The following is a 104,460-nucleotide window of genomic DNA, read 5'->3' on the forward strand; positions in this document are numbered from 1 at the left end:
CTTGACGCCGGAAGAGGCGGCCAAGGAAGCCTTGGCCTGACCTTCTCAACACGACTCACAGCGGGCGGTGCCTGCCGGGCACAGCCCGGTAGCGCCGCCCGTTTTGCTTTTCTGAAAAGATTTCCATTGGGCAATTAATTCTCTATTTACTTCCAGGCATCCATGACACTCCGTTCGCGCATTCTCCTCTTGTGTTTCAGCACCTTGCTGGGCATCGTTCTCATCGCTTCATTTTCCCTGTATTCCCTGCGCCAGACCATGATGGCGGAAAGGGTCGAGCAATTGACGGTGCTGGTCGAGCTGGCCAACGCGTCCGTGGAAAAGGCGTATGCGCTGGAACAGTCGGGCAAGCTCACGCGTGAGCAGGCCCAGCAGCAGGCCAAGCTGGCCATCGGCAGCTTCGTCAAGGACGAGATGTATTATTTCGTGCGCGATTTCAGCACGGACCTGCTGTACGTGCATCCAAACGCGTCGCGCATCGGCGTGCCGCAAAAGAATATGAAGCAGTCGGGCGACCGCTACCGCGCGGCCCTGGCCAACAGCCGCATCGGCCTCGTGCAGGCGGACGGCACGCGCCCCGGCGTGCCCGACCCGGTGGCGAAAATGTATGCGGTGGTGAAATTTGCGCCGTGGGACTGGCTGATCGGCACGGGCACGTATATCGATGACATCAACCACAAATTCTGGGCCCAGGCAGGCGTGCTGCTGGTCATCGGCGGCGCGCTGATGCTGGTCGTGGGCGCGCTGGCGGCCTTGATGCTGCGCCGCATCCTGGGCCAGCTCGGTGGCGAACCCGACTATGCAGCGGCCATCGTGGCGCAAATCGCCCAGGGCGACCTGACCACGCAGATCGATACGCGCCCCGGCGATACGTCCAGTTTGCTGATGGCGATCAAGGCCATGCGCGACAACCTGGCCCATCTGGTGAGCCAGGTGCGCACTGATGCGGAATCGATTTCCACGGCGTCGGGCGAGATCGCCTCGGGCAACCACGACCTGTCGGCACGCACGGAGCAGCAGGCGGGATCGCTGGAAGAAACGGCGTCGACGATGGAAGAAATGACCTCGACCGTGCGCCAGAATGCGGACAATGCGCGCCAGGCCAACCAGCTGGCCATTTCCGCCTCGCAAGTGGCGACGCAGGCGGGCGGCGTGGTGAGCCAGGTGGTCGAGACCATGGGCGCCATCAACGACTCGTCGAAAAAGATCGGCGACATTATCGCCGTCATCGACGGCATCGCTTTCCAGACGAATATCCTGGCCTTGAACGCGGCCGTGGAAGCGGCGCGCGCGGGCGAGCAGGGCAGGGGCTTTGCCGTGGTAGCGTCCGAAGTGCGCAACCTGGCGCAGCGTTCGGCCGCGGCCGCCAAGGAGATCAAACAATTGATAGATAGTTCCGCCGAGCAAGTGGGCGCCGGTGAAAAACTGGTGGCGCTGGCGGGCGAGACGATGGAAAAAGTCGTCTCCAGCGTGCGGCACGTGACCGATATCGTGGCCGAGATTTCCTCGGCCAGCGCCGAGCAAAGCGCAGGCATCGAGCAGATCAACCAGGCCATCGTCGAGATGGACAACATGACGCAGCAAAACTCGGCCCTGGTCGAGCAGGCGTCGGCGGCGGCACAGGCCATGAACGAGCAGGCGGCCGGGCTGGCGCAGATCGTCAGCGTGTTCAAGGTCGGCGCAGTGGCGGCAGCACCGCGCCCGGCGCCAGCGGCCCAGCGCCGGCTGGCGCGCTAAGTTTTCGTCATAGCGGGAACTTATCGCCTGGCCATCTGTCAAACTCTTCTTGGTCCTCACCGGACGTACAGTAGAGGTAAGCATGACAGATGGTTTTTCCTATCACGCGGCATTTGCCCGCAACCTGGGCTGGGTCACGCAAGCGGAGCAAAACAGCTTGCGCGGCAAGCGCGTGGCCATTGCCGGCATGGGCGGCGTTGGCGGTGTGCACTTGCTGACCCTGGCGCGGCTGGGTATCGGCGCTTTCCACATCGCCGATTTCGACACCTTCGACATTGCCAACTTCAACCGCCAGGCCGGTGCCATGGTCTCCACCCTGGGCCAGCCCAAGGTGGCCGTGCTGGCGCAGATGGCGCGCGACATCAATCCCGAACTGGACATCAAGCAGTTTCCCGACGGCATACACGACAGCAACCTGGCCGAGTTCTTTGCCGGTGTCGACCTGTACGTGGACGGCCTGGATTTCTTCGCCTTTCCCGCCCGTCAGGCCACCTTCGCCGCTTGCGCACGTCTGGGCATTCCCGCCATCACGGCCGCGCCGTTGGGCATGGGCACGGCCGTGCTCAGCTTCATGCCGGGCGGGATGACGTTCGAAGAGTATTTTGGCTGGGGCGACTTGCCTGAAGAAGAGAAGGCCTTGCGCTTTCTCGTCGGCCTGGCGCCGGCGGGCTTGCACGGCCCCTACCTGGTCGACCCGTCCGCCATCAACCTGAAGGAGCGGCGCGGGCCGTCGACCATCATGGGCTGCCAGCTGTGCGCGGGCGCGGCCGCCACGGAAGCCTTGAAAATTTTGTTGAAACGCGGCAAGGTGATGGCGGCGCCGCACGGCGTGCATTTCGACGCCTACCGCAACAAGCTCGTGCATACATGGCGTCCCGGCGGCAACCGTCATCCGCTGCAGCGCCTGACGATGGCCATCATCAAGCGGCGCCGCGCCGCGCAGGGGGCATAAATGGCGCAAGCACTGTTGAACGATCCCGTGCTGGAAAACATCCTCGAGCAGGCGCGCTGGGCGCCCAGCGGCGACAATACGCAGCCGTGGCGCTTTGAAGTCGTGGACCCGCGGCACGTCGTCGTACATGGTTTCGATACGCGCAGCCACTGCGTGTACGACCTCGACGGCCATCCCAGCCAGCTGTCGCTGGGCGCCTTGCTTGAAAGCATGGCACTGGCGGCCAGCTGTCACGGCTTGCGCATGGAAGCGCGCCGGCGCCTGTCCATGCCCGACACCCTGCCCACCTTCGATGTGCACCTGATCGACAACCCCGGCATGCAGCCCGATCCGCTGGCGGCCTTCTTGCCGCAGCGCAGCGTGCAGCGGCGGCGGCTCAGCACGCGCAGCCTGCGCGCCAGCGAAAAGGCGGCGCTGGCGGCCAGCTTGCCGCCCGGCTACGGCGTGCAGTGGTTCGAAGGCGCGCGCGCGCGCCTGGCCTGCGCGCGCCTGATGTTCGACAATGCGAAGCTGCGCCTGACCATGCCCGAAGCGCACAAGGTGCACCGCGACGTGATCGAATGGGGCGCGCGCTTCAGCAGCGACCGCATCCCGGAGAAGGCGCTCGGCGTCGATGCGATGACAGCGCGGCTGATGCGCTGGGTCATGCACAGCTGGCGCCGCGTGGATTTTTTCAATACCTGGCTGGGCGGCACCATCGCCCCGCGGCTGCAGATGGACTTGCTGCCGGGCCTGTATTGCGCCGCGCATTTCGCGCTGCTGGCCGATGCGCCGCCGCGCCATATCGACGATTACGTGGCGGCCGGCCGCGCCATGCAGCGCTTCTGGTTGACGGCCACGCAGCTGGGCTTGCAATTGCAGCCGGAACTGACGCCGCTGATCTTTGCCCGCTATGTGCGCGAACGGCGCACCTTTTCGCGCACCGATGGCATGCAGGAAATGGCGCAGGAGCTGGCCGTGCAATGCCAGGCCGTGCTGGGCGTCACGGCGGTCGAGCGGGCCGTGTTCCTCGGGCGCATCGGTGCGGGGCCGGCGGCCAGTGCGCGCTCGCTGCGCCGTCCGCTGCAAGATTTGCTGGTGGCGCCCGCGGCTGGGCCGTAAGGCAGGCCCGGCTTCAGCGGCGCCGCCTTGGCGCCATGCAAGCCAGCGCTGCCAGGCCCGCCGCCAGCAGCGGCAAGGTGCCCGGCAGCGACACGGGCGTAACGCCAGGCACGTAGGCCAGTTCGGAACTGTTCAGCATGTTCAACACGAGGGTGTAGTTGCCCGCCACCAGATTGTCCGTGACGGCGCCATATTGCCCGCCGCATGTCTTTCCGGTGCCGGTGCCCGTGGGCGCGCCGCAGCCGCTGGGGTCGTAGGTGAATACGCTGCCGCTGGTGAGCGGCGTTTGCGCATAGCCCGCATTGAGGTTGGCGGCATCGGCCAGTTCGGTGCCGCCCAGGATGCCGGAGCCCAGGCTGCCGTCGGGCGCCCAGTTGAAGACGATCTGGCCATTGTCATCGATGATGCTGAACGTCATCGCCATATTTGTCGTGGCCGCCGAGCCCGTGCCGGCCAGGGCGTCCAGGTACAGCTGCATGAAGGGCAGGGCCTGGAAATCGAAGGCCAGGGTCGCGCCCGGCTGGCCGACGACGAAATTGATGGCCAGGGCCGTGCTGGAACCGTTGCGTCCCGAGGCGTCCGCGCTGCCGCCGCCCGTCAGGAAGGTTTCCGCCGCATTCACCGTGTGTGTACTGGTCGAGCCCGGCGGAAACGGGGGGATTTGCGAGCTGATGATTTGCGCTTCGCCGCGCGCATACGCGGCGTTGCCCATGCCTTGCTGGGTAAAATCATTTTGTCCCTTGGTGACGGCGCCGCGTGTCGCTTGCGGCGCGTCGATCTGATTGCTGCCGCCGTTGATGACGCTGCTGCCGTTGAGCGTGGCGGTGGTGCGCGACAGGTCGATGTTGCTGATCAAGGTGGTGGAACCGGTGGGATTGCTGATGACCAGGCCAAAGACGCTGGTGTAGGAATAACCGTAGGCGGCGGCGCCTGCAGTGCCGCTGCCGGCCAGCAACAGCAAGGCCAGCAGGGTCATGGGTAGTCGGGTACAAAAAAATGTAGTCATGAAAATCCTCATCTCCTGGTCGGCCGCGTTGTAAGGAAAACCGACAGGTTTGCCACATAAAAAAGGCGAGGAGACTCCCTCGCCTGTGAATCCCCCCTGTTGCCTGGTTCAGGCGGCAACTTTGCGGCGGCGGGCATAGCCCAGGCCAGCCAGCCCCAGGCCTAGCAAGGCCAAGGTGCCTGGTTCTGGTGTTGCCGCTTGTTTCACCAAGTCCACGCTTTCCACTGCATTCAAGGTCAAGGTGTAGTTGCCGGCCGTTAAAGCATTGCTGACGGAGCTGAAGTTGCTGCCGCAGGCCGTCCCCACGCCGGTGCCCGTGGGCGTGCCGCAGCCGGAAGGGTCGTAGGTGAACAGGTTGCCGCGCGTCAGGAAGTTGGTCGCCAGACTGGTGTTCAGGTTGGCGCCGTCGGCGTTTTCCGTGCCGCCGAAGATGCCCGAGCCGATCACGCCGTCTGGCGTCCAGTTGAACACCGTCAGGCCGGCTGCGTCCGTGATGGTGAAGGTGACGACCAGGTTGGCCGTGGCGGTGGACAGCTGCCCGACCGTGCTTTGCAGGAAGACCTGCATGAAGGGCGACGCCAGGAAATCAAAGCTCAAGGTTGCCGTGGGCGAGCCGACGACGAAATCGACCGAGAAGCCCGTGGTCGAACCGTTGCGCCCGGACGCATCGGCCGTGCCGGCAGGTCCGTCAAGGTGGGCCTCGGCCACGTTTACTGCCTGGGTGGAGGTGGAGCCCGGCGGGAACGAAGGGAACTGCGTGCTGACGATTTGCGCATCGCCGCGTGAATAGTTGCCTGCTGGGCCTTGTTGCGTGAAGTCGTTTTCCCCCTTGGTGACGGGGCCGACGTTGGAGCGTGGGGCATCGAGCGAGCCGGCGCCGCCATTGATGACGCTCACGCCATTCAGGGTGGCCGTGCTGCGCGAGATGGTGGTGCTGTTGGCTACCGTGATCTGGCCCGTCGGCACGGCGATCACCAGGCCGAAGATGTTGTTGTACGAATAGCCGTAGGCGCCCGCCTGTGCGCTACCGGCGGCGCACAGCAGGGCCAGTGCCGCTGCGGCCGGGAGCAGTTTCAGTTTCGAGAGTTTCATTGTATTCACCTCGTGGTTGAGTGAGTCTGGAAGTCTTGCCTGAGACCTGTCGGCAGGTGCTCATGGCCAGTACCTAGCGACTTCCATGCCAACGCATGAGGTTCTTTTGAAATCAATGACTTGGCGTGCTTTTGTTGACGCTGTGCAGGCTTTGCCGGACACGCTGTAAGAAAAACCGACGCCGCCCTTCAAGGCTGGCCGCCTTGTGGCAACGAGCCCAGCAGGGCGTGTATATGGGGCAGCAAGCGTTGCCCTGGAACATAGTCGCGCATGGCCGTGGCCAGCTGACGCGCCGCCAGTTTGGCCCGGCCATCGTCGAGCATGCGCGTGGCGGCATGGCGCAGAGTGGTTTCCTGGAAGCGGTCGGCGCGCAGCAGCAGGCCGGCGCCGGCACCCACGATGCCGTGCATGTTGAGGAATTGGTCGAGGTTGCTGGCGATGCCGATGACGGGCACGCCTGCCGCCAGCGCCTGCTGGCTGGTGGGGCTGCCGCCGTTGCAGATCACCAGGCTGGCGCGCCTGGCAGCTGCGTCGCCCGGCAGAAAGGGCGCGACATAGGCATTCGGCGGCACGGCGTCGACGCGGATGGTACCGGCCGTGGCCGCCAATACGGTGACGGGCAGGGGCGCCAGCGCGCGCAGCACGCGCGGCAGCAATTGTCCCTGGCCGGAACTGCCCAGGGTGACATAGATGATGGGCCGTCCGCTGCTCAGTTCCGGTCGCTGCCACCAGTCCGGCAAGTCGAGCGGCGGCGCCCAGATGATGGGACCCAGGTAGTCGTGCGTGGACGGCATGCCGTGCGGCGGGAACAGTTGCGGAATATCCGCGTACAAGGTGCGGTCGGCATCGGTATAGATGCGCCGCAGGTCGCTGCCCAGGGATGGCAGGCCATGGCGGCGGCGCACGCGGTTCAGGGGCACGGCGTGCGAGGCGAAGGCCAGCGGGCGGATCAGGCGGAACAGGGGATCGGCCAGCCAGACGGGCAGCACGCCCGTCAGGGGCAGGCTGGGCACCGTATAGTGCTGGCGCACCCAGGGGCTCCAGTAGGCATTGCTGACGGTAATGTAGGGAATGCGCTGCAGGCGCGCGCTGACCGATAGCGACAAACGGAAGTCGCCGATCACGAGATCGGGCTGGACGGCATTGAGCAGGCGCAAGTCGTCTTCCACATAGGCGTGCAGGGTGCTTTCCGTATACACGGGTTTGCCGTGCGCCAGCGCCTGCAGGAATTGCAGCGATGAAATACTGTCGATGCGCCAGCGGCGAAAGGGGGCTTGCTTGAAACAAAAGTCATACCCATCGGCGCAGGCAAAATGCACCTCGTATTCTTCCTCGTCCAGGCCCTGGGCCAGACTCAGGGGACGGCCAACATGGGCCAGAGTCACTGCCTCGGCCATAAAGAGGATTTTCTTGCGCGCCATGGAGATCGCTTGCACTCGTGCTGGAGGGATGCCTGCGAAGTTGGAGTGGCGCCACGCCATTTAGTTCCCCGCAGCGTGCCAGTGGCGGGCGCCAGGATTTGGCCGTATCGGCTACAGTGGGGCAAAGGAGGCCACCATGCAGCCACAATTCCATTTTGTCCCGTTGCGTGCGCACAGCACGCCCGAACCCGATATGCCGCCACCGCCGGAAGGCGATCCCCTCACGCCGCCGCCGGAACAGCCGCCGCACATCGACCCCGTACCCGTCGAGGAGCCAACGCCGCCGCCACCGCCCGTGAAAATGCATTGAGCGGTCTTCGGACCCTGGCGCCGCGCCATGGCCTGCGGTGGGCGGGCGGATGCCATGTTTATTTCCAATCGGAAATGGGAGGCGCGAGCCTCGCCAGGAGCACGCCATTTAAACAACAAAAATGCGCATAAATGTTGCCGAGTGGATACAAATTAAGCGCCAACTGTCGAGTGTCATGCGGCCGTCACGATTCTGTTCTTATAATGAGACATCATAAAAATTCTTGTACAGGAGACCATCGTGGGCAATTCCTTGCATAACAAAATCTACCTGGGCCGGCGGCCTGTGATCACCAGCAAACACCTCGTGGCGCTGGCCCTGGCGGGCGCCGTGGCTGGTTGCGGCCTGGCATGGCTGCTGCTGCGTAGCTACAAATAACGCTCATCACGCCCGTGTTTCCGCCGCCTGGCCGCATGGCTGGCGGCGGTAGATTCACGTTGCCTGTTGCCGATGCGCAGCGGGGCGCGTACCATGGGGGCCGAACACCTGGCCTTTTATGGAAAAGTAATGAAGAACGAGAAATTAACAACCGATGAATATGACGCGCTGGAGCAAGTTGCACGCGGCATCAAGACCGAGCGCCCCAGTGCTTGCGTTGCCCGCAATGCCAAGCGCCTGTCCGGCCTGAAGCTGCTCAGCTATGCACGCGACGGCCGTCTGTCCATCACCGAGAAAGCACAACAACTGCTGTTCTTGCGCCGCTGTATCATGGGTTTGCGCGCCGTCGCCACCGATCCGCTGACCAAGCTCGATACGGACGTGGCGTATTTCCTGGGCAAGAAAGCCCACATCGTGGCGCGTGCCGAAGGCGAAGGCCACGACATTTCCGACAAGGGCCGCGAGTCGCTGGCCGATATCGACACCCTGGGCCTGTAAGGCTCACCAACCGGCCCCTGGGGCCGGTTTTCATATCCCCCTCACTTTTATTCCCCCTTGGAGAACACTTTGGACAGCGCGATGAACTGGTCGGCCCACGAACTGACGATGACGGTCTTGATGACGCCCGATATGGCCAACTTTTCCGGCAACGTGCACGGCGGCACCATCCTGAAATACCTCGACAGCGTGGCCTACGCCTGCGCCAGCCGCTATTCGGGCAGCTACGTGGTGACCTTGTCCGTGGACCAGGTGATGTTCCTGCAGCCTATCCACGTGGGCGAGCTGGTGACGTTCCTCGCCTCGATCAATTACACGGGCACGACGTCGATGGAAGTGGGCATCCGCGTGGTGACGGAAAACATCCAGCAGCGCCTGGTGCGCCACGCTAACAGCTGCTATTTCACGATGGTGGCCGTGGATGCCAACCGCAAGCCGGTGGCCGTGCCGCCGCTGGTGCTCGAGACGCCGGAGCAGCACGCGCGCTTCGAGCAAGCCAAGCTGCGCAAGCTGTCGCGCCAGAAGGTGTCGAAGAAGTAAATGTGGCGGACATGAAAAAACGGCCACCAGAGCGATCTGGTGGCCGTTTTTTATTGCTTGCCGCCGGTTGGCGGCATGGCGCCGTGATTAACGGTCGCCGTAGCTGCGGCGTGCGCCGTCGGCGCTGCGCGGGTTGGAACCCTTGTAGCCGCCGCCGGTGCTCGGTGCGCCGTCTTTGCGTGGCGCGCCCGGCTTGCTGAACGTGCGTTGGCCTGGCTTCGCGCCGCCACGGTTGTCGCCTGGTTTCCAGCCGCCTGGACGGGCGCTCGAACGTGGTGCCGATGCCGTTTTCTTCGGCTCGAAACCTTCGATGACATTGACCGGGATCAATTGCTTGGTGAAGCGTTCGATGCGCTTGACGTTCATGCCTTCAGCGTGGTTCACCAGCGAGATGGCCAGGCCATTGCGGCCAGCGCGGCCGGTACGGCCGATGCGGTGGACGTAGTCTTCCGGGAACTTCGGCAGATCGTAGTTGAACACGTGGGTGATCGTTGGCACGTCGATACCGCGGGCGGCAACGTCGGTGGCAACCAGCACTTTGACCTGGCCGCGGCGCATGCCGTCCAGGGTGCGGTTACGCGCGCCCTGATGCATGTCGCCGTGCAAGGCGGCAGCCGAGAAACCGGCGATGTTCAGACGGTCGGCGATGGTGTCGGCGTCACGCTTGGTGGCCGTGAACACAACAGCCTGGTCCAGCGATTCGTCGCGCAGCAGGTGGTCCAGCAGGCGATTCTTGTGCGACAGGTCGTCGACGAAGTGGACGCGCTGGGTGATGTTTTCATGCTTGTTGCTCGAGCTTGCCACTTGGATGACCAGCGGGTTCTTCGTGATGCGGCGCGCCATGTTGCCAACGACGCCGTCCAGGGTTGCCGAGAACAGCATGGTTTGACGGCCTTCCGGCGTCGCTTCCACGATTTTTTCGATGTCGTCGATGAAACCCATGTCCAGCATGCGGTCGGCTTCGTCCAGCACCAGGATTTCCAGTTGCGAGAAGTCGATCTTGCCCGAGTCCATGTGGTCGATCAGACGGCCAGGGGTAGCGACCAGAATCTCGGGATTCTTGGCCAGCAATTGCATCTGTTTAGGGTAAGGCATGCCGCCCAGGATCGACACAGCCTTGATGCGGCGGATGCCGGTGCTGTACTTGTCGGTATTGGTGGTTACTTGCAGGGCCAGTTCGCGCGTTGGCGTCAGCACCAGCATTTTTGGCTGGGCAGCCTTGAAACGTGGACGCTCGCCGCGGGCGCGCGATGCTTGCATTTCCTGGTTTGGCGTCTTGCCGGCGGCGCTTTGTTCGGCGCTGGCCAGTTTGTGCAGCGACGGCAGCATGAAAGCTGCGGTCTTGCCCGAACCGGTCTGCGACGAGACCAGCAGGTCACGGCCTTCGATCGCGGCTGGAATCGCTTGCGACTGTACCGCGGTTGGCGCGGTGTAGCCCGATTCGGTCAGAGCGGCGATGATGGACGGATGCAGGCCTAAGGATTCAAATGTCATTCTTTTCTTTCGTAAAAATCAGCGTTCTTGCAAAAAGCAGAACGCAAAATAGCAACGCCAACCAAAACGAAATGACTCAACTAGAAAGAAATTTCGGCACAAAAGCTTTGCGCCGGGACGGTGTCAGGTGCGACACACAAGGCGGGAGGGCTTTATAAGCGGCATCCTGTGGATGCGCTAAGGCTTGCGAAGCTGCTAAGTTTGTAGTGCATGACTGCGGTGTTGCCATCGCTTCAAGGGAACATATTGCAGCGCACAACGACACTATACCGTATTTGACGCCGTTTTGCACGGGCTAAATGGGAAGAAACGAAAGTCCTACCACGTTTTGAACATGTTTCCTATGTGAAATCAGTAGGAGTACGTAGTTTTATCTCGTTTGTGAGCATGGCCATGATGTCGGCGGGCAGCGGCGGCGCCTGTCGCGTTTCCCTGGCCAGATTGATTTGCCGGGTGACCTGCGCCAGTTCGACCAGGCTGTGCTTGAGCTGATACGTTCCCTTTGCGTGCAGCCATGCCAGTACGTCGGCCAGGTGCCAAATGGTGGCGCTGCCTTCATGCACGGGCAGGGGGAAGCTGTGGCGGTATTTGCTCATCAGCTTATGCAGGTTTTGCCGCGAGAGGCCCAGCACCTGCGCCACATCGGTCAGGCCCACGAAGTCGGGCGAAGCCTCGACCAGCACGGCATCGGGCACGATGGCCTTGACGTCGGCCATGGCGCTGAGCAGCGCTGCGTTGGCATTGCTGGCCTCGCGCGTGAATTCCAGCGCCAGGCGTCCCGCTTGCCCGATGCCGACCAGGGCGTCGTCGCAACCGCCGCTGCCCAGGCGCTCGGCCAGCGCGTCGAGGTCGTGTTCGTGGTCGGGCAGGCGATACTTGAGAGTAAAGATGTAATCCATGATGGTTATTCCCTGGATTTGCGTTGCATGCAGTCGTGCATCAGTTTGTTGAAAGTGCAATTGTCGACCACCCGGCGGATCGCCCGCGCGTGGTTGCCCGGGTTTTTCGGCGTGCTCCAGATGCAGGCGATGCAAAATTCTCCACAGCGACAGCCGTCGTCATTGTAGGGGCGACATCTTGCCCCAGGCATGGCTGCCGCCCACTTCCACTCGCCAGCCCTGGCTTTCCGCGTGGCGCGGCGCCGCTTCGATTTCTTTCTTGGGGTGTGAGGAGCGCGCCATGCGATACCTCCAATGTAGGTCGATATATTTAGGTTGTCAAGTGACAACCTAAATATATCGACCATCACCGCATCACTCTACTTCGGGATTGACGGCCATCACCTGCGAAAAGCCGCCATCGACGTAGGTAATCTCGCCCGTGATGCCGGAGGCCAGGTCGGACAGCAGAAAGGCGGCCGTGTTGCCGACTTCTTCGATGGTGACATTGCGCCGCAGCGGGGCGTGCTCGGCCACAAAGCCCAGCAGTTTACTGAAATCCTTGATGCCGGAAGCGGCCAGGGTCTTGATGGGGCCGGCGGAAATGCCGTTGGCGCGGATGCCGCGCGGACCCAGCGATTCGGCCAGGTAGCGTACGGATGCTTCCAGCGACGCCTTGGCAAGGCCCATGGTGTTGTAGTAGGGCACGGCGCGCACGGCGCCCAGGTAGGTCAGAGTCAGGACTGACGCGCCCGGATGCAGCAGGGGCAGGGCGGCCTTGGCCATGGCGGGGAAACTGTAGGCGGAAATGTCGTGCGCGATGCGGAAACTGTCGCGCGACAGGCCATCGAGGAAATCGCCGGCGATCGCTTCGCGCGGCGCAAAGCCGATGGCGTGCACCAGGCCGTCCAATTGATCCCAATGGTGCGCCAGGTCGCTGAAGACGGCGCTGATCTGTTCATCGCTGGAAACGTCGCAGTCAAATATTAGTTCGCTGCCGAATTCGGCCGCAAATTCCGTGATGCGCTCCTTGAAGCGTACACCCACATACGTGAAGGCGAGGGCGGCGCCCTCGCGGTGGCAAGCCTTGGCGATGCCATAGGCGATGGAGCGGTTCGACAGCAAGCCCGTGATGAGGATTTTTTTGCCTTGCAAGAAAGCCATGACGACTCCTGTCTGGGTAGGTGGGCGGGTAAGGCGGATGTGCAACCGGCCGCGACAGCAAAGCTGTGGCGGCCGGTGAGGTCACTCTATACAGATCAGGCGATCAGTGACGGGCCTTGGCTCGGCTGTTACCGCCGCCGCGCTGGATGCGTGGTTTCACCAGGGAAATTGGCGCGGCTTGCACCTTGCCGCCCTTGGTGACGCGGCGCACGGCCTTGGCGACCCGTTCAGGACGGTCCGCTTCCAGCAGCATGGTGGCGCTGTCGGCGATTTCCTGGGTGATGTCGTTGTTCATCGTGGCCGAGGTTTTCGGCACGAGGATGGTGGAGCCGGCGCGCAAACGCGTGCGCTGGGGAATGTTATTGGCCTGGCGCAGCACGTCGGCCGTGGTGCCGAATTTCGATGCCAAGGTTTCGATGCGTTCGCGCGCATTGGTGATCTTGTGCGTGGTCCAGCTCGACAAGGCATGGCCCCATTGCGCCAGGTTGGTGGTGAACTTGGCGGCGTTTTCCTGCGGCAGCAGAATCTTGGTCTTTTCGCCGCCGATGATGACGGGGCGGTTAAATTGCGGATTCAAAGCCTTGAATTCATCCATTGACAGTTCGGCCAGCTGGGCGGCAACAGTGATGTCGATGTCGCTGGTCTTGTCGATGGCCGTGAAGTAGGGCTGGTTGTCGACCACGGGCAGGGTCAGGCCGAACTGGGCCGGATTGGCGATGATGTTTTTCACCGCTTGCAGTTTCGGCACGTAGTTGCGCGTTTCGGCCGGCATCAGGTCGGCCAGGCTTTCGAAATCGGTGGGCTTGCCCAGCGCCTGGTTTTTCTTGATGGCGCGCTGCACCGAGCCTTCGCCCCAGTTGTAGGCGGCCAGGGCCAGTTGCCAGTCGCCAAACATGTCATACAGGCGCTGCAGATACGTCAGGGCCGCATCGGTCGAGGCCAGCACGCCGCGGCGCTCGTCCTTGAACATGTTTTGCTTGAGGTTGAAATCGCGTCCCGTGGCGGGCACGAATTGCCACATGCCGGCCGCATTGGCGCTCGAGAACGCTTGCGGGTTGAAGGCGGACTCAATGAACGGCAGCAAGGCCAGTTCCGTCGGCATGCCGCGCTTTTCCAGTTCCTGCACCACGTGGAAGATGTAGCGCGAGGCGCGCGCCGTGGTGCGGGCGATGTAGTCGGGGCGGGTGGCGTACCAGTTGACGTGATTTGCTACCAGCTGGTTGTTGATGTCGGGAATCGCATAGCCGCTGCGGATGCGGCCCCAGACGTCCGCTTCGCGCAGCGGATCGGAATTGTCGCTGAGGTTTTTCAGCAGACGATCGGTCTTTTGCAGGCGGTTGTCGAGGGTGGGGAGTTTCGCCGTGACCTGGGCGGTCATCGGGATCAGGGCGGGCGTGGTGGTGGCGACTGGCGCGTTATCGCTCTCAACACCGGCTTCGTACGCCTGGCTGAGGGCGGGCGCAAGCGCCAGGGCCAACGCCGCCAGGACGGTAGATTTAAAGGAGTTTTCGTGCATAGTGTTCCATTGTTGTCGTCGGAGAAACATCGGACAGACCCATGATTAAGCTGCGAGTGTACGTATATCCACATGCCGGAGTCAAGAATTATGTCAGCATGATGACAGCACATAGGCGTCAATAGCGATGTTTCCAGTCGCTAATAATGTAATTATGACAAATTTAATTTGCCAGATGTGCGATTCGGCCGCTGTTATAGCATACATGGGCAGAGGCATGGCGCAAGCCTGGATGGCGTCCGTTATGAGGCTGCGCAAAAGTGCGTACAATTTGGCTTTGGCCGGCCATTCAGCCGCCGGCCGCTTTATTGATAGAGAGTCAAGTATATGAACACCCCGCCGCGCCACGACGACGACAACGCCGTCATCATCGCCAATACCGTTGCCTGGCTGGAAAAGGCCGTGATCGGCCTGAATCTGTGCCCGTTCGCCAAGGCCGTGCACGTCAAGAAGCAGATCCGCTATGTGGTATGCGAATCGAGCAATCCCGAAGATTTGCTGGCGATGCTGATGGACGAGCTGCAAACCCTGGCCGACGCGGATCCCGAGCAGATCGACACAACCTTGCTGATCCACCCGTACACCCTGAACGATTTCCTCGACTACAACGAGTTCCTCGACGTGGCCGACGCGGCAGTGGAAGACATGCACCTGGCCGGCGAACTGCAAGTGGCCAGTTTCCACCCGAACTACCAGTTTGCCGAGACGTTCGAAGACGACATCAGCAACTACACCAACCGCTCGCCGTACCCGACCCTGCACCTGCTGCGCGAAGACAGCATCGAGCGCGCCGTCGAGGCCTTCCCGGAAGCGTCGGAAATCTTCGACAAGAATATCGCTACCCTGGAAGCGTTGGGCGCCGAAGGCTGGGAAAAGCTTGGCTTGCCGAAGGTATCCTGATGGCAGACAAGGAATTGCCGCCGCGTCCCGATACGCCTTGCGTGGCCGTGTGCTCGACGACGTTCGATGAAATCTGCCGCGGCTGCGGCCGCACCGTGGTGGAAGTGGCCCACTGGGTGTCGATGACGGATGAAGAGAAGGAAGTGGTGTGGGTGAGGATATTGGCGCAGGGGTATCCGCGCCGGAATACGTAAATAGCGATGCACTAGAGCAATATCAGGCGATATCACTCCAGTGTGTCGACGCTTAAGCAAATCGTAGCGAGCGGCGATGATTTGTGGCTAAGAAGCGCAGCCGTACTCAAGTACGGCGAGCATCGCAGGCCGCAAAGCGCGCCGCGCAGTAGATTTGCTTATGCGTCTCAGAAACTGCCGATAAAGTCTTTTTTACCGACTTCAATGCCGTTATGGCGCAGGATGTCGTACGCCGTCGTCGCGTGGAAGAAGAAGTGCGGCAGTGCGTAGTGGAACAGATAGGTCTGGCCCGTGAAGTGCTTGGTCTTTTCGCCGCTGCCGGTGGTGATGGCGCGCGTTTCGCTGCCGTCGATGTCCGCTTGCGGCAGGCTGTCCAGGAAAGCGATGGTTTTCACGATGCGCGCTTTCAGTTCAGCAAAGCTCTGTTCGCTGTCTTCGTACGGTGGCACGGCCACGCCGGCCAGGCGCGCGCCGCAGCCCTTGGCGAAGTCGGTGGCGATCTGGATCTGGCGCACGAACGGCAGCATGTCCGGGAACAAGCGGAATTGCAGCAGGGCGTTTGGGTCGATTTTCTTGTCTTGCGCGTGCGTTTCCGCCTTGTCCAGGATGGCGGCCAGGCTGCCCAGGATCTGTTTGAAGACGGGGATCGAAGCGGAGTAGATGGAGAAGGTCATGGTGGTTCCTCTAGGTAAAGTGGCGCGATGATAGCAAGCTGCGCGTTTTTCTGCTGGCGCCGGCCGGGCGCGCCGGCCAGCGTGTGGTTTTTCAACCCTGTTTATATGACATGAGGACACCGCTGGCGCGTGTTTATTGGTGACTTACCTCGCTTTTTCCATGCATAATTGCTCCTCATAAAGTTTCTTCCCGCCTGACCACCCGACTTCCCCTGTAGAGTTCAATGATCGCCCGCCTGATCCCTGTCGCCCTGTTGCCGCATGTTTAATTCACCTTACCAGCGCCTGCGCGCCAGCCTGCGCGTGCTGTATGGCTCATCGATCTATGGCGCCTTGCTGCTGGTGGTATTTGGCGGCCTCGTCGTTCCCGCCATCTTCGGCAGCTACGTGCTCGTCGGCGTGCATGAGCGCCAGTCGGCGCGCACCAGCCTGAACGAGGCCTTGCAGCGCAATGTCGACATCCTGGCGCTGGGCATGCAGGAGTCGCTGTGGAACATGAATGCGGAATCGGCCCATTCGCTGGTCGAGTCGGTGATGCGCGACCGTTCCGTGCTGCTGGTGAAAGTGCTGGGGCAGGGCGACACGGAATTCATCAGCCTGCAGGCGCCGCAGCGGCCCGTGGGCAATCTGTACCGCGCCGGGCGCGACATTCTCGTGCGCGGCGAACGCATCGGCCACGTCGTCGTCGAGATGGACGATGCGCGCAGCCAGCAGGAACTGCGCGAAAAGCAGATGTCGTATATTTTCGTGCTGGGCGCGCAGCTGGCCGTGTCGATGGCGCTGATCGTGCTGTTCCTGAACCGCCGCCTGCTCAAGCCCCTGCGCCGCCTGACGCGCTTTTCCGACCGTCTGTCGCACGGCGATTTCGACACGCCCCTGGCCTCGCACGGCAATGATGAACTGGGTCGCCTGACGGCCCAGCTCGAGCAAATGCGCGCCGCCATCGGCCAGCTGTTCGAGGATGTGGGCCAGCGCGAAGAGCGTTTCCGCACCATCGTCACGCAAGTGCCGGGCGCCGTCTTCCGCTACCGGCCCGACGGCCCCATCGATTTCGTCAGCGACGCCATCGAAGATATCTCCGGCTATTCGGCGCGCCAGTTCATGCGCGGCACCACGCATGCCTGGGCCGACCTGATTTGCCCGGAAGACCGCCGCGAGCATCGCCGCGCCGTCCGTCAGGCCGTGCATGACGCGCGGCCGTATGCGCTCGAATACCGCATCATCGACGCCTTCGGCATCGAGCGCTGGGTGGCCGAGAATGGCCAGCCTCAGGCAGGCGAGCAAGGCGTCATCTGGATCGACGGCATCATCGCCGACATCAGCCAGCGCAAGCACCACGAGATGCGCATCGAAGCGCTGCTGACGGAGCAGAGCGCGATCCTCGACAACGTGATGTTCGGCGTGATGTTCGTGCGCCACCGCCGCATCATTTCCGTCAACCGCCGCTGCGAGGAACTCTTTGGTTACGGCCATGCCGAGATGACGGGCAGTTCCACCGCCATCGTGTTTACCAGTTCGTATGACTTCGAGGAGGCGGGCGAGCGCCAGTATCCGGCGCTGGCCGCGGGCGGCGATTTCAGCGAGGAGCGCCAGTACAAGCGCCGCGACGGCAGCCTGTTCTGGGCGCTGGTGAGCGGCTGCGCGCTCGATCCGCTGCGCCCCAACGAGGGCAGCATCTGGGTGTACGCCGATATCACGGCGCGCAAGGAAGCCGAAGAAAAACTGCGTTTGTCGGCCACGGTGCTCGAACACATCGCCGACGGCGTTATGGTGGTCGATGCGGATGGCATCATCGTTACCGTCAATCCCGCCTTCACGCAAATCACGGGCTACGCCGAAGCCGAAGCGCTCGGCCAGCACTCTTCTCTGACACGCTCGGCGCGCCACGATGCGGCGTTCTACCAGGCCATGTGGGACGAATTGAAGACCAGCGGCTTCTGGCGCGGCGAGATCTGGCACCAGCGCAAGAACGGCGAGCTGTATCTGGAGTGGCTGACCATCAGCGCCGTGCGCGATGCGCGCGCCGGCACCACGCATTATGTGGGCGTGTTCAGCGATATCACCCTGATCAAGGAGTCGCAGGAAAAGCTCGACCACATGGCCCACCACGACCCGTTGACGGCGCTGCCGAACCGGCTGCTGTTCCACGACCGTCTGCAGCACGCCTTGCTGCGCGCCGCGCGCGACCAGGAGCAGCTGGCCGTGCTGTTCATCGACCTGGACCGCTTCAAGAACGTCAACGACACCCTGGGCCACCATGTGGGCGATGAACTGCTGCAAAAGGTGGCCGGCCAGCTGGCGGCCCGCCTGCGCGAAGGCGATACCCTGGCGCGCCTGGGCGGCGATGAGTTCATCGTCCTGCTCGAACGCATCGACGGCGAATATGGCGCCACGCAGGTGGCGGAAAAGCTGATGACCATGTTCGACCAGCCGTTCACGGTGGCCGGGCACGAGCTGTTTGTCACTTGCAGCGTGGGTATCAGCCTGTACCCGGACGATGCGCTGGACTTGAATATGCTGATCCGAAACGCCGACGTGGCCATGTACCAGGCCAAGGCGCGCGGGCGCAATGGCTACCGCTTCTATGCGCCGTCGATGACGGGCGAGGGCGTCGAGCGGCTGCGCCTGGAAACCTTCTTGCGCCGCTCAATCGAGAAGAACGAGATGTTCCTCAATTATCAGCCGCAGGTGGAAATCGACACGGGCCGCCTGGTCGGTGTCGAAGCCCTGGTGCGCTGGAACCACCCGGAACTGGGTCTGGTGCCGCCGGCCCGCTTCATCCCGCTGGCCGAGGACAGCGGTTTCATCAACCAGCTGGGCAAATGGGTGCTCGATGAAGCGTGCCGCCAGATGATGCGCTGGCAGGCACAGGGCTTGCACGTGCCGAAGATGGCCGTGAATCTGTCGGTAAAACAGTTCGAGCGGGGCAGCATCGCCGGCATGGTGGCCGCCATATTGAAGGAAACGGGTCTGGAGCCGCAGCGCCTGCAGCTGGAAGTGACGGAGTCCGTCATCATGAACACGGGCGACGCCCTCGGTTTCATCAACGACTTGCACGCCATCGGCGTGGGCCTGGCCATCGACGATTTCGGCACCGGCTATTCCTCGCTCGCGTATTTGAAACAGCTGCCCGTGCAGACCCTGAAGATCGACCGTTCCTTCATCAAGGATATCTCGACGGACGTCAACGACGAAGCCATTGCGATTGCCATCATCCAGCTGGGCAAAAGCATGCAATTATCGGTGATCGCCGAAGGCGTGGAGACGGAAGAGCAGGCCGCCTTCCTGCTGCGTCATGGCTGCAAGCTGGCGCAAGGTTATTTTTATAGCCGTCCGGTGCTGGCTCAGGATATGCTGGAGCGCTGGATCGATCATTAACTAATAAAGGGTATTCCATGGCCGCAGAAAAAAACACGTCGCGCCGCCGTTTCCTGCTCGGTGGCCTTGGTCTCGGCGTGGCCGGCGTGGGTGCCCTGGTGCTGGGCTGGGGCGTGCTGCCGCCGCGCCAGCGCTTGCACGGCAGCGCGCCGCTGCCTTTGGTCGCCGGCGCCGTGGCCTTGAACGGCTGGCTGGCTATTCAAGCTGATGGCAGTGTCCTCCTGGCCATGCCGCGCAGCGAGATGGGGCAGGGCGTGCACACGGCCTTGCCGATGCTGGTGGCCGAGGAGCTCGACGTGCCGCTGGCCAGCGTCAAACTGATCCAGGCGCCGAACGATAAAATCTTCGGCAATGTCGCCATGCTCAAGGACAGCCTGCCTTTCCATCCGGACGACCAGGGACGCTTGAAGGCGCTGGCGCAGTGGACGGTGGCCAAGGCGGCGCGCGAACTGGGCGTGATCGTCACGGGCGGTTCGTCCAGCGTGAAGGATGGCTGGGGGCCCATGCGCGAGGCGGGCGCTTCCGCGCGTGCCATGCTGGTAGGCGCCGCCGCCGCGTTGTGGCAGGTGCCGGCCGCGCAGTGCCGCACGCAGGATGGCGCAGTGATCCACCCGGACGGCCGGCGCGCCAGCTACGCCAGCCTGGCGCAGCGCGCCGCCAGCATCGACCCCGGCACGCCCGTGCTGAAACTGCCCAGGGATTTCAAGCTGATCGGCCAGCCGGCGCCGCGCCGCGACACGCCGTCGAAAGTCAATGGCAGCGCGCGTTTCGGCATCGATGCGCGTCCGCCCGGCATGCTGTATGCAGCCCTGCATCTGCCGCCGCGCCTGGGCGACACCCTGTCCGCGTTCGACGCGGCGCCCATACTCGCCATGCCCGGCGTGAAAAAGGTGCTGGACCTGACGCCGCAGCTGGCGCAGCGCAGCGTCTCGTGCGCCGCCGTGGTGGCCGACACCTGGTGGCGCGCCAAGCAGGCGGCCGCCGCCTTGCCGACGCAGTGGAAGGCTGGCCCGCAGGCGAACCTGTCCAGCGCCGTTGTCTACGCGGAGTTTGCCCGCCTGTTAGACGCCGAAGCCGGTTATGCCTACCACGCCAGCGGCGAGGTGGAAAGCAAGGCCGTGCAGGGCATGCGACAGGTCAGCGCCGAGTACCGCGCGCCGTTTCTCGCGCACGCCGCCATGGAACCCGTCAACTGCACCGCGCAGGTGAAAAATGGCAAGGTGATGCTGTGGGCCTCGACGCAGGCGCCCGGTATCGCCGTCGACGTGGCGGCGAAAGTGGCCGGCGTCGATGCGAAGGACGTCAGCATCGAAGTGCTGCTGCTCGGTGGCGGTTTCGGCCGTCGCCTGGAAGTGGACATGATCGCGCAAGCCGTGGCCATCGCGCTGCAGTGCGATGGCGCGCCCGTGCAGCTGGTGTGGACGCGCGAGCAGGACACAAAGCACGATATGTACCGTCCCGCCGCGCTGGCCCGCTTTGCGGCCCGCCTCGACGAACATGGCCGCATCGCTTCCTGGGACAACAAATCCGTCAGCGGCTCCATCACGCACCAGTACCTGCAGCGCAATTTCGGCCTGCCCGGTGCGGGGCCGGACAAGACGACGGCCGAAGGCGAATTCGACATGCCGTATGAAATCGCCAATCAGCGCATCGCCCACGTGATCGCCGATAGCGCCGTTCCCATCGGCTACTGGCGCTCGGTCGGGCATTCGCACAACGCCTTTTTCAAGGAAAGCTTTATCGACGAACTGGCGCACGCGGCAGGGCAGGACGGCATCGCCTTCCGCCGTGCCATGCTGGTGCGGCATCCGCGCCACCTGGCCGTGCTCGATGCGGCAGTTGCCAAGGCAGGAACTCCTCCGCCCGGCCATGCGCATGGCGTGGCCTTGCACCAGTCGTTCGGCAGCATCGTCGCGCAAGTGGCGCAGGTGTCCGTGGAAAACGGCGAAATTCGCGTGCAGCGCGTCGTGTGCGCCATCGATTGCGGCATCGCCGTCAATCCGAACATCATCGCCCAGCAGATGGAGTCGGCCGTGCTGTTCGGCCTGTCGGCGGCGCTGGGCGGCGAGATCACCTTCAAGGAGGGACAAGTCGAGCAGGGCAACTTCCACGACTATCCCGTACTGCGCATGGGGCAGACGCCCGAGGTGGAAACCATCATCATCGCCAGCGCGGAACACCCCGAAGGCGTGGGCGAACCGGGCACGCCGCCGATTGCGCCGGCCGTGGCCAACGCCGTGTTCAGTCTGACGGGGAAAAGACTGCGCAGCCTGCCGCTGCGCCTGGCTTGATGTGAATCAGGCCAGGGTGGCGGCCAGCATGTGACGCAGATTGCAGTCGCGCTGCCAGTCGCGCCGCTCCTGCGTGCTGCTGGCCAGCGCCGCCAGTTCCTCGGCGCTGAGCGCCTGCTGCGCCTGCACCATGCGGTGCGCCAGGCCGCCGTCCGGCAGCACGGTGCCGAAGAAGGCCACGTTGTCTTCGCGCTGTATCAGCAGGGTGGGGAAGTTGTCGATGTCGAGGTCGCCCACCACGTCGGCCTGGTCCTCGATGTCGATCCAGACGAAGACGGTGTCCGGGTGGCGCGCTGCCAGTTCCTCGAACGTGGCGCGGTAGCTGCCGCAAGTGCCGCACCACAGCGCGCACAGGCAGGCCACCGTCCAGCGCGGGCCGGCCAGGGTTGCCGCGACGTCGGCGCGGTTATCGGTCGTGAGGGTCAGGCTGTGCATGGTCGTTTCTATTAGTAGGCGGATGGGCGCGGGCGCCCGATGCGCGTATTCTACCGCGCCCGGCGACGCCAGTCCCGGGAATGCATGGGCTTGTTTAGCCGTGTTTTTTGATGCAATCCGCCTTTCTGGTGGATAATGCTGGTAATTGCGCGCTGATTACGCTGGTCCATGCTGTTTCCTGGCCCCGCAGCCTGACCCCTCCAGTCTGTTTTCATGCCCTGCCCGGTGTCAGCGCTCCCGCCTTTATTTATTTTTATTATGGAATTAGCCAGCTTATGTTGAGTTACCGCCACGCCTTTCACGCGGGTAATCACGCCGATGTGTTGAAACATTATGTGCAGATTCAGTTGTTGCAATATCTGAATCAAAAAGATACCGCCTATAGTTATATCGATACCCACTCCGGCGCGGGCGTGTATGCGCTCGACGGCGGTTATGCCTCGAAAAATGCCGAGTACGAAACGGGCATTGCGCCCTTGTGGGACCGCACGGATCTGCCGGCCTCGCTGGCCGAGTACATGAAACTGATCAAGGAAATGAATCCGAGTGGCAAGATGCGCTACTACCCGGGTTCGCCGTACTGCGCCGACAAGGTCAGCCGCGAGCAAGACCGTCTGCGCCTGTTCGAGCTGCATCCCGCCGATGCCAAGATTCTGGCTGACAACTTCCGCAAGGTCGAGGCGCATGCGCTGGCCCAGGGCGAGCGTCCGACCGTGCGCGGCAAGCGCGTGCTCATCACCAAGGCCGACGGCTTCCAGAGCCTGAAAGCCCTGCTGCCGCCGCCATCGCGCCGCGCGCTGGTGCTGATCGACCCGCCGTACGAAGACAAGATGGATTACCGCAAGGTCAAGGACACCCTGGCCGACGCCCTCGTGCGTTTCCCGTCGGGCATGTATGCCGTCTGGTACCCGGTGCTGCAGCGCATGGAGTCGCGCCAGTTCGCCGACAAGCTCAAGCAGCTGCCCAGCTCGGACTGGCTGCACGTGACCCTGACGGTCAACACCCCGTCGCCGGACGGTTTCGGCTTGCACAGCAGCGGCATGTTCATCCTGAACCCGCCGTACACCCTGGAGCCGATGTTGCGCGAAGTCATGCCCTACCTGGTCAAGGTGCTGGGCCGCGACGATGGCGCGAAGTTTGTGCTGGAGACGGGCAAGGGCGGACAGAAAAATACGGGCACAAGAAGAGTGTAGTCATACTCGGCTTGGTAGCGCGGCAATAAAAAAACGCCACGATCATTTGATCGTGGCGTTTTTTTATGATGGGGAGATTACTGTCCCAGCAGCAAGAACACAGTCGGTTTCTTGTGGAAGTCGGGCGCCTTGCCGGCGGCCAATTGTTTCTTCCACTGTCCTCCATTCCACGTCTGCACGCTTTCCGTGTCCAGGCTCAGGTCGGTGGCGACGCAGATCAGCGTCGAAGGTGCGCATTGCGCCACGAGGGCTTCGAGCATGGCGGCGTTGCGGTACGGCGTTTCGATGAACAGCTGGGTCTGCTTTTCATTGCGCGAGCGGCTTTCCAGGTCCTTGATGCGCTTGGCGCGCAGGGCCGCGTCCGTGGGCAAGTAGCCGTTGAAGGCGAAACTCTGGCCGTTCAAGCCGCTGGCCATCACGGCCAGCAGGATCGAAGACGGGCCCACCAGCGGACGCACTTTGATGCCGTGCTGATGCGCCAGGCGCACGAGGTCGGCGCCCGGGTCGGCCACGGCGGGCACGCCCGCTTCCGACACGAGGCCCGCATCGCGTCCCGCCAGCAAGGGGGCCAGCAAGCCGGTCAGCGCTTGTGCCGGGGTATTCACGTTCAGTTCGGAAATCGTGATTTCCTGCAGGGGCTTGGTCAGCGGATGCTGGTTGCCGATCAATTTCAAAAAGGCGCGCGCCGTCTTGGCGTTTTCCGCGACGAAATAATCGAGCTGCGACGTGATTTGCCGTACTTGCTCTGGAATGATGTGGGCCAGCGGGTCGCTTGCGCCGTCGGACAGGCCGAGGTGGTTGGGAATCAGGTACAGGGTGCCAGTCATATTTTTCTTGTTGGTAATTAAATGGTGAAAAACGCCACGCCCGCCTTGCGCAGCATGCCCGTAAGGGCGATCAGCGGCAAGCCGGTCAGGGCGGTCGGATCGGTACTGTCGATGCGTTCGAGCAGGGCGATGCCCAGGCCCTCGTTCTTGGCGCTGCCGGCGCAATCGTACGGTTGCTCGATGCGCAGGTAGGCGTCCAGCTCGGCATCGGGCAAGTCGCGCACGGTGACGAGGGTTTGGATATCTTCCACTTGGGCTACGGCGGGCGACTGGCGGCCATCGAGCAAGCACAGTGCCGTATGGAACACGGTCTGGCGCCCGCGCATGGTTTGCAGTTGCAGCAAGGCGTTGGCATGGTTGCCGGGCTTGCCGATCTGTGCACCGTCGAGTGTGGCGACCTGGTCGGAGCCGATCACGAGGCTGCCGGGATAGCGGTCGAGCACGGCTTGCGCCTTGGCCTGGGCCAGGCGCAGGGCCGTGGCGCTGGGGCTTTCACCCGGCAGGGGGCTTTCGTCGAGATCGGGCACGGCCACCTCGAAAGGCAGGCGCAGGCGTTCCAGCAATTCCTTGCGGTAGGTCGAACTTGATGCAAGAATCAAGCGCGATGGGGCGGAAGTTGGTATCATTCGGTAGTGGATGGCGGCCGGCATGGCCGCGCTGGTCGATGTCAGTGGAATTTCACGCAAATTCCAAGGCGCAGAGCCCATAACTGAGGCTCCATGCGGCATGACGGTGTTGATGAAGTTGTCATGTTGATGGCAATGATTGCGTCAAAAAAGATGCTTAGCCTTTGACTCCGTGCTAAAAACCCTGTTATTATCGCAGGTTTTCCGGGGAAATTTTCTACCAATGAATGCTTTTGTGATCGACGCCTTTGATTTTTGTCGTATCAGCGGGAGCCGCGAGGGTGTAACTCCTGTCGCTGAAATGACCCGGTTGACCAAGGATTGTGCAGATAGTTCCGGCGAGATCGCCTGGAAAATCGTCGGCGGCACCAGCAAGCTGGGCTACCCACAACTGACCTTGTCGGTCAACGGCACCGTTCAGCTGGTTTGCCAGCGCTGCCTGACTCCGTATGCTTACGCAATTGATTCGACGACCACTCTGATGCTGGGCAAGGATGACGAGCACGCGGACGAGATCGAAGAAATCATCAACGATGAATCGATCGACGTGATCGTCGGCAGCCGCAACATGGATGCCGCGGCCCTGATCGAAGATGAAGCCTTGCTGGCCCTGCCGCAGGTACCCAAACACGACGTCTGCCCCGATACGGCGCAGCTCGATGCTCTCAAGACTGAAAAGAAGTCGCCGTTTGCGGCACTGAAAGACTTGAAGCCAGAATAAAGTAGTAAAGGGGTTTTCCCCATCAAAGAACGTGTCAAACGCGTGTTGTAATCGAGTATGGCAAGTGTAGTGAAATGTAATTGTAATAAACGATGTCGGTCCGGGCTATTTTCGGGTAGTCTTTGCCGCTGGGATACTCGATTCGCATGTATTTGCCAATCGATTGTGCTAAAATTTTAGAACTTATGTATTAGGAGTCATCATGGCAGTTCAACAGAACAAGAAAACCCCTTCCAAGCGCGGCATGCACCGTTCGCACGACTTCCTGGTCGCGCCGCAATTGAGCGTCGAGCCAGTTACCGGCGAAACACACATGCGTCACCATATCAGCCCTAACGGCTTCTATCGTGGCCGTAAAGTGTTGAAGACCAAAAACGACGAGTAATCGACGTTTTTGTTGGGTAAGATGAAAGCGGTGTTGCGTGGTTATTCGGCGTGGCGCCGCTTCTTCTTTTTTATCGGCTGCAATTCATCTTGCACACCCGTCATTTTGAATCACGCTGTCCAGGCCTGTGCATGACATGCTGCACCCTGCATATGCTCCAGTCCGATTCACATCTTGCCGCACGCCCGCAGCGGTATTGAATCAACACAAATGACAATCAAAATTTCTATCGACTGCATGGGCGGAGATCACGGTCCCTCAGTTACTATCCCCGCAGCAATTTCCTTCGTAAAACATGAGCCTGAAGCCGAACTGATCCTTGTTGGATTGGAAGACGTGATTCGTGCCGAACTGAAGAAACATAAAGCCGAGTCGCATCCGCGCCTGTCGGTATTGCATGCCTCCGAACAAGTTACCATGGACGACCCTCTGGAAGTGGCCCTGCGCCGCAAGAAGGATTCCTCCATGCGCGTGGCCATCGAACAGGTCAAGAACGGCGTGGCGCAAGCCTCCGTTTCCGCCGGTAATACGGCAGCCCTGATGGCCGTGTCGCGCTATGTATTGAAAACCATGTCCGGCGTCGACCGCCCGGCCATCTGCAGCATCTTGCCGAATCAAAAGAACGGCCCCACTTATATGCTGGACCTGGGCGCCAACGTCGATTGCGAACCGCATCACTTGCACCAGTTCGCCATCATGGGTTCCGTGCTCGTTTCCGCCATGGAAGGCATCGAACGCCCGACGATCGGCTTGTTGAACGTGGGCACGGAAGATATCAAGGGCAATGAAGTGGTGAAACTCACTTCGAAGCTGCTGCAGGCCGACCACGAGCGTGGCGCGCTGAACTTCTACGGCAACGTGGAAGGCAACGATATCTTCAAGGGCACGACCGACATCGTCGTCTGCGACGGTTTCGTCGGCAACGTCACCCTGAAAGCCATCGAAGGCCTGGCGCGCTTCATGAAAGACGTGCTCACTTCCGAATTCAAGCGTAATCCGATCACCATGCTGGGCGCGCTGATCGCCCGCGGTGCTCTGAAAGCCATCGGCAACCGCTTGAATCCTTCGCGTTACAACGGCGCCAGCCTGCTGGGCTTGCGTGGCCTCGTCTTCAAGAGCCACGGCAGCGCCGATGCCTATTCGTTCGAATGGGCCTTGCGCCGCGCTTTCGATGCGGCAAAAAATGACGTGCAAGCGCACTTGGCCAGCATGATCGCCGAGCTGATGCCGCGCACGCCAGTTCCGGATGAACCTACATCAACAAGCTCTACCATTTAGTGGACGGGTACTTGCATGACTGTTTTTAGCAAAACTTACAGCAAAATTATCGGTACCGGCAGCTACCTGCCGGAGAAGCGCGTCACCAACCAGGACTTGACCGAACAGCTCGCCGCCAAGGGCATCGAGACGTCGGATGAATGGATCGTCTCGCGCAGCGGCATTTCGGCGCGCCATTACGCGGCGCCAACGCAAAATTCCTCGGACCTGGGCGTGGAAGCGGCCAGGAAGGCCCTGGAAATGGCGGGCCTGAGCGGCAACGACCTGGATCTGATCATCGTCGCCAGTTCGACTCCCGATTTCTTCGGCAGCTTCCCCAGCACGGCCTGCATCGTGCAAAACAAACTGGGCATCACCAACAATTGCGCCGCCGTCGACGTGCAAGCCGTCTGCAGCGGTTTCGTGTATGCGGTGGCCACGGCCGACAGCTTCATCCAGTCGGGCATGCACAAAAATGTGCTGGTGATCGGCGCCGAAGTGTTTTCGCGCATCCTCAATTTCGACGACCGCGGCACCTGCGTGCTGTTCGGTGACGGCGCCGGCGCCATCGTCATGACGGCGTCAAAAGAGCCGGGCATCCTGGCCACCAAGCTGCACGCGGACGGCCGCCACTCGAACATCCTCAGCGTGCCGGGCAGCCTGGCTGGCGGCGCGCTGGACGGTAGCGCCTTCCTGTACATGGATGGCCCGGCCGTGTTCAAGCTGGCCGTGTCCGTGCTGGAAAAAGTCGCGCACGAAGCCCTGGAACACGCCAACATGACATCGGACCAGATCGACTGGCTGATCCCGCACCAGGCGAACATCCGCATCATGAACAGTACGGCCAAGAAACTCGGCTTGCCGCTGGAAAAGATGGTCGTCACCGTCGACCAGCATGGCAATACCTCGGCCGCCTCGATCCCGCTGGCGCTCGACATCGCCGTGCGCGATGGCCGTGTCAAGAAAGGCGACAATGTCATGATGGAAGGCGTGGGCGGCGGCTTTACCTGGGGCGCCGTGCTGGCGCGCATGTAATCCTGCAACAATATTAAAAAAAACGGAGTCGACATGACACAATTTGCATTTGTTTTCCCAGGCCAAGGCTCGCAAGCGATTGCGATGCTCGACGGTTTCGCCGGCAACCCCGTGGTTGCGCAGACCGTGGCCGAAGCGTCGGATGCCCTGCAATTCGACCTGGGCAAGCTGATCGCCGAAGGTCCTAAGGAAGAGCTGGATCTCACCACCAACACGCAACCGGTGATGCTGACGGCGGCCGTGGCCTTTTACCGCGCCTGGCTGGCGGCCGGTGGTCCCGTGCCGACGGTCGTGGCCGGTCACAGCCTTGGTGAATACTCGGCGCTGGTCGCCGCCGGCGTCATCTCGTTCAAGGATGCGGTGCCGCTCGTGCGTTTCCGCGCGCAAGCCATGCAGGAAGCCGTGCCCGTGGGGCAGGGCACGATGGCTGTCGTACTGGGCCTGTCGGATGACGACGTGCGCGCCGCCTGTGCGGAAGCGGCGGCGGAAAACCCGGCCCTCGTGGTCGAGCCCGTCAATTTCAATGCGCCAGCACAAGTCGTCATCGCCGGCCATACGGCTGCCGTCGAGCGCGCCTGCGAACTGGCCAAGGCCAAGGGCGCCAAGCGCGCCATGAAGCTGCCCGTTTCCGCGCCATTCCACTCGTCGCTGCTGAAACCGGCCTCGGACCGTTTGTGCGAATACATGGCCGGCTTGACGTTCTCGGCGCCTCAAATCGCGCTGATCAACAACGTCGACGTGGCCATCGTCAATGATGTGGCCGGCATCAAGGATGCGCTCGTGCGCCAGGCGGCCAGCCCCGTGCGCTGGGTGGAAACCATGCAAAAAGTGGCGGCCGACGGCATCACGCAAGTGATCGAATGCGGTCCGGGCAAGGTCCTGATGGGCCTGGCCAAGCGCATCGATCCCGTGCTGGTGGGCGACGCCATCGTCGACCAGGCATCGCTGGAACGCATTTTGACGCAGCTCAAATAAACATCAGATCGCGGCAGCTTGCCTGCCGCGCTTGCTCTTAAGGATACTCATGAATTTAGCAAATCAAGTCGTGCTGGTCACGGGCGCCTCGCGCGGCATCGGCCGCGCCATCGCCACCGAACTGGGCAAACAAGGCGCTACCGTCATTGGCACCGCCACCTCGGAAAGCGGCGCGCAAGCGATCACCGATTACCTGGCCGCCGAAGGCGTGACGGGCAAGGGCCTGGTCCTGAACGTCACCGATGCGGCGCGCTGCGCGGCCGTCGTCGATGAAGTGCAGAAAACCTACGGCAGCCTGTCGATCCTGGTCAACAATGCGGGCATCACGCAAGACCAGCTGGCCATGCGCATGAAGGATGAAGAGTGGGACAGCGTCATTTCCACCAACCTGTCGGCCGTCGGCCGTCTGTCGCGCGCCGTGTTGCGCGGCATGATGAAAGCCAAAACTGGGCGTATCATTAATATCACGTCGGTCGTGGCGTCGTCGGGCAATCCGGGGCAAATGAATTACGCGGCGGCCAAGGCCGGCGTGGAAGGCATGAGCCGCGCCCTGGCGCGCGAAATCGGCAGCCGCAACATTACCGTGAACTGCATCGCGCCGGGCTTCATCGATACCGACATGACCAAGGCGCTGAGCGAAGAGCAGCATGCGGCCCTGTTGACGCAAATTCCCCTGTCCCGTCTGGGCAAGCCGGAAGACGTGGCAGCGGCCGTGGCCTTTTTGGCCTCGCCGCAAGCGGCCTATATCACGGGCACGACCCTGCACGTGAACGGTGGAATGTACATGAATTGATGTGAAAGCTAGACGGGGCGGGCGTTTGTGGCATGATTCAACGGCCGTTTTTGTCTATAATCGCATCTTTTAGCAGCAGCTTCGGTCGAATTAGCAGCAGACACCGAAATTAGTATTCGGACGCGCAAACCTGATAAAATGCGCGCACTTTCCGTAACACACACTTTGGAGCCATAACATGTCGGATATCGAACAACGCGTTAAGAAAATCGTCGCTGAGCAACTGGGCGTTGCAGAAGCAGACATCAAAATCGAATCCTCCTTCGTCGACGATCTCGGCGCCGATTCCCTGGACACCGTGGAACTGGTCATGGCCCTGGAAGACGAATTCGAAATGGAAATCCCTGACGAACAAGCTGAAAAAATCACCACCGTGCAACAGGCGATCGACTACGCCACTGCACACGTCAAGGCCTAAGCCTGTCTGACCGACTTCAGGAGAATCGCTTGAGCCGTTCTAAAAACCGTCGTGTTGTTGTCACCGGCCTGGGCTGCGTTTCACCTGTCGGCAATACTATTGCCGAGGCGTGGGGCGCAATCATTGAAGGTAAATCCGGCATTGCCACGATTACCAAGTTTGATGCACAGCCATTCACCACGCATTTCGCTGGTGAAGTCAAAGGCTTCAATATCGAAGAGTACATCTCCGGTAAGGAAGCCCGCCACATGGATACCTTTATCCATTACGGCATGGCTGCGGGCATCCAGGCGATGCAGGACTCCGGCCTGGAAGTGACCGAAGAAAACGCCGAGCGTATCGGCGTGATCATCGGTTCCGGTATCGGCGGCTTGCCGCTGATCGAGGAAACCAAGTCCGAGTACGAAAAGCGCGGTCCGCGCCGTATCTCGCCATTTTTCGTGCCTGCCTCGATCATTAACATGATCTCTGGCAACCTTTCGATCAAATATGGTCTGAAGGGCCCGAACCTGGCGATCGTTACTGCGTGTACCACCGGTTTGCACAGCATCGGTGCCGCAGCGCGCATGATCGAGTACGGCGATGCCGACGTCATGATCGCCGGCGGTGCTGAATCGACCGTGTCGCCACTGGGCCTGGGCGGTTTCGCTTCGGCACGTGCCTTGTCGACCCGCAACGACGATCCGGCAACGGCATCGCGTCCGTGGGATACCGACCGCGACGGCTTCGTGCTGGGCGAGGGCGCTGGCGTCATGGTGCTGGAAGAGTACGAGCACGCGGTGGCCCGTGGTGCCAAGATCTATGCCGAAGTGCATGGTTTCGGGATGAGCGCAGATGCTTATCACATGACCTCGCCGCTGGAAGATGGTAGCGGCGGCAGCAAATCGGTGATCGCGGCCCTCAACAACGCTGGCTTGAACGCGGATCAGATTCAGTACCTGAACGCGCACGGCACGTCGACCCCGCAAGGCGACGTGGCGGAAGTGATGGGCATCAAACGCACCTTCGGCGAGCACGCCAAGAATCTGGTTGTCAACTCGACCAAGTCGATGACGGGCCATTTGCTGGGCGGCGCGGGCGGTCTGGAAGCGGTGTTTACGGTCCTGGCATTGCACCATCAGGTGTCGCCACCGACCATCAACATCTTTAACCAGGATCCGGCTTGCGATCTCGATTTCTGTGCCAACACGGCGCGGGATATGAAGATCGATTATGCAGTGAAGAATTCGTTCGGCTTCGGCGGAACGAATGGCACGCTGATTTTCGGTAAAGCGAAATAAGCAGGAACTTTCAAGCGCTCGCTACGGTCAAACTGTAGTGAGCGCTGATTCGGCGCCAACGTTCGTTGGCGCCTGAATTTGCCCGGCATGTTGCCGGCGCGCCTTTTTTTTCCCATGAAGTATGTCAATTGCAGTAGCGGCTGTCATCCGCACGCCTGTCTGTTTGCGCCTGTTGCAAGCGGTGCTGGGACTGTGCGCCTTGCTGGCCGCCTGGCCCTTGAGTAGCGCGTGGCGTGTTGCCGCCCTGTCCGGCCCCGGCCTTGGCCACGGCCAGATGGTGGGCGGGTATGCGCTGGGCTGGAGCGGTGCGCTGTTGAGTGCGGTTGGCGGCATGTTTTTGCTCGCTTTGCTGCGCAAGCGCAGAAAGCCGCAGACGCTTGATATTTCGCCGGTTGGCCAGTTGCGGCTGGCGGTATATCTGGAGCGTGGCGGGGCGCCGGGGATGGATGCCAACGCGGTGGCGGAGCCGGCTGGGCCGGCGCCGTTGGCGCCGCCGGGGCTGCGCCTGTTGCCGGGCTCGACCTTGTGGCCGGCGCTGCTGGTGCTGTGCCTGGCCGATGCCGCAGGGCGGCGCGCGGATGTGCTGGTGCAGCGTGGCAGCAGCTGCGCAGCCTTCCGCCCGTTGGCCGTGGCGTGCCGGGCCATCGCGGCGCGGGGCAGGGAAGAATAAATGTGGGGCGAACACTGAACTTCTTGCAGCGGGCCAACTCTATATCCATACAGGCGCCCACGCTGCATGACTACAGGGACATTGGGCGTGAGGACAGAGCGCGAGTATGATCAGTTACTGGTCGAGCGGGTGCAGGCTGGCGACAAACGGGCATTCGATGTGCTGGTATCGAAATACCAGCGCCGCTTGATGCGCCTTGTGTCGCGCCTTGTGCATGACCCGGCGGAGGCCGAAGATGTGGTGCAGGAAACCTTTATCAAGGCATACCGGGCGCTGCGCCATTTTCGCGGCGATGCCGCCTTTTATACCTGGCTGTACCGCATCGGCATCAATACGGCCAAGAATTATCTTGTCACGCAAGGGCGCCGCGCCTCTACGTCCAGCGATACCGACGCCGAGCAGGCGGAGTCCTTCGATGATGGCAATAAATTGCGCGACAACAATACGCCCGAATCGGTGCTGGCCAGCAAGCAGATCGCGGCCACCGTCAATGCGGCCATGGATGTGTTGCCCATCGAATTGCGCACGGCCATTGTGCTGCGCGAGATCGAGGGCCTGAGCTATGAAGAAATATCGGAAATCATGGCGTGCCCCATCGGCACCGTGCGCAGCCGGATTTTTCGCGCGCGCGAAGTGATTGCGGAGAAATTGAAACCGTTGTTGGACATGCCGATTGACAAGCGCTGGTAATCTGGGGAGTATGAGGCTGGCATGGCTGCGTCCGGTTTCCGCACCGATCCTTTTGAAATGGCAGGACCCATCATGGATACGCACACACGATTGCACGAGACTATTTCCGCCCTGGCCGATGGCGAGCTGGCGGCGAGCGAACTCGAACTGGCTTTTGCCGCCCTCGATACAGATGAGGGACGGCAGGCCTGGGATGCCTATCGCCATATCGGTGACGTGCTGCGCTCGGAGCAGTATGGTCATGCATTGAGCGCCCAGTTCGATGCGCGCCTGGCCAGTTGCCTGGCCGCCGAGGCGGCGCCTGAGGGGCCGGCTGCCGCTGCGGAGCCGTTGCTGCCCTTGTCCGCCGCCATCGTGCCGCCGAGCACAGCCGAGCCGCTGGAGGCGGGACCGCTGGCGCAGCGTTAGCGTTGCCGCTGCGCCATCTTATACCAGGCTTAACGTCCCCGTCGCCCCCTTGACACTGGCCTTCGGTACGATTGACACTGTGCGCAGGCAATATCTTGCTTTTGCGATATATTGTTGCATTGTTTGCCATGCACGCTGCCAAGTGGGGTTTGCCTCTGGGATGTCGTCGTGACGGCCAATCATGCAGCAGGAAATCGCCTGATCCCCGTTTTGATCCGTTTATATATTCGAGAAGATCCTTTCCATGAAAAAAAACATGTGTGCTGCCAGCAAGTCGTTTTCAGTGAAGACGCTTTCCGCCTTATTGTTCGGTACGGCTGGCGTCTTTTTTGCTCCCACCATGCTGGGCCTGGCGCCACAGGCGCAGGCCGCCGTGCCGGCAGTAAAATTGCCTGATTTTTCTGACCTGGTCGACGCCGTCGGCCCGGCCGTCGTGAATATCCGCACCACCGAGCGCCTGAAGATGAGCGGCCCCGGTGCCGGCAGCCAGGATGAGCAGGAAATGCAGGAGTTCCTGCGCCGCTTCTTTGGCGGCGCCATGCCGACACCGCGCCAGCAGGCACCACGCGGCGGCCGCCGCGCCGTGCCGCAGGAGCAGGAAGTACAGCGCGGCGTCGGTTCCGGCTTCATCATTTCTGCCGATGGCTATGTGTTGAGCAATGCCCACGTGGTCGATGGCGCCGATGAAGTCTACGTGACCCTGACGGACAAGCGCGAATTCAAGGCCAAGGTGATCGGCGCCGATGCGCGTACCGACGTGGCCCTGTTGAAAATCGAAGGCGGCAACCTGCCGCGCCTGACCATCGGCGACTCGGACAAGATACGCGTGGGCGAGTGGGTCATCGCCATCGGCTCGCCGTTCAACCTGGAAAACACGGTGACTGCCGGCATTATTTCCGCCAAGTCGCGCGACACGGGCGACTACCTGCCTCTGATCCAGAGCGACGTGGCCGTCAACCCCGGCAACTCGGGCGGTCCGCTGATCAATATGCGCGGCGAAGTGATCGGTATCAATTCGCAGATCGCTACCCTGTCCGGCGCGTATAACGGCATTTCGTTTGCCGTGCCCATCGATGAAGCCATGCGTGTGGGCGAGCAGCTGAAAAAGACGGGCAAGGTCGTGCGCGGACGCATCGGCGTGCAGATCGGCGAAGTGAGCAAGGATGTGGCGGAATCGCTGGGCTTGCCGAATGCCAAGGGCGCGCAAGTGTCGATGGTGGAGCCGGGCGGTCCGGCCGACAAGGCGGGCATCAAGCCGGGCGACATCATCCTGAAATTCAACGGCGCCCAGATCGAGCGCTCCTCCGACCTGCCGCGCCTGGTGGGTGGCGCCGCCGTCAACGGCAAGTCCACGCTGACCGTCTGGCGCAAGGGTGCGCAGCAGGACATTCCCGTCACCGTCGTCGAGCTGGAAAGCGAGAAAACGGCGAAGAAGAGCGCCAAGGAGCCGGAAGCGCAAGCCGTCAATGCACTGGGATTGAAGGTCAGCGATGTGCCGGCCGCGAAGAAGCAGGAACTGAAGATCGACGCGGGCGTGCTGGTCGACGAGGCCGATGGCGTGGCGGCCCTGGCCGGCCTGCAGCCTGGCGATGTGATCTTGCAACTGAATAACGTTGCCGTGAAAGACGCAAGGCAATTCAATGCCCTGGTCGCCAAGCTCGATCCGAAGAAGACGTCGGCCGTGCTGGTGCGTCGTGGCGATACGGCCCAATTCGTTTCGCTGCGCCCGTCGGCGAAGTAACCATGTGATCATCCCGCATCCCGCATTCCGGCCGCGGCCGGGATGCGGTATCCTGTCCGCCATGCACTTCACCCTCTATTCCCGCAGTTATTGCCACCTTTGCCAGGACATGCTCGACGCCTTGCTCCTGCTGCAGCCGCCCGGAAAACCGTTCACGGTGGACGTGATCGACATCGATGCCTCGCCCGATGCCTCGCTGCTGGCGCGTTTCGACGAGCTGGTGCCGGTGCTGTTTGGCGACCTGGCGCAGCCTGAGCTCTGCCATTATTTCCTTGACGAGGCGGCCGTGCGGCGCTGCCTGGTGTAGCTTGATTGTCAATATTGACACTGCATTGCACCATTCTGGTGCTGAAAACTGCTGAAAATGTCGGCTTGCCCCGGTGCCGGCCTCATAAGACGGGCTTTCTACTCTGAAATCCGGTAAAATGGGGAGGTCGAAAAAGCTACTGTCCGAGGCAGCAGCTTCTGTCGCTTCAAAAGCGCTCGCCTGGGCATGCAGATGTCCTGCTCGGAGCGCTTTTTTCATCATGAGCGGGGTGCCGGGTTTGGCCCGGGCATGATCCCCTTGATTCCTGTTAAGCAGTGTCGTCACTCGCACATATATTAGTTAATGAACAACATACGCAATTTCTCCATCATCGCCCATATTGACCACGGTAAATCGACCCTGGCTGACCGCATCATTCAATTGTGCGGCGGCTTGTCCGACCGCGAGATGGAGGCGCAGGTGCTCGATTCGATGGATCTGGAGCGCGAGCGCGGCATTACCATCAAGGCGCAAACGGCGGCCCTGCACTACAAGGCGCGCGATGGCCAGATCTACAACCTGAACCTGATCGATACGCCAGGCCACGTCGACTTCAGCTATGAAGTGTCGCGCTCGCTGTCGGCGTGCGAAGGCGCGCTGCTGGTCGTGGACGCGTCGCAAGGCGTGGAAGCGCAAACGGTCGCCAACTGCTACACGGCGCTGGACCTGGGCGTGGAAGTGGTGCCCGTCCTGAACAAGATCGACTTGCCGAATGCGGATCCGCCGAGCGCCATTGCCGAGATCGAAGACGTGATCGGCATCGATGCCGGCGACGCCGTGCATTGCTCGGCCAAGACGGGCTTCGGCGTGCTGGACGTGCTCGAGCAACTGATCGTCAAGGTGCCGCCACCGAAGGGCGACCCGGATGCGCCGCTGCAGGCGCTGATCGTCGACTCCTGGTATGACGCCTATGTGGGCGTGGTCATGCTGGTGCGCGTCATCAACGGCACCCTGAAACCGAAAGACAAGATTCGCCTGATGGCCACCGATTCCGTGCAGCTGGTGGAAGACATCGGCGTGTTTTCGCCCCGTTCGCAATCCCTGCCGCAATTGTCGGCAGGCCAGGTGGGCTTCATCATCGCCGGCATCAAGGAATTGAAGGCGGCGAAAGTGGGCGATACCGTGACCCTGGCCAACCGTCCTGCCGCCGCCCCATTGCCTGGCTTCAAGGAAGTGCAGCCGCAAGTGTTCGCCGGCCTGTTCCCTGTGGAAGCGAACCAGTACGACGCGCTGCGCGACTCGCTGGAAAAACTGAAACTGAATGACGCGGCCCTGATGTACGAGCCGGAAGTGTCGCAGGCGCTGGGCTTCGGCTTCCGCTGCGGCTTCCTCGGTTTGCTGCACATGGAAATCGTGCAGGAGCGCCTCGAGCGCGAATTCGACATGGACCTGATCACCACGGCGCCTACCGTGGTGTACGAAGTGATCCAGCGCGACGGCACCATGATCAACGTCGACAATCCGTCGAAGATGCCCGATCCGTCGCGCATCGAGGAAGTGCGCGAGCCTATCGTCACGGTCAATCTGTACATGCCGCAGGAATACGTGGGCTCCGTGATCACCTTGTGTATCGGCAAGCGCGGCATCCAGATGGACATGAGCTACCACGGCCGCCAGGTCAAGCTCGTATATGAAATGCCGATGGCCGAGATCGTGCTGGACTTCTTCGACCGCCTGAAATCGACGTCGCGCGGCTATGCCTCGATGGATTACGAGTTCAAGGAATACCGCGCGGCCGATGTGGTCAAGGTCGACATGCTGATCAACAGCGAAAAAGTCGATGCGCTGGCCATCATTGTCCACCGTTCGAACAGCCAGTACCGTGGCCGCCAGGTGGCCGCCAAGATGCGCGAACTGATCCCGCGCCAGATGTTCGACGTGGCGATTCAGGCGACCATCGGCGCGAACATCATTTCGCGCGAGAACGTGAAAGCCTTGCGCAAGAACGTCTTGGCCAAGTGCTATGGCGGCGACATCAGCCGCAAGAAAAAATTGCTGGAAAAACAAAAAGCGGGCAAGAAACGCATGAAGCAAGTGGGTTCCGTGGAGATCCCGCAAGAAGCATTCCTGGCAATTTTACAAGTGGATGGTTAATACATGAACCTGCAAGTGATTTTAGGAAATTTCGCTTTAATCCTGTTCGTGCTGATGGTGTTGACGGGCCTGGTCTGGTGCCTGGATGTGTTTTATCTGTCCAAGCAGCGCCGCAAGGCGGCCGACCGCGCCCTGGCCGAATTCGATGCGCGCCAGTCCAAGCTGGCCGCCGAAGGCATCAAGTCCGATGCCGGTGGTAATGGCGGCAGCCGCGCCAGCATCGAGGCAGCGCTGTTGCGCCAGCCCACCTGGGTCGAGTATTCGGGCAGCTTCTTCCCCGTCATCGCCCTCGTGTTCTGCCTGCGCTCGTTCCTGTACGAGCCGTTCAAAATCCCGTCGAGCTCGATGGTGCCGACCTTGCTGGTGGGCGATCTGATCCTGGTGAACAAGTTCACCTATGGTATTCGTTTGCCGATCGTCAACAAGCGCATCATTGAAGTCAACGATCCGCAGCGCGGCGACGTGATGGTGTTCAAGTACCCGAAAGATATGTCGCAAGACTATATCAAGCGCGTGATCGGTGTGCCCGGTGATAAAATCACCTATGAAAACAAGCGCTTGACGGTCAACGGCAAGGAAGTGGCGTACACGCCGCTGGACGACTACCTGGACGATGAAAGCACCGTCTACCACAAGCAGCTGGAAGAAAACCTGACGGGCGTCAGCCACCGCATCCTCAACGACGAGCCTGCTCCAACGTTGAACTTGCGCGAAGTGAAGGATTTCCCCCACAAGGATGCGTGCAACTACAACGAAGACGGTTTTACGTGTGTAGTGCCACAAGGCAATTACTTCATGATGGGCGACAACCGCGACAATAGCGCGGACAGCCGCTACTGGGGCTTCGTGCCGAACGAGAACATCGTCGGCAAGGCTTTCCTCGTGTGGATGAACTTCAGCAATCCGAAACGTGTGGGCGGCATACACTAGGCCGTCCCTATGGCTGCCGTGCCGATTCCCCGCGCGGCGGTCAGCCGAATTACTCAGATGACACAGAAACAACAATGAATCTTCAGCTATTGCAAACCCGTTTAGGCTATACGTTCCAGGATGCTGGCCTGTTGCAGCAAGCCTTGACGCATCGTAGCCACAGCAGTTTGCATAACGAGCGGCTGGAATTCCTCGGCGACTCCATCCTCAACTGCGTGGTCGCTTCCATCCTGTACGAACGCTTCAAGTCCATCGACGAGGGCGATTTGTCGCGCCTGCGCGCCAATCTGGTCAAGCAGCAGTCGCTGTATGAAATCGCGCAAAAGCTGGAATTGTCGCAATTCCTGCGCCTGGGCGAAGGCGAACTGAAATCGGGCGGCTTCCGCCGTCCATCGATCCTCGCCGATACCCTGGAAGCCTTGCTGGGCGCCATTTTCCTCGACACGGGCTTCGATGCGGCCAGCACGGTGATACGCGCGTTCTACATTCCCATCCTCGACTCGGTCGATCCGCAAACCCTGGGCAAGGATGCCAAGACCCTGCTGCAGGAGTTTTTGCAAAGCAAGAAAATTTCGCTGCCACAGTACAACGTGGTGGCCACCCACGGCGCCGCCCACAGCCAGGAATTCGAGATCGAATGCCTGGTGCCGAAATTGAACATCCAGGTTTACGGCCGTGGCGGAAGCCGCCGCGCCGGTGAGCAAGCCGCCGCCAAACTGGCGCTGGACGTGGCCGAGCAGGCGCTGTTGAAGTCGCCTGCCGCCAGCCGCAAGCCCAAACCGCGCGCCGCCCAGCTCAAGCTGGCCGGCATTGCCACCATCCAGAGCGACGACGCGCAAGCCCCGGCTGCACCAGCGATCGCCGCTCACACTAAACAGAATCGACACTAGCATGACAGCCACCAAAATGCCCGACAACTTCCGCTGCGGCTATATCGCCATTGTGGGCCGCCCGAACGTGGGCAAATCGACCCTGATGAACGTGCTGATCGGCGCGAAGGTCAGCATCACTTCGCGCAAGGCGCAAACGACGCGTCACCGCATCACGGGTATCCAGACGGTGCCGGACGCGCAATTCATCTACGTCGATACGCCTGGCTTCCAGACGCGCCACTCGAACGCGCTGAACAAGACGCTGAACAAGACCGTCACGAACACCCTGATTTCCTCGGACGTCATCCTGTACGTGATCGAGGCGGGCACGTTTGGCCCGGCCGACCAGCAAGTGATGGACCTGCTGCCGAAGGAAGTGCCGTGCATCCTCGTCATCAATAAATCCGACCGCGTGAAAGACAAGGCCGTGCTGCTGCCGTTCGCGCAAAAGGTCGCCGCCATGCGCGACTTCGCCGCCATCGTGCCTGTCTCCGCCAAGCTGCACTTCCAGCTGGAAGGCTTGCAGAACGAAATCAAGCGCTTCTTGCCGGAAAACCAGCCCATCTTCGGACCGGACGACATCACGGACCGCAGCGAAAAATTCCTCGCCTCGGAAATCGTGCGCGAAAAACTGTTCCGCTTTGTCGGCGACGAACTGCCGTACACGAGCACCGTCCTGATCGAGAAATTCGAGCAGGAAGGCGATCTGCGCCGCGTGTTCGCCGCCATCCTGGTCGAGCGCGATACGCACAAGTCCATGATCATCGGCAACAAGGGCGCGCGCCTGAAGGAAGTCTCCACCCAGGCCCGCCTGGATATGGAAAAGCTGTTCGGCGGCCCCGTGTACCTGGAAATCTGGGTCAAGGTCAAGTCGGGCTGGGCCGACAACGAGGCGGGCTTGCGCGCCTACGGCTACGAGTAATCCGCAACCCGGGGGCGACGCCACACGCATGAGCACCACCACGCCAGCGCTGCACGATCCTGCGCCAGCCTCCATCGTTGTCCCCGCGCCGGTGGCCATTGTGCCGCCGGCCGCAACTCCCGCATCCGCGGCGCCCCGCCGCAGCCGTCCGCCCGCGCGCGACGGCAAGGTCACGGGCCAGCCAGCCTTCGTGCTGCACAGCTATCCGCATAAGGAAACCAGCCTCATCGTCGACGTGTTTACACGCGAATATGGCCGCATCGCGCTCGTCGCCAAGGGCGCCAAGCGGCCCCATTCCCAGTTGCGCGGCGTGCTGCAGACCTTCCAGCCGCTGCAGGCGGGCTGGACGGGCAAATCCGAATTGCGCATCCTCACGGGCGCCGAGTGGGTGGGCGGCATGTTGCCGCTGGAAAAGACCGCCTTGCTGTGCGGCTTTTACCTGAACGAATTGCTGGTGAAACTGCTGGCGCGCGACGACCCCCATCCCGTCCTGTTCGACCACTACGTTGCCACCTTGAATCAACTGGCGCACAATGAGCCGCCGCCCATCGTGCTGCGCAAGTTCGAGCGCGCCTTGCTCAAGGAAACGGGCGTGGCGGCCGACCTGACGCGCTGCACGGGCACGCGCCAGGCCGTTGATGCGGGGCAGGTGTACGTGGTCGACCCGGAACGGGGACCGCGCCCGGCGCGCGCCGCCGACGCCTGGCCCAAGATCACGGGCAAGACCCTGCTCGACATGGAGCGCGAAGATTATCTTGACGTGGCTACGCAGGCGCAAAGCAAGCTGCTGATGCGCTTTTTGCTGGCCCATCAACTGGGTGGCGCCACCTTGAACACGCGCCAGATACTGATCGATTTAATGCAGCTGTAGCTGCGGTTTGTCGCACGACAGCACTTTACGGATACCATCACTATGAGCTTTTTGCAGCCTTCCGGCCCCGTCATCGACCTGGGCGTCAATATCGACCACGTGGCCACCTTGCGCAATGCGCGCGGCACCGCTTATCCGGACCCGATCCGCGCGGCCCTGCTGGCCGAGCAGGCGGGCGCCGACGCCATCACCCTGCACCTGCGCGAAGACCGCCGCCACATCAAGGATGCGGACGTGATCGCCATCGCGCCGCAATTGCTCACACGCATGAACCTGGAAGCGGCCGTCACGCAGGAAATGCTCGACTTCGCCTGCCGCATCCGTCCTGCGGATGTGTGCCTGGTGCCGGAAAAACGCACGGAAGTGACGACCGAAGGGGGGCTGGACGTGGTGCGCTACTTCAAGGAAGTGCAGGCGGCGGTGCAGCAGCTGCAAGGCGAGGGCATCCGCGTGAGCCTGTTCATCGATGCCGACGAGCAGCAGATCGCCGCCGCGGCCGAACTCGGTGCGCCCGTGATCGAGCTGCACACGGGGCGCTATGCGGATACGCAAGGCGCCGAGCAGCTGGCTGAACTGGAGCGCATCAAGGCGGGCGTGCTGTTCGGCGTGGGCCGCGGCTTGAAGGTCAATGCGGGCCACGGCTTGCATTACACCAATGTGCAGGCCATCGCCGCCATTCGCGATATCGCCGAACTGAACATTGGCCACGCCATCGTCGCGCATGCCGTGTTCGTCGGCTGGGAAAACGCCGTGCGCGAAATGAAGGCCATCATGGTGGCGACCCGCCTCGCTGGCAGAGCATAAGCCCGGACAAAGGAGGCAGCATGATCTACGGCATCGGCACCGATATCTGCAAGATTCCCCGCATCGAGGCGGCGCTGGCGCGCCACGGCGAGCGTTTCGCGAAAAAGATACTGGGACCGCAGGAGCTGGAAAAGTTCCGCGCCCGCAGCGCCAAGAACGCCGTACGCGGCGTGCGCTTTCTGGCCACGCGCTTCGCGGCCAAGGAGGCGTTTTCCAAGGCCATCGGCCTTGGCTTGCGCACGCCGATGACCTGGCCCGCCGCGCAGATGCTGAACCATCCGAGCGGCAAGCCGATGATCGTCTGCAGCGGCGTGCTGGCCGAGTTCATGGAAAAAAACCGGTTGAGCGCGCAAGTGACGATCAGCGATGAAGAAGAGTATGCGGTCGCGTTCGTGATCGTGGAGCAAGCAGTGTAACTATGAGTGCGTAATGAGCCAGCAATGACCGAAGCTATACCCGATCTCAATTCCGCGCAGACGCCGCCCGACCCGCGCGCGCAGGTGCTGGCCACCGTCGCCAAGCTGCCGAACCTGCCCGGCGTGTACCGCTATTTCGACGCCGCCGACAAGGTGCTGTACGTCGGCAAGGCGCGCGACCTGAAAAAGCGCGTCTCCAGTTACTTCCAGAAGAACCTGGCCAGCCCCCGCATCGCCATGATGGTCGAGCGCATCGCGCGCCTGGAAACGACCGTCACGCACAGCGAAGCGGAAGCCCTGATCCTGGAAAACAATCTGATCAAGGCACTGCAGCCGCGCTACAACATCCTGTTCCGCGACGACAAGTCCTATCCCTACCTGAAAATCACCAACGGTGATGCGCCGCGCATGGTGTATTACCGGGGCGCGGTGGACAAGAAAAACCAGTATTTCGGGCCGTTCCCCAGTTCCTGGGCCGTCAAGGAATCGATGCAGATCCTGCAAAAGGTATTCCTGATCCGCACCTGCGAGGACAGCGTGTATGCCAACCGCACGCGGCCCTGCCTGCTGCACCAGATCGGCCGCTGCAGCGCGCCGTGCGTGGACCTGATCAGCAAGGAGGATTATAAAAACGACGTGGAAAACGCGGCGCGCTTCCTGCGCGGGCGGCAAAGCGAAGTGATGGCCGACCTGGAAAAGAAGATGCATGGCTTTGCCGCCGAGCTGAAATTCGAGCAGGCCGTGGTGGTGCGCAACCAGATCGCCTCGCTGTCGCGCGTGCTGCACCAGCAAAGCATGGAAACGACGGGCGACGCCGACGTCGACATCATCGCCGTGCTGGTGCAGGGCGGGCGTGCCTGCGTCAACCTGGCCATGGTGCGCGGCGGGCGCCACCTGGGCGACCGCGCGTATTTCCCCAGCCAGCTCAGCGATGCTGCGGCAATTGCCGAAGAGTCGATCGAAGTGGAGGTGCTGGCCGCCTTCCTGGCTCAGCACTACACGGAAAAATTCATTCCCGGCACCCTGATCCTGAATATCGAATTCGACCAGCCGGCCTTGATGGTGGCGCTGATGGAGCAGTGCGGCCACCGCATCAATCTGATTTTCCAGCCGCAGGGGCAGCGCCGCCAGTGGCTGGAGATGGCGCAGAAGGGCGCCGATATTTCGCTGGCGCGCTTGTTGTCCGAGCAGGGTTCGCAGCAGTCGCGCACGCGCGCGCTGGCCGAAGCGCTGCGCCTGGAAACGGAAGACCTCGACAGCCTGCGCGTGGAATGTTTCGACATCAGCCACACGCAGGGCGAGGCGACACAGGCGTCGTGCGTGGTGTTCCACCACCACGCCATGCAGAACGGCGAATACCGGCGCTACAACATCAACGACATCACGCCCGGCGACGATTACGCGGCCATGCGCCAGGTCCTCATGCGCCGTTATGAAAAGGTGGCGAATGGCGACGGCGTGATGCCCGACGTGGTACTGATCGACGGCGGCAAGGGCCAGATCGAGATGGCGCGCCAGGTGTTTGCCGAGCTGGGACTCGATATCAGCTTGATTGTCGGCGTGGCCAAGGGGGAAGGGCGCAGGGTGGGCCTGGAAACCTTGCTGTTCGTCGATGGCCGCGCGGCGCAGGAACTGGGCAAGGAATCGGCGGCCCTGATGCTGATCGCGCAAATCCGCGACGAGGCGCACCGCTTTGCCATTACCGGCATGCGCGCCAAGCGGGCCAAGACGCGCCAGACGTCGCGCCTGGAAGAGATAGAGGGCATCGGCGCCAAGCGCAGGCAAAAACTGCTGTCGCGCTTTGGCGGCTTGCGCGGCGTGGTCGACGCCAGCGTCGAGGACCTGATGTCGGTGGAGGGGATTTCCACGCAACTGGCGGAAGAAATCTACAAGCAGTTGCATTGATGGATTAATGGCCCGGTCCGGCGCTGCGGCAACCGGACTAGGCTAATACCCTGGGGCCATGTAGACTAGTGGCGCTTTCTTCACGCTTTCTTCATGTTCAATTTACCCGTCGGCCGATTGCTCTCTTATGCCTTTTAATATTCCCATCCTTTTGACCTGGCTGCGCGTGGCCCTGATACCGCTCGTCGTCGGCGTGTTTTACCTGCCGCCGTCGATGCTGCTGCACGGCGACCAGAACCTGGTTGCCACCCTGGTCTTCATCGTTGCGGCCGTCACCGACTGGTTCGATGGTTTCCTCGCGCGGCGCTGGAACCAGACCTCGGCCTTCGGCGCCTTCCTCGACCCGGTCGCCGACAAGCTGATGGTGGCGGGCGCCTTGCTGGTGCTGGTGCAGCTGGACCGTGTCAATGCCGTGCTGGCCTTCATCATCATCGGCCGCGAAATCACGATTTCCGCGCTGCGCGAATGGATGGCGCAGATCGGCGCCTCGAAATCGGTGGCCGTTAGTTCGATCGGCAAGATCAAGACGGCCGCGCAAATGACGGCCATTCCCTTGCTGCTGTACCACGAAGTGATCTTTGGCGCGATCGACACCCATGTGTGGGGCGAGAAGCTGCTGTGGATCGCCTGCGTACTGACGGTGTGGTCGATGTTCTATTACTTGCGCCTGGCATGGCCCTTGATCAAGGAAAAAGCGGGAAATTTGCACTAGGAATAAGCAGGCGGCTATTTTCGGCAGAATATTTTGCAAAACACCAGATATTGCCCGTTGACAGCCCCTGTAATCCCTCTATAATGCTGGCCTGTTGTTGATGACGCGGGAGTAGCTCAGTTGGTAGAGCGCAACCTTGCCAAGGTTGAGGTCGAGAGTTCGAGACTCTTCTCCCGCTCCAGTTTTCTGGATCGTGTCATAGGTAAAAACAGCGAATGCAGTAAAAAGTAGTACTGGCGATGTAGTAGAGCTTCTGATATAATGTTGTCCACTGCGGGAGTAGCTCAGTTGGTAGAGCGCAACCTTGCCAAGGTTGAGGTCGAGAGTTCGAGACTCTTCTCCCGCTCCAGTGAATACTGGATCAGCAGTAAAGCAGGACTGGTAAACGGTAGTAAAAAGCAGTAAAATAGCGGTTCGTATGCGGGAGTAGCTCAGTTGGTAGAGCGCAACCTTGCCAAGGTTGAGGTCGAGAGTTCGAGACTCTTCTCCCGCTCCAGCGATAGCTGAAGCAGTACAGCAAGATGGCAGTAGCAGAAAATAGAAGCTCCAATGCGGGAGTAGCTCAGTTGGTAGAGCGCAACCTTGCCAAGGTTGAGGTCGAGAGTTCGAGACTCTTCTCCCGCTCCAGAATTCTAAAGGGAAGCTAAGCTGGCTTCCTTTTTTTATCCGCCGCAACGCAGTCATGTGGCGTGATTAAGCGGTAAACAAGCTCCAATGCGGGAGTAGCTCAGTTGGTAGAGCGCAACCTTGCCAAGGTTGAGGTCGAGAGTTCGAGACTCTTCTCCCGCTCCAGTTTTCAAGGTGGGCCGCAAGGCGCATCCAAGCAGTTCCTCTGGCGAGGTAGCAAAGAGGTTATGCAGCGGCCTGCAAAGCCGTTTAGACGGGTTCGATTCCCGTCCTCGCCTCCAGATGAAAAAAATAGCCCGCTTTCGAGTGGGCTATTTTTTTGCCCATGTTTTTGTCGTCTGCGCATCTTGTATAATGCCAACGAGCTCAGCCGCGCCGCCTGGCGCCTTGATGAAACTTCCCCTTTCCGCCATACCGATGTAGTCACTGACGACTTTCCTGCTCCGTTCAACCGCAGCGCGGCTTTTCTGTGACGCCCGCTGGCATGGCTGCGTCTGATGATTGTCCATCAGGACGGCATTTTCTCTGTTCCGACTTTGGATACGCATCAATGATCAACGCAACTTTTCGGGAAGAGTGGTTCTCGAACATACAAAAAAACGTCCTGGCGGGTCTGACCACCTCATTCGCCCTGGTGCCCGAATGCATCGCCTTTGCCCTCGTGGCGCAACTGAATCCCCTGATGGGCTTGTACGGCGCCTTCATCATTTGCGCATTCACGGCCATCTTTGGCGGGCGCCCCGGCATGATTTCGGGCGCGGCCGGTTCCATGGCCGTCGTCATCGTGGCGCTGGTGGCCCAGCATGGCGTGCAATATCTGCTGGCCACCGTGGTGCTGAGCGGCATCATCATGGCGCTGTTCGGCATCTTGCGCCTCGGTAAGCTGATCCGCATGGTGCCGTATCCGGTGATGCTGGGCTTTGTGAATGGCCTGGCCATCGTCATCGCCATGGCCCAGCTGGAACACTTCCGCCAGGCCACGCCGCAAGGCGAAACCTGGCTGCAAGGCGCGCCCTTGTACGTGATGAGCGCGCTGGTGCTGCTCACCATGGCCATCGTCTACATGCTGCCGCGCCTGACAAAAGCCGTGCCGCCGGCGCTGGTGGCCATCCTCGGCGTCGGCGTGCTCAGCCATTTCTTGCACTTGCCCACGCGCACCCTGGGCGACCTCGCGCATATCGCCGGCGGCTTGCCGGCCCTGCATTGGCCTACCGTGCCGCTGGATATGGCGACCTTGCACATCATCTTTCCGTATGCGGCACTGATGGCCATGGTGGGCTTGCTGGAAACCTTGCTCACTTTTAATCTCACCGATGAGATGACTGAAACGCGGGGCCAGCCGAACCGCGAATGCATCGCCCTCGGCGCATCGAACGTCGTCTCGGGCCTGTTTGGCGGCATGGGCGGTTGCGCCATGATCGGGCAGACCATGATCAACCTGAGTTCGGGCGGCCGCTCGCGCCTGTCGGGCGTGACGGCCGGCGTGATGATTTTATTGTTCATCCTGTTCCTGTCGCCGCTGATCGAACGCATCCCGCTGGCCGCCCTGGTCGGCGTGATGTTCGTCGTGGCGCAGCAGACGTTTGCCTGGGGCTCCTTGCGCGTGCTGGGCAAGGTGCCGCTGCAGGATGCGCTGGTGATCGTTGCCGTGACGGTGATCACCGTGTTTACGGACCTGGCGCTGGCCGTGCTGTGCGGCATCGTGATTGCCGCCTTGAATTTCGCCTGGCAACATGCGCGCGACATGCGTGCCGACATCGATGATGGTGCACAAGGCGTGCGCGTGTACCTGCCACACGGTACCCTGTTTTTCGCCTCGACCACGCATTTCCTGGAACTGTTCCAGGCGGCGACCGACCCTGCCCGCGTCATCCTCGATTGCCGGCACATGCACATGGCCGATCACTCGGCCATCGCCGCCATCGAAGCCTTGTATGAGCGTTATGAAAAGGCGGGCAAGCACTTGCAGGTGACGCATCTGTCTCCCCGCAACCAGGCCTTGCTGCAGCGCGCGGGCGTGGATGTGAGCGTGGCGTAAAATATGGGATTGTTGAATGTCTGTGGAGTGTGAATGCTGTCGTACGAACAAGAGCAATTATTGCAGCAAAGCCAGACGGCTTTTGATGCCTACTATGACGCGCTGGGCGCGTCGCTGGTGAACTTTGTCGAGCGCCTGGGCATCCAGCCGGCGCACGAAGTGTTGACGAACGCGGCCGAATACTTGCCGTACATCGATGCGGCCATGCGCACCATCGTCATCCGCGACGAAAGCTGGCAATGGGTGAAAACCATGCTCGGCTACTTTATCGGCGAATACTTCGTGCAGGGTCATGCGGGCTGCTGGTATGTGGAAACGCGGGCGGAATCGCCGCATTTTTGCCGCACCATGGTGGGCGGCTTCGAGCATGGCTTGCCGGCGGACGCCGCCATCGATCCGGAGGCGCTGGCGCTGGAATTTCTGGGGCAATCCGTGCCGCGCGAGCTGGCGGCACTGATCGCCCAAGCGCAAGCCCGCGCGGCTTGATGCCGCAGGGCTTGCTGAAGAAAATTTAAAACTCTTCCCACTCGCCTTCGGCGGGAGCCGTTGCCTTGCTGCTGGTGCGCGTCACCGGCAGGCGCAGGGCAGGGGCCGAGGCCTTGCGGGCTGGTGCGACTGGCGCTGCCGGCACGCTGCGCTGTGCCGCTTTCACGCTGAAACGGTCGGTAGCCGCCGCGTTGGCGTCCAGGCGGAAGACGCTGACTACCTGCGCCAGTTCGCTCGCCTGTTCCTGCATCGCTTCAGCCGCTGCCGACGCTTCTTCCACCAGCGCCGCATTTTGCTGGGTCACCTGGTCCATTTCGGAAATGGCCTGGTTGACTTGCTCGATGCCCGCGCTCTGCTCTTCGCTGGCGTTGCTGATCTCGCTCATGATGGACGTGACGAAGGCTATGCTTTGCACGATTTCTTCCATCGTCTTGCCGGCCTTGTCGACCAGGTCGGTGCCCACGTCGACTTTTTGCACGGAGTCGTCGATCAAGCCCTTGATCTCTTTCGCCGCTGCCGCCGAGCGCTGCGCCAGGTTGCGTACCTCGGTGGCCACGACGGCAAAGCCGCGGCCCTGTTCGCCGGCGCGCGCCGCTTCCACGGCCGCGTTCAGGGCCAGGATGTTGGTCTGGAAGGCGATGCCATCGATGACGGAAATGATGTCGACGATTTTCTTCGACGAGGTATTGATCTCGCTCATGGTGGCGACCACTTCGGCCACCACGGCGCCGCCGCGGCTGGCGATGCCGGCCGCATCGCCGGCCAGTTTATTCGCCTGGCGCGCATTGTCGGCGTTCTGTTTTACTGTCGAGGTCAATTCTTCCATCGACGAGGCCGTTTCTTCCAGCGAACTGGCTTGTTGTTCCGTGCGCGACGACAAGTCCTGGTTGCCGGCGGCGATTTCGGCCGATGCCGTGGCGATGGTGTCGGTGCCGCTGCGCACTTGGCCCACGATGCCGACGAGGCTGTCGTTCATGGTTTTCAGGGCGTGCATCAGCTGGCCCGTTTCATCGCGGCCTTGCGCAATGATGGTGCTGGTCAGATCGCCCGCTGCCACGGTTTCCGCCACTTTCACGGCGGCGCGGATGGGGCCGGTAATCGAGCGCGTTATCCACCACGCGAAGCCGATGCCCATCAGTACGGCCAGCACGCCCATGGTGATCAGGAAAATGCGGGTGCCGCTGTAGGCTTCGATGATGCTGTTGCCGACGCCGTCGGCCGCCTTGATCTGCATGCCGGCAAAGCGCTTGACTTCGGCCAGGTAGGCCACGGTGATCGGTGCGACCTCTTTGTCGAACACGACCTTGGCGCCCGCCATGTCGCCGTCGGCCTTCATCTTGAAGGCGCGTGCGCGCGTCGTCACGTAGTCGGTGCGCACCTTGCGCACGACCTTGAATTGCTCGATCACGGCCGGGTTGAGCAAAGAGGCGACGATGTCGTCCTGCAGCTTGCTGGAACGCTCGGCATCGACCTTCAAGTCTTCCTCGATCTTGGCGCGCACGATGGGGTCGGTGATCTCGAACGAGGCGACGCCGCGCACGCTGTTGAGTTCAATGATTTTCGACCATTCGGCCACCATGCGCTGGTTCTTGATGCTGGTATTGATGAGGCGGTAAGTCAGGTCGCTGGCCGTTTGCATGCGCACGAGGGCGGTGATGGTCAAGGCGGCAAGCAACAGCAATACGACAGCAAAGCCGACGCCAAGGCGGCTGCCGATGTTCAGGTTTTTCATGTAATTCCTAACAGTTTAATAGTCATGATCGCCGCCGCCAGCAGGGGCGGACAGGCGCCGCAAGGCGCAGGGGATCGGGGTCTTCGGGTGCCGCGTGATGGCTGTGCGGCGCGCCGCGCTGAGCGTGGCGTTGGAGGTGAAGCAAGGGGCTCGTCGGTCAGGCTGACCGCTGCCCAGCAAGCCGCAAGTATAGCATTGACGCAGAGAAATAGTTTTTCAAAGCAATTTTAATTATTTTTTGATATTGATTTCCTGTTGTGTTTTTACATCAAGTACCTAGTCCATAAGTACTATCACTTACAGAAGTGCTTACTTTATGCAGGTTTGCCTGATAAAATAATAATAATGATAATCATTCGTATTAAAAAATCGACCAGGGAATTGTATGCAGCAACGTCGCAAGCCAGGATTCAAACCGATCACCATCGCCGTATTGGGCGCCTTGACCTTGGGCGCCACGCCATTGGCGGTCTGGGCGCAGGAAAGCTTGCCCGCCGTTACCGTCACGGCGTCGAAGGACAAGGATGGCTATGTCGCCGCCACCTCGGCCAGCGGCACCAAGACGGAAATGGCCCTGCGCGACGTGCCGCAGACGATCAACGTGGTGCCGGCCGCCGTCATCCGCGACCAGAACGCCATGTCGATCCAGGACATCATGAAGAATATCCCCGGCGTGGGCTTGTCCACGGGCGACGGCCAGCGCGACCAGGTGTTCATCCGCGGCTTCACGGCCATCGGCGACCAGTTCGTCGACGGCTTCCGCGATGACGCGCTGTATTTCCGCGACCTGTCGAACGTGGAGCGCCTGGAAGTGATCAAGGGGCCGGCCGCCGTGCTGTACGGCCGCGGTTCCTCGGGCGGCCTGGTCAACCGCATCACCAAGAAGCCGGGCGTGGACATCACGGACGTGGCCCTGAGCCTGACCAACACAAAAGGACGCCGCGGCGAAGTCGACGCGGGCCGTGTCGGCGAGACGGTGGACTGGCGCTTCACGGGCGCGCGCGAATTGTCGGACAGCTACCGCGACCAGCAATTCATCAACCGTACGGCGCTGTCGCCCTCCGTCGCCATCCGCCTCTCCAGCGCCACCAAATTGCTGCTGCAGGGCGATTACCTGGAAGACCGCCGCCTGACGGACTTCGGCATCCCGTCCTACCAGGGCCGTCCCGTCGCCGTCGATGCGCGCACCTATTTTGGCGCCGCCAACGCCCGCGATGCGGATTTCAGCCAGTCGCGCGTGGTCTCCACGGCCGCCACCCTGACGCACAAGTTCAGCGATAGCTTGTCGCTGCGCAATGCCTTCCGCTACTACGATTACCACCTGGACCGCAACAACACGAATATTTCCGGCAACGTCAACGAAGTCAAGGGCACGATGAGCCTGGGCCACGCCAAGCTGAACCGCGACGAAAGCGGCTGGTTCAACCAGACGGAGCTCACGCAAAAGCTGGTCACGGGCAGCCTGCGCCACGAAGTGCTGTACGGCGCCGAGTTCGGCAAGCAAAACAAGGATGCGTCGAGCTGGGCCTCGACCGTGGTGGCGACGAATGTGTCGATCTTCAATCCCGTTTTGCCGCAAGTCAACCGCAGCAAGCTGGGCGCGCGCGGCGATACTTTCGGCACCTACGACACGGCGGCCGCGTACGTGCAGGACGCCTTGAGCATCAGCGACGAGTGGAAGGCGCTGGCCGGCCTGCGCTATGACCGCTACAAGCAGCAGTCGCGCCTGGCCAATGCGCTTGGCGTGACGACGGCTGACCTGTCGCGCACGGATTCGGCCTACAGCCCCCGCGCCGGCCTCGTCTGGCAACCGAGCGCCGTGCAATCGTACTACGCGTCGTGGAGCCGCTCGTTCCAGCCGAGCGGGGAAAACTTCGCCCTGGCCGCCAACAATGCCGACCTGTCGCCGGAAACCACGCGCAACACGGAAGTGGGCGCCAAATATGACTTGTGGGGCGGCCGCGCCAACGCCACCGTGTCGCTGTTCCGTCTGGAGCGCGACAATATCAAGACCAGCGACCCGATCACGAACCGCATCGTGCCCGTCGGCACGCAGCGCACGGATGGCCTGGAACTGACCTTCAACGCGGACTTGCACGATGGCTGGAAAATGATGGCCGGCTACGCTTACCTGGACGCCACCATCACCGACTCCATCGCCGTCGACCGCAGCGTGAATGTTCCCGGCACGACGACGGCCAGCGCCGTCGCCATCAAGGGCAAGCGCGCCACCCTGACGGCGCGCAACATGGCCAATCTGTGGCTGACGAAAGACCTGGGTCACGGCTTCACGGTGGGCGGCGGCGCGAATGCCGTCGGCAGCCGCTTTGCCAATCCAGGCAACACCGTCGTGCTGCCAGGCTACGTGACGGCCGACGTCATGGCTGCGTACCGCACGGGCCGCTATGAAGTGCAGCTGAACGTCAACAACATCGGCGACACGCGCTACATCGTGTCGGGCCACGGTTCCAGCCCGAACCTGAGCTTGCCGGGCGCGCCGCGCAACGTGGCGCTGACCTTGCGCTACAGCCTGTAACTTTTTGCTGTCTCCGAAAAACCCGCTTGCGAGCGGGTTTTTTTCATGGGTGGGTAGCGAAATGCAAGTGTACCGGGCAGGCTGGCATGGTTTAGAGGAAATGTTCGGTACAGTCAAATTAATGTTGACTAAAGGAAACGTTCTCCTGCGGACTGAGCCTTGATCGGGATTGGGGGGTAAAATGCTGTCATACGGCACAGGCATGGTGCTTATATCTTGATGATATGACACGACCACGACGCCGTATGACTTTTATTTACTCACATCATAGAGGCCTGAATATGGTTCAGATGTCCAGGCGCCAGTTCCTTCGGGTAACTGGCGCGACCATTGCTGGTTCCAGCCTCGCCCTGCTCGGTTTCGCACCGGGCCAGGCGATGGCGGAAGTGCGGCAATACAAGCTGTCTCGCACGACCGAGACACGCAATACCTGTCCCTACTGTTCGGTAGGATGCGGCGTCCTGCTGTATGGGCTGGGCGACGGCGCGAAAAATGCCGTCTCCAGCATCATCCACGTGGAAGGCGATGCCGATCACCCGGTGAACCGCGGCACCCTGTGTCCGAAAGGCGCCAGCCTGGTCGATTTCATCCACAGCCCGAACCGCCTGAAAGTGCCCGAGTACCGCGCACCGGGCGGCACGGAATGGCAACCGATCTCCTGGGATGTGGCGCTCGACAAGATCGCGCGCTTGATGAAGGATGACCGCGATGCCAACCTGATCGAAAAGAATGCCGACGGCAAGACCGTCAACCGCTGGCTCTCCACCGGCATGCTGGCCGCGTCCGCCGGCAGCAACGAGGTCGGGTATCTGACCCACAAGACAGTGCGCAGCATGGGGATGCTGACCTTTGATAATCAGGCGCGTGTATGACACGGACCGACGGTGGCAGGTCTTGCCCCGACGTTTGGCCGTGGCGCGATGACGAATCATTGGGTCGATATCAAGAATGCCGACGTGATCCTGGTCATGGGCGGCAATGCAGCAGAAGCACATCCTTGCGGATTCAAATGGGTAACGGAAGCGAAGGCGCATAACAAGGCCAAGCTGATCGTTGTCGATCCGCGTTTTACCCGTACCGCATCCGTGGCAGATTACTACTGCGCCACGCGTACCGGCACGGACATCGTCTTCCTCGGCGCGATCATCAATTATCTGCTGACGAACGACAAGATCCAGCATGAGTACGTGCGCAACTACACGGACATGCCATTCATCGTGCGCGAAGACTATGCGTTCGAGGACGGCCTGTTCTCGGGTTTCGACAAGGAAAAAGGCAAGTACACCGACAAGGCCACCTGGGATTACGAGATCGGCGACGATGGCTATGCCAAGGTCGACCCGACCCTGGAACACCCGCGCTGCGTCTACCAGATGATGAAGAAGCATTACTCGCGCTACACGACCGAGATGGTCGAACGTACGTGCGGCGTCTCGGCCGACAAGTTCCACAAGGTGGCGGAAGCATTGGCTTCGACCGCCGTGCCGGGACGCGCCGGTACCATCCTGTACGCGCTGGGCTGGACGCACCACTCGACGGGTGCGCAAACCATCCGCACGGGCGCCATGGTGCAGCTGTTGCTGGGCAATATGGGCATCGCCGGCGGCGGCATGAACGCCTTGCGCGGCCACTCGAACATCCAGGGCTTGACCGATCTGGGCCTGATGTCGAACTTGTTGCCGGGCTATATGACCCTGCCGAACGAGGGCGAGCAGGACTTCGACGGCTATATCGCCGCGCGCGCCACCAAGCCGCTGCGGCCGAACCAGCTCAGCTACTGGAGCAATTACCGCAAGTTCCACGTCAGCTTCATGAAGACGTGGTGGGGCGACTTTGCCACGGCGGAGAACAACTACGCCTTCGACTACCTGCCGAAACTCGACAAGCCGTATGACTTGATGCAAGCCATCGAGAACATGCACCAAGGCAAGATGACGGGCTATATCTGCCAGGGCTTCAATGTGCTGGCGTCCGCGCCGAACAAGCAGAAGGTCACGGAAGCGTTGTCGAAGCTGAAGTTCCTCGTCATCATGGATCCGCTGGCCGTGGAAACGGGCGAATTCTGGAAGGCGCACGGGCAGTACCACGAAGTCGATCCCACCAAGATCATGACGGAAGTGTTCCGCCTGCCGACCAGCTGTTTCGCCGAAGAACGCGGTTCGCTGGTCAGCTCCTCGCGCGTCTTGCAGTGGCACTGGCAGGCGGCCGAACCGCCAGGCCAGGCGCGCAGCGACCTGGAAATCATGTCGGGTCTGTTCCTGCGCATGCGTGCCATGTACCAGAAAGAGGGCGGCAAGTTCCCCGATCCGATTCTAAACCTGACGTGGAATTATGCGCAGCCGCATAACCCGCAGCCGGAAGAAATCGCCCGCGAATTCAACGGCCGTGCGCTGGCCGACTTGTACGATCCGAAGGATCCGACCAAGCTGCTGGTCAAAAAGGGCGAGCAGCTGGCCTCGTTTGCGCAATTGCGCGACGATGGCACGACCACCAGCGGTTGCTGGATTTTCGCCGGCAGCTGGACGCAGGCGGGCAACCAGATGGGACGGCGCGACAATAGCGACCCTACCGGCATCGGCCAGACCCTGGGCTGGGCCTGGGCGTGGCCGGCGAACCGCCGCGTGCTGTACAACCGCGCTTCGTGCGACTTGAAGGGCAAGCCTTTCGACCCGACCCGTAAACTCATCGAATGGAATGGCACGAACTGGAGCGGGGCCGATATTCCCGACTTCAAGGTCGATGAACCGCCGGAAAACGGCATGGGTCCGTTCATCATGCTGGGCGAGGGCGTGGCGCGCTTCTTTGCGCGCGGCGCCATGGCCGAAGGACCGTTCCCCGAGCATTACGAGCCGTTCGAAAATCCGCTGGGCTACAACCCCATGCATCCGAAAAACCCGCAAGCAACCAGCAATCCGGCTGCGCGCGTGTTTGCCGATGACCGGAAAATGTTCGGCACGCATGAGGAATATCCGCATGTGGCGACCAGCTACCGCCTGACCGAGCATTTCCATTACTGGACCAAGCATGCGCGCCTGAATGCCATCATCCAGCCGCAGCAATTCGTTGAAATCGGCGAAGAGCTGGCCAAGAGCATCGGCGTCGTTGCCGGTGGCGAGGTGCGCGTCAGTTCCAAGCGGGGCCACATCATCGCCAAGGCCGTCGTCACCAAGCGCATCAAGGCCTTGATGATCGAGGGCAAGCCGGTGCATACCGTGGGCCTGCCGCTGCACTGGGGCTTCACGGGCGTGGCCAAGCCGGGGTATCTGATCAATACCCTGACACCGGGCGTGGGGGATGCGAATTCGCAAACGCCGGAATTCAAGTCCTTCCTCGTGAAGGTGGAAAAAGCATGATGGGAGCTCAATAATGGCACTGCAATCCTTAGATATCCGGCGCCTGTCGGCTACCACGGTGACCCCGCCGCAAGCACGCAGCCCGGTGACGGGCACCGTGGCCAAGCTGATCGATGTGTCGAAATGCATCGGCTGCAAGGCTTGCCAGACGGCGTGCATGGAATGGAACGACTTGCGTGACGAAGTCGGCGAAAACCATGGCACCTATGACAATCCGACGGACCTGACGCCGCAATCGTGGACGGTGATGCGTTTTGCCGAACACGAAAACAACGACGGCAACCTTGAGTGGCTGATCCGCAAGGATGGCTGCATGCACTGCGAGGACCCGGGCTGTCTGAAAGCCTGTCCGGCGCCGGGCGCCATCGTGCAGTACACGAACGGCATCGTGGACTTCCACCAGGAAAACTGCATCGGCTGCGGTTACTGCGTGGCCGGCTGTCCTTTCGACGTGCCCCGCATTTCGAAAAAGGACGACCGCGCTTACAAGTGCACCTTGTGCTCGGACCGCGTGGCCGTGGGCCAGGAACCTGCCTGCGTGAAAACCTGCCCGACGGGCGCCATCGTGTTCGGCACCAAGGAGGACATGAAGGTCCATGCGGAAGAGCGCATTGTCGACCTGAAGTCGCGCGGTTTCGAGAACGCGGGCCTGTACGATCCGCTGGGCGTGGGCGGTACGCACGTGATGTACGTGCTGCACCATGCCGACAAGCCGAAGCTGTATTCGAACTTGCCGGAACGCCCGCGCATCAGCCCGATGGTGGGCTTCTGGAAGGGCTGGTCCAAGCCGCTGGCGGTGGCCGGCATGGCCGCCACGGCCCTGGCTGGCTTCTTCCATTACACGCGTGTCGGTCCGAACGAAGTGAGCAAGGAAGAGGAGCACGAAGCGCTGGAAGAGGCCAAGCGCATCAAGGAGGAACAGCATGAATCCTAGTGAACATCACGATGGCAAGTTGCGCGACAAGGATGGCAACCCCTTGATCGAACGCTACAACCCGAACGAGCGCACGAATCACTGGGTCACGGCCATCACCTTCGTCATGCTGGCGCTGTCCGGCCTGGCCATGTTCCATCCGTCGATGGCGTGGCTGGCGAACCTGTTCGGCGGCGGGCAATGGACGCGCATTTTGCATCCGTTTGCCGGCCTGGTGATGTTCGTCTCGTTCGCAATTTTAGTGGTGCGCTTCTGGCACCACAACAAGTTCGAGGACGGCGACAAGCAGTGGCTGAAACAGATGGACGACGTGCTCAACAACCGCGAAGAAAAGCTTCCGAAGATCGGCAAATACAATGCCGGCCAGAAGATCCTGTTCTTCGTGCTGCTCGCTTGCATGGTGGGCTTGCTGCTGTCGGGCATCGTGATCTGGCGCGCCTATTTCGCGTTCTATTTCCCGATCCCCGTCATCCGCGCTGCCGCCTTGCTGCATGCCGTGTGCGCGTTCGGCATCATCTGCTCCATCATCGTGCACATCTATGCGGCCCTGTGGGTCAAGGGCTCGATCGGCGCCATGGTGCGCGGCACCGTCACCTATGGCTGGGCGCGCAAGCACCATCCGAAGTGGTTTGAATCGGTGGTGCGTAATACGAGAAAGTAGGCAGTAGGGTAGGTCGGCTTAGCTTCGCGTAAGCCGACATGCTCCGCCGCCGGCGTTTTCGTATGCCAGGGCCAGTCCCCCAAGACTGGCCCCTTTCTTTTTATCGATTAAAATACTTTTACAGCACAGCCAAATCCGCTGGCTCTGCCTTGCCTTTTTTGATGGGAAAACTCCATTGGTACAACGCATACTCCAGCCAGGCGAAATCGAAGGCCTGGACCACAACGCGATTCCGCGCCTGCTGCTGCCGCAGCCTGACAGTCTGTTCAAGGCGCGCGCCTTGCGCTTGCGCGAACTGGCGCAAGGTAACATCAAGGGCATCCCCGTCGACGCGGGCATGCAGGGCTACCTGGTGCTGATGGCCGCGCTGGCCGATGCGCAAGCGGCCGTGGTGGGAAAACTGGCGCCCGGCGCCGTGCCTGCCGCCGACCCGGACGCGCTGCGCCGCGCCATCCAGCACCGCATGCCGGTGCTGCCCGTCAGCGGCGCCCGTCCGCCCGTCTGGCGCGACATTTTCGCCAGCCTGCTCGATGAACTGGCCGCCACGGCTGCAAGCCAGCCGGCACTGTCCGGCGGCCTGACCCAGGTGCTGGCCCAGCTGCGCGGACTCGATGCGCCAGCGCTGGACGCCTGCGCCGATGCCGTGCTCGATGAAAACGGCGACAACCTCAATCCCATGCATGCGCCGTTCGTCGCGGCCGCGTTGCAAATTTTATGGTCGGTGTCGGCCAGCGAATTGCGCGCCGCGCGCGTGCCGGACCTGGAAACGGGCACCTTGTGTCCTGTCTGCGGTTCGCACCCCGTCGCCAGCGTGATCCGCATCGGCGGCCAGTCCCAAGGTTACCGCTACCTGCATTGCGGCATTTGCGAAAGCGAATGGCATATGGTGCGCGTCAAGTGCTCGACGTGCGAACAGAATGGCAAGATCGCCTACCAGGGCCTGGACGCGGCCGATGCCAAACCGTTCGACCCCGTGACGGCGAAGGACGACAAATTGCCGAACAAGGCGAACGATCCGAAGAAGGTGGCGCGCGCGGAAACCTGCGACGACTGCCATACGTATCGCAAAGTCTTCAACCAGGAACACGATTACAACGTCGAACCGCTGGCCGACGACCTGGCCAGCCTGATGCTTGACCTGCTGGTGGGCGAAGCGGGCTACCAGCGCGCCAGCGGCAATCCGCTGCTGTGGCTGGGCAAAAGCAGCGAAGGCCAGCCGTCATGACGACGGGGCAAACCGTGCGCCTGCCGTCGGTCGACCGCATCCTGGGCGACGCGGCTTGCCTGGACCTGATTGCGCATTACGGCCGCGCGCAGGCCCTGGCCTGCGCGCGCGCCATGCTGGCCGAACTGCGCACCGCCATGCTGGCCGGCGCAGTGTGCGAGGAGGGCGCGTCGATCGCCGCCATCGTCGCGCAAATGGACGAACGGCTGCAAGCGCAAGCGCGCCCGCAGCTGCGCGCCGTCTTCAACCTGACGGGCACCGTGCTGCACACGAATTTGGGCCGCGCGCTGCTGCCCGATACGGCCGTGCAAGCCGTGGTGGAAGCGCTGCAGTGGCCGATGAACCTGGAATTCGATCTTGAAACGGGCAAGCGGGGCGACCGCGACGACCTGGTCGAGGAACTGCTGCGCGAATTGACTGGGGCCGAAGCGGCCACCATCGTCAACAACAATGCGGCCGCCGTGCTGCTGATGCTGAACACCTTGGCGCAGAACAAGGAGGTCGTCGTCTCGCGCGGCGAACTGGTGGAAATCGGCGGCGCCTTCCGCATCCCCGACGTCATGACGCGCGCGGGCGCCGTGCTGCGTGAAGTGGGCAGCACGAATCGCACGCACCTGGCCGACTACGCGAATGGCGTGAACGAGAACACTGCCTTGCTGATGAAGGTCCATTGCAGCAATTACGCGATCACCGGTTTCACGAAAAGCGTGGAGCTCGACGAACTGGTGCCGCTGGCCGTAAAACACGGCGTGCCGACGGCCGTGGATCTGGGCAGCGGCACCCTGGTCGACCTGGCGCAATATGGTCTGCCGCATGAAACGACGGTGCGCGAAACGATAGCGGCGGGCGCCGACCTGGTAACCTTCAGCGGCGACAAATTGCTGGGCGGCCCGCAATGCGGCGTCATCGTCGGGCGGGCAGACCTGATCGCGAAGATCAAGCGCAACCCATTGAAACGGGCACTGCGGGTTGGCAAGCTGACCCTGGCCGCCTTGGCCCCCGTGCTGCAGCTGTACCGCGCGCCGGACTTGCTGGCCGAACGGCTGACCACCTTGCGTCTGTTGACGCGTCCCGCCGCCGCCATGCGCGCGCAGGCGGAAACCCTGCTGCCGCTGCTGCAAGGCGCGCTGGGTTTGCAGTACGTGGTGACGGCGGAAGCCATGAAAAGCCAGATCGGCAGCGGCGCCTTGCCCGTCGACCAGCTGCCCAGCTTTGGCCTGGCCATTCGCAGCGCGCCCGGTTCGCGCCTGAGCAATCCGCTGGGCGTGCTGGAACAGCGTTTGCGCACATTGCCGTGCCCCGTGATCGGGCGTATCGGTCAGGACACCTTGTGGCTCGATTTGCGCTGCCTGGAAGCGGCGCACCAAACGGCCTTCATCACGCAGCTCGCCGAGTTGTCCGCATGATCATCGGCACCGCAGGCCATATCGACCATGGCAAGACGACCTTGACGCGCGCGCTGACGGGCGTGCACACGGACCGTCTGAAGGAAGAGCAGGCGCGCGGCATTTCGATTGAACTCGGCTACGCCTATCTGCCGCTGGCGGATGGCACGGTGCTGGGCGTGATCGACGTGCCGGGCCACGAAAAATTCATCCGCGCCATGGCTTCCGGCGTGACGGGCATCGACTTCGCCTTGCTCGTGGTGGCGGCCGACGACGGCATCATGCCGCAGACGCACGAACACCTGGCCATCTTGCAACTGCTGGGCGTGACGCGGGGCGCCGTGGCGCTGACCAAGATCGACCGCGCCGACAGCGCCCGCGTGGCGCAGGTGGAGGCGGACATCGAAGCGCTGCTGGCCGGCACGCCGCTGGCGGGCAGCCCGATTTTCCCCACGGCCGCCAATCTTGACAACGATGCCGGCGTGGCCGCCTTGCTGGCGCACCTGACGCAAGTGGCGCGCAGCCTGCCGCAGCGCGACGAGCGGCGTTTGTTCCGCCTGGGCGTGGACCGCGTGTTCACCTTGTCGGGGCAGGGCACCATCGTTACGGGCACGGCGCTGGCGGGCCGCGCGCAGGTGGACGACATGCTGCAACTGGCGCCCGGCGGCGCGCAGGCGCGCGTGCGCAGCATCCATGCGCAGAACCGGGCGGCCGAAACGGGCATGGCGGGCCAGAGATTGGCGCTGAACCTGGCCGGCATCGACCGCGAGCGCATCGAGCGGGGCAACTGGATCGTCGCGCCCGAGCTGGCGCAGTGTTCCGAGCGCCTCGACGTGGAACTGACGCTCTTGCCCGACGCGGGCGTGCAGCTGAAAGCCTGGTCGCCGCTGCACGTGCACCTGGGCGCGGCGCACCAGCTGGCGCGCGCCGTCATGCTCGATGGCGAGACCCTGTCGCCGGGGCAGACGGGAAGAGTACAGCTGGTGTTCGACGCCCCCATGCACGGCGTGCCGGGCGACCGCTTCGTCGTGCGCAACGCGCAAGCGACGCAGACCGTGGGCGGCGGCATGGTGCTCGATCCCTTCGGCCCGGCGCGCAAGCGGCGCAGCCCGGCCAGGCTGGCCTGGCTCGATGCGCTGGCCGCGTTCATCGCGCACGGCGACTATGCGGCCCTGCTGGCGCAAAGCCCGCTGGGGCTGCGCGAGTCGCTGCTGGTGCGCCTGTCCTTGCTGCCGGCGGACGCCCTGGCGCTGCCGCCCGAGACGCGGCGCATCGCCCTGCGCGGTGGCGACGCCCTGCTGGTGGCGCCGCCAGCGTTGCTGGCGCTGCAAGAGCGGGTGCTGGCCGCACTGGAAAACTTCCACGCGCGCGCCCCCGACGAGGCGGGGCCGGAACTGTGGCGCCTGAAACGCATCGTCGACGCGGAGATGGAAGACGCCTTGTGGAGCCACCTGGTCGAAGGCTTGCTGGCGCGCGGCGAGATACTGGCGCGCGGCGCCAGTCTGCACTTGCCGACGCACAGCGTGGAATTGACGCCGCAGGAGCAGGCGGTGGCCGAACCCTTGCTGGCCGCGCTGGAGCAGGGGCGAGCCGATCCGCCGTGGACGCGCGACCTGGCGCGGGGCTTCGGTCTGGCCGAGGACGAGACGCGCAGGCTGTTGCGCAAACTTGCCAAGGCAGGCCAGATCAGCCAGGTGGTGCACGACCTGTTCTATCACCAGGCGGCGCTGGCCGAGCTGGCGCAACTGGTGCGCACCCTGACCGAAAAAGCGGAACTGGACGAGAGCCTGGCGCCCGGTTCCGGCGCCGTGGGCGCGGCCACCTTCCGCGACGCCAGCGGCCTGGGCCGCAAGCGGGCGATCCAGGTCTTGGAATTCTTCGACCGCGTCGGTTATACTCGTCGTGTTGGCAATGGGCATCTATTGCGCCCGCAGGCGCTGTGGTCCTATACGGCAGCCTTGCCCAACAGCTAAGTACTTAGCTCAGGCACCGCGGAAAGCACACTCATCCGGTGATGTGGCCGGGCTTCAAACCCGGTGGAGGGCGTCAGACGTTCTCCCGTAGGTTCGACTCCTACTGTTTTCCGCCAGTTACTTTTCATCTCATCCCCTCGCGCATGACGTTCTGCTGGCGTTGGCTTGTTGCCACGCTGCCGAAAATAGTTGATTGAACTGGCAATATGCGGCGATGCCGTAGGGGAGGCGATGGTAACATCGGCTTGAATCCCCTGTAGCAGATGAAAGCAAGCATGAAACAAGGAAGCATGGCACGGCTGCTGGCAGTGGCGCTGCTGATGCCGGCGCTGGCCGCGGCGGCCGGCCTGCGCATCGTCGGCGAGCATTTGCCGCCATCGAGCATGATGGAAGGCAATGTCGTCGTGGGACGTGAAACGCTCAAGGTGCGCGACATCATGGCGCGCGCCGGAATTGCCTACAGTATCGAACTGCTGCCATGGAAGCGCGCGTACGCGCAGGCGCTGCGCGAAGCCGACACCTGTATCTTTTCCACCAGCCGCACGCAGGAGCGCGAAGCGCAATTTCGCTGGATCGGCCCCCTCAACGAAGCGGAATGGATACTCTATGGCCTGGCCGAGCGGCACCTGGCGCTGCGCACGCTCGACGATGCGCGCGGCCTGGTGATCGGTACGGTGCTCGGCGACGCGCGCGACGACTACCTGCGCCAGCGCGGCATGAACGTGGCGCCCGTGACGCAGGAGTGGCTCAATCCGCAAAAACTGCTGCTGGGGCGCATCGACCTGTGGGCCGTGGGCATGGCCGTGGGCAGCAAGCCCTTTGTGGGCAAGGAATGGGCGGGCAAGGTGGTGCCGCTGCTGACTTTTAATCGCGTGCAGACTTACCTGGCCTGCAACAAGCAACTGCCCGAGGCGCAGGTGGCGGCCATGCAGCGGGCGGCGGCCGCCATGCGCCGCGACGGCGGCATGGCGCGCGAGCAGGTACGCTGATTCAGCTTTCCAGCCACTGGCGCACACAGTTGCGTCCTTCGCGCTTGGCCTGGTACAGGGCCTGGTCCGCATGGCTGTAGGCCGTTTCGAACGGCGTGCCGGCGCGGTTCCAGCTCAGGCCCACGCTGACGGTGATGGCGCGCGTGATGGGCGCCGCATGGCGCTGGCGGCCGACCGCCTCGCAGATGCGCTGCGCCACTTGCGCCGCGTCGTCGCGCGAAGAGGTGGGCCAGACGACGGAAAATTCTTCGCCGCCGACCCGGCCGATGGCCGTCTCCTGTCCCAGCAATCCTTTCAGGCAGTCGACCACGGCCTGGATCACGCCGTCGCCGGCGGGGTGGCCGAAGTCGTCGTTGACTTGCTTGAATAAATCGATATCGAGCACGATCAGCGCCATGTCGCCCTGCGCCAGGCAGCGCGACGCGTGGTCGATCACGGCGCCGCGGTTCAGGGCGCCCGTCAGCGGGTCGTGCGTGGCGCGGTATTCGAGCTGGCCGGCCAGGGTTTGCAATTGGCGGTTCAGCAGATGCATGTCGCGCTCGGCGCGGTCGCTGCGGCCGATCAGGCGCCGCGTCTCGCGCATCAGCCGCTCGTAGTGGATGATCAGTTCACCGAGCACGCGCCGCTGTTCCGCGCCCGAGGCGTTGGCGTCGGCGTGCATGCGGCGCGCGGCGGCCAGCGCCGCCGCTTCCACGGTGAACAGGTCGGGCTCCAGGCCGGACTCGGAGAGGGCGGCGTGCATGCCCTAGCTGCCTTGCACGGGATGGTCGTGGAAATCGAGCGCCGTGAAGTCCTGCTGCAGCTCCTCGCCGAATTCCAGGATGGTGTCGTCGTCTTCGTCGTGGTACCAGTTCAGGCGCACCTGGTTGCCGTCCACGGCAGCCTGGTTCAGGGTGTCGAACAGGGTAAACAGCATCTTCGTGCTCGAGCTGTTGAAGTAGGCCAGCGAGACGTTGACGGTGATGGCCGCTTCGCGGCAGCCTTCCAGGTAGGCGCGCACGGCGGCGATCAGCGGGCCATAGAAGGCGGCTGCGTTTTCCGGATACGATTCGCCCTTGATCGACAGGGTGTGCTGCTCGAAACGGAAGTCGATTTCGGGCGAACTCGGGGTCGCGGCGATGAACAGTGGTGACGGTAATTGCATATACTTTCCTGAGTCGGCTCTTTCAAATGATGGCTTTGATGCAGAAGATGGTGTGGCCCGGTTCCTGGGGATCCTGGACGAACTCGAATTCCAGCGGCTCGCTGGCGTCGCGCGCCATGGTGAGAAAACCCAGGCCCGCGCCCTTGCTGTCGGCCGGCGCTTCCTCGCGCAGCGCCTTTTTATACGCGAGGCGGATTTCTTCCATCGTCATCGTGTGCAGCGGTTCCAGGCGGGCGCGGATCTGCGCCACGTTGTCCGTCGAGACGGGGTTGGCGCACAGCAGGAAAAAGCTGTCGCCGCGCGTGCCGATGCAAAACGAGCCGCGCCGCATCTGCTGGTCCAGCTGCGCATCGGGCGTCAGGCTGTCGGCGGAATAGTGCATGATGTTTTGCGACATCTCGATGAACGAGGAAAAGATGCGCCGCCGCGTGGGCCCGGCCGCGCCGGCCGTATCGAGGCGCGCCTTGATGGTTTCGGAAATGGCGTTCACCACGTGCTGCGAGAAATAGCCCACGTAAAAAAAGATGATGTTGCGCTTGCGCGCCACATCCCAAAACTCGTTGAATTCTTCGTACAGCACGTCCGTGCTCCTGGCTAGCCGGTGACCCGGTTTCTTGTTGATAAGGTGGCTCGATGGCGCCAAAACTACAGGCGGAAACAGAAAAAGGTCAGGTCGTCGCGGCGCGGCTGCGCTCCCTGCCAGGCGGCGCTGTCCTGCAGCAGGGCCGCCGCCACGTCGCCGGCGGGAGCGTCGCGCCGCGCCAGCAGCTGCTCGCGCATGCGCCGCTTGCCGTAGGCGATGTCGCGCGCGCCGCCGATCTGGTCGAGCAAGCCGTCGGTGGTGAGGAACAGCAGGCTGCCGTCGGGTATGGCCAGCGTCTCGTTGTGCCAGCAGTAGCCGGCCGGCGTGTCGACATAGCCCACGCCCATGCGCGCGCCGTCGATGGCGCGCACGCTCTCGTCGCCCGGAGCCACCACGTGCAGCGCCAGTTTCGCCCCCGCGAAACGCAGGCTGGCGCTGGCCGTGTCGTAGCACAAAAAGGCGCAATCCATGCCGTCGTTCGAGCCGGCGTGGCCGGTGGCCTCGCCGCTGCTGGCACCGTCCTGGCCCAGCAAGGTCTTGATGGCGCGGCTGACGGCGCCGATCAGGGCGGCCGGATCGTGCGGCCCCAGTTCGCGCAGGGCCTGGCTGAGGGCCGACGAGGCGATCAGGGTCATGAAGGCGCCCGGCACGCCGTGGCCGGTGCAGTCGGCGATGGCGGCGAACCAGCCGCCCGCATGGCGTTCGAAAAAGTAGAAGTCGCCGCCGACCACGTCGCGCGGCTGCCATTCCAGGTGCGCATCGGGCAGGGTGGCGCGCAATTCCGCATCGGAAGTGCGCAGCAGGGCGCGCTGGATCACGCTGGCGTAATCGATGCTGTGCATGATTTGCCGGTTCTTTTCGGCCTGCATGGTGGCCACCACGTTCATCAGCTGCAAGCCGAAGCCCACGCCGGCCAGCGCGCCAGCCTCGGTGATGATGAAGCCGTCGGCCAGCGCCTTTTCGCCCGCTTCCACGGCGCGGAAGGTGAGGTCTTCGATGCTCATGGCACCGTCGACGATCAGCGGTTCCTTGTCCATGAAGGCGATGCAGCTCTTCTTGCCGTACACCTCGTGATAGAAGGGCTTGGACATCTGCGACATGAAGATGTTGCGGCTGATCAAGCCGATAGGGCGCTGCTGCTCCGTTACGGGCAGGCTCATCATGTCGCGCCGTTCCGTGAACAGTTCCAGCACGGCGAAATTGCTGGCGTCGGCCTGCACGGATTCCGTGGGGATGCACAGGTCGGACGCCACGGACGTGCGATAACGGGGAAGATGCAATCGAGAAGCGTTGAACTCCACAGCGGCTACCTTTACATGACGATCGGACCCTTGTTGTCGCGACAGCAAGGCGACTGACAAACAGGCAATATCATCATGGTAGCCTTTGAATGTGACGGCTTGATTACGAGCTTGTCAAAACCGTATGCAAGATGGCTGCATGGCAAGCAACTTACAGGCGCCGGGCCAGCGCCCGCGCCTGTTCCAGCCAGCGCTCGCGCTGCGCTTCGGTGGAGTTCAAAATGGGACCGAAGCAGGCCACTCTGACGGGCTTGACGCCGCAAAATTCCAGAGTCGTCTTGCGCAGCTGGTGGATGCCGGGCATGTGGTAGATCCAGCGGAAATACCAGGGCGGCGTATCCATCGATACCAGTAGCTGGGCCGTACGGCCCTTCAGCAGCTGGGCAGGGAAGGCCTTGCCGGGGCGATACTTGAAGGCAAAACCGGGCAGGAAGACGCGGTCGACAAAGCCTTTCAGCAGGGCCGGTGCGCCGCCCCACCAGATCGGGTAGGCGAACACCAGGTGTTCGGCCCAAGTGATGGCTTCCTGCGCGGCCAGCAAGTCCGCTTCCAGCGGCTGCACCTGGCGGTAGCCTTCATGCAGGTTCTGGTCGAAGTCCAGCTGGCCCAGGCGCAGTTCGCGCACGGTGTGGCCTTCGCTGCGGGCCGTGGCGGCGTAGGCTTCGGCCAGGGCGGCGCAATAGCTGTCGCTGGACGGGTGGCCGAGAATAATCAAAATGCGCTTGGGTGTCGTCTTGGTCATGATGCAGGCTGTCCGTTAAAGAAGAGCTTGCATGCTAAAGCCTGTCCCTAGTGGCAGAGTCAAGCGGCCTCTTGCAGACGCTGGCGCGCCAGGCAGTCGCCGATTTCCGTATCGATGTCGGCCAGCTGCGAGTCGAGCTGGCGCAGGCGGGCGATATCCTGCTGCACTTGCGCGCGCTTGGCGGCGATGTGCTGCGACAGGGCGGCCCAGTCGGTATCGTCGCCGGCCAGGACGGGCAGCAGTTCGGCCAGGCGGAAGCCCAGGACTTGCGCCTGGCGTATCAATTTGACTTGCGCCAGGTCTTGCTGCGTGTAGACGCGATAGGCGCCCGAGCGGCGCACGTCGCCCAGCAAGCCCAGCGCTTCATAGTGGCGCAAGGCCTTGGGCGAGGTGCCCGCCAGGCGGGCGATTTCTCCGATGTACATGGGTGATCCTTTTTCAAGCTTGGTCGAATCTTACCGCAAGGCAGCGGCACCCAGATACCCATGCACCCTCAGGCCCGGCGCGGCGGGACTTTCTTGGCCGTACATTCGGCGCAGGTGCCGTACAACGACAGCGCGTGCTCGTGCAGCACGAAGCCCCGCTCGGCGGCGATTTCGTTCTGGCGCAGTTCGATGCCTTCGTCGACGAATTCATCGACCTTGCCGCAACCCGTGCAGACCAGGTGGTCGTGGTGCTGGCCTTCGTTCAGTTCGAAGACGGCGTGGCCCGATTCGAAGTGGCGGCGAAACAGAATGCCCGCTTCGGCAAACTGCATCAGCACGCGGTAGATGGTGGCCAGGCCCACGTCGATTTTTTCGGCCAGCAAGAGTTTGTAGACGTCGTCCGCACTCAGGTGCTTGATCGTGCCTTCTTGAAACAGCTGCAGAATCCGCAAGCGGGGGATGGTCACTTTCAAGCCCGATTCACGCAGTTCCCTCAATATATCCATGTCTCCCATTCCTTTTTGTAGTCGCCTAGCGAGGTCATTCATTATATCGCAAATGATAATCATTACTATTCTCATTTGTATCGTGTGAACTGGAAATAGTATGCTGGCCGGCTGGCCTGCAAACCAGTGACATCGGTGCAAGGCCCGATTGCGTTGCACGCATCTTGCGTCGGTATTGCAAAATCAAGAGCGATATCGCTACACTGTGCAGCAAGGAATAACAATGGGGCAGGGCATGGACCGATTTGATGCGATGCGCATCTTTACGCGCATCGTCGAGTTGCGCAGTTTCACGCAGGCGGCGCATGACCTCGGCTATCCGAAAGCCACCGTCACGCATGCGATCAAGCAACTCGAAGCGCGGCTGCGCGTGCGCCTGCTGCAGCGGACCACGCGGCAAGTGACGCCCACGCCCGATGGCGAGGCGTATTACCAGCGCTGCGTGCGCCTGCTGGCGGACCTGGAAGAAACGGAAGCCGTGTTCAGTTCGGCGGCGCGGCAGCCGTCCGGCAAGCTTCGCATCGACTTGCATGCGACCCTGGCCATGCATTTCGTCATGCCCGTGCTGGACCAGTTCTGCGCCCGCTATCCCTTGATCGAGCTGGAAATCGGCATGGGCGACCGCCTCGTCGACCTGGTGCGCGAAGGCGTCGATTGCGTGCTGCGCGTGGGCGAATTGGGCGATTCATCGATGGTGGCGCGCAGGGTGGCGCTGCTCGAACAAGTGACGTGCGCCAGTCCCGCCTACCTGGCCAGGCACGGTATGCCGGAGAATCTGACGGAACTGGCAGGCCACCGCGCCGTCAATTTCTTTTCCGCCCAGACGGGCAAGGTCTGGCCCTTCGATTTCAAGGTGGATGGCCAGCGGCACAGCGTGGCCTTGCCGGGCACGGTGTCCGTCAACAATGCGGATGCATATCACGCCTGCTGCCGCGCGGGCATGGGCCTGATCCAGGCGCCCCGTTATCACTTGGAGCAGGCGCTGGACGCGGGCGAGCTGGTGGAAGTGCTGCGGCACTTGCGTCCCGACCCGCTGCCCGTCTCTGTGCTGTATCCCCATCACCGGCAACTGTCGCCGCGCGTGCGCGTGTTTGCCGACTGGGTCGCCGGCCTGTTTGCCGAAGCGAATTGACGCGCTGCCGCATTTTCTTGACCTGGGCAAAGGAAAAAATCCCTCTATTGATGCCATCTAGCACTATTTGATGTGGATCAAAGTTTTTGTTGCACTGCACTCTTAGACTTCGCAGCGTTACTTAACGACAAAAAGAGGGAACTAGAATGAAAAAGTCCGCAACTGCAGCAGCAATCGTCCTGGCCGCCATCGGCGCATTCGCCAGCAACGCAATGGCACAGGAAGGCCCATGGCTGGTCCGTGCCCGCGCCGTGCACATTGATCCGGCCGATAAATCTGCTCCTGTTGGTGGCGTCGGCGCATCCGACCGTTTGACGGTCAGCAGCAAGACGATTCCTGAAATCGATATTTCGTACTTCTTTACCCCCAATATCGCTGCCGAGCTGATCCTGACCTACCCGCAAAAGCATGACGTCAAGCTCGATGGCAACAATATCGGTACCTTCAAGCACTTGCCGCCGACCCTGTCGCTGCAATACCACTTTATGCCGGAAAAACAGTTCAGCCCTTACGTGGGTGCCGGCATCAACTACACGAATATCTCCGACGTGAAATTGCTGAACGGCGCCGGCCGCCTGGAGCACGACAGCTGGGGTTACTCGCTGCAAGCCGGTGTCGACTACAAGCTGGATAAAAACTGGTCCTTGAACTTGGACATCAAGAAAGTGCAGATCCGCAGCGACGTCTTCATCGGTGGCGCAAAGGCCAGCGAAGTCAAGGTCGATCCTATCCTGATCGGCGTCGGCGTCGGTTACCGCTTCTAAGTGTTGGCATGTCCGCGTAGCGCGGGCGAAAAAAAAAGGACGGCAACAGCCGTCCTTTTTACGTTTCAAGCGTACCGTTTATTTTTTCAGCGTCTTTTCCAGCGCCAGCTGGTAATCCGTCTTTTCATAGCCGGCCAGGTATTTGTTCGTCGCGTCGAGGAAGGCGCGCGAGCGGTAGGCCGCTTCCAGGTCCTTGACCCATGGCTTGGCCTTGTCGGCCGTGCGGATGGCGACCAGGTTGATGTAGCTGTCCGAGATCTTTTCCACGGCGAGGGCCGAGGTCAGCTTCATGCCGGCGGCCAGGGCGAAGTTGCCGTTGACGAAAGCGTAGTCGGCGTCCGCCAGCGAACGTGGCAGCTGCGCCGCTTCCAGCGGCACCAGTTTCAGCTTCTTCGGGTTTTCCAGCACGTCGCGTTCGGACGCGCGCAGCGGATCGACGTTCGGTTTGAGCTTGATCCAGCCCATCTTGGCCAGCATCACCAGCGCGCGCGCCTGGTTGGTCGGGTCGTTCGGCATGGTGATGGTGGCGCCGTTCTTCACGTCGGCCAGCGTTTTCTGCTTGCCGCCGTACAGGCCGATCGGCATGGTCGGCACGGTGATCAGGGGGCTCAATGGCAGCTTGTTATCGGTGGCGAACTTGGTCAGATACACGATGTGCTGGAACACGTTGGCGTCCAGCGAGCCTTCGGCCAGCGCATAGTTCGGCTGCACGTAGTCGTTGAATTCCACGATCTTGACCTTGTAGCCCTGTTTTTCCAGGATGGGCTTGATGCCCAGCTTCAGCTGGTCCGAATACGGGCCGGAGCTGGTGCCGATGACGAGTTCTTTCGGGTCCTTGGCGTGGGCGGCGGTGGCGAAGGCCAGGCTGGTGGCGGCGACGAGCAGGGTGCGGCGAATGTGGTTCATGCTTTTCCTTGTACTGAAATACTGAAGATGAATTAACGTTTGTCGAGGCGCTTGGCGATGCGCGTGCCGGCGAACTGGATGGTTTGCACCAGCACGATCAGGATGGCCACGGTGGCGACCATGATGTCCGTCTCGAAGCGGTAGTAGCCGTAGCGGATGGCCAGGTCGCCGATGCCGCCGCCGCCCACCACGCCGGCCACGGCCGAATACGACAGGAAGCTGATCGACAGCACGGTCAGGGCCAGCACGAGGCCGGAACGCGCTTCGACCAGCAGTACGCGGAAGATGATCTGCATTTCCGACGCGCCCATGGCATGCGCCGCCTCGATCACGCCGCGCGGCACTTCGCGCAGGTTCTGTTCCACCAGGCGCGCCAGGTAGGGGATGGCGGCAAACGACAGCGGCACGCTGGCCGCCAGCGGGCCGATCGACGTACCGGCGATGATGCGCGTAAACGGCGTCAGGGCAACGAGCAGAATGATGAAGGGGAAGCTGCGCACGGTATTCACCAGCCAGCCGAGGATCGTCGACAGCGGACGGTTTTCCAGCGACTGGCCTTCCGAGACGAGGAACAGCAAGATGCCCAGCGGGCCGCCGATCAGGATGGCGGCCGTGAGACCAATGCCCAGCATGGTCATGGTCTGGCCCAGCGCCACCCAGATTTCCGGCAGCAGGTTGATGACGTTATTGATCGATTCTTCAAACATGTGTTGCATCCTTCCATGCGGTGGCTTCAAACGCCTCGGTGCCGTAATAAGCCAGCTCGCGTCCCAGCGCCGTCTTGCGCGGGGTGGCAGTGTCGCTCAACTCGAATTGTTCGGCGATGGCGCCGTTTTCCACGACGGCCACGCGGTTGCAGATGGCGCCCAGTACCGACAGCTCATGGCTGACGATGACGATAGTCACGCCCAGGCGCGCATTGATGTCGCGCAGGGTGTCGAGCAGGGCGCGCGTCGTTTCCGCGTCCAGCGCGGACGTCGGCTCGTCGCACAGCAGCACGTCGGGGTGGCTGGCCAAGGCGCGGGCGATGGCCACGCGCTGCTTCTGCCCGCCGGATAATTGCGCCGGATAGCTGTGCAGCTTGTCGGACAGGCCGACCAGCGCCAGGCATTCCTCGACTCTGGCTGCGATCTGCTCGCCCTTGGTCGTGCCATGGATTTTCAGGGGGAAGGCGACGTTGTCGAAGACGCTGGCATTCTGCAGCAGGTTGAATTGCTGGAAAATCATGCCGATGTTCTGGCGCGCGTCGCGCAATTCGCTCTTGCCCAGGCGGGTCAGTTCGCGCCCGGCCACGGTAATGGTGCCGCTGTCGGGACGCTCGAGCAGGTTAATCAGGCGCAGCAGGGTCGATTTGCCGGCGCCGCTCTTGCCGATCAGGCCGAAAATATCACCGGGATAGACTTCCAGCGTGACCGATTTGACCGCGTGGAATTGTTCGCCTTTGGGCAGCGCAAAAGTCTTGTTCGCGCCATCGATGCGAATCACCGGCGTGCGGTGTGATGTGGTCATGCAGTGTTTCCTTTTTTATTGGACCGTGACAGGCGCGCTTGCAGGGGCCGAATCGCCCAGCCTGTTACGTCGGTTGCGTAGTATACCTCCGATCGTGTTATTACTCCTACGACAGAATCTTGCTTTGAATATGCAAATAATGTCTATGCGCCTGTTTGTTGGTTGAAAAAGCGGGAAAGCGGCGTTCTTGCCAAATTTAATCACGTAGACGGACGCGAAGGTGCCGAATCTTGGTGAAAAGTTCGCCATGCCCTGCGGACGCATCGCGGTGCTTTTATGCGCAGTTCGGCGCACTTGCCGTTTTCTGGATGCGGGCGCGGCGGTTTACTGCCCGCCATTGCCCTCTTCGCGGGCAGATTCTGCCCCGCTGGCGGCAGGGCCTTCGGGACGCCGCAACAGGTAGACGAGGACGGCGATTTCCATGGCGCCCACCATGGCGATGACCCACCACGGCGGATGGCCCAGGCACATGGCGACAAAGCCGATGGCCATGCCCAGGCAAGCCATGGCCTTGCCGCGCCGCGAGACGGCGCGGTGTTCGCGCCACTGGCGCAGCGGCGGGCCGAACCGGCGGTGGTGCAGCAGCCAGTGCTCGAGGCGCGGCGAGGCGCGGCTGAAGCAGGCCAGGGCGAGGATCAGGAAAATCGTCGTCGGCATGACGGGCAGCATGGCGCCGATGATCCCCAGCAGCACCATCAGGGCGCCGACGGCCGTCCAGGCCCAGCGGCGCAGGCGTACGCCGTGCGCTTCGCGCAGTGGCACCTGGGCGTGCGGCTCCCGCATCAGGCGACGGTGCCGGCGGTCAGGCCCTGGCTGCGGAGCGGGGAGGCGGCGGGAAGTGCGTTCAAAGTATTCGTATCGTGGCGGGGAGCCGTCATGTTTTTTCTGTGCTGTGTTCTGCTCTATTATGGATGAATCAAGGCGGCGCTGCATGCCCGCCAGGGCCGCGATGATAACCATTTTAAATAATAATAACAAGAATCATTCTCATTTGATGATCTGATAACGCTGGATATTTTTGGCAATGCAGACAATAATCGGCAGCAGAAGACGCTGTCATGGACGCCATTATCGTTACTATCGATTTTTTCGATGCTAACTAGGTATATTTTCCGTTTTACATCGATCTTCATGCCATGCATAATCTGTTGCAACTGAAGCCAGACAATCAGCCGCAGCGCTTCCCGCCTGCAGCTGCTTGCGGTTTTGACATCCTCCACTCCTATCAGGAATCCATCATGAAAAAACTGCTCGCTTTTATCGCCGCCGCCGGCTTCTCGCTGTCCGCTTTTGCCGCTCCAGAAGTCTATGTCATCGATGGCAGCCACACTTTCCCCCGTTTCGAGTACACCCACATGGGCTTCTCGACGCAGCAAAGCCGTTTCAATAACACCACCGGCAAGGTCACCCTGGACCGCGCAGCCAAGACGGGCGCCGTCGAAGTGCTGATTGACACCAAGTCCGTCGACACGGGTTCGACCCTGTTCAACTCGCACATCCAGGGCGAAGATTTCCTCGACACGGCCAAGTTCCCGGTCGCCACCTACAAGTCGACCAAGTTCAACTTCGACGGCGACAAGCTGGCCTCCGTCGACGGCAATTTGACCCTGAAAGGCGTGACCAAGCCAGTGACCCTGACCGTCACCTCGTTCACCTGCGCACCGCACCCGATGCTGAAGAAAGACGCTTGCGGCGCCAACGCCACGGCCAAGATCAAGCGCTCGGAATTCAACGCCGGCAAATATGCACCAGCTGTCAGCGATGACGTCACCCTGACCTTCGCCATCGAAGCCATCAAGCAGTAATCGTTGGCGGCAGGATGAAAAATGGCGGCGCACTTCGGTCCGCCGCCATTTTTTCGTCAAGGACAGGCCGGATTGCGCGCGTTCCGCGCTAATCCGGCCTGCTTCACTTTCAAGCCAGGTGATGCACCTGCTGCTGCCCATACACGGGAGTGTCCAGGCCCTCCATGCGCGCCTTCAGCTGCAGCGACAGGTATTGGGAATAGTGGCGCGACTGGTGCAGGTTACCGCCGTGGAACCACAGCGATTGCTGCTGCGTGGGCTTCCACATATTGCGCTGTTCGCCTTCCCACGGACCCGGGTCCTTTGTCGTGGCGGAACCCAGTCCCCACACCTTGCCCACTTTATTCGCCACCTCGGGCGAGATCAGGTCGGCCGCCCAGCCATTCATGGAGCCGTAGCCGGTGGCGTAGACCACCAGGTCGGCCGGCAGTTCCGTGCCGTCCGACAGCACGATGGAATGGGCTTTCAATTCCTGCACGCCAACGCCGCTTTTCAGCTTGATCTTGCCCTCGGCGACCAGCTCCGAGGCGCCCACGTCGATGTAGTAGCCGGAGCCGCGGCGCAGGTATTTCATGAACAGGCCGGAATCGTCGTCGCCAAAGTCCAGCATGAAGCCCCGTTCTTCCAGGCGCGCATAAAAGTCCGCATCGCGCTCGCGGATGGCCTTGAAGACGGGCTTCTGGAAGTCGGCCAGGATCTTGTACGGAATCGAGGCGAACGTCAGGTCGGCCTTGGCCGTCGTCATCCCGGCTGCCAGCGCCCGTTCCGAGTACAGGTCGCCCAAGGCCAGGTCCATCAAGGAATCGGACTTGACGATGTGCGTCGACGAGCGCTGTACCATGGTCACGTCCACGCCCGCTTCCCACAGGGCGGCGCAGATATCGTGCGCGGAATTGTTCGCGCCGATGACGACCACCTTCTTGCCGACATAGGCGTCCGGCCCCGGATGCTGCGACGAGTGCTGCTGCTCGCCCTGAAACACGTCCATGCCTTTGAACTTCGGCATGTTCGCCTTGCCCGACATGCCCGTGGCCAGCACCAGCTGCTTCGGTTTCAGGGTGACGGCCTGGCCATCGCGCAGCACTTGCACCGTCCACTCGCCCGTGGCTTCGTCGAAGCTGGCCGATTCGCAGGAAGTCGAGCCCCAGTAATTGAGCTCCATCACCTTGGTGTACATTTCCAGCCAGTCGCCGACCTTGTCCTTCGGCGTGAAGACGGGCCAGTTGTCGGGGAAGGGGATGTACGGCATGTGGTCGTACCAGACGGGGTCGTGCAGGCACAGGGACTTGTAGCGCTTGCGCCAGCTGTCGCCGGGACGGGCGTTTTTCTCGATGATGATGGTGGGGACGTTCAGCTGGCGCAGCCGCGCACCGAGCGCGATGCCGCCCTGGCCGCCGCCGATGATGACGCAGTAGGGCTGGCGCGCGTAGCCCAGTTCCGCGGCCTCCTGTTCGCGATGCTCGAGCCAGCTGCTGCGATTCGTACGCGCGCCGTGTTCGGCGCCCATGGGCCGCCGGCCGCCCTTGGCTTCCTCAAAACCCTTCAATTCGCTCATGGTGGTGAGCAGGGTCCAGATCTTGCCGTCGCGGATGCGGATGAAGCCTGTGCCGCGCGCCACGTTCGTTTCCACCGTGATCCAGCTTTGCAGCACGCCGCCTGCCTCGCTGGCATGTTCGCCGTCGGCGATGCGGATGGAGACTGGCTGCACGGCGCCCAGTTGGGCGGCCAGCATGGCGGCGATCTGCTCGCGGCCTTCCAGGGTTTTCAGGTTCCAGGTAAACAGCACCAGGTCGCGCCAGTAGCCATCCTGTTCGAACAGTTGCGCGGCGCCCGTGCTGTCGCTGGCGCGGAGAAAGCCTTCGAGCTGCTCCAGGATGCCGGCCACGGCCAGGTCGTGCGGGTTGATATCGGTTTGCATCGTGTCTCCTCCAAGTCTGTTGACTTTATGATGGGATGCGGCTGTGTTGCCGCTGACGATGTTGTAACACTGGCGTTCTTGCGCCGCATTGCGCAGCGCAGCATGGCGACGATTGAGACGGAAGTCTCAGCGCGTTTGTCGCATCATTGCCGGTGCGGCGCCACGATGTGCAGCTGCTTGAGGCGCCGGTACAGGGTGGCGCGCGAGATGCCCAGCATGGCGGCCGCCTGCAGCGGGCGCCATTTGGCGGCGTTCATGGCGTGGACGATGCGCGTGCGTTCGGCCAGTTCCGGCGCCGTGTAGGCCACCACGTCTTGCGCGGCGGTGGCCTCGCGCATGGCGCGCGGACGCACCTTGGCCGGTCGCTGCGGCGCGCGCACGCGCGCGTGCAGCCAGGTGCTGCCGCCGGCCAGGCGCAAGGACAGCAGACTATGTGCCGCGCGCGCATCGAACAGCCGTTCGGCGCGCACTTCCAGCACCTCGGCGACGGGACGCGGCAGGCTGCCGAGGCCCACGATGACGTCGCGCGCGCAGCGGTTGGCGGCGACGATGTCGCCATGTTCGTCGATGGCGAGCAGCATTTCCGGCTGCACTTCCACGAAGTGGCGGTTGCGGTGCGCCAGCAGGATGCAGCAATGGCTGTAGGACTTGAGAAAAAAGCCGTCCTCGATCAGGGTCGCGCCTTGCCGCACCAGCTGCTTGACGAGGCGCTGGCTGTCGCGCGCGTCTGGTGAACTCAGGGCCGACGCATCGAGCACGCCGATCAAGTCGCCGTGCGGCGAAAAGATCGGTGCGGCGCTGCAGGTCAGGCCCGTGAACGCGGCGCGAAAATGGTCGGTCTTGTGCACGGTGATGGCTTCGTGGTCGAGCAGCACGGAGGCGATGCCGCACGTGCCTTCCTCTTCTTCCGACCAGCAGGAACCGGGGTACAGGCCCGCCTTCTTGAAATCCTTGCGCTGGTCCGTGTCGACCACGTAATCGATCGTCACGCCGCGCGCATTGGCGAGGATGACGCAGTAGCCCGCTTCGCGCACCATGGCGTGCAGGCGCGGCAGGCACTGTCCCGTGGAACGCAGAAAATCTTCCTCGGATTGCTGGATGGCGCGCAGCTCGGCGCCCGTCAGGATGCGCGGTCCCGTGGTCGAGGCGGGGTCGAGCCGGTAGTCGTCCAGCGAGCGCCGGTACGACGAGGCCAGCCTGGCCGTATCGGCCCCTGGATTGACGATGCGGCCGGCGATCAGGTCGCGCACGCGGTCGATATGGCTGGTCTGGCGGACGTAAGGCATGGCGCTCTCCAGTGTCTCGTGGCTGGTGTTGATGGTGTAGTTGTTTGTAGCACGAAGCGCGGGGCCACGCATCCTGCGCTGCAGCATGGCGCGTGCGTGAGACGTTTGTCTCAGCACGTGGCCCGCACGATACGATGCCGTAGGACAAGATAAAAAGTTTCTCTGTTAGCATTCATCGCATGAAGCGAGCGCCGTTGCCGGCGCCAGCCATAACAGGAGAAGACGCATGACGACACCACCACCAATCCGTCGCCTGGCCCTGGCCGCAACCTGCCTGGCGCTGGCCGCCGGCGCCCACGCGGCCGAGACGGGGGCAGCGCCGCTGTCAGCGGCCGCCAGCGATCCGGCCGCATTGCAATGGATGGTGGGCGCGCCGCCGCCGGCCGATAAAATCATCCGCTTCGACGATGGCAGTTATTTCAATTTTCCGCAGCTGCGCTGGAGCGTGTCGCACTTTCGCCAGCTGATGCCGACGGTGGACGTGGCGCGCGGCTTGAAAGCGCCCGTGCCCCTGCCGCGCGCGCTGCGCGGCGATATCGACAGCCTGCGCTTCACGCCCCTGGGTGCCACGGAAACGATGACCTGGGAGCAGTCGCTGGGCGCCAACTACACGGATGGCATCGTGGTGCTGCACCGGGGCCGCATCGTGTATGAGCGTTACCTGGGCGTCCTGAAGGAGGGCGGCCAGCACGGCGCGATGTCGGTGACAAAATCGGTCATGGGCACCCTCGGCGCGGCGCTGGTAGCCGAAGGCAAGCTCGATCCGAAGAAGACGGTGGCCGAGTATGTGCCCGAGCTGGCCAGTTCGGCGTTTGGCGACGCCACCGTGCGCCAGGTGCTCGACATGACCACGGGCCTGAAATTCAGCGAAGACTATGCCGATCCGAAAGCGGAAGTGTGGCAGCACGCGGCGGCCGGCAACCCGCTGCCCAAGCCGAAGGACTATACGGGGCCGCGCAGCTATTTCGAGTACCTGCAAACGGTGCGGCACGAGGGCCGGCATGGCGAGGCGTTCGGCTACCGCACGGTCAATTCCGACGTGCTGGGCTGGATCATTGCCCGCGTCACGGGGCAGAACGTCAACGACTACCTGTCCGAGCGTATCTGGCAAAAGCTGGGCGCCGAGCAGGACGCCTACATGAGCGTCGATTCGACCGGCACACCGTTTGCCGGTGGCGGCTTGAGCACGGGCTTGCGCGACCTGGCCCGTTTCGGCGAGATGCTGCGCAACGATGGGCGCTACAACGGCCAGCAAATCATCCCCAAAGCCGTTGTCGACGATATCCGCCGTGGCGGCGACAAGCAGCTGTTCGCCAAGGCTGGTTATGAGTTGCTCAAGGGCTGGAGCTACCGCGACATGTGGTGGGTCACGCATAACGACCATGGCGCCTACACGGCGCGTGGCGTGTACGGCCAGCGCATCTATGTCGATCCGAAGGCGGAAATGGTGATCGTGCGTTTTGCTTCCACGCCGACGGCGGCCAATGCGGCCAACGACCCGACCACCACGCCGGCCTTCGAAGCGCTGGGCAAGCTGCTGCTGGCCAAGCCGAAGTAAGGTGCCAGGCGGGCCCGTGCCAGCCGTGCGGCCGAACGGGCTCAACTGCAATACACTATCCTTTTGTCATTATTCGTTGCCTGGATTGCAATTCAGGCATCGCATGCAAGGGGAGCCGCCGTGGAAACCAGCCAGCCAGAACACCCGCGCCCGCCGTTCTGGCGGCGCCTGCTGTGGCCCGTCGCCCAGCTGGGCTCGGCCTTCAAGCTGACGGGCACGCATCTGCTGCACCACGTGATCGGCGCCAGCCTGATCGCCGCGCTGATGCTGGCGTTGGAAGGATTTCACGTGCTCGAATGGCTCGATGCGGCCATGCTGCGCGCCAGCGCGGAACAGGGGCAATTGCTGGACCGGGGCAAGGACCCGGGCGCCGCCTACCGGCCCGGCATCATCGAAATCGACCAGCCCGCGTTTGAACAGGTTTTCGACGAGCGCGAGCCGCTGGAACGCACGCGCCTGGAGCAATTGATCGCCAGCGCCGCCGCGCGCGGCAGCAAGGTGCTGGCCATCGACCTGGACCTGGCGCCAGCCGTGTACGAACAGCACAAGGACGGCGAGCGGCCACTGGACCGCTTGCTGGACCAGTTGGCCGCGCATGGCCGGCAACTGGTGCTGATCCTGCCCGAGCAATCTGACCAGAACGCGAATCTGCCGTGGATACGCGCGCGCTGCGCGGCCGGCATCCACTTTGCCAGCCCGCGTATCCGCGAACGCATGGGCGCCGTCACGCGCATCGAGCTGAAAAGTCCCGTGCTGGCGGCCGTGGCCTTCGAGCTGGCGCATGGCGCCGACGAACAGGAACACAAGCAGCCGATGCCGGCCGCCCTGTCCGAGCAGAAGGAAGTCGTGGCGCTGGCCGGCCGCGTGTGCCAGCTGGCGCGGCGCACGGGCAGCGAAAAGGAGCTGGCGCGCTGGGCGTTCGAACCCGTCATCCATGGCGACGCCAAGGCGGCGGCCGAACAGAACGCCGTCACCGCGCCGTTTCACCCGGCCGCCGTGGCGCCGGCATTCCTGAACCCCACACGCACGCGCGTCAAACTGATCGACGGCCAGGCCGGCGTGGATGCCGGGGCGCTGCGCAAGAACGTCGTGTATATCGGCAGCACGTATGATGTGCGCGACCGCTATACGACGGCCGAAGGCGAGCAGGCCGGCCTGCACCTGCACGCGGCCGCCCACACGTCGCTGGGCATCGGCACGGCCGACGTCAATAAATATGCGGTGTTCGTGGCCGACATCGTCATCGGCGTGCTGCTGGGCTGCCTGTTCGGCGGCCTGTGGACCCTGTACGGCCGCGCCGAACTGGCCATCGATCGGCGCATGGAAGACCACGATTTCAGCCGTTTGCACCGCATGGGGACATTGGCGGAATTCTATGGCATCCGTTTGATGCTGGTGCTGGTCTGGGCCTCGCCGTTTGCCATCGGCGCGCTAGCCATTTATTTGTCGCGCGGCTTGCTCGAGCAAGGCTGGTGGGTCAATCCCGGCCCGCTTATTGCCGGCATGTTCCTGCACGCGATGTCGCTGCGCGACGAAGCCCATCACCCGCACGAGGAAGTGCCGGGCCTGTCCGTGTGGGCCCAGCTGCGCCGCACGCACCCGGGCATCGTGCTGGTGCAGGCGCCGCTGGCGGCGCTGCTGTTGATCGTCGCCCTGATCTAGCGCAAACCGTGGCGCCGCAGCGGCGCTAAACTGGGCGCCTTTTTCAATTGCAGGAGGATGCCATGCTGAGCGGAGGATGTTTATGCGGCGACGTGCGCTACGAAGCGGGCATGGGCGCTTTTCATGAAACGGCCTGCCATTGCTCGATGTGCCGCCGCGCGTCGGGCGCGCCGTTTGTCACCTGGTTCAGCGTGCCGAGGGCGAACTTTCGCTGGCTGCGGGGCGAGGCCACGCCATATGCATCCAGCGAACACTGCACGCGCAGTTTTTGTCCCCGCTGCGGCACCCAGCTGACGTTCGAGGATGAGCGCGACCCGGACGAGGTCGGGTTGACCACCGGAAGCCTGGACGACCCGGAACAACTGCCGCCGCGCAGCCATATCTATACGGACACGCAACTGGAGTGGGTGAAATTGGCCGATGGCTTGCCGCGGTATCGTGGGGCGCGTAGCGAGGGATAATTACCCGATCAGCTTCAACCCCGGCGGTAGCGCTTCGCCCAGCATGCGTTTGGTATTCGCTTCGTCCAGCTGCGTCACTTCGCTGACCATGGCCTGCCACAGGGGCGGGGCGCCGACGGCTTTCAGGCGCGCCAGCACCGTGGCGCGCAAGTCGTCGTCGATGTCGCGCGAGCGGTCACCCGTCATGCGCGCCAGGTGGGTGGCGGCGAAGGCGGCCGGTTCCGTCTTTTTCCAGTCCAGCGCCAGCAGCACGGCCAGCCAGCCGGCCACGGTGGCGCGGTCGACCACTTCGTGCGCGCTGCCGTGGAAGGGTTGGCGCGCGCCGACCCTGGCCAGCGCCCATAAGGTATTCGTGTCCGCTGCCTCGCCCTTTTTACTGGCCTTGTCCAGGCGTTGCAGCAGCCAGGCGCCCACTTCGGCCTTGTAGGCGCCGGGAATGCGCTCGAGCGACGCGCCCAGACGCAGCATGTCGTCGTCGCTGCCGCCCACGAGGGTGACGGGGCGGCTGCCGCGCTGGGCCGCGTCCGCTTGCAGGTTGAAGGCGAAGTCGTCGAGCAGGCGCAATTGCTGCTCCGAATTCAATCCGCCCGTCACCCTGCGCCACAAAGTCCACCATTCGGCGCACACCTGGTTGTCTTTGTGGTGCTGCACGCCCGCGTCGAACAGGGCCCACAGCTGCTCGATGCGCCATGGATCGAGCGCATCGCCATAGCCGGGACGCAAACAGTAGCCGGCCAGGTTCAACCACACCCGCTCATGCTCGGCGGAGCGGCGCCGGCCGCGCGCGCGCAGCAGCAGGGCGTCGAACAGCTGGCGCAGCAGGGGAGTCTCCCAGCTTTCGCGTCCGCCCAGGCCCCGTTCCAGGTGCAGGCGCAGCTGGCGTACTTCCTTGGTGTCGACCTTTTGCGCCTTGCCGCCGAAGATGCGCTCGATCTTTTCGATGGCTTCTTTCACGCGCGGCGACACGCTGGACGTTTCGGCCTGCGTTTCGTCTTCGCCCCGCAACTGGAATTCCAGCAGCCAGCGCGCGCTGGCGTCGGCTTCGCCCACGCAATGCACTTCCAAAGTCCCGACTTCCGTCATGACGGTTGCCAGCTGCACGGTGATCTCTCGCTTGTCGCCGCTTTCCGCTTGCAGCACGCTGGCCAGCGGCGGCAGGCGCAAGTATTCGCCGGCGTCCAGGTCGACGATCTCGCCCAGCTGCGGCGGCGTGCCCGCTTCCGCGAGGGAGGTGGCCAGGTGGAAGCGCACGGGCCGGCCCAGGCGCAGCGCGAACAGCCGCTTCGTCAGGCGGATTTCTTCGCCGCTGGCGCTGCCACGGGGCAGGATGCACACGGCGCGGTGGTCCTTGCCCGCTTCGCCCAGCACGAGGAAATAACTGCGCGGCGAGCCGCCGCCGATGCGCGGCGCCTGGCCACGGCGGGCCAGCGCGTAGGCGACGGCGCCACGGGCCACGGCCACGTCGGGATTATCGTTATGCAGAATGGTGAGTGGAGCACTGCGCCAGTGCGCCAGAGTCTCGGCCAGGCGGCGCGCCAGCGCGTCGGCGCGGAACACGCCGCCGTTCAGCAGCAGGGTGTCGGGCAGTGCGCCCTGATGCTGCTGCAGAAAGCTGGCCAGGTGGCGCGTGATGGCCGCGTCCTGCGCATACGGCAGGCCGAATTCGACGATGCCGGCGCGGCCTTTTTTCGCTGTCTCGGTGAGTTCCACCTTCGGAAAGAAGCCGTCGACTACCATGGCCGCCACTTCCTCGCGCGTGACGTCGGCGGAACGGCTGCCACCGATCAAACGCGATCCCGCGCCCAGCAGGGTGACGGTGGCGCTATCTGGTGCGTCGTGCGACAGCAGCAGTTCCTTGGCGGCGCGGCAGCGTTCCATCAGCTGCGACAAGCGCGCGGCCGAGAGTTTCATGCCGCCTTCGACACCGGCCGCCATGCGCGTTTCCACCAGGTGGGCCAGCGCCAGGTCCATATTGTCGCCGCCGAGTATCAAATGGTTGCCTACGCTGCTGCGCGTGAGTTGCGGTTCGCCATCGTCATCGAAGGCGACGTCGATCAGGCTGAAATCGGTGGTGCCGCCGCCCACGTCGCAGACCAGAATGCGGCGCGTGTCGGCCAGGTCCTCACGCAGGGTGGCGCGCCGGCGCTGCAGGTAATCATAAAAGGCCGCTTGCGGTTCTTCCACCAACCGCAAGGTGGGCAAGCCCGCCATGCGCGCCGATGCCAATGTGAGTGCGCGCGCACCCTCGTCGAACGAGGCGGGGATGGTCAGCACCAGTTCCTGCTCTTCCAGGGGAGCCTGCGGAAAGCGGTGATTCCACGCGGCGCGCACGTAGGCCAGGTAGCTGGCGCTGGCCGCCACGGGCGAGACCTTGGCCACATCTCTATCGGCGCCCCACGGCAGGATGGGCGCCTGGCGATCCACATTCGCATGCGACAGCCAGCTCTTTGCGCTGGAAACGAGCCGGCCCGGTACCTGGGCGCCCAATTGGCGCGCCAGGGCGCCCAGCACGGCAGATTCCACGCCAGCGACGTCCTGCTGCGGCCACGGCAGCTGCAAGTCGCCCGCCGCCAGTTCACCGGCGGCAGGGTGGTAGCGCAGCGAGGGCAGCAGGGGGCGTGCGCCCACTTCGCCGGGAGCGACCAGCTGCTCGATGGCGAACAGCTGTATGCCTGCCTGCGTATTGGTAGCATCTGCATAGGCCACCACCGTGTTGGTGGTGCCCAGGTCGATGCCGACCAGGAAGGCCGGCTTGCCCGCAGCGCAGCGCATGCTTATTGCTGCGGCGTGCCGCGCACGTCGAATTCCACTTTCCAGCGCTCGGCGCCGTCAGGGGAAACGGCCAGCAGTTCCAGGGTGCCCGCTTCCGTCACACGCGCATGCAGCTTGACCTGCACCACGTCGCCGGCCGAGCGGCCTTCGGCGGACAAGGTCGCCTGGATCTCGCTCAGTTCCTGCAATTCGTCGGGACCCCAGAAGTCGAGCAGGTCGCCGATCTGGTCGTTACGGCGCGTGGACGAGGCGAAGAAGCGGAAGTGCACGGGTTCGCCCACGACGAGGCCGAATTGCTGGCCCGGCAGTTCCAGTTCGCTGCCTTCTTCCATGCCGAACGGCGCCACGCACAGGGCCTGGATCGGCGGTTCCATGCCGGGGATGGCCGGCATGGCCGATTCGATGGCGACATAGAAGGCGCTGGCCGTGCCGCCGCGGATGCGCACGCCATGGCCGCGTCGCACGTAGCTGTAGTAGGCGGCGCCACGGGCCACGGCCAGGTCCAGGTCGGCCCCGGCCAGCATGCGCGCCGGCTCCGCGCCTTCCATGTACAGCCAGTCGTTGACGGTCGCCATGATGCGCTGGACCAGCAAGTCGGACTTGAAGACGCCGCCGTTGAACAGCACGGCCGTCGGGTGCAAAAAGCTGGCGCCGTCCGCCTGGCGGCCGGCAAAGCCTTCCAGTTCGCTGGTCGCCGCCACTTGCCGGCCCAGGAAGGCGGCCAGGTGGCGCGTGATGGCCGCGTCTTGCGCATACGGCAAGCCCAGTTGCGTCAGGCCGGCGCGCGTGCGCACTGTCGGGCGGCTCGACGCTTCCACCTGCGGGAAGAAGCCGTCGAGGATGAAGGTGGACACCTCCGCGCGCGTCAGTTCCGTGCGGATCGAGCCGCCGATCAGTTTCGAGCCGCGGCTCGGCACGACGATGGGCGCCACATCGAGGCCGCTGTCGGCCAACAGGCTTTCCTTGGCGCTGCGGCAGCCATAGGTCAGCGCGCGCATTTGCCAGGCGTCGAGGGCGGTGCCGTTGGCGGCCAGCTTGCGTGCCACCAGGTGAGCCAGCGCCAGGTCCATATTGTCGCCGCCCAGCAGGATGTGTTCGCCGACTGCCACGCGATGCGGTTCCAGCACGCCGTCGCGCTCGAGCACGGCGATCAGCGAAAAGTCGCTGGTGCCGCCGCCCACGTCGACGACCAAAATGATGTCGCCCGGCTTGACTTCCTTGCGCCAGCGTCCTTCGCTTGTCTGGATCCAGCTGTACAGGGCCGCTTGCGGCTCTTCCAGCAAGGTCAATGAGGAATAGCCGGCCGCCTGCGCCGCTTCCATCGTCAGCTCGCGCGCGGCCGGATCGAACGAGGCGGGAATCGTCACCGTGATTTCCTGCTCGGCGAACGGCGCTTGCGGGTGGGCGTTGTCCCAGGCCTGGCGCAAATGCGTCAGGTAGCGCGTGGCGGCCGTAATCGGCGAGATGCGCGCCACTTCCGCCGGCGCATCGTTCGGCAGGATGGCCGCGCGGCGGTCCACGCCAGGGTGGCACAGCCAGCTTTTCGCGCTCGATACCAGACGGATAGGCGTGGTGGCGCCGCGGCTGCGGGCCATTTCGCCGACGACGAACGGTGCTTCGGCTTCCTCGCTGACCCAGGGCAGGGCCAGGTCGCCCGCCGCCACTTCGTCGCCGTGCGGCAGGTACACGAACGATGGCAGCAAGGAGAGTTCTTCGACGGTGCCCGGCGCCGACAGTTGCGGCACTTTCAGCACGCCGTGGCTGGACTGTTCGCCGTCGCTCTCGACGAGGTTCACATACGACAGGGCGCTGTGCGTGGTGCCCAGGTCGATGCCGATGGCGTAGCGTGGGGCATTGTTCGTTGTGTCGTTCACAGTTCCACCTCGGCCGGTGCCAGGATGGCCGCGTCGTGCTGCTCGCTCAGTTTCGGCAGGCGCACGCTGGAGGCGCGCCAGCCGCGGTGACTCAAGGTGCCCGTGAATGGGGCCGAGCCGACCACGTTGCCCGTCAGGCGTACTTGCGCGGAATCGAAACCTTCCTGCAGGACGATGCGGCTGCCCTCGGCTTCCTGGCGCACGGCGTCGATGGTGAAGTATTCGCGCATGACCTTGGCGCAGCCTTCATGCACGACGCGGGCGGCCGCGCCGATGTCGGCATCGGCATGGCTGCCCAGGTTTTCCTGGGTAAAGTCGATCAGGCGCGCTTCGCGTTGCAGCAGGGCCAGCAATTGCAGGGCGGCGTCCGGCGTCGCTTCTTTCAAGATGACGGGCGCGGCCGCCGGTGTCGGCACGGGGGCCGGCGCCGGTGCTGCTGGCGCGACGGGAGCGGCCTCGGGCAGGGACAGCTTTTCCACGCGGGCCGCATAGGCGGCGTCCGACAGGGTGCTGAAGAAGGCGCCGAAAGCCAGCGGGACTCTGCGCCAGAACGATGGATGGGACGATGAAGTGCTCATAGGGAACTCGTTTCTCTGATCTGTAGGGAGGCGTCGGCGGCGCGCCGTATGGCGGGGCCGCTTCGCAGGGTAGTGCCTGGGCCGGGCCTATCGGGCCGGCTGCGTTTGCCCGCATGATACCAGCTACCGGGCCGGCGCCAAAGTCGCCGCCCCCGGTGCAGCGAGCCTGACACGTGGATTTTCTTTGTTCCTGCGCAAAGAAACGGTGAATGTTGAGCCGCTTCGACTAAAATCGCGCATTATCTTTTCGCATTGCCTTTATGCCATGTCTACCGACTTTTCCCCCGACTTTTCCATATATCTAGCCAGCAGCCCGTACATCGACAGCGACCATCCGGCCGTGCGCGCCAAGGCGGCCGCACTAGCGGCAGGCGCGGTGGGCGACGCCGCCATCGCGGGCCGCTGCTTTGCCTTCGTGCGCGACGAGGTGGCCCACAGCTGGGATTACAAGCGCAATCCCGTCACCTGCCGCGCTTCCGACGTGTTGCAGCACGGTACGGGCTATTGCTATGCGAAGAGCCATCTGCTGGCCGCGCTGCTGCGCGCCAACGGCATTCCTGCCGGCCTGTGCTACCAGCGCCTAGCTGTGGGGGAAGCGGGCCCGCCGTTTTGCCTGCATGGCTTGAACGCCGTGTATCTACAGGACTTTGGCTGGTACCGTATCGATGCGCGCGGCAACAAGCCCGGCGTCGATGCGGCCTTTGTGCCGCCACGCGAGCAACTGGCCTTTCCCGTGCTGGCGCCCGAGGAACGCGACTTGCCGGAAATCTGGGCGGAGCCTTTGCCGCAGGTGGTGGCATTGCTGACCGGCCATGCGACAGTGCAGGACGTGGCGGCGAACTTGCCCGATATCACATTGCTGCCGCTGCAAAAATAATCCAGGAAAGAAATCATGAAAAAAGTGTATGCGGGTCTGATCGGCCTGATGCTGCTGGCCGGTTGCGGCGGCAAGGGCGAGAGCGGCGGGCAATCGAGCGCCGCGCGCCTCGATGGCAAGGAAAAGGGCAGCGAGTTTCTTGCCTATGAACATAATGTCGGCGTCGATACGCGCGAGGCGCAAGTGCGGCCCCTGTATGAAAAAGTGGTCGCCGCCTGCAAGGCCGATACGGAAAACGGCTGCTTGCTGCTCGATTCCAGCCTCGACAGTGGCCGTTACGTGCATGCGCGCATCAGCATGCGCGCCAAGCCGGCCGGCATCAAGAAGCTCGTCGCGCTGGTTTCGGCCGAAGGCGACGTTACCAGCCAGGGGACCAAGGTGGAAGACCTGGGCCGACCTGTGCTCGACAGCAAGAAGCGCCTGGAGATGCTCAAACAGTACCAGGCGCAATTGCAGGACCTGGAAAAACGCTCGGGCACGAACGTCGACGCCCTCATCAAGGTGACCAAGGAACTGGCCACCGTGCAAGTGGAACTGGAGCAGGCGACAGCGGCCAACGCGCTGTTGATGCAGCGCATCGATACGGACTTGCTGAACGTGGCCATCAGCGCCGAAGGCAAGCAATCGTTCTGGACGCCCGTCAAGCGGTCCCTGGGCAATTTTACGGACAACCTGTCGGAAGGCGTGGCCAACGCCATCACGGCCATGGCGTACATCCTGCCGTGGCTGATCGCTTTCGTGCTGCTGTTCCCGCTGGGTCGCAAGGGCTGGCGTCGTTTGCGCGGCATCAAGCGCTAGGCGCGCGCCGCAGACGTGAACAGGGCCTGCGCGCGGCAGGCCCTGGAGCGGCGTTACATGCTTGCCGCAGCTTGATCAAGCGCGATGGTTCGACGTGTTGGCAGACACGACTTCGGCCGCTTTTTTCGGACGTTTCTTGATATTGCTGCCGGTACTGCCTTCATCGTCGACCTTGACCTGGCTCGTGCTGACGCCACCCGCCGGGGCCGTAGGTGCGGCGCATGCGCTCAACAGCAACAGGGCGCATACGCCCGCGATCATATTTTTCATGAGTGAACTACCTAAGTAAGTGAAGTAAAGGGAAAGAAGCAAGTACCACGCTGATTTCATGTTTACTTACGCCGCCAGGCAATGCGACGCAAGAGAGTCATATCTTAGTGCGCTTATCAAGAAAGCTCAATTAGTTTTTAGCTAATTCCGGATTCCCCAGGAAGTGGCGCTGCTGCACCAAAACGGTGGGCCGCGCGCCGCCCTGTCGCCCCGTCCCCGCCACTCCAGGGCAATGTGCCTGGCATGCATTCTGCTTTAACAACATCGCAGACCCAGCTCGACCCCCACGAACCCTACACAGGAGTCCCCATGTCACGACGCATCATCCTGAAAGCGGCCGCCGCCGGCGCACTGGCCCTGGCCACGTCCATCACCATGCAGGCAGCCTTGGCCGCCGATACGATCAAGGTGGGCATTTTGCATTCCCTGTCAGGCACCATGGCCATTTCCGAAACGTCGCTGAAAGACGTGGCCTTGATGACGATCGCCGAGATCAATGCCAAGGGGGGCGTGCTGGGCAAGAAGCTGGAAGCCGTCGTCGTCGACCCGGCGTCGAACTGGCCTTTGTTTGCGGAAAAAGCGCGCCAGCTGGTGGCGCAGGATAAAGTGGCTGTCGTGTTCGGCTGCTGGACATCCGTGTCGCGCAAGTCGGTCTTGCCCGTATTCAAGGAACTCAACAGCCTGTTGTTTTACCCGGTGCAATACGAGGGCGAGGAACTGGAAAAGAACGTGTTTTATACGGGCGCCGCACCGAACCAGCAGGCCATTCCCGCCGTCGAATACCTGATGAGCAAGGATGGCGGCGGTGCCAAGCGCTTCGTGCTGCTGGGCACGGATTACGTGTATCCGCGCACCACCAACAAGATCCTGCGCGCCTTCCTGAAAAGCAAGGGTGTCAAGGATAGCGATATCAGCGAGGTCTACACGCCGTTCGGCCATGCCGACTATCAAACCATCGTCGCCAACATCAAGAAGTTTTCCACGGGCGGCAAGACGGCCGTCATTTCCACCATCAATGGCGATTCGAACGTGCCGTTCTATAAGGAACTGGGCAATGCCGGCTTGAAAGCCACGGACGTGCCCGTCGTCGCGTTTTCCGTGGGCGAGGAAGAGTTGCGCGGCATTGATACCAAGCCCTTGCTTGGCCACCTGGCGGCGTGGAATTATTTCGAGTCCGTCAAGAACCCCGTGAATACGGCCTTCATCAAGCAGTGGAAGGCGTACGCCGTGGCGCAAAAGCTGCCGAACGCGGGTTCGGTGGTGACGAACGATCCGATGGAAGCGACCTATGTCGGCATCCACATGTGGGCGCAAGCCGTGGAAAAAGCCAAGTCGACTGACACGGACAAGGTGATCGCCGCCATGGCCGGCCAGAGCGTGAAAGCGCCATCGGGCTTCACCCTGACCATGGACGCCACCAATCACCATTTGCACAAGCCCGTGATGATCGGCGAGATCAAGGCCGATGGGCAATTCAATGTCGTGTGGAAAACCAAGGAACCGATCCGCGCCCAGCCGTGGAGCCCGTATATCAAGGGGAATGAGGGCAAGCAGAAGTTGTAGGCGTCGCGGTTTTATTAAACCCCAGAGGCAAAGGACTGGGGTCGGACCCTGAGGGGCCGACCCCGGCATCTGTTCGGGGTTCAACGCTTCTCGTGGTGCTCTTACCAGGAACTTACAATGCAGCTCTTCCCCAAACTGCTGGTCCTCGCCTGCCTGTTTTTATCCTCGCTCGCGCAGGCCGCCATTCCCTCCGACCTGCTCAAGCCCCTGTCCGGCGACGACCCCGACACCAGGGTCGCGGCAGTCGCCCAGATCGCCGCCCTGGCCACGCCCGAGGCCGCCCGTGTGCTGCAAGCCTTGCAGGACGATCAGTTATATGCCGCGCCCGACGGCAAGGTCTACATCGTCGACGGTGAACAGGCGTATGACCCCGCAAGAGGCAAGAGCGTGCCGCTGCCGGACGGCATCGATGGCGTCATGGTCAACAACCGCTTGCGCTCGGCCGTGGCGGGCGCTCTCTCGGGGCTGAAACTGCTGGCGCCCGAGCGGAGCACGCGCCTGGCTGCCGCGCAGGCGCTGCAGCAATCCGTCGATCCGGCGCAGCTGCCCCTGATCCACAAAGCGCTGGCGCAAGAGAGCGATGCCGAGATCCAGCAGATATTGCAAGTGCTGATCGCCAGCGCCAACCTGCATGCGCCGGACGCCGCCACGCGCAAGCAGGCCGTGCAGGACCTGGCGGACAGCAGCGATGCCCGGCTGCTGCCCGTGCTGCAAGCCATGGTGGACAAGGGAGGCGAGCCGGACGAGGCCGTGCAACTGGCCGCCATCGACACCATGGGTCAGATCAAGGGACGAGTAGCGCGCATGGAATTCGCCGGCAATGTGTTTTACGGCATTTCGCTGGGCAGTGTGCTGCTGCTGGCCGCCTTGGGGCTGGCCATCACCTTCGGCTTGATGGGCATCATCAATATGGCGCATGGCGAATTGCTGATGATAGGCGCTTACACGACCTATCTGTGCCAGCTGTTTTTCCGCACCTATTTGCCTGGCCTGCAGGAGGCGTATCTGCTGGCCGCCTTGCCGGCCGCCTTTCTCGTCGCGGGACTGGTGGGCGTGGCGCTTGAGCGCACGGTCATCCGCTGGCTGTACGGGCGGCCGCTGGAAACCCTGCTGGCCACCTGGGGCATCAGCCTGATCCTCATGCAGACGGTGCGCACGATCTTCGGCGCGCAAAACGTGGAAGTGGCCAATCCCGCCTGGATGTCGGGCGGCGTCACCGTGCTGGGTGGCCTCGTGCTGCCGTACAACCGCCTGGCCATCATCGGCTTTGCCTTTGTTGTCGTGATGGCCGTGTGGCTGATTCTCAACAAGACGCGGCTGGGCCTGTTCGTGCGGGCCGTCACGCAAAACCGCCGCATGGCCGATTGCGTGGGCGTGGCCACGGGCAAGGTCGATATGCTCACTTTCGGCCTCGGTTCCGGCATCGCGGGGCTGGGCGGCGTGGCCCTGTCACAGCTGGGCAATGTGGGGCCGGACTTGGGCCAAAGCTACATCGTCGATTCCTTCATGGTGGTGGTGCTGGGCGGCGTGGGCCAGCTGGCCGGCACCGTGATCGCCGCGCTGGGCCTGGGCGAAGTCAACAAATTCCTCGAACCGGTGGCGGGCGCCGTGCTGGCGAAGATCGCCATTCTCGTGTTCATCATCATTTTCATCCAGCGCCGGCCGCAGGGCCTGTTTGCCATGAAGGGACGCAGCGTCGAATGACTACCTCCTATCCGATAAAGCAGGGCCTGTTCACGCGGCCCGTCTGGCTGGCGATCGCCGCATGCACGGTGCTGGCGGCGCTGTTGCCGATTTTCAACCTGGCGTTTGCCGAAGGCCATGCCTTGCACGTGTCCGCTTACACGGTGGCGCTGGTGGGCAAGTTCATGTGCTATGCGCTGGCCGCGCTGGCGCTGGACCTCGTCTGGGGCTACACGGGCATCTTGTCCCTGGGCCACGGCGTGTTCTTTGCGCTGGGTGCGTATGCGCACGGCATGTATCTGATGCGCGCCATCGGCGAGCAGGGCCAGTACCACAGCAGTTTGCCCGACTTTATGGTCTTTCTCGACTGGAAAACCTACCCGTGGTACTGGGCGTTTACGGAACATTTCTGGTACTGCATGGCCCTCGTCGTGCTGGTGCCGGGCGTGCTGGCGTTTGTCTTTGGTTACTTTGCATTCCGCTCGCGCATCAAGGGCGTGTATTTTTCCATCATCACGCAGGCGATGACGTATGCCTTCATGCTCTTGTTCTTCCGCAATGACACCGGCTTTGGCGGCAACAACGGTTTCACGGACTTCAAGACCATCCTCGGCCATGACATCACGGCGCCCGCCACCCGGGCCGTGCTGTTCCTGCTGACCCTGGCCCTCCTGCTGGCTGCACTGGTGGGCGCGCGCGCCATCGTCCGCTCGAAGTTGGGCAGGGTGCTGCAGGGCGTGCGCGACAGCGAGGCGCGCTTGATGTTCCTCGGCTACAACCCGCTGTGGTTCAAGCTGTTCGTCTGGACCTTGTCGGCCGTGCTGTGCGGCATCGCTGGCGCCCTGTACGTGCCGCAAGTGGGCATCATCAACCCGTCCGAAATGTCGCCGGCGAACTCCATCGAGATGGTCGTATGGGTGGCAGTTGGTGGGCGGGGCACCCTGATCGGCCCCATCCTGGGCGCCTTCACCGTCAACGGCTTGAAAAGCTGGTTCACGGCCGCCTTGCCGGAACTGTGGCTCTTCGCGCTGGGCTTGCTGTTCATCGTCGTCACCCTGTTCATGCAGCAAGGCATGCTTGGTGTGTTGAACAAGCTCAAACGCAAGAAAACGGCTGTCGTGGCAGAGGAGGCCGCATGAGCATCCGCATGTTGCCCGGCATGGCCGGCACGGAAACGGGCGCCAGCTATTCGCGCGTGAAAGGCGAGGGCGTCGATACGACGCATGGCGCCATTTTGTATCTGGAAGACATCAGCGTGTCGTTCGACGGCTTCAAGGCCATCAACAAGCTCAGTCTCGACATTTCCGTGGGCGAGTTGCGCTGCATCATCGGCCCGAACGGCGCGGGCAAGACGACGATGATGGATGTGATCACCGGCAAGACGCGGCCCACGTCCGGCACGGCCTGGTTTGGCCAGACCATGAATCTGGCCACCATGACGGAAGCGCAGATTGCCCACGCGGGTATCGGCCGCAAGTTCCAGCGTCCCACCGTGTTCGAGCAGCACACGGTGTTCGACAACCTGGAACTGGCCATGAAGACGGACAAGCGCGTGGCGCCCACCTTGTTTGCGCGCCTGACGTCCGAACAGGCAGGCAAGATCGAAGCGATATTGCGCTTGATACGCCTCAACGGCCAGGAAGCGCGGCCAGCCGGCTTGCTGTCGCACGGGCAAAAGCAGTGGCTGGAAATCGGCATGCTGCTGATGCAGGAGCCGCAACTGATTCTATTGGATGAACCCGTGGCCGGCATGTCGGATGCGGAAACGGCGCGCACGGCGGAATTGCTCAATGAATTGCGCGGCAAGCATTCGATCATGGTGGTCGAGCACGACATGGGTTTTGTGACGGAAATTGCCCAGCAAGGCATCGTTACCGTGCTGCATGAAGGGTCCGTGCTGGCGCAGGGCCGCATGGACGAGGTGCAAGCCGACGAGCGCGTCATCGAAGTCTATCTGGGAAGGTAACCATGCTGGAAGTCGAACAATTGAATCAATACTATGGCTCCTCGCACACCTTGCGCGGCATCAACCTGTCGGCGCGCAAGGGCGAATGCCTGGCCTTGCTGGGACGCAATGGCGTGGGCAAGACGACCCTGTTGAAATGCCTGATGGGCGTGCTGCCCGTGGCGCAGGGCAAGGTGGTGTTCCAGGGCCGCGACATCACGAAACTGACGCCGCATGCGCGCGCCAGGCTGGGTATCGCCTATGTGCCGCAGGGGCGCGACATCTTTGCGCGCCTGACGGTCGAGGAAAACTTGCTGATGGGTATGGCGGGCAAGCGGGGCAGGCAGGCTTCGCGCATCGATCCCCACGTGTATGAACTGTTCCCGGTATTAAAGGAGATGCTGCAGCGGCGTGGCGGCGATTTGTCCGGTGGGCAACAGCAGCAACTGGCCATCGCCCGCGCCCTGCTGGCCGAGCCGCAGCTGATCATCTTCGATGAGCCGACGGAAGGCATCCAGCCCTCCGTCATCAAGGATATCGGCAGGGTCATTTCCCTGCTGAAGCAGCGGGGCGACATGGCCATCGTGCTGTGCGAACAGTATTTCGATTTTGCCCGCGAGCTCGCCGACGAATTCATCGTCCTCTCGCGCGGCAGCGTGGTGGCCAGGGGCAAGGCGGAACAGATGGATGGCGAGGACGTGAAGCGGCACCTGGCCGTGTGAGGTCAGACGAGCTGGAACCAGCCCAGCACGGCCCCTGCCGCCAGCAGCCACAATAAATGGATCTTCGTGCGCCAGATGATGAGGCCGGCCACGATGGACAAGCTCCACAGGGGCCAGTCGGTGCGGATGTCGTGGTTGGCGCCGCCCAAAATCATGCCCGTGGAAATCAGAAGGGCGACGACGATGGGCGCCATGCCTTGCTTGAAGGCGCGCACGGGGAGCAGGTCGCGGTTGCGGTAGCCCCACTGGGCCGCCACGTAGGTAAGTGTGGTGCTGGGCAGCATGATGCCCACCATCGTGATGAACACGCCCAGGTAGGCGGCCGTGTAGCTGCCCGCGTTCATGCCCACGTTCCAGCCCATCAGGGCAACGAACAGCACGTTCGGGCCGGGCGCGGCCTGGGCGATGGCGATCGACTCATTGAATTGCGCCTGCGTCAGCCAGCCGTGCTGCTCGACGAGGAAGCGGTGCATTTCGGAAGTGGTGGAAATGGCGCCGCCGATCGACATCAGCGACAGCATCAGGTAGTGGCCGAACAGGTTCAGCCAGTCGCCCGTGCTCAACACCAGTTGCAAGGGCGGATTCATGTGGACAGCTTTCGATAGGTGAGCAGGCAGCCGATGCCTCCCAGGCCCAGCAGGATGTACAGCAGGGGCCAGCGGAAGATCGCCACCATCAGCACGCCCAGCACGGTGATGGACAAGGTCAGCCACAAGGGCAGCGGATGCTTGGTCAGCGCGGTCGCCAGTTTCACGCCCGTGGCGGCGATCATGCCGGCCGACACGGCCGCCATGCCGCGCAAGGCGCCCGCCATCTGCGGATTGTCGCCAAAGCGCGTGTACAGCACGCCCAGCACGAGCACGATGACGAGGGGCGCGGCCAGCATGCCGGCCAGCGCCGTCAGCGCGCCTTTCAAGCCGAAATAGCGCCCGCCCACCATCAGGGACAGGTTGACGACATTCGGCCCGGGCATGATTTGCGCCACGGCCCAGTCTTCCAGGAATTCTTCCTGCGTCAGCCAGCGCTTGCGCTCGACCATCTCACGCTGGATCACGGCCAGCACGCCGCCAAAGCCTTGCAGGGCCAGCCAGGTGAACGAGAAGAACAGGTCTGCAAGCGAAGCCGGCTGTGGACGGGGCAGGTCGGGCGGAAGGGTGGAAGGTGCGGACATGGCTGATTATCGCCGTGCCTGCTTCGCCTTGTCCATGCTTATGTCCGTACTTGTTCCCCTTGCCCTTGTCCAGGCATGACTCAGCCCCCGCCTATGCCGGCAATGACCACGCCCGTGCCCCCGCACATGGGACAGGGCTGGCCATCCGCCCTGGCGCCCCGGCCTTGGCAATGCGTGCAGACGTTTTCACCGGTGCCGGGGGTGCCGGAAGGGGCGATGTCGCCGGGATTTTTGGCCGGCTCGGGTGTTGTATTCATGTCGTGTCTCCTCATCCATGCAGTGCGAACGCCGCGTGTTGGCAGCAAGTCCATACTAGGCTGGCGACAGGCGCTGCGTTTGATCTGCCTTAGACGTGCGGCCTTGTGTATCAGAAAAAAACTGCATGGGAATAACTGGCTGGCATTGACATCGCGCGTTTTTCGGCAATACTTTCGCTGTTACTCTTCCACGCTGCCATCCCGGCTCCGCTCTCCGCTGCCGCTTCCCGCCATGTCTACCTTCCGCAGGAGTCATTCATCATGCCTAATTCCCAAGAAACCTTGCACATGCCTGTCATACCTGTGGTGCGCCATGCTCGCGTGGACCAGAAGATGTGCGATATCGTCAACCTGGGCATCGCCGTGCAGGCAGCCTTCAGCACCTTGTGCGCGCTCGAATACCTGAAGTCATACAATGTCGCCCCCGAACTGATCGAGCGCGTGCTGCTGCATCCGGAGCAGCGCCGCCAGACCGTGCATTGAGTATCCGCACGGCAACTGTGTTGCCGGCAGCGTGAGTCCGGTGTTGTCGGATTGATCATTACGGCTCAGTTATGCACAAATGATGGGTTAACGAAATTGGCGAAATAATTTTCTTGTGATTATGTGTGAGTTTCCAAGTGCTTGATTTTAATGGATTTTATTTTTGCTGTTTGATTGAGCAGTTTATTGAAAGCCGCACGGGCTGTGGCTTTGAGGGCTGTCAATAGGCCCTTATCCACAAAGATATCCACAGTCCGTGTGGATATCTGAAAAAGGGCTTAACAATCCGCCACTTAGGAAATTGGGGCCGCTCGGCACATGCGATGGGCTGGCAAAATGGGCCAAAATGGGGCATCCCACAAGCCTGTATGCCTATCCAGTGCTCTTGTTTTTATGACTGAAAGTAGCGGCCGTGTTCAGGGTGTGCCGCCGGCCGGCGCCGCCGGCGTGTTGCCGCACTGGGCCAAGGCTGCGGCGAGCTCGGCGACTTGTTGCTCCGCTTCGCGCAAGGTGGCGTAGGTGCGCAGCGAGGCGATCACGGTGGTAAACAACTTGCGCGTGGTGAGGTCCGTCTTGCACCAGAAATCGTTGATGTCGTAGTCGATGATGATGCGGTGCTCCAGCGCCTGGCCGGGCTGGCCCGTGCGCAGGACGATGCGCACGGCGGTATTGTGCAGATCTTCGCGGATCTGGCGCGCCACTTGCAGCCCGGCATCCTGGGTCTCCATGATCACATCGAGCAGCACGACGGCGATATCGGGTGTGCTGCGCAGCAAGGCCAGCGCCTCGGCGCCCGAATACGCGTGCAAAAAGCTCAGCCTGCGGCCCTGGAAGCTGGCCTGGCTGAGGGCGAACTTGGTCACCACGTGCACGTCGACGTCGTCATCGACGATCAGCACGCGCCATGGCGTCGCGGTGGCAGGCTCTGCCGCCGCGTCTGCCCGTTCCAGCGGTTCGTCGACCAGCCAGTCCGGTTCGTCCGCCCCCTTGGCGGCGCTGTCGCTATCCATGTTCATGCGTTTATCCACCATTGATCGTGCGCGCTATTCCACACTATGCCAGTCTACGGGGTTTGTCAAAACAATGCTGTTCAGACAAGGCTGCCTGGTGCCAGGAGCGCTTATGCACAGCAAAATATATTTTCATGGTGGTGAAGTAACTTTGCTCTAGCGCAAATTCATGATTGCAAGTCATTGATTTCATTAGGGTAAAAAATTGCCTGTGAAATCAGCAAATTGTTGAAACCCGCATCAATACTGGTGTTGCGGCTTGTCAAGAGGGGCTTATCAACAACTTTATCCACAGTTGCTGTGGATATCTAAAAAAGCCGTGCAAAAACCGGGGCTTAGCGCCCGTTGGTGAGGCAAGGTCGTAGCATTCATGCGGCAAGTCCAAGTCCGCTCAGCTGGGCAAAGGCATGCAGGAAGCGCTGCTTGGCTTCGGCCGGGCCCATGGCTTCGATTATACCGGGCAAGGGGGCGATGCCGTCAAGGTAAGCCCAGCGTTCGGCCGAATGCGGCATCAGGTCGCGCTTTTCCGTCGCCAGCGCGATCAGGTCGGCCCGCTTGATGGGTGCGTAATCGGAAAAATCCAACCCATACGTGGCGGCGATGATGGCGCTTACCTTGTCTTCCAGCACGGCAAATTCCGGCAGCAACACTTTCAAGGGTTTTACCATGTCGCCCAGGTAGGCTTCGGCCGCGTCGTGCAGCAGGGCGGCCAAGCGCAAATGGGGCGGCACCAGTTCGGCGACGATCAGGCTGTGCTGGGCGACCGAGTAAAACACTTGCGTCTGTCCATTGAAGCGGCACTGGTAGGCGAGGCCGTGGGCGATGTCCTCGATGGCGACCTTGTCGATATGGGGGCGCAAGGGATAAAAACGGTTGCCTGAATAAGTGGAAACGTAGTCGGTGGTAATCATTGCCATGGCATGGTGCTCGGAACGCTCAAGATGTTTCATCCTACACCCGATGCCATGGGCTTGCCCCGGCTGCCGTGCGCAAGCCTACGCTATGCATCTTGGAAAATCCTTTAATTTATTTCATATCATTCATTGCTGTTTCTAAAATACACTGTAGCAATCTTGTTTTTCTGAAACTTCACAGGGGCAGGCAATGACGGCGCAACCTTCGGCAAGACCTTCGTATATCTATCAGGGTGGTTCGGTGATGATGCACTCGCCGCTGCAATTGAAACAGTCGGAAATGTATGGCTATTTCGTCAAGGGCGACCTGGCCAAGCTGCAGGCTACCGTGAATACCACCTTGAACCAGGTGGCGGGCAGCAAGATGACCCTGAAAGCCCTGTCGCCGTATGTGATGCTGACGTTTACGCGCGTCAACCATGCGGACTCCGCCAACCCCGTCGATCAGGCCAAGGGCTGGATCACGGAAGTCGACATCGTCACCTGGATCATGGTCGGCCAGATGGATGACGCGGGCAAGCTCGCGCATATCTATTGGTACCCGTGCCATATATTCGTCGATGACGCGATGGCCCTGATCAACGGGCGCGAACTGTTCGGCTATCCGAAATACCTGTGCGACTACGAGATTCCCGCCGCCGGCAGCGAGCCGCTGCGCTGCTCCGTGGCCGCCAAGGGCTTCCAGCATTTTTCGCCGGAAACGAAACTGGCCCTGCACCCGCTGCTGGAAGTCAACGCCACCGTGCAGACGGGGCCGCACAAACCCGTCAACAGTTTCCTGGAGCTCATCGAGCAGGCGTTCCAGATTTTCCTCTCCATCCCCGATTTCTTCGACATGGACCAGGCCGGCTGGGCCGATATTCTGTCCTTGCTGCGCAATCCGCGCATCGACCAGATTTTCCTCAAGCAATTCCCCGACAGCGCGGGCGTGAAAGCCGTGTACCAGGCCCTGGTGGCCGCGCCGGCCGAGATCAACCGCCTGCACAGCGCGCGCCTGCTCGGTTATGAATACGAGTGCACGGTGCACGCTTTCGACAGCTTCCCGCTGGACCAGACCCTGGGTTTGCAGCTGGGACCGCAAACGGCGATTTTACCGTTCAATGTGAACTTCGATTTCACGGCCATGCCGGGCGAGGAGCTGGTCGACAATTCCCGCATCGCGCCGGAAAAGATCGCCATCCTCGGCGGCGGCGTGGCGGCCATGACCACCGCGTATTATTTGACGAATCAGCCGGGCTGGCAAAACCGGTATGCCATCACCGTCTACCAGCTGGGCTGGCGCCTGGGCGGCAAGGGCGCCAGCGGGCGCAATGCGCAAGCGGGCCAGCGCATCGAAGAACACGGCCTGCACATCTGGTTCGGCTTCTACGCGAACGCCTTCAAGATGATCAAGGAAGCATATGCGAGCCTGGAGCGTCCGCCCGGCGCGCCGCTGGCCACCTGGCGCGACGCCTTTAAACAGCACGATTACGTGGCTCTGTCGGAAGACGTCAAGGGGCAGTGGCGCAACTGGTCCATCGTGTTTCCCACCTTGCCGGGCGAGCCGGGCGAGGGCGGCGAAGACATTACCCTGTGGCAGATGGCCATCGCCATGGTGGGCTGGATCGAGCAGTGGATACGCCAGATCCGGCAAGTGGCCGATGCCGACGCGCGCATCGTGCGCGCCAGCGCATCGCAGGGAGAGGGCGTGTGGCCGGGCTGGCTGCGCCGCCTGGCCGATGAAGTGGTGGGGCAGGCCGATGAACTGGGCCTCGACGTGGGCTTGTCCGTCGGCGCGCTGGTGGCGCTGGTGGCCGACCTCGCGCCCGATTCCACACGCCACGACCAGGCCCGCCACCAGCTGCTGGCCAGCACCCTGAACGGCATCCGCGCGTGGCTGCGCCTGCGCTATCGAGCCCTGATCGATGGCGACGATGAATTGCGCCGCTTGTTCACCTGCCTGGACCTGGGCATCACGGTCATGAAAGGCATGTTCGAGGATGGCGTGTTCAAGAACGGTTTTGACGTCATCAACGACATCGATTTCCGCGCCTGGCTGAGAAAACATGGCGGCGACGAGCAGTTCAGCGTCAACTCGGCGCCCGTGCGCGGCTTTTACGATCTGGTGTTTGCCTACGAAGGCGGCGATTTTTCCAAGCCGAACATCGAGGCGGGGACGCTCTTGCGCTCGATGGCGCGCATCGGCTTGGCCTACAAGGGCGGCATCATGTTCAAGATGCAGGCCGGCATGGGCGACACCATCTTTACGCCGATGTACGAAGTGCTGAAGAAAAGGGGCGTGGAATTCAAATTCTTCCAGCGCGTGGAAGAACTCGTGCCGGGCGCGGGCGATATCGACAGCATCCGCATCACGCAGCAGGTGCAATTGAAAGACCCGGCCGCCGGCTACGCGCCGCTGGTGGATGTCAAGGGCCTCGCCTGCTGGCCCAGCGCGCCCGACTATGCGCAGATCGAACCGGCCCAGGCGGCGCTGCTGCAGGCGCAGGAAGTCAATCTGGAATCGTACTGGAGCGGCTGGCCGCAGCAGTACCAGCAGGCGTTCGGCCGCGCGCTGCCCGCCACGGTATTGAAGAAGGGCGTCGATTTCGACAAGGTGGTGTTCGGCATTTCCATCGGCTCGCTGCAGGCTTTGTGCCCGCAGCTGCTGGCGCAAAGCCCGGCCTTGCAACTGGCGGCCGACAAGGTGAAAACCGTCGCCACGCAGGCTTACCAGGTGTGGCTCAACAAGAATCTGGCGCAGATGGGCTGGACCACGCAGCCGAAAGGCCAGCAGCCGGTGCTGTCGGCTTTTACTGAGCCGTACGACACGTGGGCGCCGATGGACCAACTCTTGGCGCACGAAGACTGGCCGGCGGGACTGGAGCCGAAAAACGTCTCGTACTTTTGCAGCGCCTTCCCCGTCGACAGCTACCCGCCCGTCACCGACACGGATTTTCCCGCCCGCTGCGCGGCCAAGGCGAAGCGGGGCGCCGTGCACCAGCTTGAGCGCGAGATCGGCGCGCTGTGGTCCGAGGCGGGCGTGCCGGGCGCGTTCCCGTGGCAATGGCTGATCGATGCGAAGGAGAGCGCGGGACCGGCGCGCTTCGACAGCCAATATTGGCGCGCCAACGTCGACCCGTCCGAGCGCTACGTGATGTCGGTGGTGGGCAGCACGCAGTACCGGCTGACCACCGACCAGTCAGGGTTCAGCAACCTGTTCCTCACGGGCGACTGGATCAAGACGGGATTGAACGCGGGCTGCGTCGAGGCGGCCGTGATGGCCGGCATGCAGACCTCGCGCGCCATGACGGGCTATCCGGCCGTGATCCAGGGCGAGAAGGATTTCTAGGCATGCGACGCCTGATGCTGTTGTGTCTAGTCTTGTTCCACCTGCACGCGGGCGCGGCGCCGCCTGGCGCGATTGTGCTGTGGCCGGGCGCGCCGCCCGGTGGCGCGGCGCCGGGTCCGCAGCGCGACAGCGCCAAGGGCTCCATCACGCAGGTCGAGCAACCGTACCTGATCGCGCACCGCCCGGCGCAGCCGAACGGTATCGCCATTCTCCTGGTCAGCGGCGGCGGTTATGCGCGTATCGAGGCGGGCAAGGAGAGCGGCCCCACCGCCAACTGGCTGCAGGCGCAGGGCATCACGGCGTTTGAACTCGTGTACCGCCTGCCGCAGGAAGGCGGCGGGGTGGCCGCGCCATTCCAGGATGGCCAGCGCGCCATGCGCGTGATCCGTGCCCGTGCGGCTGAATGGTCCATCGATCCGGCGCGCATCGGCATGCTGGGGTTTTCCGCTGGCGCGCACCTGGCCGGCATGACGGCCGTGCAGCCCGATGCCGCCCGCTATGCGCCCGTCGATGCGGTGGATGGTGTCTCCGCGCGGCCCGATTTCGTCGTGCTGCTGTACCCCGTGCTGACCATGCAGCGGCCATTCGACACGACGCATGCGAAGAAGGAGCTGCTGGGTGCCCATCCCGCGCAGGCGGCGCGCGATGCGCTGTCGGTGGAATTGCACGTCGATGCGCGCACGCCGCCCGCCTTCATCGCGCAGGCGCTCGACGACCCGATTTCACCGCCCGAAAACAGTACATTGATGGCGGCCGCCCTGCGCCGCGCGGGCGTGCCCGTCGAACTGCACCAGTTCCAGAGCGGAGGACATGGATGGGGACTGGGCAAGCCGGGCAGCGAACCGGCCGCGTGGCCACGGCTGTTGCTGGCGTGGCTGCAAGCGCATGGCTGGATGCCTCAGCCTGCGGGCTGAGCTTCCAGGTCCCGCCGCGCCGCATCGAGCGCCTCTTGCAGCTGCGGCAGGAACTGTTCCACGTTATCGAGCTGGCCGTTCGAGGCCAGGGTTTCCATCTGGTGGCACAGGCCGTGCAGGGTGGGGCGGCTCAGGTAGCCGGCGCTGCCTTTCAAGGCGTGAAAGGCGGCAGCGGCGGCGCTGGCGTTGCCATCGCGCACGGCGTGGCAAGCCAGGTCAAGGCGCCGTGGCGCTTCCGTCAGGAACGCTTGCGCGATGCGCTGCAAGTGCTGCGGCGACAGGCCTGCCAGCGGCAGGATGTGCACGGGCGCCGTCATGGGATCGGCCGGCGCGGATGGCTGGTCGTCGGCGCCGTCCAGGCCGAACTGGCGCGCCAGGGTATCGTCTTCGGTGGACGCGGCAGGCGGCAGCGCGTGACCGCGCGCCAGCAGCAGGTCGATGATGGCGTCGATTTTCTCGAACAGCAGCGCTTCGTCGACGGGTTTGCTGAGGAAGTCGTTCATGCCGGCCGTCAGGTAGCGCTGCCGGTCATGTTCGCTGGCGTTGGCCGTCAGCGCAAGGATGGGAATCTGCGCGTCGGCAATGGGGAATTGCGCGTTGCCGCCTGCGCGGATCAGGCGCGCGGCCTGTTCGCCATCCATCTCCGGCATGCGGCCGTCCATCAGCACGCAATCGTAGGCGCCGGAGCCCAGCGCGCGCAGTGCCTGTTCGCCGTTTTCCACGATGGTGACCTCATGCCCCATGCCTTCGAGCAGGGTGCCGATGATGATCTGGTTGGTGCGCACGTCTTCGGCGCACAGGATGCGCAGGCGGCAGGCGTGGCGCGCGTGGCGTGCGGGCCGGCGCGCGTCGGCCGCGGGAGCGCTGCCGTCTTCCAGCGGCAAGGTGAAATGGAAGCGCGAACCGATGCCGACCCGGCTTTCTACGCCGATCGTGCCTTTCATCAGTTCGACCAGTTCCTTGCAGATGGCCAGGCCCAGGCCCGTGCCGCCGTAGCGGCGCGTGGTGGAATGGTCGGCCTGCTCGAATTTCTGGAACAGGCGCGGCAAGGTGTCCGCGTCGATGCCGGGCCCCGTATCGCTGATGATGAATTCGATGGCGCTGCGGCCATCCTGGCGCGGCGGCGTGCGGGCGCGCCGCACTTCCAGCAGCACTTCGCCATTGGCCGTGAATTTCAGCGCATTCCCCAGCAGGTTGATGAGGATTTGCCGCAGCCGCGTTGGGTCGGCGCGCACGTAGCGCGGCAAGTCCAGCGCCAGTTCGCGGCGCAGCAGCAGGCTCTTGGCGTCGGCCTGGCCCTGGACGATGCCGGCCGCGTCGCCGATCAGCGCCAGCAGGTCGAAGTCCACCGTTTCCAGGGTCAGCTTGCCCGCGTCGATCTTCGAGAAATCGAGGATGTCGTTGAGGATGGTCAGGAGCGATACGCCATTGTGCAGGCCGATGCGCAGGTATTCCTGCGTGCGGCCGCGTACGGACTGGTCGCGCAGCGCGAATTTCAGCATGCCGATCACGCCGGCCAGCGGCGTGCGGATGTCGTGGCTCATGGCGGACAGAAAATCGATGCGGTGGCGGCTGACGACTTCCGCGTGTTCCTTGGCCTTCAGCAGGGCGTCGTTGCTGAGGGTGAGCGCCAGGGTGCGTTCCTGCACCCGCTGTTCCAGGTTGTTGCGCAGCAATCGGATCTGGTCGGCCAGGGCAAAGGCCAGCAGCAAGCCGTCGAAGGTGCCGCCCAGCAAGGTCACCAGCTGGGCGTTGGCCACCATGGCCGGCATCAGGCCCAGGTTGGCGGGCAGGATCAGAAAGCCGGGCAGCATCAGGGCGACGAAGGCCAGCACGAAGAAGCGCGCCGGCTGGTAGCCGCGGCGCCAGACGACGATGCCGCAGATGAGCGCCAGCAGCATCCAGATGCTGATGGCGATGGTGGCCAGGGTATGTGCATACGACAGGGCGAAGAAGCAGCTCGGCAGCAGCAGCAAGGGCAGCACCAGGTTGACCTTGCTGATGCTGTGCAGCCGGGGCGAGTAGTCGCGCAGGCGCAGGAAATGCATGTAGAACAGGGTGCTGAAGACGGGCAGCAGGAAAAACGGCACGTAGTGCAGCTGCAGCATGTGCCAGTCGAACAGGTCGGCAAAGACGTGGAAGGTCATGGCCCACGCCAGACCATACGTCAGCACGTACAGCGCGTAATAGGCCGAGGCTTTTTCCAAGGTGATGGAAAAGATGAAGAAATTGAACAGGCCCAGCGCCAGCAGGGCGCCGATGGACGCCACCATCAGGAAGTTTTCCTTGCCCACCAGCTTGCGGTAATCCCGCTGCGTCTTCACGCCGAACATGGGCGCGCGCGCGTAATACGGGCTGGAAAAGCGGATCAGGATGTCATATGTGGCGCCCGGCGCCAGTTGCACATTTTTTCCGTAATGCAATAAGTACTCGTGCGGACGCTGGTAGCCTGTCAGCAAGGTCTGCGGCGCCGTGTACGGCCCGGGGCCATATACGTGTAGGTCGACCAGGTCGATCAGGGTGTCGTTCGGGTCGATGACCCAGGCCGCTTCGCTGCTGTCGTTGCGCACTTGCGCATGCAGCCAGTAGGCGCCGCCGAACAGGTCGACTTGTCCGGCCGGACGCTGGCGCGCCAGCCAGGCGGGCAGGGCGGCGGCATCGGCCGGCGCCGCTTCATTCTCGGCAAAAAATAATTGCCCGCCATCGCCCAGGTGATGGATGCCTTGCTTGCCCAGGGGTAATGGGCCTGCCTGCGCCGCGCCCATCATGCTCAGCAGGCTGAACAGAAGCAGCCAGCCGCATAGCCAGGCCCTGACGCGGGAGCTGGAAGCGCGGTGGCGGAATGGGGG

96 protein-coding genes, 7 tRNA genes and 1 pseudogene (1 of these 104 only partly in view) are annotated in these 104,460 nt (G+C 62.6%); 68 read left to right on the forward strand and 36 right to left on the reverse strand.

Features of this window, described 5'->3' with window-relative positions:
• The 4 genes from GYK42_RS14300 to GYK42_RS14315 form a co-directional block, all read left to right on the forward strand.
• Nucleotides 1-40 carry the final stretch of a hypothetical protein gene (locus tag GYK42_RS14300; RefSeq protein WP_010399555.1) on the forward strand. 158 nt of this gene lie to the left of the window's left edge, so only the last 40 of its 198 coding nucleotides appear in the window; the start codon falls outside the window, past its left edge; it ends in the stop codon at nucleotides 38-40.
• A 122-nt stretch (nucleotides 41-162) separates the two neighbouring features.
• A complete protein-coding gene (locus tag GYK42_RS14305) occupies nucleotides 163-1,737 on the forward strand; it encodes a methyl-accepting chemotaxis protein (protein WP_166448048.1) in 1,575 nt (524 codons plus the stop codon).
• 82 nt (nucleotides 1,738-1,819) lie between these two features.
• On the forward strand, nucleotides 1,820-2,689 hold the full coding sequence (locus tag GYK42_RS14310; protein ID WP_058051281.1) for a ThiF family adenylyltransferase: 870 nt from the start codon (nucleotides 1,820-1,822) through the stop codon (nucleotides 2,687-2,689).
• Complete coding sequence (locus GYK42_RS14315; protein ID WP_166448049.1) at nucleotides 2,690-3,790, forward strand: nitroreductase family protein; 1,101 nt, start codon at nucleotides 2,690-2,692, stop codon at nucleotides 3,788-3,790.
• Between the two features lie 13 nt (nucleotides 3,791-3,803).
• Here GYK42_RS14315 and GYK42_RS14320 read toward each other — a convergent pair whose 3' ends face one another.
• The 3 genes from GYK42_RS14320 to GYK42_RS14330 form a co-directional block, all read right to left on the reverse strand.
• Complete coding sequence (locus GYK42_RS14320; RefSeq protein WP_166448050.1) at nucleotides 3,804-4,796, reverse strand: EDSAP-1 family PEP-CTERM protein; 993 nt, start codon at nucleotides 4,794-4,796, stop codon at nucleotides 3,804-3,806.
• 108 nt (nucleotides 4,797-4,904) lie between these two features.
• Nucleotides 4,905-5,888, reverse strand: a complete 984-nt coding sequence (locus GYK42_RS14325) for an EDSAP-1 family PEP-CTERM protein (protein ID WP_166448051.1) — start codon at nucleotides 5,886-5,888, stop codon at nucleotides 4,905-4,907.
• Nucleotides 5,889-6,076: 188 nt separating this feature from the next.
• Nucleotides 6,077-7,309 carry a glycosyltransferase gene (locus GYK42_RS14330; protein WP_166448052.1) on the reverse strand — a complete coding sequence of 411 codons (1,233 nt, stop codon included), beginning with the start codon at nucleotides 7,307-7,309 and terminating at the stop codon, nucleotides 6,077-6,079.
• A gap of 136 nt (nucleotides 7,310-7,445) precedes the next feature.
• Between GYK42_RS14330 and GYK42_RS14335 the strand changes: the two genes are divergently transcribed.
• The 4 genes from GYK42_RS14335 to GYK42_RS14350 all read left to right on the forward strand — a co-directional run bounded on the left by GYK42_RS14335 (nucleotide 7,446) and on the right by GYK42_RS14350 (nucleotide 9,035).
• On the forward strand, nucleotides 7,446-7,619 hold the full coding sequence (locus GYK42_RS14335; RefSeq protein WP_166448053.1) for a hypothetical protein: 174 nt from the start codon (nucleotides 7,446-7,448) through the stop codon (nucleotides 7,617-7,619).
• Nucleotides 7,620-7,859: 240 nt separating this feature from the next.
• Nucleotides 7,860-7,997 carry a hypothetical protein gene (locus tag GYK42_RS14340; RefSeq protein WP_162995739.1) on the forward strand — a complete coding sequence of 46 codons (138 nt, stop codon included), beginning with the start codon at nucleotides 7,860-7,862 and terminating at the stop codon, nucleotides 7,995-7,997.
• Nucleotides 7,998-8,126: 129 nt separating this feature from the next.
• Complete coding sequence (locus GYK42_RS14345; RefSeq protein ID WP_034749696.1) at nucleotides 8,127-8,495, forward strand: hypothetical protein; 369 nt, start codon at nucleotides 8,127-8,129, stop codon at nucleotides 8,493-8,495.
• A gap of 81 nt (nucleotides 8,496-8,576) precedes the next feature.
• Entirely contained in the window at nucleotides 8,577-9,035 is a 459-nt protein-coding gene (locus GYK42_RS14350) for an acyl-CoA thioesterase (protein ID WP_034750191.1), read from the forward strand.
• An 87-nt stretch (nucleotides 9,036-9,122) separates the two neighbouring features.
• Here GYK42_RS14350 and GYK42_RS14355 read toward each other — a convergent pair whose 3' ends face one another.
• From GYK42_RS14355 to GYK42_RS14375, 5 genes and pseudogenes are all read right to left on the reverse strand, one after another.
• The gene (locus GYK42_RS14355; protein WP_034749693.1) at nucleotides 9,123-10,529 is read right to left on the reverse strand and encodes a DEAD/DEAH box helicase; all 1,407 of its coding nucleotides are present in this window, start codon (nucleotides 10,527-10,529) and stop codon (nucleotides 9,123-9,125) included.
• A 341-nt stretch (nucleotides 10,530-10,870) separates the two neighbouring features.
• On the reverse strand, nucleotides 10,871-11,428 hold the full coding sequence (locus GYK42_RS14360) for a helix-turn-helix transcriptional regulator (protein WP_166448054.1): 558 nt from the start codon (nucleotides 11,426-11,428) through the stop codon (nucleotides 10,871-10,873).
• Nucleotides 11,429-11,433: 5 nt separating this feature from the next.
• A pseudogene (locus tag GYK42_RS14365) lies at nucleotides 11,434-11,710 on the reverse strand (hypothetical protein).
• A gap of 72 nt (nucleotides 11,711-11,782) precedes the next feature.
• Nucleotides 11,783-12,571, reverse strand: a complete 789-nt coding sequence (gene fabI, locus GYK42_RS14370) for an enoyl-ACP reductase FabI (protein WP_166448055.1) — start codon at nucleotides 12,569-12,571, stop codon at nucleotides 11,783-11,785.
• A gap of 103 nt (nucleotides 12,572-12,674) precedes the next feature.
• Complete coding sequence (locus GYK42_RS14375; protein ID WP_166448056.1) at nucleotides 12,675-14,087, reverse strand: transglycosylase SLT domain-containing protein; 1,413 nt, start codon at nucleotides 14,085-14,087, stop codon at nucleotides 12,675-12,677.
• A gap of 327 nt (nucleotides 14,088-14,414) precedes the next feature.
• Here GYK42_RS14375 and GYK42_RS14380 point away from each other — a divergent pair, with 327 nt between their 5' ends.
• Complete coding sequence (locus tag GYK42_RS14380; protein ID WP_166448057.1) at nucleotides 14,415-14,987, forward strand: DUF1415 domain-containing protein; 573 nt, start codon at nucleotides 14,415-14,417, stop codon at nucleotides 14,985-14,987.
• Nucleotides 14,987-15,181, forward strand: a complete 195-nt coding sequence (locus GYK42_RS14385; protein WP_034749680.1) for a DUF1289 domain-containing protein — start codon at nucleotides 14,987-14,989, stop codon at nucleotides 15,179-15,181. The genes GYK42_RS14380 and GYK42_RS14385 overlap by 1 nt, the downstream gene beginning before the upstream one ends.
• A 167-nt stretch (nucleotides 15,182-15,348) precedes the next feature.
• On the opposite strand, the gene GYK42_RS14390 is transcribed toward GYK42_RS14385, so the two are convergent.
• The gene (locus GYK42_RS14390) at nucleotides 15,349-15,855 is read right to left on the reverse strand and encodes a DUF1993 domain-containing protein (protein ID WP_166448058.1); all 507 of its coding nucleotides are present in this window, start codon (nucleotides 15,853-15,855) and stop codon (nucleotides 15,349-15,351) included.
• Nucleotides 15,856-16,116: 261 nt separating this feature from the next.
• Between GYK42_RS14390 and GYK42_RS14395 the strand changes: the two genes are divergently transcribed.
• A complete protein-coding gene (locus tag GYK42_RS14395; RefSeq protein ID WP_166448059.1) occupies nucleotides 16,117-19,233 on the forward strand; it encodes a bifunctional diguanylate cyclase/phosphodiesterase in 3,117 nt (1,038 codons plus the stop codon).
• Nucleotides 19,234-19,250: 17 nt separating this feature from the next.
• A complete protein-coding gene (locus tag GYK42_RS14400; protein WP_205711400.1) occupies nucleotides 19,251-21,524 on the forward strand; it encodes a xanthine dehydrogenase family protein molybdopterin-binding subunit in 2,274 nt (757 codons plus the stop codon).
• Nucleotides 21,525-21,530: 6 nt separating this feature from the next.
• On the opposite strand, the gene GYK42_RS14405 is transcribed toward GYK42_RS14400, so the two are convergent.
• A complete protein-coding gene (locus GYK42_RS14405; RefSeq protein WP_058051291.1) occupies nucleotides 21,531-21,959 on the reverse strand; it encodes a thioredoxin family protein in 429 nt (142 codons plus the stop codon).
• A gap of 275 nt (nucleotides 21,960-22,234) precedes the next feature.
• Here GYK42_RS14405 and GYK42_RS14410 point away from each other — a divergent pair, with 275 nt between their 5' ends.
• On the forward strand, nucleotides 22,235-23,152 hold the full coding sequence (locus tag GYK42_RS14410) for a 23S rRNA (adenine(2030)-N(6))-methyltransferase RlmJ (protein WP_034749665.1): 918 nt from the start codon (nucleotides 22,235-22,237) through the stop codon (nucleotides 23,150-23,152).
• Between the two features lie 77 nt (nucleotides 23,153-23,229).
• On the opposite strand, the gene GYK42_RS14415 is transcribed toward GYK42_RS14410, so the two are convergent.
• Nucleotides 23,230-23,979 (reverse strand): SAM-dependent methyltransferase, encoded by a 750-nt coding sequence (locus GYK42_RS14415; protein WP_166448060.1) that lies wholly within the window; start codon nucleotides 23,977-23,979, stop codon nucleotides 23,230-23,232.
• A 17-nt stretch (nucleotides 23,980-23,996) separates the two neighbouring features.
• On the reverse strand, nucleotides 23,997-24,605 hold the full coding sequence (locus tag GYK42_RS14420) for a Maf-like protein (protein WP_166448118.1): 609 nt from the start codon (nucleotides 24,603-24,605) through the stop codon (nucleotides 23,997-23,999).
• Between the two features lie 223 nt (nucleotides 24,606-24,828).
• On the opposite strand from GYK42_RS14420, the gene GYK42_RS14425 reads away from it, so the two are divergent.
• From GYK42_RS14425 to GYK42_RS14570, 30 genes are all read left to right on the forward strand, one after another.
• A complete protein-coding gene (locus GYK42_RS14425; RefSeq protein WP_046683963.1) occupies nucleotides 24,829-25,326 on the forward strand; it encodes a YceD family protein in 498 nt (165 codons plus the stop codon).
• A 202-nt stretch (nucleotides 25,327-25,528) separates the two neighbouring features.
• Entirely contained in the window at nucleotides 25,529-25,711 is a 183-nt protein-coding gene (gene rpmF, locus GYK42_RS14430) for a 50S ribosomal protein L32 (RefSeq protein WP_034749653.1), read from the forward strand.
• Between the two features lie 210 nt (nucleotides 25,712-25,921).
• Complete coding sequence (gene plsX, locus GYK42_RS14435; RefSeq protein ID WP_166448061.1) at nucleotides 25,922-26,989, forward strand: phosphate acyltransferase PlsX; 1,068 nt, start codon at nucleotides 25,922-25,924, stop codon at nucleotides 26,987-26,989.
• A gap of 15 nt (nucleotides 26,990-27,004) precedes the next feature.
• Nucleotides 27,005-28,003: a beta-ketoacyl-ACP synthase III gene (locus tag GYK42_RS14440; RefSeq protein ID WP_166448062.1), complete on the forward strand. Its 999-nt coding sequence runs from the start codon at nucleotides 27,005-27,007 to the stop codon at nucleotides 28,001-28,003.
• A 33-nt stretch (nucleotides 28,004-28,036) separates the two neighbouring features.
• Entirely contained in the window at nucleotides 28,037-28,978 is a 942-nt protein-coding gene (gene fabD, locus GYK42_RS14445; protein WP_166448063.1) for an ACP S-malonyltransferase, read from the forward strand.
• A 49-nt stretch (nucleotides 28,979-29,027) separates the two neighbouring features.
• Nucleotides 29,028-29,771, forward strand: a complete 744-nt coding sequence (fabG, locus tag GYK42_RS14450) for a 3-oxoacyl-ACP reductase FabG (RefSeq protein WP_166448064.1) — start codon at nucleotides 29,028-29,030, stop codon at nucleotides 29,769-29,771.
• A 178-nt stretch (nucleotides 29,772-29,949) separates the two neighbouring features.
• On the forward strand, nucleotides 29,950-30,189 hold the full coding sequence (gene acpP / locus GYK42_RS14455; protein WP_008449912.1) for an acyl carrier protein: 240 nt from the start codon (nucleotides 29,950-29,952) through the stop codon (nucleotides 30,187-30,189).
• 29 nt (nucleotides 30,190-30,218) lie between these two features.
• A complete protein-coding gene (gene fabF / locus GYK42_RS14460; RefSeq protein ID WP_034749634.1) occupies nucleotides 30,219-31,469 on the forward strand; it encodes a beta-ketoacyl-ACP synthase II in 1,251 nt (416 codons plus the stop codon).
• Nucleotides 31,470-31,590: 121 nt separating this feature from the next.
• Nucleotides 31,591-32,139 (forward strand): hypothetical protein, encoded by a 549-nt coding sequence (locus tag GYK42_RS14465; protein ID WP_166448065.1) that lies wholly within the window; start codon nucleotides 31,591-31,593, stop codon nucleotides 32,137-32,139.
• A 66-nt stretch (nucleotides 32,140-32,205) separates the two neighbouring features.
• A complete protein-coding gene (gene rpoE / locus GYK42_RS14470) occupies nucleotides 32,206-32,829 on the forward strand; it encodes an RNA polymerase sigma factor RpoE (RefSeq protein ID WP_205711401.1) in 624 nt (207 codons plus the stop codon).
• 72 nt (nucleotides 32,830-32,901) lie between these two features.
• Nucleotides 32,902-33,237, forward strand: coding sequence for a sigma-E factor negative regulatory protein (locus GYK42_RS14475; protein WP_166448066.1), 336 nt, complete (start codon nucleotides 32,902-32,904; stop codon nucleotides 33,235-33,237).
• A gap of 244 nt (nucleotides 33,238-33,481) precedes the next feature.
• Nucleotides 33,482-34,978: a DegQ family serine endoprotease gene (locus tag GYK42_RS14480; protein ID WP_166448067.1), complete on the forward strand. Its 1,497-nt coding sequence runs from the start codon at nucleotides 33,482-33,484 to the stop codon at nucleotides 34,976-34,978.
• Nucleotides 34,979-35,039: 61 nt separating this feature from the next.
• Nucleotides 35,040-35,285 (forward strand): glutaredoxin family protein, encoded by a 246-nt coding sequence (locus GYK42_RS14485; protein ID WP_046683970.1) that lies wholly within the window; start codon nucleotides 35,040-35,042, stop codon nucleotides 35,283-35,285.
• A 303-nt stretch (nucleotides 35,286-35,588) separates the two neighbouring features.
• Nucleotides 35,589-37,379 (forward strand): translation elongation factor 4, encoded by a 1,791-nt coding sequence (gene lepA, locus GYK42_RS14490; RefSeq protein WP_034749621.1) that lies wholly within the window; start codon nucleotides 35,589-35,591, stop codon nucleotides 37,377-37,379.
• Between the two features lie 3 nt (nucleotides 37,380-37,382).
• Complete coding sequence (gene lepB / locus GYK42_RS14495; protein ID WP_166448068.1) at nucleotides 37,383-38,309, forward strand: signal peptidase I; 927 nt, start codon at nucleotides 37,383-37,385, stop codon at nucleotides 38,307-38,309.
• A gap of 74 nt (nucleotides 38,310-38,383) precedes the next feature.
• On the forward strand, nucleotides 38,384-39,199 hold the full coding sequence (rnc, locus tag GYK42_RS14500; protein ID WP_034749615.1) for a ribonuclease III: 816 nt from the start codon (nucleotides 38,384-38,386) through the stop codon (nucleotides 39,197-39,199).
• Nucleotide 39,200: 1 nt separating this feature from the next.
• A complete protein-coding gene (gene era / locus GYK42_RS14505) occupies nucleotides 39,201-40,103 on the forward strand; it encodes a GTPase Era (protein ID WP_046683972.1) in 903 nt (300 codons plus the stop codon).
• Nucleotides 40,104-40,131: 28 nt separating this feature from the next.
• On the forward strand, nucleotides 40,132-40,974 hold the full coding sequence (recO, locus tag GYK42_RS14510) for a DNA repair protein RecO (RefSeq protein ID WP_166448069.1): 843 nt from the start codon (nucleotides 40,132-40,134) through the stop codon (nucleotides 40,972-40,974).
• Nucleotides 40,975-41,016: 42 nt separating this feature from the next.
• Nucleotides 41,017-41,778 carry a pyridoxine 5'-phosphate synthase gene (pdxJ, locus tag GYK42_RS14515; protein WP_166448070.1) on the forward strand — a complete coding sequence of 254 codons (762 nt, stop codon included), beginning with the start codon at nucleotides 41,017-41,019 and terminating at the stop codon, nucleotides 41,776-41,778.
• A gap of 20 nt (nucleotides 41,779-41,798) precedes the next feature.
• A complete protein-coding gene (acpS, locus tag GYK42_RS14520; protein ID WP_166448071.1) occupies nucleotides 41,799-42,194 on the forward strand; it encodes a holo-ACP synthase in 396 nt (131 codons plus the stop codon).
• Between the two features lie 24 nt (nucleotides 42,195-42,218).
• The gene (uvrC, locus tag GYK42_RS14525) at nucleotides 42,219-44,099 is read left to right on the forward strand and encodes an excinuclease ABC subunit UvrC (RefSeq protein ID WP_166448072.1); all 1,881 of its coding nucleotides are present in this window, start codon (nucleotides 42,219-42,221) and stop codon (nucleotides 44,097-44,099) included.
• A gap of 127 nt (nucleotides 44,100-44,226) precedes the next feature.
• On the forward strand, nucleotides 44,227-44,811 hold the full coding sequence (gene pgsA / locus GYK42_RS14530; protein ID WP_034749601.1) for a CDP-diacylglycerol--glycerol-3-phosphate 3-phosphatidyltransferase: 585 nt from the start codon (nucleotides 44,227-44,229) through the stop codon (nucleotides 44,809-44,811).
• A 105-nt stretch (nucleotides 44,812-44,916) separates the two neighbouring features.
• Nucleotides 44,917-44,992 (forward strand) — tRNA-Gly (locus GYK42_RS14535).
• 92 nt (nucleotides 44,993-45,084) lie between these two features.
• Nucleotides 45,085-45,160, forward strand: a tRNA-Gly gene (locus tag GYK42_RS14540).
• A 71-nt stretch (nucleotides 45,161-45,231) separates the two neighbouring features.
• Nucleotides 45,232-45,307 (forward strand) — tRNA-Gly (locus GYK42_RS14545).
• A gap of 55 nt (nucleotides 45,308-45,362) precedes the next feature.
• Nucleotides 45,363-45,438, forward strand: a tRNA-Gly gene (locus GYK42_RS14550).
• A gap of 89 nt (nucleotides 45,439-45,527) precedes the next feature.
• Nucleotides 45,528-45,603 (forward strand) — tRNA-Gly (locus GYK42_RS14555).
• A gap of 42 nt (nucleotides 45,604-45,645) precedes the next feature.
• Nucleotides 45,646-45,719, forward strand: a tRNA-Cys gene (locus GYK42_RS14560).
• A 269-nt stretch (nucleotides 45,720-45,988) separates the two neighbouring features.
• A complete protein-coding gene (locus tag GYK42_RS14565) occupies nucleotides 45,989-47,476 on the forward strand; it encodes a SulP family inorganic anion transporter (protein ID WP_166448073.1) in 1,488 nt (495 codons plus the stop codon).
• A gap of 33 nt (nucleotides 47,477-47,509) precedes the next feature.
• Nucleotides 47,510-47,962 (forward strand): hypothetical protein, encoded by a 453-nt coding sequence (locus GYK42_RS14570; protein ID WP_051991793.1) that lies wholly within the window; start codon nucleotides 47,510-47,512, stop codon nucleotides 47,960-47,962.
• 25 nt (nucleotides 47,963-47,987) lie between these two features.
• On the opposite strand, the gene GYK42_RS14575 is transcribed toward GYK42_RS14570, so the two are convergent.
• Nucleotides 47,988-49,694 carry a methyl-accepting chemotaxis protein gene (locus GYK42_RS14575; RefSeq protein WP_166448074.1) on the reverse strand — a complete coding sequence of 569 codons (1,707 nt, stop codon included), beginning with the start codon at nucleotides 49,692-49,694 and terminating at the stop codon, nucleotides 47,988-47,990.
• Nucleotides 49,695-50,079: 385 nt separating this feature from the next.
• Here GYK42_RS14575 and GYK42_RS14580 point away from each other — a divergent pair, with 385 nt between their 5' ends.
• The 9 genes from GYK42_RS14580 to GYK42_RS14620 all read left to right on the forward strand — a co-directional run bounded on the left by GYK42_RS14580 (nucleotide 50,080) and on the right by GYK42_RS14620 (nucleotide 62,750).
• Entirely contained in the window at nucleotides 50,080-52,230 is a 2,151-nt protein-coding gene (locus GYK42_RS14580; RefSeq protein ID WP_166448075.1) for a TonB-dependent receptor, read from the forward strand.
• A 281-nt stretch (nucleotides 52,231-52,511) separates the two neighbouring features.
• Entirely contained in the window at nucleotides 52,512-55,583 is a 3,072-nt protein-coding gene (gene fdnG / locus GYK42_RS14585; RefSeq protein ID WP_166448076.1) for a formate dehydrogenase-N subunit alpha, read from the forward strand.
• A 13-nt stretch (nucleotides 55,584-55,596) separates the two neighbouring features.
• Nucleotides 55,597-56,517, forward strand: a complete 921-nt coding sequence (gene fdxH, locus GYK42_RS14590) for a formate dehydrogenase subunit beta (RefSeq protein ID WP_166448077.1) — start codon at nucleotides 55,597-55,599, stop codon at nucleotides 56,515-56,517.
• Nucleotides 56,507-57,178: a formate dehydrogenase subunit gamma gene (locus GYK42_RS14595; protein ID WP_166448078.1), complete on the forward strand. Its 672-nt coding sequence runs from the start codon at nucleotides 56,507-56,509 to the stop codon at nucleotides 57,176-57,178. The genes fdxH and GYK42_RS14595 overlap by 11 nt, the downstream gene beginning before the upstream one ends.
• Before the next feature lie 175 nt (nucleotides 57,179-57,353).
• Nucleotides 57,354-58,403: a formate dehydrogenase accessory protein FdhE gene (gene fdhE, locus GYK42_RS14600; protein ID WP_166448079.1), complete on the forward strand. Its 1,050-nt coding sequence runs from the start codon at nucleotides 57,354-57,356 to the stop codon at nucleotides 58,401-58,403.
• Nucleotides 58,400-59,809, forward strand: coding sequence for an L-seryl-tRNA(Sec) selenium transferase (gene selA, locus GYK42_RS14605; protein WP_166448080.1), 1,410 nt, complete (start codon nucleotides 58,400-58,402; stop codon nucleotides 59,807-59,809). Before fdhE ends, selA begins: the two co-directional genes overlap by 4 nt.
• Nucleotides 59,806-61,761 carry a selenocysteine-specific translation elongation factor gene (gene selB / locus GYK42_RS14610; protein ID WP_166448081.1) on the forward strand — a complete coding sequence of 652 codons (1,956 nt, stop codon included), beginning with the start codon at nucleotides 59,806-59,808 and terminating at the stop codon, nucleotides 61,759-61,761. Before selA ends, selB begins: the two co-directional genes overlap by 4 nt.
• Nucleotides 61,762-61,781: 20 nt before the next feature.
• Nucleotides 61,782-61,877: transfer RNA gene (locus tag GYK42_RS14615), tRNA-Sec, on the forward strand.
• Between the two features lie 159 nt (nucleotides 61,878-62,036).
• Nucleotides 62,037-62,750, forward strand: coding sequence for a substrate-binding periplasmic protein (locus GYK42_RS14620; RefSeq protein WP_240943595.1), 714 nt, complete (start codon nucleotides 62,037-62,039; stop codon nucleotides 62,748-62,750).
• A 1-nt stretch (nucleotide 62,751) separates the two neighbouring features.
• On the opposite strand, the gene GYK42_RS14625 is transcribed toward GYK42_RS14620, so the two are convergent.
• The 7 genes from GYK42_RS14625 to fur all read right to left on the reverse strand — a co-directional run bounded on the left by GYK42_RS14625 (nucleotide 62,752) and on the right by fur (nucleotide 67,451).
• Nucleotides 62,752-63,492 carry a GGDEF domain-containing protein gene (locus GYK42_RS14625; protein ID WP_166448082.1) on the reverse strand — a complete coding sequence of 247 codons (741 nt, stop codon included), beginning with the start codon at nucleotides 63,490-63,492 and terminating at the stop codon, nucleotides 62,752-62,754.
• 3 nt (nucleotides 63,493-63,495) lie between these two features.
• Nucleotides 63,496-63,894: a DUF1987 domain-containing protein gene (locus GYK42_RS14630; RefSeq protein WP_070305130.1), complete on the reverse strand. Its 399-nt coding sequence runs from the start codon at nucleotides 63,892-63,894 to the stop codon at nucleotides 63,496-63,498.
• A gap of 22 nt (nucleotides 63,895-63,916) precedes the next feature.
• Nucleotides 63,917-64,474 carry a SiaB family protein kinase gene (locus GYK42_RS14635; RefSeq protein WP_034756676.1) on the reverse strand — a complete coding sequence of 186 codons (558 nt, stop codon included), beginning with the start codon at nucleotides 64,472-64,474 and terminating at the stop codon, nucleotides 63,917-63,919.
• A 65-nt stretch (nucleotides 64,475-64,539) separates the two neighbouring features.
• The gene (locus GYK42_RS14640; protein ID WP_205711402.1) at nucleotides 64,540-65,757 is read right to left on the reverse strand and encodes a SpoIIE family protein phosphatase; all 1,218 of its coding nucleotides are present in this window, start codon (nucleotides 65,755-65,757) and stop codon (nucleotides 64,540-64,542) included.
• 172 nt (nucleotides 65,758-65,929) lie between these two features.
• On the reverse strand, nucleotides 65,930-66,520 hold the full coding sequence (locus GYK42_RS14645; RefSeq protein ID WP_166448083.1) for an NAD(P)H-dependent oxidoreductase: 591 nt from the start codon (nucleotides 66,518-66,520) through the stop codon (nucleotides 65,930-65,932).
• Between the two features lie 59 nt (nucleotides 66,521-66,579).
• Nucleotides 66,580-66,945 (reverse strand): MerR family transcriptional regulator, encoded by a 366-nt coding sequence (locus GYK42_RS14650; RefSeq protein WP_166448084.1) that lies wholly within the window; start codon nucleotides 66,943-66,945, stop codon nucleotides 66,580-66,582.
• Nucleotides 66,946-67,013: 68 nt separating this feature from the next.
• A complete protein-coding gene (gene fur, locus GYK42_RS14655; protein ID WP_099667281.1) occupies nucleotides 67,014-67,451 on the reverse strand; it encodes a ferric iron uptake transcriptional regulator in 438 nt (145 codons plus the stop codon).
• Between the two features lie 235 nt (nucleotides 67,452-67,686).
• On the opposite strand from fur, the gene GYK42_RS14660 reads away from it, so the two are divergent.
• Nucleotides 67,687-68,583 carry a LysR family transcriptional regulator gene (locus tag GYK42_RS14660; RefSeq protein ID WP_166448085.1) on the forward strand — a complete coding sequence of 299 codons (897 nt, stop codon included), beginning with the start codon at nucleotides 67,687-67,689 and terminating at the stop codon, nucleotides 68,581-68,583.
• A gap of 146 nt (nucleotides 68,584-68,729) precedes the next feature.
• The gene (locus GYK42_RS14665) at nucleotides 68,730-69,347 is read left to right on the forward strand and encodes an OmpW/AlkL family protein (RefSeq protein ID WP_058051318.1); all 618 of its coding nucleotides are present in this window, start codon (nucleotides 68,730-68,732) and stop codon (nucleotides 69,345-69,347) included.
• Between the two features lie 78 nt (nucleotides 69,348-69,425).
• Here GYK42_RS14665 and GYK42_RS14670 read toward each other — a convergent pair whose 3' ends face one another.
• The 4 genes from GYK42_RS14670 to GYK42_RS14685 all read right to left on the reverse strand — a co-directional run bounded on the left by GYK42_RS14670 (nucleotide 69,426) and on the right by GYK42_RS14685 (nucleotide 72,545).
• A complete protein-coding gene (locus GYK42_RS14670) occupies nucleotides 69,426-70,253 on the reverse strand; it encodes a MetQ/NlpA family ABC transporter substrate-binding protein (protein ID WP_166448086.1) in 828 nt (275 codons plus the stop codon).
• A 32-nt stretch (nucleotides 70,254-70,285) separates the two neighbouring features.
• Complete coding sequence (locus GYK42_RS14675) at nucleotides 70,286-70,960, reverse strand: methionine ABC transporter permease (protein ID WP_046683994.1); 675 nt, start codon at nucleotides 70,958-70,960, stop codon at nucleotides 70,286-70,288.
• Complete coding sequence (locus GYK42_RS14680) at nucleotides 70,953-71,762, reverse strand: methionine ABC transporter ATP-binding protein (protein ID WP_166448087.1); 810 nt, start codon at nucleotides 71,760-71,762, stop codon at nucleotides 70,953-70,955. Before GYK42_RS14680 ends, GYK42_RS14675 begins: the two co-directional genes overlap by 8 nt.
• A gap of 324 nt (nucleotides 71,763-72,086) precedes the next feature.
• Complete coding sequence (locus GYK42_RS14685) at nucleotides 72,087-72,545, reverse strand: YbaN family protein (protein ID WP_166448088.1); 459 nt, start codon at nucleotides 72,543-72,545, stop codon at nucleotides 72,087-72,089.
• 455 nt (nucleotides 72,546-73,000) lie between these two features.
• Between GYK42_RS14685 and GYK42_RS14690 the strand changes: the two genes are divergently transcribed.
• The gene (locus tag GYK42_RS14690; RefSeq protein WP_034779171.1) at nucleotides 73,001-73,567 is read left to right on the forward strand and encodes a YceI family protein; all 567 of its coding nucleotides are present in this window, start codon (nucleotides 73,001-73,003) and stop codon (nucleotides 73,565-73,567) included.
• Nucleotides 73,568-73,676: 109 nt separating this feature from the next.
• On the opposite strand, the gene GYK42_RS14695 is transcribed toward GYK42_RS14690, so the two are convergent.
• Nucleotides 73,677-75,485: an NAD(P)/FAD-dependent oxidoreductase gene (locus GYK42_RS14695; protein WP_166448089.1), complete on the reverse strand. Its 1,809-nt coding sequence runs from the start codon at nucleotides 75,483-75,485 to the stop codon at nucleotides 73,677-73,679.
• A gap of 143 nt (nucleotides 75,486-75,628) precedes the next feature.
• Nucleotides 75,629-76,771, reverse strand: a complete 1,143-nt coding sequence (locus tag GYK42_RS14700) for a sigma-54-dependent Fis family transcriptional regulator (protein ID WP_166448090.1) — start codon at nucleotides 76,769-76,771, stop codon at nucleotides 75,629-75,631.
• A gap of 226 nt (nucleotides 76,772-76,997) precedes the next feature.
• Between GYK42_RS14700 and GYK42_RS14705 the strand changes: the two genes are divergently transcribed.
• From GYK42_RS14705 to GYK42_RS14715, 3 genes are all read left to right on the forward strand, one after another.
• Entirely contained in the window at nucleotides 76,998-78,329 is a 1,332-nt protein-coding gene (locus GYK42_RS14705) for a serine hydrolase domain-containing protein (RefSeq protein WP_166448091.1), read from the forward strand.
• A gap of 120 nt (nucleotides 78,330-78,449) precedes the next feature.
• Nucleotides 78,450-79,991, forward strand: coding sequence for a CHASE2 domain-containing protein (locus GYK42_RS14710; RefSeq protein WP_166448092.1), 1,542 nt, complete (start codon nucleotides 78,450-78,452; stop codon nucleotides 79,989-79,991).
• Between the two features lie 62 nt (nucleotides 79,992-80,053).
• Nucleotides 80,054-80,452 carry a GFA family protein gene (locus tag GYK42_RS14715; RefSeq protein ID WP_166448093.1) on the forward strand — a complete coding sequence of 133 codons (399 nt, stop codon included), beginning with the start codon at nucleotides 80,054-80,056 and terminating at the stop codon, nucleotides 80,450-80,452.
• Here the strand turns inward: GYK42_RS14715 and GYK42_RS14720 are convergent, their stop codons facing one another.
• Genes GYK42_RS14720 through GYK42_RS14730 form a run of 3 tightly spaced genes read right to left on the reverse strand, consistent with a single transcriptional unit; the run spans nucleotide 80,453 to nucleotide 85,676 of the window.
• Nucleotides 80,453-83,224: an Hsp70 family protein gene (locus GYK42_RS14720; protein ID WP_166448094.1), complete on the reverse strand. Its 2,772-nt coding sequence runs from the start codon at nucleotides 83,222-83,224 to the stop codon at nucleotides 80,453-80,455. It lies immediately after the preceding gene.
• Between the two features lie 2 nt (nucleotides 83,225-83,226).
• Nucleotides 83,227-85,098: an Hsp70 family protein gene (locus GYK42_RS14725; protein WP_166448095.1), complete on the reverse strand. Its 1,872-nt coding sequence runs from the start codon at nucleotides 85,096-85,098 to the stop codon at nucleotides 83,227-83,229.
• The gene (locus tag GYK42_RS14730; RefSeq protein WP_166448096.1) at nucleotides 85,095-85,676 is read right to left on the reverse strand and encodes a DUF2760 domain-containing protein; all 582 of its coding nucleotides are present in this window, start codon (nucleotides 85,674-85,676) and stop codon (nucleotides 85,095-85,097) included. Before GYK42_RS14730 ends, GYK42_RS14725 begins: the two co-directional genes overlap by 4 nt.
• 265 nt (nucleotides 85,677-85,941) lie before the next feature.
• On the opposite strand from GYK42_RS14730, the gene GYK42_RS14735 reads away from it, so the two are divergent.
• Both GYK42_RS14735 and GYK42_RS14740 read left to right on the forward strand, forming a co-directional pair.
• Nucleotides 85,942-86,553, forward strand: coding sequence for a transglutaminase-like domain-containing protein (locus GYK42_RS14735; RefSeq protein WP_166448097.1), 612 nt, complete (start codon nucleotides 85,942-85,944; stop codon nucleotides 86,551-86,553).
• A 15-nt stretch (nucleotides 86,554-86,568) separates the two neighbouring features.
• The gene (locus GYK42_RS14740; protein WP_166448098.1) at nucleotides 86,569-87,351 is read left to right on the forward strand and encodes a DUF4349 domain-containing protein; all 783 of its coding nucleotides are present in this window, start codon (nucleotides 86,569-86,571) and stop codon (nucleotides 87,349-87,351) included.
• Between the two features lie 75 nt (nucleotides 87,352-87,426).
• Here the strand turns inward: GYK42_RS14740 and GYK42_RS14745 are convergent, their stop codons facing one another.
• The gene (locus GYK42_RS14745; protein ID WP_166448099.1) at nucleotides 87,427-87,621 is read right to left on the reverse strand and encodes a hypothetical protein; all 195 of its coding nucleotides are present in this window, start codon (nucleotides 87,619-87,621) and stop codon (nucleotides 87,427-87,429) included.
• A gap of 309 nt (nucleotides 87,622-87,930) precedes the next feature.
• On the opposite strand from GYK42_RS14745, the gene urtA reads away from it, so the two are divergent.
• From urtA to urtE, 5 genes are all read left to right on the forward strand, one after another.
• Entirely contained in the window at nucleotides 87,931-89,184 is a 1,254-nt protein-coding gene (gene urtA / locus GYK42_RS14750; protein ID WP_166448100.1) for an urea ABC transporter substrate-binding protein, read from the forward strand.
• Nucleotides 89,185-89,301: 117 nt separating this feature from the next.
• Complete coding sequence (gene urtB, locus GYK42_RS14755) at nucleotides 89,302-90,888, forward strand: urea ABC transporter permease subunit UrtB (protein ID WP_166448101.1); 1,587 nt, start codon at nucleotides 89,302-89,304, stop codon at nucleotides 90,886-90,888.
• A complete protein-coding gene (gene urtC / locus GYK42_RS14760) occupies nucleotides 90,885-92,006 on the forward strand; it encodes an urea ABC transporter permease subunit UrtC (protein WP_166448102.1) in 1,122 nt (373 codons plus the stop codon). The genes urtB and urtC overlap by 4 nt, the downstream gene beginning before the upstream one ends.
• 8 nt (nucleotides 92,007-92,014) lie before the next feature.
• Complete coding sequence (gene urtD / locus GYK42_RS14765) at nucleotides 92,015-92,833, forward strand: urea ABC transporter ATP-binding protein UrtD (RefSeq protein WP_431190174.1); 819 nt, start codon at nucleotides 92,015-92,017, stop codon at nucleotides 92,831-92,833.
• Between the two features lie 2 nt (nucleotides 92,834-92,835).
• A complete protein-coding gene (gene urtE, locus GYK42_RS14770; RefSeq protein ID WP_166448104.1) occupies nucleotides 92,836-93,534 on the forward strand; it encodes an urea ABC transporter ATP-binding subunit UrtE in 699 nt (232 codons plus the stop codon).
• A gap of 2 nt (nucleotides 93,535-93,536) precedes the next feature.
• Here urtE and GYK42_RS14775 read toward each other — a convergent pair whose 3' ends face one another.
• The 3 genes from GYK42_RS14775 to GYK42_RS14785 form a co-directional block, all read right to left on the reverse strand.
• Nucleotides 93,537-94,121: a chromate transporter gene (locus GYK42_RS14775; protein WP_035820135.1), complete on the reverse strand. Its 585-nt coding sequence runs from the start codon at nucleotides 94,119-94,121 to the stop codon at nucleotides 93,537-93,539.
• Complete coding sequence (locus tag GYK42_RS14780; protein WP_046684011.1) at nucleotides 94,118-94,705, reverse strand: chromate transporter; 588 nt, start codon at nucleotides 94,703-94,705, stop codon at nucleotides 94,118-94,120. Before GYK42_RS14780 ends, GYK42_RS14775 begins: the two co-directional genes overlap by 4 nt.
• Before the next feature lie 80 nt (nucleotides 94,706-94,785).
• The gene (locus tag GYK42_RS14785) at nucleotides 94,786-94,962 is read right to left on the reverse strand and encodes a hypothetical protein (protein ID WP_166448105.1); all 177 of its coding nucleotides are present in this window, start codon (nucleotides 94,960-94,962) and stop codon (nucleotides 94,786-94,788) included.
• Between the two features lie 261 nt (nucleotides 94,963-95,223).
• Between GYK42_RS14785 and GYK42_RS14790 the strand changes: the two genes are divergently transcribed.
• Nucleotides 95,224-95,445 carry a hypothetical protein gene (locus tag GYK42_RS14790; protein ID WP_046684013.1) on the forward strand — a complete coding sequence of 74 codons (222 nt, stop codon included), beginning with the start codon at nucleotides 95,224-95,226 and terminating at the stop codon, nucleotides 95,443-95,445.
• A 416-nt stretch (nucleotides 95,446-95,861) separates the two neighbouring features.
• On the opposite strand, the gene GYK42_RS14795 is transcribed toward GYK42_RS14790, so the two are convergent.
• Both GYK42_RS14795 and GYK42_RS14800 read right to left on the reverse strand, forming a co-directional pair.
• Nucleotides 95,862-96,461 carry a response regulator gene (locus GYK42_RS14795; RefSeq protein ID WP_240943597.1) on the reverse strand — a complete coding sequence of 200 codons (600 nt, stop codon included), beginning with the start codon at nucleotides 96,459-96,461 and terminating at the stop codon, nucleotides 95,862-95,864.
• A gap of 362 nt (nucleotides 96,462-96,823) precedes the next feature.
• The gene (locus GYK42_RS14800) at nucleotides 96,824-97,372 is read right to left on the reverse strand and encodes a phosphohydrolase (protein WP_166448106.1); all 549 of its coding nucleotides are present in this window, start codon (nucleotides 97,370-97,372) and stop codon (nucleotides 96,824-96,826) included.
• A 187-nt stretch (nucleotides 97,373-97,559) separates the two neighbouring features.
• Between GYK42_RS14800 and GYK42_RS14805 the strand changes: the two genes are divergently transcribed.
• On the forward strand, nucleotides 97,560-100,697 hold the full coding sequence (locus GYK42_RS14805; RefSeq protein WP_240943598.1) for an NAD(P)-binding protein: 3,138 nt from the start codon (nucleotides 97,560-97,562) through the stop codon (nucleotides 100,695-100,697).
• Nucleotides 100,698-100,699: 2 nt separating this feature from the next.
• Nucleotides 100,700-101,611 (forward strand): alpha/beta hydrolase, encoded by a 912-nt coding sequence (locus GYK42_RS14810; RefSeq protein ID WP_166448107.1) that lies wholly within the window; start codon nucleotides 100,700-100,702, stop codon nucleotides 101,609-101,611.
• Here the strand turns inward: GYK42_RS14810 and GYK42_RS14815 are convergent.
• The coding region (locus GYK42_RS14815; protein ID WP_431190173.1) for an ATP-binding protein at nucleotides 101,596-104,460 on the reverse strand (2,865 nt) is incomplete at its 5' end. The genes GYK42_RS14810 and GYK42_RS14815 overlap by 16 nt on opposite strands.

Source organism: Janthinobacterium lividum (genome assembly GCF_011601275.1).
In the GTDB taxonomy this organism is placed as follows: domain Bacteria; phylum Pseudomonadota; class Gammaproteobacteria; order Burkholderiales; family Burkholderiaceae_D; genus Janthinobacterium; species Janthinobacterium lividum_E.

Excerpts from the sequence above, each read along its gene's own strand:
- selB (WP_166448081.1), top strand. The coding sequence starts at position 59,806 with ATGATCATCGGCACCGCAGGCCATATCGACCATGGCAAGACGACCTTG.
- GYK42_RS14570 (WP_051991793.1), top strand. The coding sequence starts at position 47,510 with ATGCTGTCGTACGAACAAGAGCAATTATTGCAGCAAAGCCAGACGGCT.
- GYK42_RS14660 (WP_166448085.1), top strand. The coding sequence starts at position 67,687 with ATGGACCGATTTGATGCGATGCGCATCTTTACGCGCATCGTCGAGTTG.
- GYK42_RS14475 (WP_166448066.1), top strand. The coding sequence starts at position 32,902 with ATGGATACGCACACACGATTGCACGAGACTATTTCCGCCCTGGCCGAT.
- uvrC (WP_166448072.1), top strand. The coding sequence starts at position 42,219 with ATGACCGAAGCTATACCCGATCTCAATTCCGCGCAGACGCCGCCCGAC.
- GYK42_RS14745 (WP_166448099.1), bottom strand. The coding sequence starts at position 87,621 with ATGAAAAATATGATCGCGGGCGTATGCGCCCTGTTGCTGTTGAGCGCA.
- GYK42_RS14670 (WP_166448086.1), bottom strand. The coding sequence starts at position 70,253 with ATGAACCACATTCGCCGCACCCTGCTCGTCGCCGCCACCAGCCTGGCC.
- GYK42_RS14795 (WP_240943597.1), bottom strand. The coding sequence starts at position 96,461 with ATGAACATGGATAGCGACAGCGCCGCCAAGGGGGCGGACGAACCGGAC.
- pgsA (WP_034749601.1), top strand. The coding sequence starts at position 44,227 with ATGCCTTTTAATATTCCCATCCTTTTGACCTGGCTGCGCGTGGCCCTG.
- GYK42_RS14405 (WP_058051291.1), bottom strand. The coding sequence starts at position 21,959 with ATGCACAGCCTGACCCTCACGACCGATAACCGCGCCGACGTCGCGGCA.
- GYK42_RS14730 (WP_166448096.1), bottom strand. The coding sequence starts at position 85,676 with ATGAGCACTTCATCGTCCCATCCATCGTTCTGGCGCAGAGTCCCGCTG.
- GYK42_RS14650 (WP_166448084.1), bottom strand. The coding sequence starts at position 66,945 with ATGTACATCGGAGAAATCGCCCGCCTGGCGGGCACCTCGCCCAAGGCC.
- pdxJ (WP_166448070.1), top strand. The coding sequence starts at position 41,017 with ATGAGCTTTTTGCAGCCTTCCGGCCCCGTCATCGACCTGGGCGTCAAT.
- GYK42_RS14580 (WP_166448075.1), top strand. The coding sequence starts at position 50,080 with ATGCAGCAACGTCGCAAGCCAGGATTCAAACCGATCACCATCGCCGTA.
- GYK42_RS14395 (WP_166448059.1), top strand. The coding sequence starts at position 16,117 with ATGTTTAATTCACCTTACCAGCGCCTGCGCGCCAGCCTGCGCGTGCTG.
- GYK42_RS14675 (WP_046683994.1), bottom strand. The coding sequence starts at position 70,960 with ATGTTTGAAGAATCGATCAATAACGTCATCAACCTGCTGCCGGAAATC.
- fabG (WP_166448064.1), top strand. The coding sequence starts at position 29,028 with ATGAATTTAGCAAATCAAGTCGTGCTGGTCACGGGCGCCTCGCGCGGC.
- fdxH (WP_166448077.1), top strand. The coding sequence starts at position 55,597 with ATGGCACTGCAATCCTTAGATATCCGGCGCCTGTCGGCTACCACGGTG.
- GYK42_RS14685 (WP_166448088.1), bottom strand. The coding sequence starts at position 72,545 with ATGCGGGAGCCGCACGCCCAGGTGCCACTGCGCGAAGCGCACGGCGTA.
- GYK42_RS14715 (WP_166448093.1), top strand. The coding sequence starts at position 80,054 with ATGCTGAGCGGAGGATGTTTATGCGGCGACGTGCGCTACGAAGCGGGC.
- GYK42_RS14350 (WP_034750191.1), top strand. The coding sequence starts at position 8,577 with ATGAACTGGTCGGCCCACGAACTGACGATGACGGTCTTGATGACGCCC.
- GYK42_RS14390 (WP_166448058.1), bottom strand. The coding sequence starts at position 15,855 with ATGACCTTCTCCATCTACTCCGCTTCGATCCCCGTCTTCAAACAGATC.
- GYK42_RS14345 (WP_034749696.1), top strand. The coding sequence starts at position 8,127 with ATGAAGAACGAGAAATTAACAACCGATGAATATGACGCGCTGGAGCAA.
- lepA (WP_034749621.1), top strand. The coding sequence starts at position 35,589 with ATGAACAACATACGCAATTTCTCCATCATCGCCCATATTGACCACGGT.
- GYK42_RS14565 (WP_166448073.1), top strand. The coding sequence starts at position 45,989 with ATGATCAACGCAACTTTTCGGGAAGAGTGGTTCTCGAACATACAAAAA.
- GYK42_RS14775 (WP_035820135.1), bottom strand. The coding sequence starts at position 94,121 with ATGAATCCGCCCTTGCAACTGGTGTTGAGCACGGGCGACTGGCTGAAC.
- GYK42_RS14720 (WP_166448094.1), bottom strand. The coding sequence starts at position 83,224 with ATGCGCTGCGCTGCGGGCAAGCCGGCCTTCCTGGTCGGCATCGACCTG.
- GYK42_RS14400 (WP_205711400.1), top strand. The coding sequence starts at position 19,251 with ATGGCCGCAGAAAAAAACACGTCGCGCCGCCGTTTCCTGCTCGGTGGC.
- GYK42_RS14410 (WP_034749665.1), top strand. The coding sequence starts at position 22,235 with ATGTTGAGTTACCGCCACGCCTTTCACGCGGGTAATCACGCCGATGTG.
- urtC (WP_166448102.1), top strand. The coding sequence starts at position 90,885 with ATGACTACCTCCTATCCGATAAAGCAGGGCCTGTTCACGCGGCCCGTC.
- GYK42_RS14630 (WP_070305130.1), bottom strand. The coding sequence starts at position 63,894 with ATGCAATTACCGTCACCACTGTTCATCGCCGCGACCCCGAGTTCGCCC.
- GYK42_RS14740 (WP_166448098.1), top strand. The coding sequence starts at position 86,569 with ATGAAAAAAGTGTATGCGGGTCTGATCGGCCTGATGCTGCTGGCCGGT.
- rnc (WP_034749615.1), top strand. The coding sequence starts at position 38,384 with ATGAATCTTCAGCTATTGCAAACCCGTTTAGGCTATACGTTCCAGGAT.
- GYK42_RS14700 (WP_166448090.1), bottom strand. The coding sequence starts at position 76,771 with ATGCCTTACGTCCGCCAGACCAGCCATATCGACCGCGTGCGCGACCTG.
- recO (WP_166448069.1), top strand. The coding sequence starts at position 40,132 with ATGAGCACCACCACGCCAGCGCTGCACGATCCTGCGCCAGCCTCCATC.
- GYK42_RS14800 (WP_166448106.1), bottom strand. The coding sequence starts at position 97,372 with ATGGCAATGATTACCACCGACTACGTTTCCACTTATTCAGGCAACCGT.
- rpmF (WP_034749653.1), top strand. The coding sequence starts at position 25,529 with ATGGCAGTTCAACAGAACAAGAAAACCCCTTCCAAGCGCGGCATGCAC.
- urtE (WP_166448104.1), top strand. The coding sequence starts at position 92,836 with ATGCTGGAAGTCGAACAATTGAATCAATACTATGGCTCCTCGCACACC.
- plsX (WP_166448061.1), top strand. The coding sequence starts at position 25,922 with ATGACAATCAAAATTTCTATCGACTGCATGGGCGGAGATCACGGTCCC.
- GYK42_RS14790 (WP_046684013.1), top strand. The coding sequence starts at position 95,224 with ATGCCTAATTCCCAAGAAACCTTGCACATGCCTGTCATACCTGTGGTG.
- GYK42_RS14380 (WP_166448057.1), top strand. The coding sequence starts at position 14,415 with ATGAACACCCCGCCGCGCCACGACGACGACAACGCCGTCATCATCGCC.
- GYK42_RS14690 (WP_034779171.1), top strand. The coding sequence starts at position 73,001 with ATGAAAAAACTGCTCGCTTTTATCGCCGCCGCCGGCTTCTCGCTGTCC.
- rpoE (WP_205711401.1), top strand. The coding sequence starts at position 32,206 with ATGACTACAGGGACATTGGGCGTGAGGACAGAGCGCGAGTATGATCAG.
- GYK42_RS14645 (WP_166448083.1), bottom strand. The coding sequence starts at position 66,520 with ATGACCAAGACGACACCCAAGCGCATTTTGATTATTCTCGGCCACCCG.
- GYK42_RS14355 (WP_034749693.1), bottom strand. The coding sequence starts at position 10,529 with ATGACATTTGAATCCTTAGGCCTGCATCCGTCCATCATCGCCGCTCTG.
- lepB (WP_166448068.1), top strand. The coding sequence starts at position 37,383 with ATGAACCTGCAAGTGATTTTAGGAAATTTCGCTTTAATCCTGTTCGTG.
- GYK42_RS14320 (WP_166448050.1), bottom strand. The coding sequence starts at position 4,796 with ATGACTACATTTTTTTGTACCCGACTACCCATGACCCTGCTGGCCTTG.
- urtD (WP_431190174.1), top strand. The coding sequence starts at position 92,015 with ATGTTGCCCGGCATGGCCGGCACGGAAACGGGCGCCAGCTATTCGCGC.
- GYK42_RS14810 (WP_166448107.1), top strand. The coding sequence starts at position 100,700 with ATGCGACGCCTGATGCTGTTGTGTCTAGTCTTGTTCCACCTGCACGCG.
- GYK42_RS14310 (WP_058051281.1), top strand. The coding sequence starts at position 1,820 with ATGACAGATGGTTTTTCCTATCACGCGGCATTTGCCCGCAACCTGGGC.
- urtA (WP_166448100.1), top strand. The coding sequence starts at position 87,931 with ATGTCACGACGCATCATCCTGAAAGCGGCCGCCGCCGGCGCACTGGCC.
- GYK42_RS14360 (WP_166448054.1), bottom strand. The coding sequence starts at position 11,428 with ATGGATTACATCTTTACTCTCAAGTATCGCCTGCCCGACCACGAACAC.
- GYK42_RS14330 (WP_166448052.1), bottom strand. The coding sequence starts at position 7,309 with ATGGCGCGCAAGAAAATCCTCTTTATGGCCGAGGCAGTGACTCTGGCC.
- GYK42_RS14620 (WP_240943595.1), top strand. The coding sequence starts at position 62,037 with ATGAAACAAGGAAGCATGGCACGGCTGCTGGCAGTGGCGCTGCTGATG.
- GYK42_RS14680 (WP_166448087.1), bottom strand. The coding sequence starts at position 71,762 with ATGACCACATCACACCGCACGCCGGTGATTCGCATCGATGGCGCGAAC.
- GYK42_RS14425 (WP_046683963.1), top strand. The coding sequence starts at position 24,829 with ATGAATGCTTTTGTGATCGACGCCTTTGATTTTTGTCGTATCAGCGGG.
- GYK42_RS14485 (WP_046683970.1), top strand. The coding sequence starts at position 35,040 with ATGCACTTCACCCTCTATTCCCGCAGTTATTGCCACCTTTGCCAGGAC.
- GYK42_RS14695 (WP_166448089.1), bottom strand. The coding sequence starts at position 75,485 with ATGCAAACCGATATCAACCCGCACGACCTGGCCGTGGCCGGCATCCTG.
- GYK42_RS14440 (WP_166448062.1), top strand. The coding sequence starts at position 27,005 with ATGACTGTTTTTAGCAAAACTTACAGCAAAATTATCGGTACCGGCAGC.
- GYK42_RS14735 (WP_166448097.1), top strand. The coding sequence starts at position 85,942 with ATGTCTACCGACTTTTCCCCCGACTTTTCCATATATCTAGCCAGCAGC.
- era (WP_046683972.1), top strand. The coding sequence starts at position 39,201 with ATGACAGCCACCAAAATGCCCGACAACTTCCGCTGCGGCTATATCGCC.
- GYK42_RS14375 (WP_166448056.1), bottom strand. The coding sequence starts at position 14,087 with ATGCACGAAAACTCCTTTAAATCTACCGTCCTGGCGGCGTTGGCCCTG.
- urtB (WP_166448101.1), top strand. The coding sequence starts at position 89,302 with ATGCAGCTCTTCCCCAAACTGCTGGTCCTCGCCTGCCTGTTTTTATCC.
- GYK42_RS14595 (WP_166448078.1), top strand. The coding sequence starts at position 56,507 with ATGAATCCTAGTGAACATCACGATGGCAAGTTGCGCGACAAGGATGGC.
- GYK42_RS14415 (WP_166448060.1), bottom strand. The coding sequence starts at position 23,979 with ATGACTGGCACCCTGTACCTGATTCCCAACCACCTCGGCCTGTCCGAC.
- GYK42_RS14465 (WP_166448065.1), top strand. The coding sequence starts at position 31,591 with ATGTCAATTGCAGTAGCGGCTGTCATCCGCACGCCTGTCTGTTTGCGC.
- GYK42_RS14480 (WP_166448067.1), top strand. The coding sequence starts at position 33,482 with ATGAAAAAAAACATGTGTGCTGCCAGCAAGTCGTTTTCAGTGAAGACG.
- GYK42_RS14665 (WP_058051318.1), top strand. The coding sequence starts at position 68,730 with ATGAAAAAGTCCGCAACTGCAGCAGCAATCGTCCTGGCCGCCATCGGC.
- fabD (WP_166448063.1), top strand. The coding sequence starts at position 28,037 with ATGACACAATTTGCATTTGTTTTCCCAGGCCAAGGCTCGCAAGCGATT.
- GYK42_RS14420 (WP_166448118.1), bottom strand. The coding sequence starts at position 24,605 with ATGATACCAACTTCCGCCCCATCGCGCTTGATTCTTGCATCAAGTTCG.
- fur (WP_099667281.1), bottom strand. The coding sequence starts at position 67,451 with ATGGATATATTGAGGGAACTGCGTGAATCGGGCTTGAAAGTGACCATC.
- GYK42_RS14335 (WP_166448053.1), top strand. The coding sequence starts at position 7,446 with ATGCAGCCACAATTCCATTTTGTCCCGTTGCGTGCGCACAGCACGCCC.
- acpP (WP_008449912.1), top strand. The coding sequence starts at position 29,950 with ATGTCGGATATCGAACAACGCGTTAAGAAAATCGTCGCTGAGCAACTG.
- GYK42_RS14780 (WP_046684011.1), bottom strand. The coding sequence starts at position 94,705 with ATGTCCGCACCTTCCACCCTTCCGCCCGACCTGCCCCGTCCACAGCCG.
- GYK42_RS14315 (WP_166448049.1), top strand. The coding sequence starts at position 2,690 with ATGGCGCAAGCACTGTTGAACGATCCCGTGCTGGAAAACATCCTCGAG.
- GYK42_RS14575 (WP_166448074.1), bottom strand. The coding sequence starts at position 49,694 with ATGAAAAACCTGAACATCGGCAGCCGCCTTGGCGTCGGCTTTGCTGTC.
- selA (WP_166448080.1), top strand. The coding sequence starts at position 58,400 with ATGACGACGGGGCAAACCGTGCGCCTGCCGTCGGTCGACCGCATCCTG.
- GYK42_RS14705 (WP_166448091.1), top strand. The coding sequence starts at position 76,998 with ATGACGACACCACCACCAATCCGTCGCCTGGCCCTGGCCGCAACCTGC.
- GYK42_RS14325 (WP_166448051.1), bottom strand. The coding sequence starts at position 5,888 with ATGAAACTCTCGAAACTGAAACTGCTCCCGGCCGCAGCGGCACTGGCC.
- GYK42_RS14305 (WP_166448048.1), top strand. The coding sequence starts at position 163 with ATGACACTCCGTTCGCGCATTCTCCTCTTGTGTTTCAGCACCTTGCTG.
- GYK42_RS14385 (WP_034749680.1), top strand. The coding sequence starts at position 14,987 with ATGGCAGACAAGGAATTGCCGCCGCGTCCCGATACGCCTTGCGTGGCC.
- GYK42_RS14785 (WP_166448105.1), bottom strand. The coding sequence starts at position 94,962 with ATGAATACAACACCCGAGCCGGCCAAAAATCCCGGCGACATCGCCCCT.
- GYK42_RS14805 (WP_240943598.1), top strand. The coding sequence starts at position 97,560 with ATGACGGCGCAACCTTCGGCAAGACCTTCGTATATCTATCAGGGTGGT.
- acpS (WP_166448071.1), top strand. The coding sequence starts at position 41,799 with ATGATCTACGGCATCGGCACCGATATCTGCAAGATTCCCCGCATCGAG.
- fabI (WP_166448055.1), bottom strand. The coding sequence starts at position 12,571 with ATGGCTTTCTTGCAAGGCAAAAAAATCCTCATCACGGGCTTGCTGTCG.
- GYK42_RS14625 (WP_166448082.1), bottom strand. The coding sequence starts at position 63,492 with ATGCACGCCGCCCTCTCCGAGTCCGGCCTGGAGCCCGACCTGTTCACC.